This is a genomic window from Paraburkholderia unamae, assembly GCF_003096875.1.
In the GTDB taxonomy this organism is placed as follows: domain Bacteria; phylum Pseudomonadota; class Gammaproteobacteria; order Burkholderiales; family Burkholderiaceae; genus Paraburkholderia; species Paraburkholderia unamae.
Map to the genome: position 1 here is coordinate 1 of NZ_QEOB01000027.1, position 102,170 is coordinate 102,170.

Sequence of the window (102,170 nt, forward strand, 5' to 3'; positions counted from 1 at the left end):
GTCCGAGTCGCCGGCGATGATCGCGTTCGCGGCCAGCATCACCGCCTTGAGACCCGAGCCGCACACCTTGTTGATCGTCATGGCGGGCACGGCCGTGGGCAGGCCCGCCTTGATCGACGCCTGGCGCGCCACGTTCTGGCCCGAGGCGGCCGTGAGCACCTGACCCATGATCACGTCGCTCACCTGCTCCGGCTTCACGCCCGCGCGCTCCAGCGCGGCCTTGATCACGATGGCGCCGAGATCGGGCGCCGCCACCTTCGCAAGCGAGCCGCCGAATTTGCCTACCGCCGTACGTGCGGCCGAAACGATCACAATGTCAGTCATTTCCAGATCCTTCGGGCGCCTTGATGGCGCGCAATGCGCCCCGCCCGTCAAGTTGATAACCCATTTCCCGCAGCAAGCGCGTCAATCCATTTCAATCGCGCTGCTGCACATAGCGCCCCGGCGCCGGCTCGATCTCGGGGAACTCCGCCGAACCGGCTTGCGCACGCGGCTTCACCTTCTTGCCGCCGAACTGGTCGAGCCATTCGGCCCAGGTCGGCCACCAGCTGCCGGGTTTTTCCTCGGCAACGGCAAACCAGTCGTCGGCCTCTTCGGGCAGATGCTTCGCATCGGCCTCGACGCTCCAGAAGCTGCGCTTGTTCTTCGACGCGGGGTTGATCACACCCGCGATATGGCCCGACGCGCCAAGCACGAATTTCAGCGGCCCCGAAAGCAGCGGCACCGAAGCGTAAGCGGTGCGCCACGGCACGATGTGATCTTCGCGCGAGCCGTAGATGAAAGTCGGCACGTCGATGCGCGAGAGATCCACTTCCTCGCCGCACACGGTGAGCGCACCAGGCTCGCGCAGCTTGTTTTCCAGATACGTATTGCGCAGATACCACGCGTACATCGGCCCCGGCAGGCTCGTCGAGTCGCTGTTCCAGAACAGCAGGTCGAACGGCGCGGGCGTGCGGCCCTTCAGGTAATTGTCGACGACGTAGTTCCAGACCAGATCGTTGGGCCGCAGGAACGAGAACGTGTTCGCGAACTCCACGCCGCGCATGAGACCCGGCGTGCCGCCATTCTTGCCGCCGATGGTCTGCTCACGCATCTGCACGTGGGCTTCGTCGACGAACACGTCGAGCACGCCCGTGTCGCCGAAGTCGAGCATTGCCGTGAGCAGCGTCATCGACGAAGCGGGATGCTCGCCGCGTGCCGCCGCAACGGCCAGCGCCGTGGCGAGGAGCGTGCCGCCCACGCAGAAGCCGAGCGTGTTGATCTGCTCGCGGCCGCTGATGCTGCGCGTCGTGTCGATGGCGGTGAGCACGCCCTCTTCGATGTAGTCGTCCCAGCCCTTATGGGTAATCGACGCGTCGCCGTTGTGCCACGAGACGAGGAACACCTGCTGCCCCTGCTCCAGCGCGTAGGCAACGAGCGAGTTCTCGGGTTGCAGATCGAGGATGTAATACTTGTTGATGCACGGCGGCACGATCAACAGCGGCCGCTCGCGCACGGTGGCCGTGGTCGGCTTGTACTGGATCAACTGGAAGAGTGCGTTCTCGAACACAACCGAGCCTTCAGTCGTGGCGAGATTGCGGCCCACCACGAAGCGCGATTCGTCGGTCTGCGAAATCTTCCCGCGCGACATGTCGCCCAGCAGGTTCATCACCCCCTGGCGCAGGCTCTCGCCGTGGGTTTCGAGCAAGGCGTTCTGCGCGTCGGGATTGAGCGCGAGGAAGTTGCTCGGCGAAGCCGCCGCCGTCCACTGCTGCACGGCGAAACGAATGCGTTCGCGCGTTTTCACATCGGTGTCGATCGCGTCGACGAGCTCATGCAGATAGCGCGCGTTGAGCAGATACCACGCGGCCGTGAAGGCATACGCGGGCGTCGCTTTCCAGGCGTCGGAGCTGAAGCGCCGGTCCTTGAGCTCGGGCGCCTTCGGCGTGGCGTCGGTGGCCTGGCGCAGCAAGTCCAGCGCGTCGCGCGAATACTCCGCTTGCAGATGCTGCAAGCGCGTGGGTTCGATCGATGCCGTGGGAAGCTTGAAGCCCTCGAACGGGTTCGCGCCGCCGAAGGGGTTCGCTGTGCCGAAAGGACCGCCTGCGCCGAAAGGACCGCCTGCGCCGAAAGGACTGCCCGCGCCGAAAGGACTGCCCGCGGCGAAAGGATTGCCTGCCGAGAAAGGATTGCCTGCGGCAAAGGGATTGGTCCCGGCAAACGGATTGGATGCGGCGAAGGGGTTGCCCGGCGCGCCGTTGCCACCCGGTGGCCACCAATTGCCGGCGAGGCCCGCGAGAGGCGCTTGCTGCGCGGCGCCGCCCGATTGCTGCGCAGCATTCAAGGCGCTCTTCCAGGCGTTCGTCCACGCGTCGAGATATTGCTGCATGCCGGCTGCGTCGGGAGCGAAAGGCTGATTGAAGCGCGTTGCACCATCAGTTGAAGCGCCCGTGCCCGGGGCAGTCTTGGAACGTTGAGATGCCGTCATGCCTGCTTTTGACCGATGTGTCCTGGTGGACTGGTTGAGAGGCAGGTGGTACGCACACGGGCGCTGTTGCGGCGCTCGTCACGACCTGTCCCGTGGGTGAGGGACATTCTTGCTCCCCATTGCAAAGCGTGTCAATGCTTGTGCCCGATTTTGCCGCACTGCGATATTTTTTTAATTATCGTTTTCCCGATGTAATCAGATGTTTAACTCGGGGATGAGATCGGTATGCGGTCCGGCGCACAAAAATCCGTCGTGACGGCAAGCGCTTGCAGTGCAATGAACGGGTTGGCGAAGGCATGCGGCAGGCATGGCGCCGTGCCAATTGCGAGATTAGATGCAGCGCAACATAAATGCGCGCAGCGACGGGCGTCGCCGCCCCACGAAAGGCAGCGACGCATGGCGAACATCCTGTCAGGGTTCGAGCCAGATCAGCGCGGCCATGCGGCCCGTGACGCGATCGCGCCGGTAGGAGTAAAAGCGCTCGCGCAGCGTGACCGTGCACTGGTCGCCGCCGCTCACATGGCGCACGCCCAGCGCGTCCAGGCGCAATCGCGCCAGGGCGACGAGGTCGGCAAGGTACTTGCCGGCGGCCTCGGGGCGCGCCACGAAGGCGGCTTCGGTCGCCGCGCGATGTGCGTCACGTTGTGCCGCGTCGACACTCTCCGCGTGGGTCATGAACGCGTCACGCACGTCTGCGCCGACTTCGAAGGCCGTGGGCCCGATCGCCGGCCCGAGGTACGCATGCAGGTCGGCGCTCGTGCCACCGGCGAGCGCCGCCACGCGTTGCGCGGTGCGCTCGATCACGCCCGCTGCCAACCCGCGCCAGCCCGCGTGCGCGGCGCCCACGGCGCGGCCCTCGCCATCGCACAGCAGGACGGGCATGCAGTCGGCCACCATCACCGTGCAGGCAATGCCGGGCTCGGCGGTCACACTGGCGTCGGCTTCGAGCGGCGCACCCGCACGCGCGGCGGCGAGCGCTTCGGCGGCGTCCACCACGACAGGCCCGTGGATCTGCTTGAGCCACGCCGCGGGCACGCCCGCATGAGCGAGCAGGCGCGCGCGGTTCGCCTCGACATCGTCGAGATCGTCGCCGGAGCCGCGGCCGAGGTTCAGGCCGCCGGGCAACTCGACGCCCTCGCTACCCTGCGCGCCCTCCCAGCGCCCGAACGGCGGCGCGCTCACGCCGCCGTTGCGCGTCGTCACGAGCGCGCGCACGCGCGGCGAAACCTGCCAGTCGGGGAACAGCAAATCGGCGGAAGTCAGTTCCGGGCAGGTCGTCATGCGGGCTTGTCCTCGTCGTGCCGATCGTCGTCGCTGTCTTCGTCGTCTTCATCGTCGTCGTCGTAATCGTCTTCGTCGCTGCCGATCACGTAGCCTTCGTCGGTGTAGGCGCTGTCGAACATTTCGTCATCGAAGCCATGTTCGTCCTCGTCTTCCTCGCTGCCGAAGCCGAGCGCCTCGATCAGCGCGTCCATGTCGTCCGGCGCGTCGGCGCGCCATTGCATCGCGCGGCCCGTCACCGGATGCACGAGGCCGAGACGCCACGCGTGCAGCGCCTGGCGCGCGAAACCGTCGGGCAGCGCCGCCACCGAGCGCTTGCCGCGCGCGTGGCCGTACACCGGATCGCCCAGCAACGGATGGCCGATGTGCGCGCAATGCACGCGGATCTGGTGCGTGCGGCCCGTTTCCAGGTCGCAATGAATCGCGCTCACGGGCTGGTTGTGCCAGAGCGTCTTGTCGATACGCCGGAAGTGCGTGCGCGCGGGCTTGCCCGCCGCACCCTTGACCACCGCCATGCGCGTGCGATCACGCGGATCGCGGCCAATGGGCGCGTCGATCGTGCCTTTGTCGGCCATGCTGCCCCAGACGAGCGCGAGATAGCGGCGCTTCACGGTGCGCGCCTGCAACTGGCGCACGAGGTCGGTTTGCGCCTCGAGCGTGCGCGCGACGACCATCAGCCCCGAAGTTTCCTTGTCCAGACGATGGACGATGCCCGCGCGCGGCAGGCCCGCCGCCGCTTCGCCGTAGCGATGCAGAAGGCCGTTCAGGAGCGTGCCGCTCCAGTTGCCGGCGGCCGGATGCACGACGAGCCCCGCGGGCTTGTTGATGACGACGATGGCGTCGTCCTCGTAGATGACGTCGAGCGGCACCGGCTCGGGCGTGAAGGCGAGCTGCTCGGGCAGGAGATCGGGCACGAGTTCGATGGTCGCGCCGAGCGGCACCGGCTGGCGCACCTTGGCGGGCTTGCCGTCCACGCGCACGCGCTGCTCCTCGATCCAGCCCTGGAGGCGGCTGCGTGAAAACTCCGGAAACACTTTCGCGAGCACCTTGTCGAGGCGGTCGCCGGCAAGCTCATCGGGCACCTGAACGAAGCGCGGGGCTTCGTCCCGGCGCGTACGCGGGGCGCCGCCCGCGAGCGGCGCGGCGGCCTCGCCGTTGAGGTCGTCATCGAAAGCCTCACTGGAGGCTGCGTCATCGGGCGCATCGCCCAGGCTATAATCGCTGGTGCTGTTTTGGGCGCCGGGAGCGCCGGCCCCCGGAATAACTGAACGGGTCATTGAGTCTGGGTCACCTGTGGACCTGAAGCTGGACTGGATAAATGCGAGCCTTGAACACGATTACGAAACTGGCCAAACAAGCAGTGGCCCGAAACGCAATGCGCGCGGCGCGAGCACAAACGCTCGGCAAGATCGGCAACATCGTTCGCCTTGCCGTGTGCGGCGCGGCGCTCGCTGTGGTCGCGGCCTGCCACGGCTTGCCGGAAAAGACCGACGAAACGGCGGCATGGAACAACAACAAATTATATACGGAGGCTCAGGACGCGCTCTCCGGTGGCGACTGGGGCAAGTGCGCGAAGTACTTCGAAGCACTCCAGGGCCGCGACCCGTTCGGCCATTTCGCCCAGCAGGCTCAGATCAATGTTGCCTACTGTAACTGGAAGGACAACGAGAACGACGCCGCCGACCAGGCGATCAACCGCTTCATCCAGCTGCACCCGGATCACCCGGACATCGCCTACGCGTACTATCTCAAGGGCATGATCCACTTCAACGACGACCTGGGTCTCTTTGGCCGCTTCTCGGGCCAGGACATGAGCGAGCGCGACCCGAAGTCGCTGCGCGAGTCGTATGACGCGTTCAACACCGTGGTCAGCAAGTATCCGCAAAGCAAGTACGCGCCGGACGCCGCGCAGCGCATGCGCTACATCGTGAACGCGCTCGCCTCGCACGAAGTGCACGCGGCCGACTACTACTATCGCCGCGGCGCCTATGTGGCGGCCATCAACCGCGCGCAGCTCGCCATTCAGGACTACAAGAGCGCGCCGGCCATTGAAGACGCCCTGCACATCATGATCCTGTCGTATCAGAAGCTCGATCAGCCGCAGCTCGCCGAAGACACGCGCCGCGTGCTCGCCGCGACCTTCCCGGACAGCCCGTACATCACCGGCCACGCCCGTCCCGGCAAGGAAAACAAGTCGTGGTGGCAGATCTGGTGATCGCCGCCGGCTCACGCTGAAGCACGCTGAAAAGCAAAACGCCACGGACATTCCGTGGCGTTTTTTTTGCCTCATCGGCAGCGCAGGCATGGAGCGCCTGCGCTGCGCGCGGGATCTCAGTCGCGTTCGAACAACGCGATCGACTCCACGTGCGACGTGTGCGGGAACATGTTGACGACGCCCGCACCCTTGAGCCGGTAGCCGGCCTCGTTCACGAGAACGCCCGCATCGCGCGCCAGCGTCGCCGGGCTGCACGACACGTAGACGATGCGCTTGGGCAGCGGCCCATTGCCGCTCTGCGCGATTTCCGCGAGCGCCTGCGAAACGGCGAACGCGCCTTCGCGCGGCGGGTCGACCAGGAACTTGTCGAAGTGACCGAGCGCGCGCATGTCGTCGGCGGTGACTTCGAACAGGTTGCGGCACGCGAACGACGTATGGCCGTCCACGCCGTTGGCGCGCGCATTTTCGAGCGCCCGGGCGGTCAGCGTGTCGCTGCCCTCGATACCCACCACTTCGCGCGCGAGACGCGCGAGCGGCAGCGTGAAGTTGCCGATGCCGCAGAACAGGTCGAGCACGCGATCGCCCGGCTCAGGCGCGAGCAGGCGCAGCGCCCGGCCGACCAGCACGCGGTTGATCTGGTGATTGACCTGCGTGAAGTCGGTCGGCTTGAACGGCATGCGGATGCCGAACTCCGGCAGCGTGTAGTCGAGTTCCTTGTCCAGCGGATAGAACGGGAACACCGTGTCCGGGCCTTTCGGCTGTAGCCAGAACTGCACGTTGTGCTCGTCGGCAAACGCGCGCAGCAGGTCTTCGTCGGCGGCCGTGAGCGGTTCGAGAATACGCAGCACGAGCGCCGTCACGCTGGAGCCGACCGCAAGCTCGATCTGCGGCATGCGATCGCGAATCGACAGCGCGGCCACAAGGTGCCGCAGCGGCACGAGCATCGCCGACACGTTCGGCGGCAGCACTTCGCAGCTCGTCATGTCGGCCACGTAGCTGCTCTTCTTCTCGTGGAAGCCGACCAGCACGCCGCCCTTCTTCGGCACGTCGCGCACCGTGAGGCGCGCGCGATAGCGGTAGCCCCACGACGGCCCGTGGATCGGCCGGAACATCGTCTCCGCGCGCACCTTCGAGAGGTGCGTGAGGTTGTCCTCCAGCACACGCTGCTTGACGGCGATCTGCGCGCGCACGTCGAGGTGCTGCATCGAGCAGCCGCCGCAGGTGCCGAAAAACGCGCACTGCGGCTTGGTGCGGATCGCGCTCTCGCGCAGCACGCTCACCACCTGCGCCTGCTCGAAAGTCGGCTTCTTGCGGTAGCTGAGGTAAGTCACGCGCTCGCCGGGCAGCGCGCCCTCGACGAAGATCACCTTGCCGGGCTCGCCCGTCTCGGTGACGGTACGGCCAACGCCGCGCGCGTCCATGTCGAGCGATTCGATCTCGAGAATGGGGGCATGAGCGACAGAGGCTTCGATGGCGGCGCGCTTTTCGGCGCGACGCTCGCGCTTGCTGCGCTTTTTCGCGGGCGCGGACGGCACGGCCCCGGCGTGAACGGGGTCGGCCTCAACGGGCGCGGTTTGAGGGTCGGGGGCAGCTTGAGACACCAGCGGATTCCTGACAGACGATGGATGAATATTGGGCGAAGGCGAGATTGTAGACGATGTCGCCGCCCTCGCCGCCGACGCGCCGTCGTTGCTCCGCGTGTTCCACGCGCATTGCGCGCTTGCGTCTCGTTTTCGAACTCCTCCGATCGTCCGTGCCGAACCGCGTCTCTACGATGGTTCCTGCCGCGTGACACCTTCGAGCCACGCGAAGGAATCGTCAACATGTCCGCCGTCCTCTACCTGCAAACATTCGCACTTTTGCTGCTCGCGCTTGGCGCGGCCACCGTCGCCGAGCCGCTCGTTTCGAAGCACGCCACATCGCATCGCCTGTTGCTGCTCGGCTTCGTCGGCCTCGCGGTTCCCGTCGCGCTGCTCGCCCTGCTGCTTTTCGGCCTGCGCGTCCTGCTCGATTAGACGCGTTCAGATTGACGCGCTTTCAGAATCGTCCCATAGATCGCCCCACCGGCGGCCGGAACGATAACAATCTCATTCACCTACGGAATCGAAGTGAGCAAGCTATCTCTTTGTGCGCTCGTGGCCGCGACGCTTGCGGGCCTCGCGGCATGCGCCCCGACCATCAAACCCGATCAGGTCATCGCCTCCATCCACCCCGGCATGACGCAGGGCGACGTCTACAAACGCATCGGGCCGCCCGATCGCGGCTATCAGACCAACGGTCTCGACTGCTTCCAGTACGACCTCGGCAAGTACGACCTCGACAGTTCCCGCAACGTGCCGTTCGCGGTGTACTTCGACCGCAATCACCTGGTGGCGGGCACCGCGCGCGCGGCGTGCCAGGGCCGCCGCATCTAACGCAAAAACGGCGGATAGCGCCGAACGCTACCCGCCGCCTGCCTCACAGGGCCCTCACCGCGAAGGTCCGTGCGACGCTTCAGCCTGTGAGCGACGTGTTGTAGGTCGTCCCGGCGATCACCACGTTGCTCAGCGCGATCGCATTGACGTTGTTCACGTAGATCGGCCCCGGCGTGGTGGCCGAAGCCGTGCCGGTGCACACCGGCGTGCCGAGGTTGCAGTTCGAGATGGTCACCCCCGTGATCGGCGAGACTGTCGGCGCCGGAGAGGCTCCGTTGTAGTCCGAAGCGACCGGCCCCTGCGCGACGATGGCCTGAAAGCACGACGCCGTGTTGCCGTTGAGCGTCACGTTGCTCGCGTTCACGTTGGAAATGTTCACGTTCTGGACAACAGGCGGGCTGATGCGCACGGCGTCGCCGGCTGGCGAATAGTCGCAGTCGAAGGTGATCAGGCCGCCCTGCGACGCCGACGGATTCGAGCCCGCCGTCGACGTCACGCCAAGCGGCACCGAAGCGTTGATCGGGCTGCCCGTCAGCATGTTGCTGGTGCCGTAGCCGCTGCCCGTGAGATTCACGCCGTTGGGCAGATCGACCGAATCGATATAGACGTCCTTCACGAAGCCGCCGCGACTCATGTTCGTCTTGATGCGGATGGCGATGTTGAGCGGATTGGTCTGCCAGTTCTGGTTGAGCATGTTGAGCTTGCGCGCGTAGATGCGCTGCACGCCCGCGCTCATCTCGCTGCCGAGCGTGATGCCGCCGTGACCGCTGTTCATCGTGCAGTTCTGGATCACGTGGTCCTGCGCGGGGCCGAATTCGGTGTCGAGCGCCTTGCCCGATTTGATCGCGATACAGTCGTCGCCCGTGTTGAAGGTCACGCTGTCGCACAGCACGTTCGTGCAGGCTTCCGGGTCGAAGCCGTCGTTGTTCGGCCCGATGCTGTCCGCGAACACGCCGCGGATCACGACGTTGGCACAATCGGTCGGGTGGTTCTGCCAGAACGGCGTGTTCTGCGTGTGGTAGCTCTCCATGAGCACGTTGGTGCAGCCGACGAATTCCACCATGCAAGGCCGCAGGTAATGGCCGACGCCGAAGATGCGCTGCGCCACCGGCACGCCGAGCTGCGACAACGCGGGCAGATAGTTCTGATCCTGATTCCAGGGCGCTTTCGTCGAGCCGGTGATGAGCGCGAGCAAGGTTGCGTTGGTGCTCGTGAGCGCCGCGTTGTTCGGGTTGGCGTAGGCCTGCGAAGGCGTGCTCGAGTTCACGCAGCCGTATTGCCCGTTCGAGCCTTTGTAGGTCCACCAGCAGGTGGACGCGCTGCCGCTGCCGCTGAACGGCGTCATGGCCTGGCCGTTGAGGATCGAGGTCTCGCCCTCGCCCGTGATGGCAATATTGGTTTGCTTGTAGGCGTATACGGGCGAGCCGAAGTTCAGGCAGTCGTTGCCCTGCCAGCGCGTGTAGTAGAGCTTGCCGTTCGCGCCGCAATCGACCGGGCCGCTCTTTGCGTAATCGGCCGGGTTCGGGCTGAAGTAGATCGTGCAGCCCGCGCTCAGATGGAAGTTCACATTCGAGAGCAGCACGATCGGACCGCCGCAATACCAGTTGCCGGCCGGCACGACCACGCGGCCGCCGCCCGCGAGGTTCGCCGTCTCGATGGCGAGGTTGAACGCCGAACAGGAGTCGTAGGCCGTGCCCGTGAGCGAGCCGTTCACCATCTGGTCCGCGCCGGGGCTGAACGGCTGGGTGTACGGGTTGACGCTCGCCTGCACCTGGGTCGTGAGCGCCTTCGCGCCGAAACTCGCCGCGTTGAAATCGGCCGCACGAAACATCGACTGGGTGAGGCTCGAAAGCGACGAGATGATGCGCGTAGCCGCGCCCGAAGTGCCCCAGATCGGGTCGTTCGCAACCGCGCCGCCGGTGCCGGTGCTCGCGGACGCGCCGCTGCTGCCGCTACCGCCACCGCAGCCGGGCAACGCGGCGAGCATCGTCGCGCCGGCCGACGCGCCCGCGAACGCCATGAATGTGCGGCGCTTGGGCGAGGCCGGCCCACCCTCCGCCTTGGGGTTGCCCTGCGTGATCTGCTTTGCCATTTGACGCTGTCTCCATGTTTGAAGTTGTTGTTCCGCTTGCATCCGGCTTCTCTATTGCCGGAAAGTCAGGCTCGTAGCGAACCTGTATGGCAACATCGTGAAGCACGGCATTTTTGTAATACAACAATGAGATTGTCAAGCTATCGAGAGCCACCAAACCATGAGGAGCATCGTCAAATCAGTGTTTACAAGGGCAAACCCCGATCCTCATCATCAATCGTTGCAATAAATTTGTAAAACAACACACGGCAAAAATCCAGGCTAGGGTAGACGCGCGACGAACGCCGCCGCGTCATGCAAGGAGCGGACGAATGAAACTGGTGAGCTGGAATGTGCAGTGGGGACGCGACGCCTCAGGCGTCGTCGATCTGGCGCGCACGGTGCGCGAGGCACAGCGCCTCGCCGACTTCGACGTGCTGTGCCTTCAGGAGATCACGCGCGGGTTTCACGCGTTGCCCGGCGGTCCCGGCGACGACCAGTTCGCCGAACTCGAAGCACTGCTGCCGGGCTATACGGTGATTGGTGCGATTGGCGCCGACTTGCCCGCACCCGGCAACGCGCAGCACGCGCCGCGGCGTCAGTTCGGCAATGCGCTCGCGACACGCCTGAGCGTCGCGCAGGTCTTTCGTCATGCGCTGCCATGGCCGGCCGATCCGGGCTCGCCGTCGATGCAGCGTGTCGCGCTCGAAGCCGTGCTCGACACGCCGGGCGGCGCGCTGCGCGTGCTGGTGACGCATCTGGAGTTCTATTCGCTGCGCCAGCGGCTCGCGCAGGTGGACGCGTTGCGGCGTGCCCAGGAGGAAGCCGCCGATCATGCGGCGCACCCCGCCCCGGCGGAAAACGACGTCGGCCCGTTCGCGCCAAGCGGGCGGCCCGTGAGCGCCATCGTCTGCGGCGACTTCAACAGCGCCTGGGGCAGCGAGGCGTATACGCGCATGCTGGAGCCGCTGGGCGGCAGCCCGGCGTTCATCGACGCCTGGACGGCGCTGCACCCCGGCGCGACGCCGCCGTACACGGCGGGCGTGTACGACACGGCGCAATGGTCGGACGGGCCGCTCACGTGCGACTTCGTGTTCGTCACCGAGGATTTGCGCTCACGCTTGCAGCGCTGTGAGATAGACGGAGCGACCGAGGCGTCGGATCATCAACCGATCGTGCTCGAACTGCGCTGAAGATCGCAGACCGGACGTTCGTGCTCAATCACGCACTCGCGCTATTGCACCCGCGCACGAGTGCACAACCGCACGATCAGGCCGCGAACGCCTTCAGATACTCGCCCCAATGCGGTGCGGTTTCCGCGCCGAGCGACTGCTTCACGAACTCGATTTCGTCCGCGTATTCGCGCTCACTGAACCCGCCGCGCATCATCTGGAACCGGCAATAAAGCAGATACGTGTTGACCACGTCGGTTTCGCAGTAGTTGCGAATCTCTTCGATTTTCCCTTCCTGGAACGCCGTCCACACCTGGCCGCCGTCCATGCCGAGCTTGCCCGGAAAGCCGCAAAGCTTCGCGAGCGCGTCGAGCGGCGCGTTCGCGCGCGGCTGGTACATCGCGAGCACGTCCATGAGGTCGGTGTGGCGCGTGTGATAGCGGCTGATGTAGTTGTTCCACTTGAAGTCGCGATCCTCTTCGCCCATTTCCCAGTAGCGCACCGCGCGAATGCCGTGCACGAGCGCCCGGTAGTTCAGCACCGGCAGGTCGAAGCCGCCGCCGTTCCAGGAAACGAGTTGCGGCGAATACTTTTCGATCGTGCGGTAGAACGAATCGATCAGGCGCGCTTCGCCGTCTTCGGGCGTGCCGAGCGAGCGCACGCGAAAGCCCTGCCCGTCGCGGAACACGCAAGAGATCGCGGCGATGCGTTGCAGGTGATGCGGCAGGAAATCGCTGCCGGTCTTCTCGCGGCGCGCGGCGAAGGCGTGCTCGGCCACTTCGGTGTCGGTGAGCGAGACGGGCAGATCGTCGAGACGGCGAATGCCGTCGACATCGGGAATGGTCTCGATGTCGAATACGAGTACGGGTACTGTCATTCAGGTGGACTGCGAGATGTTATAGAACGGCGTCCTTGCGCACGCCGTTCGAAGCGAAAAAGCGCTTGAGGCGCACCAGCGCTTCCTGCTGGATCTGCCGCACGCGCTCGCGGGTGAGGCCCATTTCGTCGGCCAGTTCTTCGAGCGTGGCGGGCTCGATATGGTTCAGCCCGAAGCGCCGCTCGATGACATGGCGATGCTTGTCGGATAGCCGGCCGAGCCACGCGCGCGTAAGCGTTTCCAGCTCGCGGTGCTGCACTTCGGCGTCCGGCGACTGGCTCTGGTCGTCGGACAGCAGGTCGAGCAGGCTGCTCGCGGGGTCGAGGTCGAGCGGCGCGTCGAGCGACGCCGTGTGCTCGTTGAGCGCGAGAATGTCGGTGACTTCCTCACTGGTCTTGCCGGTGAGATAGGCGATGTCGTCGATGCTCGCGTCGCGCCGCTCGGAAGCCGAATCGGTGTTGAGCGAGTTCTTTTCCAGATGGCGCTTCGCGCGCAGCACCTGGTTGAGCTCGCGGATCACGTGCACCGGCAGGCGCACGGTGCGTGCCTGGTTCATGATGGCGCGCTCGATGCTCTGGCGTATCCACCAGGTCGCATAGGTCGAAAAACGGAAGCCGCGCGTGGGATCGAATTTCTCGATTGCGTGCATGAGGCCGAGGTTGCCCTCCTCGATCAGGTCGAGCAGCGGCACGCCGCGATTGAGGTATCCCTTGGCAATGCTCACGACGAGGCGCAGATTGCGCTCGATCATGACCTGACGCGCCTCGAACTCGCCGGCCTTGGCAAGCCGCGAGTAGCGCTGCTCCTCCTCGACGGTGAGCAGCGGCTTCACACTGATCCGGTTCAGATAATGCTGGATGGTGTCGGCCGTGAGTTCGGCCTGAAGCATGGCGCGGAAGTCGTCGGCGTCGGGCGCGGGGGCCTCGGCGCCTTCGCCCGAGCCGCCCTCCTCGGTGGCGGACTCGCGCTCTTCACGCTCCTCGCGCTCCTCGAAATCGCGGCCGCCGTCGAGTTCGGGCGACGCGTCGTCGTCGCCCGACTGCGCGCCGTCCTCCACCGAAACCTGGGCGGCTTGGCTGTCAGACTCGGATTGCTGCAGACGGCGCTTCGATTTCGGCATGGTCGGCTCGCTTTTATTGCGGCGGCAAGTACTTCAGTGGGTCGACGGGCTTACCCTGACGGCGTACTTCGAAATGCAGCATCACCCGGTCCGAGTCGGTATTGCCCATTTCGGCGATCTTCTGACCTTTGGTGACCGCATCCCCTTCTTTTACCATCAAAGTCCGGTTGTGTGCGTACGCGGTCAAAAACGTCGCGTCATGCTTGATGATAATGAGATTGCCGTAACCGCGCAGCCCATTTCCGGCATAAACCACGCGTCCATCACCGGCCGCCTTGACAGGATCGCCCGCCGCGCCGCCGATATTGATGCCCTTGTTCTTCGAATCGTCGAAGCCGTTGAGCACCGGACCACGCACCGGCCATGCAAGCGCAAGACTTCCCGGCGCCGCGGCCATGTCGCCGGCGCTTGCCGGCGGCTGCTGCGGCTGCGCTGCATTCGCTGCCGAACCGTAGAGCGGCGGCTGCGCCGCCGAACCCGCTGCCGGTGCAACCGGCGCGCCCGGTGCCACGCCCACGCCCGGCACCGGCGCGGTCACGACGCCCGGCGTGCTGGCGCTTGCGTTCGCACCCGGCGGCACCACGCGCAACAACTGATCCACTTCAATCTGGTTCGGATTGGTGAGATTGTTCCACGTCGCGATGTCGCGATAATTCTGTCCGTTTTCGAGCGCAATCCTATAGAGAGTATCGCCCGGCTTCACCCGGTAATATCCCGGAGGCGGCGGGCCGAGCGGCACCGGTGGCTGCGCCGCCGTGCCGAGCGGCGCGGTGCGGTCCACGACGGGTGCCTGATCGAGTCGCGTGGCACATGCGGTCAGAAGACAAAGCGCGATGACCGAGGCGCCACGGGTGGCCACGGTCAGGTCGACATGCAGGCGGTTTCTTTGGATCGCGCGCAACATACTCATCGGATTCAGATCACTCCAGATTTTAAGGGGACAAAGAAAACGCGATCCAGGCGCGACTCCCGCCACTGTGCCGGTCCCGTACGCTCGACGAGCGTGAGAACCTGCATGGCTTCGCCGGCGCCTGCCGCCCCTTGCGTGCCTGACACGGCCACCGGCGCTACGAGCCGCCCGCCAATGGCGAGTTGCTCAAGCAGCGCCTGCGGCACGTCGAAGCCCGCGGCGGCGATCACGATCGCGTCAAACGGCGCCGCCGACGGCAAACCGAGCCGTCCGTCGCCGTAGTGCAAGCGGATATTCGGAATACGCAGCGGACGAAGATTCGTCTTCGCGCGCTCGTATAACGGCTTGATGCGTTCAATGGAATACACGTCGCGCGCAATCTGGCTCAGCACCGCGGCCTGATAGCCACAGCCGGTGCCGATTTCCAGCACGCGCTCCAGCACGCGGCCCGCGCCTGCCAGTTCGAGCATGCGCGCGACCACGGAAGGCTTCGAGATGGTCTGGTGATGACCGATCGGCAACGCCGCATCTTCGTACGCCTGGGTCGCAAGCCCGGGATCGACGAACATGTGGCGCGGCACGACCGCGAGCGCCTGAAGCACGCGCGCATCGGCAATGCCGTTTGCACGCAGGCGTTCGACCATGCGTTCGCGTACGCGTTCCGAAGTCAGCGCATGCGCGCCGTTGAGCGCAACGGCGGGCGCGCCCGCGCTGCCCGTAGTCGCGGCTCGCGACGGCGTGGCGCTCACGGCGGCCGGTGTGGATTTTTTCGCGCCGACCGGCGTAACGGCCGCCGGCTTCGCTGCCATCGGCTTCACGTTAGTCGGCTTTGTTGCATTGACCGGCTTCACGGGCGAAGCCTTGAACGGCGCGGGTGCCGTGGACTTCACAACGGGCTTCACCGCCTGGCCGACAGCGGCCTTCGCGGCGCCGCCACTGCCCACGCCCGCGAGCGGCGTGCGCGCGTCGCCGGGACACGTGTCGCGCCGGCGCGGCTCGCGCACCAGATCAGCAAGCCCAAGCGGAAAACGCTTCGTGCGCTCGCCCGTCATGAAGCACTGCCGCCCTTGCGCGCCCAGTCGTGCGTCGCGGGCAACATCTGCGTGTGCGTGAGGTCGAGTTGCAGCGGCGTGATCGACACGTGGCCGTTCGATACCGCGTGAAAGTCCGTGCCTTCGCTTGCGTCGAGCGCGCTGCCCGACGGCCCGATCCAGTAGATCGGCTCGCCGCGCGGGTTGGTCTGGCGGATCACGGGCTGCGAGGGATGACGCTTGCCGAGACGCGTGACGCGCCATTCGCCAAGCTCGTCATACGGCAAATTCGGGATGTTGACGTTGAGCAGCGGATGACCCGGCAGCGGGTTCGCGAGGTAGTGCGCCACGATCTCGGCCGCGACGCGCGCGGCGGAATCGAGGTGGACCCAGTCCTTGTCGACGAGCGAGAACGCAATGGCGGGCACGCCGAACATGATGCCTTCGGTCGCCGCGGCCACCGTGCCCGAGTACAGCGTGTCCTCGCCCATGTTCTGGCCGTTGTTGATGCCGGAGACCACGAGGTCGGGCTTCTGGTCGAGCATGCCCGTGAGCGCGATGTGCACCGAGTCGGTGGGCGTGCCGTTCACGTAGTAGAAGCCGGTCGTGGCCGAGCGCAGCACCGACAGCGGGCGCCACAGCGTGAGCGAGTTCGATGCGGCGCTGCAATTCTGCTCGGGCGCCATCACCGTGACTTCGCCGAGCGGCTTGAGCGCCTCATGGAGCGCAGCGAGGCCGGGGGCGAGATAACCGTCGTCGTTGCTGAGTAGTATTCGCATCGAGCGATTGTAACCGAGGAAAGAAGGCAGGCGAACGACAGCCGGAACGCGCTGCGCGGCGTTGGCCCGCTGGCTTTGCAGTGCCGCTTCCTGTGCCCCGTTCATGCGCCGAAGCGTGAAGCATTCGCGCACGCCATGCGCTCATGTGCGGCATGAAATAAATCGCACGATCGTTCGCATGCGTGCGGATTGCCGTACACTGTCCCGCTGGAGCGACTCCATCACCGAAGCAAAAGAATCGACGCAAACGAAACACAGACAGGAGACACGATGCGCGCAATCCGCTGCAACCAGTACGGCCCGCCCGACTCGCTCACGCTCGAAGACCTGCCCGACCTCGTGCCGGGTGCGGGCCAGGTGGTCATCGACGTGAAAGCCGCGGCCGTCAACTTTCCCGACGTGCTCATCATCGAGAACAAGTATCAGATGAAGCCGCCGCTGCCCTTCACGCCCGGCGCCGAACTCGCGGGTGTGGTGCGCGCCGTGGGCGAAGGCGTGAAGCTCGCGCCCGGCACGCGCGTGGTGGCCTATGTGGGCACCGGCGCGTTCGCCGGGCAGGCGATTGCCGACGCATCGGCCTGCGTGCCGCTGCCCGAGGGCGCCGACTTCGCGACGGCCGCCGCGTTCACGCTCGCCTACGGCACCTCGCATCACGCCGTGGTGGATCGCGCGGCGCTGCGCGCGGGCGAGACGATGCTCGTGCTCGGCGCGGCGGGCGGCGTGGGACTCGCGGCGGTGGAGATCGGCAAGGTGCTCGGCGCGCGCGTGATCGCCGCCGCGTCGAGCGAAGAAAAGCTCGAAGTGTGCCGCCGCTTCGGTGCGGACGCCACGATCAACTACAGCACCGAGGACTTGCGCGAGCGCATCAAGGCGCTCACCGACGGCAAAGGTCCCGATGTGATCTACGACCCGGTGGGCGGCGCGTATGCGGAACCGGCGTTCCGCAGCATCGGCTGGCGCGGGCGCTATCTCGTGGTGGGTTTCGCGAACGGCGAGATTCCGAAGCTGCCGTTCAATCTCGCGCTGCTCAAGGGTGCAAGCATCGTCGGCGTGTTCTGGGGCGATTTCGCGCGCCGCGAACCGCAGCACAATGCGGCCGCGTTCGCGCAGATGGTGGGCTGGATCGGCGAAGGCAAGCTCAAGCCCTATGTCTCGAAGCGCTACACGCTCGCCGACACGGCGCAGGCGCTCAAGGACATGGCTTCGCGCAAAGTGACGGGCAAGATCGTGATCGAGCCCTGATCGTTTCAGACAAAGCAGGCGGCAAAACAAAAACGGCTCGCGATGATGTGCGGGCCGTTTTGCATGATGAGGCGCGCGGTGCGCCCTGGCTTCATGCCCTCACCTCACGCTCAAAGCCTTTCGGTGTCGCCCGTCTTCGGCTGCCACTTCATGAGGCGCCGCTCGGCAAGCCCCACCAGCGCGTCGAGAATCAGCGCGAACGCGGTCAGCACGAGAATGCCCGCGAACACCGTGTTGATGTCGAAGGTGCCTTCGGCTTGCAGGATCAGATAGCCCACGCCGCTCGCCGAGCCGAGATACTCGCCCACCACCGAGCCGACGAACGCAAGCCCCACCGACGTATGCAGGCTCGAAAACACCCAGCTCGTCGCGCTCGGCAGATAAACGTGACGCAGCAGTTGCTTGCGGTTCGCGCCGAGCATGCGCGCGTTCGCGAGCACCACGGGACTCACTTCTTTCACGCCTTGGTAGACGTTGAAGAACACGATGAAGAACACGAGCGTGACGCCGAGCGCGACCTTCGACCAGATGCCGAGGCCGAACCACACGCCGAAGATCGGCGCGAGAATCACGCGCGGCATCGAGTTCGCGGCCTTGATGTAGGGGTCGAAAAGCGCGCTGGAAGTGGGCGCGAGCGCGAGCCACAAGCCGACGCCCAGGCCGCTCACGGTGCCGATCACGAAGGCGAGCACCGTTTCGACGAGCGTCACCCACAGGTGCAGCCAGATCTCCCCGGTCGTGAACCACTCCCAGATGCGCAAGAGCACCTTTTGCGGCTCGCCGAAGAAGAATGCGGCCTTGTTGGCGTCGTCGAAATAGAACGGCGGCAGTAGCGTCGGACTCGTGAACACGTACCACAGCGCGAAGCACGCGACGAGCAGCAGCCACTGCCACACGATGAGGTTGTCCCGGTTCGGGCGCAGCCGTTTCCACATGATGCCGGTCTCTTTACGGTTTATATCTCTGGATTGCGCCATGTTCATTTACCCCGCGGCAAGCTGCTGCTGATAGCCCTTGAGCACCTCGTCGCGCAGCACGCCCCAGATCTGCGCATGCAGCTCCACGAAGCGCGGCTGCGAGCGCACCTCCGCCACGTCGCGCGGGCGCGGCAGATCGATGGTGAATTCACCGATCGGGTGCGTGCCCGGCCCCGCCGACAGCACGACCACGCGATCCGACATCGCGATCGCTTCGTCCAGATCGTGCGTGATGAACAGCACCGCCTTGCGCTTCGCGGCCCACAGGTCGAGCAACTCGTTCTCCATGAGCTGGCGCGTCTGGATGTCGAGCGCCGAGAACGGCTCGTCCATCAAGATGATGTCGGGGTCGAGAATGAGCGTCTGCGCCATCGCCACGCGCTTTCTCATGCCGCCCGAAAGCTGGTGCGGATAGCGGTCGCCAAAGCCGCCGAGGCCTACGCGCTTGAGCCACTCCTCGGCCCGCGCGCGCGCCTCGCCGGCCGCGACGCCGCGAAACGTGAGACCCGCCATCACGTTGTCGAGCGCGCTGCGCCACGGCATCAGCGCGTCGGCCTGGAACATGTAGCCCGCGCGGCGGTTCAGCCCGTCCAAACGCTCGCCGAACACGCTCACGGAGCCCGACGACGGCGCGAGCAGCCCGGCGCCCACGTTGAGCAGCGTGGACTTGCCGCACCCCGTCGGGCCGACGACCGAGACGAATTCGCCGGGCGCGATATGCAGCGTCGCATTCGCGACGGCGGTGTAGCGTTGCGAACGGTCCTCGCGTGAAGCGAAGGTGCAGGTGATGTTGTCGAGCGCGAGAGCGGGTACGGTCATCGTCGTGAGGCGGAAGCAGGCAGCAGCGGGAAAACAGGATCGCGACGGCGGGCGAAGCGTGGCTCGCCCGCCGCGGGAATCAGCTCTTGACGGTCGCGAGCGACTTCTTCACGAAGTCGTTGGTCCACGTCTTCGAGAGATCGATGGGCTTGCCCTTGATGTTCGGGTCGAACTGCAAGGTCTTGAGCGCCGTGGCGGGGCCGCCGGCGGGCATCAGGCCGTCCGGCGACAGCGCCTCCTTCACGTGGTCCCACGCCGCGAGATAGAGCGCGCGGTCGCCGAGCAGATAGCTCTCGGGTACGGTGTCGATGAGTTGCGAGCCCGTTGCGCCCTGGAGCCACTTGAGCGCGCGCACCATCGCCGTGGTGAGCGCCTGCGTGGTGTTCGGATTCTTCGTGATGAAGCTTTCCGACGCATAGAGGCAGCCCGCCGGCATGTCGCCGCCGAACACCGAATGCGTGTCGGCGAGCGTGCGCGTATCCGCCACCACGCGAATGTCGCCCGCGCGGTCGAGCTTGGTCATGACCGGGTCGAGGTTCGCGAGCGCGTCGATCTGGCCCGACTGCAACGCGGCGATCGCACCCGCCCCCGCGCCCACGCCGATGAACGCGACATCGGCGGGCTTGAGCCCCGCCTTGGCGAGCACGAAGCTCGCCATGATCGAAGTGGACGAGCCCGGCGCGGTCACGCCGATCTTCTTGCCCTTCAGGTCAGCGACGCCCTTGAAGTTGGGCATCGACTTCTTCGAGACGGCCAGCACGATCTGCGGCGCGCGGCCTTGCAGCACGAACTCGCGGAACATCTGGTGCTGCGCTTGCAGCAGGATGGTGTGTTCGAACGCGCCGGACACGACATCGGCGCTGCCGCCCACCGCCGCTTTGAGCGCCTGCGAGCCGCCCGCGAAGTCGGAAATCTCGACCTCGAGGCCTTCGTCCTTGAAGAAGCCGCGCCGCTCGGCGATCGTGAGCGGCAGGTAGTAAAAGAGGTTCTTGCCGCCGACCGCAATCGCGACCTTCTTCGTTTCGAGCTTGTTTTGCTGGGCGAAGGCGAGCGGCGAGGCGCCGAGCGAGGCGGCCGCGAGCGCGGCCGTACCGGCGAGAAAGCTTCTGCGTTGCATGAGCGAGTCTCCAGTGCTTGTTGTGTTTTTTGTGCAAGCCTGGCGCACGCGGAGGGTTGGCGTAACGGCCGCCGCGCGTGCCTGGCTCGCGGCCGTGTTGCATCAAACTACCTGGACGTGAGTGGTCTCAGACGATTTGTTGTTCGCGCAACCGTGCGATGTGGTCTGCATCATAACCCAGCGACTGCAAGACTTCATCGGTATGTTCACCCAATGCCGGGCCGAGCCAGCGCGTGTCGCCGGGCGTAGCCGAGAGCTTGGGCGTGACCGCGGGCAGCGCCACGTCCACGCCCTCGCCTTCCTGCGCGCCCGGGGCCTGCCAGCGGAATTGCTGGATCATCTGGCGCGCGGCGAACTGCGGATCGGCGAACATGTCGGCTACGCTGTAGATGCGGCCCACGGGCACATCGGCGGCGTTGAGCACGTCGAGCGCTTCGTCGATGGTGCGCGTGGAGAGCCACGCCGCGATCGCGCCGTCGATCTCCGCCGTGCGCGGCACGCGGCCGTCGTTGTGAGCGAGTGCGGGATCGTTGGCGAGATCGGCGCGGTCGATGGCCGTCATGAGGCGCTTGAAAATGGGATCGCTGTTGCCGCCGATCACGATGCTGCCGTCGCGGCACGGATACGTGTTCGACGGCACGATGCCCGGCAGCGACGCGCCGGTGCGCTCGCGCACCATGCCGTACACGCCGTACTCGGGCACCACGCTTTCCATCATGTTGAACACGGCTTCGTAGAGCGCCACATCGACGATCTGGCCGCTGCCGCCGTTCATGTTGCGATGATGGAGCGCCATCATCGCGCCGATCACGCCGTGCAGCGCCGCGATCGAGTCGCCGATCGAAATGCCGATGCGCGGCGGCGGCAGGTCGGGATAGCCGGTGATGTGGCGCAGGCCGCCCATCGATTCGGCGATCGCACCGAAGCCCGGACGATCGCGATACGGGCCGGTCTGGCCGTAGCCCGAAAGGCGCACCATCACGAGGCCGGGATTCTCCTTCGAGAGCACGTCGTAACCGAGCCCGAGCTTTTCGAGCAGACCTGGCCGGAAGTTCTCGATGACGATGTCGGCTTCCTTCGCGAGCCGCCGCACGATCTCCTTGCCCTCTTCGGCCTTGAGATTCACCGTGACCGACTTCTTGTTGCGCGCCTGCACGGCCCACCAGAGCGACGTGCCGCCCGCTTCGGGGTAGAGCTTGCGCCATTTGCGCAGCGGATCGCCCCCCTTGGGGTCTTCGATCTTGATGACCTCGGCGCCGAACTCGCCGAGAAAGCGCGCCGCGAACGGGCCCGCGATCAGCGTGCCGAGTTCGAGGACTTTCACGCCCGCGAGCGGCCCCGCGCCTTTCGCGCCGGTGGCCTGAGGCTGGGATTCAAAGGAAGCGGCTGCTGCGCTCATGGTGTCTCCTTTCGTTCTGTTCGGCTTGCAGCGCCGCATGGCGAGCGCCGCTATCGAGGCGTGGCACGACGCTACATCGAGCGCCGGTCGAGCATGGCGCGAGCGATGGTGCCCGCGTCCACGTATTCGAGTTCGCCGCCCACCGGCACGCCGCGCGCGAGTCGCGTGACCGCAAGTCCGCGCGCCTTGAGCGTCTGGCCGAGATAATGGGCCGTCGCCTCGCCTTCGTTCGTGAAATTGGTTGCGAGCACCACTTCCTTGACGACGCCATCCGACGCACGCTTCACGAGCCGGTCGAAATGGATCTCTTTCGGGCCGATGCCGTCGAGCGGACTCAGATGGCCCATCAGCACGAAATACAGCCCGCGGTACGTCATGGTCTGTTCGAGCATGATCTGGTCGGCCGGCGTTTCGACGACGCACAAGAGCGTCGGATCACGCTCGTCGTCGAGACAGGTTTCGCACACCTGAGCTTCGGTGAAGGTATTGCACTTCTCGCAATGCTTGAGGTTCTCGGTCGCGAACAGGAGCGCGTTGCCGAGCTTTTCGGCGCCGTCGCGGTCGTGCTGCATCAGGTGATAAGCCATGCGTTGCGCCGACTTCGGCCCGACGCCGGGCAACACGCGCAGCGCCTCGACGAGCGCGGCGAGAGCGGAAGGTTGTTTCATGCGGATTCAGCGCGAGGCGCGCAACGAGGTTTGAAGCGGACCGTGCTTCCGGCGAACCGAGACTAGCGGACACAAGCCCACACCTGCGCCCGCGCGGCCGGACCGGTGCCGGCCGGGCGCGCGCAGCCGCACGGGCGGCAGGCCTGCCGCAACCACAAGCAGACCCGTCGCCCGTGCCGGCGCTTAGAAAGGCAGCTTGAAGCCAGGCGGAATCGGCAGACCGGCGGTCATGCCGCCCATCTTTTCCTGCGACGTGGCTTCGGCCTTGCGCACCGCGTCGTTGAACGCCGCGGCCACGAGGTCTTCGAGCATGTCCTTGTCGTCCGTGAGCAGGCTCGGATCGATCGACACGCGGCGCACGTCGTTGCGGCAGGTCATCGTGACCTTGACGAGACCGGCGCCCGCCTGACCCTCGACTTCGATCTGGGCAAGCTGCTCCTGCATCTTCTTCATGTTTTCCTGCATCTGCTGGGCTTGCTTCATGAGCCCTGCGAGTTGGCCTTTCAACATAGTCACTGCTCCTTCTGGATCATGGTCATTCGAATCACTGCGCTCGATGCACGCGGCGCTCGGCACTCGGCACGCCGCGCGGCGCAAATCAATGGGCGGCCTGAGCGCCGCCCGATGCGGCTTCCGGCGCGAGCGGCCGGATCGAGCCCGGCACGATGCTCGCGCCGAAGTCGCGAATCAGTTGTTGCACGAAAGGATCGGCGCCGATCTCACGCTCGGCGTCCCGTTGACGCTGGGCGCGATCGGCGGCGTCGAGCGCGGCTGCCGTGCGGCGCGCCGGACCGACTTCCACGCTCACTTCAACGGTCTTGCCAAGCCGCTCGGCAAGCGCCGTTTTGAGCTTCGCGACCTGCGAGACCTCCGCATACTGCGGCACCGGCACGCTCAGTTTGAGCAGCGTGCCATCGAGTGCCGTCAGTTCGCTGTTGAAGGCGAGCTGGTACGAGATGCCCTTGAGCGAGAGCGTCGCGGCGAGCGCGGGCCAGTCGCCCGCGAAGCCGATGGCGTCGAGCGGGATGCCCGGCGGCAGCTTGCTCACGTCGACCACGGCCGGCGACGGCGTGGGCGCCGCAGCGGCGGCGCGCGGCGCAGATGGTTCGTTGTCGTACGCGGGTACGAAGCCGTCGTCGGGCGGCGCGAAGTACGCGTCGTCGGCGCCGAGCGGCACATAGTCGTCCGGCGGAATGTCGTCCCACGGTGGCGCGCCCGCGGCGTCCTGCCGCGTGTTCGCATTGCGAGCCGGCTGGCGCGCCTGCGCGTCCTGCGCGGCGGCGGCACGGCGGGCCGGGTCGGGCGTCGGCACTTTCACTTGCGCACGCGGCGCGGCTTTCGGCGCGGGCGCCGGGGCTGCCGCGTCGGCTGCGACGCCGGCGCCGCGGTTCGCCGACACGCGCATGCCCTTGCTGCGCAGCACGTCGAGCGCCGCACCCGCGCCACCACGCGCGGACAACGGCGCGGCGGGCTCTTCGCGGGCCTCGGACTGCGGCGCGGCGGCGGGCGTCGGCTGTACGGCTTGCGGCTCGACTTCGGCGGCGGGCTCAGGCGTCTGAACTGCCGCTTGCGGCGCTTGAGGCGCTACAGCGGGAGCGGCTTCGGGTTGCGCCGCGCTCGCATCCCGCGCGGGTTCGCCTTCGTCTTCCCAAGGCGGCACGACGCGCGCTTCGGCGGCGGTTCCCGTGACCGGCGCGGCCGCCACCGGCGTTGCCGGTTCGCTCGTTGCTGCCGCAACGACGCTCGTTTTGACCGGTTCCGGATGTATCTCGGGCTGCACCTCGGGCTGCACCGGGGCCACACGCACAGGTGCCTGTGGTGTCTGAGGCGCTTGCACCGCTTCCGCCTTTTGCACAGCCGCCTGCCCTGCCGGCGCGGCGCTGCGCGCCGACGCCACCGCCGGTGCGGCCGCCCGCGCGCCCGCGACCGCCGCAGCGGGTTTCGAAGCCGGGGCGCTGCCCACGTTGCCCGCGTTCACGGACGGCTCGAACGCCAGCATGCGAAGCAGCGTCATCGTGAAGCCCGCATACTCGTCGGGCGCGAGGCCCAGTTCGTTGCGGCCGAGCGTGGCGATCTGATAGAACAGTTGAACCTGCTCCGGGCTCAGCGCCTCGGCAAAACGGCGGATATCGTCGGCTTCCGGCCACTCGTCGAGCACCGACGAGGGCGCGAACTGCGCCCAGCCGATACGGTGGAACAGGCTCGCGAGATCCTGCAAGGCGGTAGAGAACGACAGGCTGCGCAGCGCCATTTCGTCGGCGATGGCGAGCACGTTCGCGCCGTCGCCCGCCACGAGCGCGTCGATCAGGCGGATCAGATAGCTCTGGTCGAGCGCGCCGAGCATGCCGCGCACCGCTTCCTCGGTCACCTGGTTGGCCGAATAGGCGATGGCCTGGTCGGTGAGCGAAAGCGCGTCGCGCATCGAGCCGTCAGCGGCGCGCGCGAGCAGGCGCAGCGCCTGCTGCTCGAACTCGACCTTTTCCTCGCCGAGAATGTGCGTGAGGTGCTCGACGATGTTGCCCGCCGGCATCTGCTTCAAATTGAACTGAAGACAGCGCGAAAGCACCGTAACCGGAATCTTTTGCGGGTCGGTCGTCGCAAGAATGAACTTCACGTGCGGCGGCGGCTCCTCCAGCGTCTTCAGCATCGCGTTGAAGGCGTGGTTCGTGAGCATGTGCACTTCGTCGATCATGTAGACCTTGAAGCGCGCGTCGACCGGCGCGTAGACCGCGCGTTCCAGCAGCGCGGCCATTTCGTCCACGCCCCGGTTGCTCGCCGCATCCATCTCGACATAATCGACGAAGCGCCCTTCGTCGATTTCCCGGCACGCGCGGCACACGCCGCACGGCTTGGACGTCACGCCGGTTTCACAGTTGAGCGCCTTGGCGAAGATACGCGAGAGCGTCGTCTTACCCACGCCGCGCGTGCCCGTGAAGAGGTACGCGTGGTGCAGGCGGCCGCCGTCGAGTGCATGCGTGAGCGCGCGCACCACGTGCTCCTGTCCGACGAGCGAAGCGAAATCCTTCGGTCGCCACTTGCGTGCGAGAACTTGATAGGTCATCCGGAAATTGTATCAGCAACGCCCGCGCGTCCAGATGAATCGAAAGGCGGCGAATGCGCGCCGCGCGGCGGCCACGGAACAGGGCTTGCGGGCGATGGCGGGCAATGTGCGTGCGGCAAAAACAGCCGCGCTGAAGACGCGACAAATACCGCAAACGCAGCGACGAACGAAGAACCGCTCGCGCATTGAATTGCGCGGCGTCAACGTTGCAGATGGGGGAGAAACCGGAAGAAAAAAGCGAAAGGTGACGAGCCCGACCCTCGGCACTGGCGGAAAACGGCTGTGGCTGCTTCGTTCCCGACCTGACCAGGTTGACCGCCCCTCCATGCGAGGAGGCCCGTCACGGTGCATTCTAACATCGGTCGCGCCGCATTGCGACTGCTGCGGTGCGAAAAAACGCGTCGGACCGTCTGAAACGCCCGTGGCACACCCGTCGCGCGCCGCACAAAAACCCGAAAGCGCGCCCTCTTGCAACGGCCGGCCTCGCCACCAGATAGCGAGCAGGAACACACGCTGTCACGCGCAACGCTCACGTCAAACCTGTCGCGCCGCAGTCCGAATGCCCCGCCGAATGTGGCCTGCAAGACGGAAACCCTGCTTGCGGCATGAGTACTATCACCGTCGGCAGCGCATAGGGATTTAGGCTACACTGGCGTCGGCATTTGGCTGAGCCGCGCGGTTTGCACCTGTATAGCGAGTCATGCAGGCGTGTCATGCGGGTTCGGTCTGGTCGCTTCGGCGGCCCCGGATGAATTTTCAGTTTTGGTGTATCGTGGCGAGCAATTTAGTCAGCCTCGAATCGAAAGAGGTATTCATACAATGAGCGAACAAATCAAGCATATCAGCGACGCATCGTTCGAACAGGACGTCGTGAAATCCGACAAGCCCGTGCTGCTGGACTTCTGGGCCGAGTGGTGCGGCCCGTGCAAGATGATCGCGCCGATTCTCGATGAAGTCGCGAAGGATTACGGCGATCGTCTTCAGGTCGCGAAGATCAATGTCGACGAGCACCAGTCGACCCCGGTGAAGTTCGGCGTGCGCGGCATCCCCACGCTGATCCTCTTCAAGAACGGCGCCGTCGCGGCGCAAAAGGTCGGCGCGCTCTCGAAGTCGCAGCTCACCGCGTTCCTGGACAGCCACCTGTAACGCCTGACTCTGCCGCTCCGGCTTGCCTCGCGCCAGGCGGAGCACGCAAAGGTGCGTGTTGTCGCACGACAACACGCACGATAAAAACACGCCAAAACTTGCTGTCGGTCTGCACTGACGGTTTCTGGCGTGTGCTATGCTAGAATTCATAAAGCGTCTACCCGGCGCCCTATAAAAGTTCCAAGCTAAGTTTCAAGCAAAGTTTCGTCCTTGAGCGGTTCCGCTCACTTCTTTTCCCCCAGACTTCTTTTCGTCGCACTCCTCCCCGACGGGTTCTCCGTATGCATCTTTCCGAGCTCAAGTCTCTGCACGTGTCTGAATTGATCGAGATGGCCAATGGCCTCGAGATCGAAAATGCGAACCGCCTGCGTAAGCAGGAACTCATGTTCGCGATTCTCAAAAAGCGCGCCAAGACGGGCGAAACGATCTTCGGTGACGGCACGCTCGAAGTGCTCCCCGACGGCTTCGGCTTCCTGCGCTCGCCGGAAACCTCGTATCTCGCCAGCACGGACGATATCTATATCAGCCCGTCGCAGATCCGCCGCTTCAACCTGCACACCGGCGACACGATCGAAGGTGAAGTGCGCACGCCGAAGGACGGCGAACGCTACTTCGCGCTCGTGAAGGTGGACAAGGTCAACGGCCAGCCGCCGGAAGCCTCGAAGCACAAGATCATGTTCGAGAACCTCACGCCGCTGCACCCGAACAAGGTGCTGCTGCTCGAGCGCGAAATGCGCGGTGAGGAGAACGTGACGGGCCGCATCATCGACATGATCGCGCCTATCGGCAAGGGTCAGCGCGGCCTGCTGGTCGCTTCGCCCAAGTCCGGCAAGACCGTGATGCTTCAGCACATCGCGCACGCCATCAAGCAGAACCACCCCGACGTGGTGCTGTTCGTGCTGCTGATCGACGAGCGTCCTGAAGAAGTGACCGAAATGCAGCGTTCGGTGGCAGGCGAAGTGATTGCCTCGACCTTCGACGAACCGGCTGCGCGTCACGTGCAAGTCGCCGAAATGGTGATCGAGAAGGCCAAGCGCCTCGTCGAAATGAAGCACGACGTCGTGATTCTGCTCGACTCGATCACGCGTCTCGCACGCGCCTACAACACCGTTGTGCCCGCATCGGGCAAGGTGCTCACGGGCGGTGTGGATGCCAACGCGCTGCAACGCCCGAAGCGCTTCTTCGGTGCGGCACGTAACATCGAGGAAGGCGGTTCGCTCACCATCATCGGTACGGCGCTGATCGAAACCGGCAGCCGCATGGACGACGTGATCTACGAAGAGTTCAAGGGCACCGGCAACATGGAAGTGCACCTCGAGCGCCGTCTCGCGGAAAAGCGCGTCTACCCGTCGATCAACCTGAACAAGTCGGGCACGCGTCGCGAAGAACTGCTGATCAAGCCGGACATCCTCCAGAAGATCTGGGTGCTGCGCAAGTTCATCCACGACATGGACGAAGTCGAGGCCATGGAATTCCTGCTCGACAAGATCCGTCAAACGAAGAACAACTCCGAGTTCTTCGACATGATGCGCCGCGGCGGCTAAGGCCCTCGCCCGCTTGATGTGAAACAGGACGCCCGCAGATTGCGGGCGTTTTTCTTTTCCGGCACCGGGTTATTGCGCGCCCAAACCTGTACGTGCACGTTCACGTTGAACTATAATCCGCGGCAAGTCTTGTTCGCCTGAACGGCGAAAAAAGAGTTCACGATGCCCAAGGATTCCCCCACGCTGCTCACCGTGCGTGACGCCGCCGAGCGACTCAATGTCACGCCCCGCACGCTCAAGTATTACGAGGAGCGCGGGCTCGTCAGCCCAACGCGTAGCGAAGGCCGTTACCGGCTTTACGACGAGCACGATCTCGAACAGTTTTCGCGCATCCTGCGCTTGCGCGCGCTCGGCTTTTCGCTGCACGGCATCACCGAAATGCTCAAGCGCCCACTCGAACAGGCTGGCGAAGGCCGCCGGCGTTACTCGCAGGAATCGCTCGAGCAGATCGCCGGCGCGCTCGCGCAGCAGATCGAGACGCTCGACACGCGCATTGCGGCTGTGCGCCGCGAGCTAAAGGAAGCACAAACGGTGCGCGCCGAGCTTGCCGACGACCTCGACTATCTGCAACGCCGCCTCGCGGGCGAGCCGTCCGATCAACTGATCGAACAACGCCTCGCCGCCACGCGGCAGCGCAAGGCGGCGACCCAAACGGCGAAGACATCGAAAGCGCCGAAAGCGCTCGAGGCCGAGGCGCACGCCGGCAAAGAGCAGGACGGGACCGACGCCGCATGAACACCGCCCCGACCCGCGAGCCGATCTTCAGCGCGGTGCGCCTGCGTGGAGACTTGTTCCCGTGGGTGCTGGCGGTAGCGACCGGCCTCGACTACTACGACAACGCGATCTTCTCGTTCTTCACGAGCTATATCGCGGGCGGCATCAACGCGTCGCCGGATGAACTCGTCTGGTCGTCCAGCGCCTACGCCGTGTGCGCCGTGCTCGGCATCCTGCAACAGCAGTGGTGGGTGGAGCGCATGGGCTACCGGCGCTACGTGGGCGGCTGCCTGCTGCTCTACTCAGCGGGCGCGATTGCCGCCGCACTATGCGAGTCGTCGATCGAACTCGCCTTCGCGCGCGGCTTCCAGGGCTATTTCATCGGCCCGATGATGGGCACCTGCCGCATCCTCATCCAGATCAGCTTCACGCCGCAGCAACGGCCCGTCGCCACGCGCGCCTTCCTGATTCTCATCGTGCTTTCCAGCGCGCTCGCGCCGCTCGCGGGCGGCCTGCTTCTCGCGCATTTCGACTGGCGCGCCCTGTTCGCGTTTTCCGCGCCCGCGGGCGTGCTCTATGCCGTCCTCGCCCTGTTCGCGCTGCCCGATACGGGCCACGTGCTGCCCGAGGAGCGCGGCGAAGCGCACTTCTGGCCGTACATCATTTTCGCGTGCGCGCAGGGCGCACTCCAGATCGCCATGCAGCAGGTGCGCTTCGAACTCTTCAGCACCTCGCCGGAAATCATCCTGCTCACGCTCGCCGGGCTCGTCTCGCTGGCCTGGTTCGGCTGGCATCAATGGCATCATCCGAAGCCGCTCATGCGCCTGCACGCGTTGCGCGAGAAGCCGTTCCAGGTGGGCCTGCTGCTTTACATGATCTATTACTACCTGAGCACGGCGCTCAGCTACCTGGTCTCGCGTCTGCTCGAGGGCGGGCTGAACTACCCCGTCGAGAACGCCGGCCGCCTCACGGGCGTCACGTCGCTCATCTCGGCCTGCGCGCTCTTTCTCTACTTCCGCTACGCGAAGTTCATCACGCACAAGAAGTGGATCATCGTGCCCGGCTTCGCGCTTTCGGCCTTCATCTCGTTCTGGATGACGCGCCTGACACCGGACGCGAGCAGCGACTGGCTCCTGCTGCCCCTGCTGCTGCGCGGGCTCCTGCTGCTTTTCATCGTGCTGCCGGTCGCCAATCTCACGTTCCGCATCTTCGCGATTGAGGAATTCACGCACGGTTACCGCTTGAAAAACATCGTCCGGCAGTTGACGATATCGTTCGCCACCGCCACGGTTATCATCGTCGAGCAGCACCGGCTCGCGCTGCATCAAACGCGGCTCGCCGAATTCGTGAACCCGTTCAATCCGGTCTTTCAGAATACGTACGCCACGTTGACGCACGCATTCGAGGCCATGGGACGCTCGCCGTCCGAAGCGCACGGACTCGCGCTCGCGCAGGTGAGCCGCATGGTCGCGCAGCAGGCGAGTTTTTTGAGCTCGCTCGACGGGTTCTATTTCCTGATCGGCGTGGCGGTGTGCGGCGGGATCTTCGCCGCGTGGCAAAAGCAGATCGACTGAACGACATCCGAAAACGCACCAGCAGGCCCCCGACGCGATGCTTTCGAAACTCTCCCACTGGTTCGACGCGCGCCGCCGCGACAAGGCGCTGCGCACCTACGCGATCGACGACGCGCTGTGGCAGGCCACGCTCGCCGGCCTGCCGTTCCTCGCGCACCTCGACGCCGCCGACCTCGCGCGCCTGCGCGAACTCACGAGCCTTTTCATCGCGCAAAAGGAATTCTCGACCGCCCACGACCTCGAATTGACCGACCCGATGACCGTGGCGATCGCCGCCCAGGCCTCGTTGCCGGTGCTCAATCTTTCGCTCGACCTCTACAAGGGCTGGGTGGGCGTGGTCGTCTACCCCGGCGAATTCGTGATCCGCAAGACCGTGGAGGACGAAGACGGCGTGGTGCACGAGGTGGAACACGACGCGAGCGGCGAGGCCTGGGAGGGCGGCCCCGTGATCCTCTCGTGGGAAGATGCGCAGATGACCGATGGCAGCGACGCGTACAACGTTGTGATCCACGAATTCGCGCACAAGATCGACATGCTCAACGGCGATGCGGACGGCCATCCGCCCCTTTTTCGCAAATGGCACGCACCGCTCGACGCGCAAGCCTGGGCCGACGTGTTCGACAACGCCTACGACCAGTTCTGCGACAAGGTGGACGCCGTGCCGGAGCGCCGCTGGGCGCGCTTCGAGCGCGACTCGCTGATCGATCCCTATGCAACCGACCACCCGTCGGAGTTCTTCGCCGTGTGCAGCGAGGCCCTGTTCGTCAAGCCGAAGGCGTTCGAGGCCGAATATCCCGAGCTTTACCGGCTGCTCGCGCGCTATTACCGGCAGGACCCCGCGCGTGTGGGGGCGCTGGAAGGACAGCCCGCCTGAAAACACGGCGCGCGGGGCCGTAAATATTCGCCAACCGGCTGATTCTCTGGCATAATCGCGTTTTTTCGACCTTGGGCAAGTGGCTCGCGCGAACGGCTCTTCGGCATGGTGCCGCAGACAGACGTGGGTTGGCTACCGCCAGATTTAAGGAAAGACCATGAAAGAAGGCATTCACCCGAATTACCGCGAAGTCCTGTTCATCGACGTTTCGAACGACTTCAAGTTCGTGACCCGCTCGACCATCCAGACGCGCGAAACCGCCGAGTTCAACGGCAAGACCTACCCGCTCGCCAAGATCGAAGTGTCGTCGGAATCGCATCCGTTCTACACGGGCACGCAAAAGATCATGGACACGGCCGGCCGTGTCGAGAAGTTCAACAAGAAGTTCGGCGCACGCGCCTCGGGCAAGGCAGCGAAGTAATCGCTTCGCCGCACCGGCTTCTGGCCGGTCCCGTACAGAAGTACACGAGAAGGGCAGCGTACGCTGCCCTTTTTTGTTGTCCGCGCGACCCCGTTGCGACCCGCTTTCCGGCAGACGCGCAGCTTTGCCCGAGGCGGGCGCCGTGACGCGCGCGCGCCGGCCCGGCTAGAATGCCGGATTGCGCCGCGGCGTCACTCCGCAGGACTTATCCGTCTCCCCTCGTACTGCATGAAGCCAGCCATTCGACTGACCGCCTCCGCCACCAGCGCCTTGCCGCGCTGGCTGCTGCTGACCATCTGTATCGTCTTCGCGTCGTTTGGCCTCTTTGGCCGCGACCCGTGGAAGAACGAGGATGCGGCGGGCTTCGGCGTGATGTGGACGATGGCGGGCGGCACCTCGCACGACTGGCTGCTGCCCAATCTCGTCGGCAAGTACGTGACCGAGAACGGTCCGCTCGGCTACTGGCTGGGCGCCGCGTGCATCCGCCTGTTCGCGCCCTGGGTCGACGCGAGCAACGCCTCGCGCATCGCCACCGGCGTGCTGTTCTGCCTTGCCTGTGCGTTCGTCTGGTACAGCGCCTACCTGCTCGGCCGCCGCCCCGAGGTGCAGCCGTTCAAGTACGCGTTCGGCGGCGAGCCTGAACCGCGCGACTACGGCCGCACGCTCGCCGACGGCGCCCTGCTCATTCTGCTCGCGTGCTTCGGCCTCGCCGAGCGCGGCCACGAAACCACGCCGCAGCTCATGCAGTTCGTCGGCATCGCGATACTCCTGTACGGCGTCGTGCGCGCCATCGACAAGCCGGTCCAGGGCGCGCTCTGGTGGGGCCTCGCGCTCGGCATCGTGATGCTCGCAAGCGGCCCGGTGCTGGTGGGCGCGCTCCTCGTCGGCACGCTCGCCATGCTCGCGATCGCGCCCGAGACGCGCTCGCGCTGGCTTCTCGTAGCGGGCCTGCCCGTCGCGCTCGTGGTCGCGCTCTCGTGGCCGCTCCTCGCTCTGCACCTCTACCCCGACGACGCCGTCTGGTTCCTCAACCAGTGGGCGCGCACCAACGTCAACGCCTTCGCAGGGCCGCCGGGCGGCGTGCTGCGCTATGCCGCGAAGAACCTGCCGCTCTTCACGTGGCCTGCGTGGCCGCTGGCGATCTGGGCTTTCGTGAGCTGGGCGGGACTGCGCCGCAAACCGCACATCGCGATTCCGCTTTCGGTGATCGTGCCGCTGCTCATCCTCGTGATCGTGCAGAGCCACGAAACAAACCGCCTCTTCATGCTCGTGCTGCCCGCGCTTTCGGTGCTCGCGACCTTCGCGCTGCCCACGCTCAAGCGCGGCGCGATCAATGCGATCGACTGGTTCGCCGTGCTGAGCTTCACGATCCTCGGCACCTTCGTGTGGCTCGTGTGGCTCGCGGGCATGACGGGCTTTCCCGCGCCGCTCGCGCGCAATCTCGCGCGCCTCGCGCCCGGCTTCGTGCCGCAGTTCAAGATTCTCTCGTTTGTCTGCGCGGTAGCCGTGACCGTCTGCTGGATCGTGCTTGCGCAGTGGCGCATCGCGCGCCATCCGAAGGTGCTGTGGCGCAGCGTCGTGCTCTCGAGCGGCGGCACCACGCTCATGTGGGTGCTGCTCATGACGCTCTGGCTGCCGGTCGTGAACTACAGCCGGACCTACAAGGATGTCGCGCAGCAGATCGCCGCGCACCTGCCCGCCGACTATCAATGCATCTCGCCCGTGCGTCTCGGCGACGCGCAGATCGCCACCTTCGCCTACTTCGGCAAGATGCACTTCGCGTTCGACGAGGACTGCGACGTGATCCTGCGCCAGGACACCCAGGACTACGGCGAGCCGAGCGCGATGTCGAACTTCGAATGGAAGCTCGTGTGGGAAGGCCGCCGCGTTGCCGACCGCGACGAACGCTTCCGCCTCTACGTGCGCATCGACCGTCCGAAGACGCCGCTCAAGAAGCCGCACGTCTGGCTCAAGCGCCCCGACTGAGGCCGTGGCAACGACAACCCTCGTCGGCGACGTCCGGCGCATCGCGGCGCTCGCGTGGCCGGTGCTGGTCGGCCAGCTCGCGATCATCGCGTTCGGCGTGATCGACACGGCGATGGTCGGCCGTTATTCGGCGCTCGACCTCGCGGCGCTCGGCCTGGGCTCGTCGATCTACGTTTCGGTCTATATCGCCCTCACCGGCATTCTCAGCGCGCTCCAGCCAGTCGCGGCGCAGCTCTACGGTGCGCAGAAGGACACCGAGATCGGCCTCGAAGTGCGCCAGGCGTTCTGGCTCGCACTCGTGCTGATGGTGGCCGGCTTCGCGATCCTCTACTTTCCCGGCCCGCTGCTCGACCTCGCGCGCGCGCCCGAGGCGCTGCGCGAGCGCACGGTCGGCTATCTGCGGCTGCTGTCGTTCGGCTTGCCCGCCGCCCTCGCCTTTCGCATCTACAGTTCGCTCGCCAACGCCGTGGGACGGCCGCGCCTCGTCATGTTTCTCCAGGTCGGCGCGCTCGTGCTCAAGGTGCCGCTCAACACATGGCTCATTTTCGGCGGCCTGGGCGTGCCCGCGTTGGGCGGTCCGGGCTGCGCGCTCGCGAGCACGTCGATCAACTGGGCGCTCGCGCTATGCGCCGCCATCGCGCTCACGCGCGTGGACGTGTTCGCGCCGTTCGAAATCTTCAAGCACTTCTGCTGGCCCGAGTGGAAACGCCAGGCCGAACTGCTCAAGCTCGGCATTCCGATGGGGCTCTCGTACCTCATCGAGGTCACCTCGTACACGTTCATGGCGATCTTCATCGCGCGTCTGGGCACGACGACGCTCGCGGGGCACCAGATCGCCGGCAACGTCGGCGCGGTGCTCTACATGACGCCGCTTTCGATCGGCGTGGCGACCTCGACGCTCGTCGCCCAGGCGCTGGGCGGCGGCCGCCACGACGAAGCGCGCACGCTCGCCCGTCACGGCGTGGCGACGGCCGTGGCGATCGCCTGCTGCTACGGCGTGATCGTGTACATGCTGCGCCCGCTCATCATCGGTGGCTATACGCCCGACCCCGCCGTCGCGGTCGCTGCCATGCCGCTCGTGGCCATCGTCACGCTGTATCACGTGTTCGACGCCTTGCAGATCACCTCGGCCTTCGCGCTGCGCGCCTACAAGGTCGCGGTCGTGCCAACCCTCATCTATGCCGTCGCCTTGTGGGGCGTGGGTCTTGGCGGCGGTTATGCGCTGGGCTTCGACGTGAGCGGCACCGTGCCGGCCTGGGCCACGGGCGCACGCGGTTTCTGGATCGCCAATCTGGCCAGCCTTGCGATTGCCGGTGCGGGACTGCTGGTCTATCTCTCGCGCGTGAGTACGCGGTATTTGCGGACGGGCGCGTAGCGCAGGCAGCGTGACCGCCTGATGGCCCGGGTTCTCGCGTACCACACCCCGCTCTGTCGATGGTTGTTAACAGGTTAGGCGGTTAGTTGCGAATATGGCTCGCTCCGATCTTCGCCTTTCGCGCCGCCTCCACCGTTTGCGCCGCGTGATACGACGAACGCACGAGCGGCCCCGCGACCACCTCGCCAAACCCCGCCGCTCGCAACGCGTCGAATTCGTCGGGATGCACGTAGCGCTTGACCGTCAGATGAAAGCGCGACGGCGCGAGATACTGGCCGATCGTCAGCACTTCCACGCCGTGCTCGCGCAGGTCCTGCATCGTCGCGAGCAACGCCTCGTCGGTTGCGCCCAGCCCCACCATCAGCCCCGACTTCGTCACGAGCGCGCCATGGGCGGCTCATGAGCGGCCGCGCGCGCAGCCAGGGCGGCTTCGGCAAGACCGCCCCGCTCCCGGCGGGCGGCACGATCTTCACCGGAATGCGCGCGAGTTTCTCGCGACTGCGCAGGCCTTGCTGCCCGAGCGCCGTGCTCGACGAATGAGGCGTATCGGAAGTGGCGGCCGTCATGCTCAGCCTCCCTCGTCGAAGAAAGCCTTAAGCAGGCGATTGACCTCCTGCGCGGCCTCCATCTGCACCATATGCCCCTTGCCCGCGATCACCGCCACTCGCACCTGCGGAGGCAAGCCCTGCGCGTGGTGCACCGGAATGATCTGGTCGATCTCGCCCCAGACCACGAGCGCGCGCGGCGCGAGCGTAGCGAGGCGCTCGCGGAACACGCGCCGCTGCGCGCCGCCCTCGAACGCCTGCTCCGCGATCTTGCCAAGCGCCGCCTGCACGCCTTCGAGCCGCTTGTACTTCACGAGGTCCTCAACAAGCTGACGCGTGACGAGCGCGGGATCGGCGAACAGCTTCGTCACGTGCGGCTTGAGCGCGTTGCGATTGGCCGCCGATACGAAGCCCTCGATATACGCGCCGTCAATCTGGCTGCCGAGGCCCGCGCTCGAAATCAGCGAGAGCGAGGCCACACGTGCGGGCGCCTGTTCCGCCACGGCCATCGCGACCGCGCCGCCGAGCGAATGCCCGACCAGATGCGCCGTGGCAATTTTCTGCGCATCGAGAAACGCGATCACGCTTTGCGCAAGCTCGTCGAGGCTGCCGCTTTCCACGGCCTTGCCCGATTCGCCGTGACCCGGCAGATCGAGCGCCCAGACCGTGCGCTCCGCCGCCAGATCGGCATGGTTGAAAAGCCAGTTGTTGAGGTCGCCGCCAAAGCCGTGGATCAGCACCACCGGCACGCCCTCGCCTTCTCCGAGCTTCAGATAGCGCATCGTGCGCCCGCCGATCTGCGACTTCTCGGGCTGCGGACCCGCGTCGGCGTCGCCCGCCTGGGCGGGCACGAAATCGCGCTGAAATTCGGCCACGGCGGCGTCGATGTCCGCATCGGCGGCTTCTGCGTCGGCCACCACGCCCAGCAGCGCGCCCACGGGCAGCGTGTCGCCCTCCTGCGCGATCTGCCGCCGCAGCACGCCCTCGAACGCGCACTCCACGCGCGACGCGATCTTGTCGGACTCGACGTCGAGCAACTCGTCGCCCTTCGTGACCTGCTCGCCTAGCGACTTGAGCCAGCCGTTCACCTGGCCCTGCTCCATCGACAAGCCCCACTTGGGCATCGTGATCATGTGAATCGGCATGACTTCAGCTCCTTGCTGCACGCACCGCTTCGGCGATCTGGTCCGCCGAGGGGATGTAGAGGTCTTCGAGCGAGGCCGCGAACGGCACCGGCGTGTGCGGCGCGGTGACCATGCCCACGGGCGCCTTCAGGCTTTTGAACGCTTTCTGGCCGACCAGCGCCGCGATGTCCGTCGCCATCGAGCAGCGCGGATTCGCCTCGTCCACGACAACGACGCGGCCCGTGCGGCGCGCGCTTTCGAGGATCGTCTCCTCGTCGAGCGGCGAGGTCGTGCGCAGGTCGATCACATCGGCTTCGATGCCGTCTTTCGCCAGCTTCTGGGCGGCGTCGAGCGCGTAATGGACCATGCGCCCGTAGGTGACGATCGTGACATCGTCGCCGTCGCGCACGATGTTGGCTTCGCCGAACGGAATCGAATAGGATTCCTCCGGAACATCGCCCTCCATGGTGTAGAGCAACTTGTGCTCGCAGAAGATCACAGGGTCGTTGTCGCGAATCGCCTCGATCATGAGGCCCTTGGCGTCGTAAGGCGTGGCCGGGCACACGACCTTGAGCCCCGGAATATGCGTAAAGAGCGAAGTGAGCATCTGCGAGTGCTGCGCCGCCGCGCGCAGGCCCGCGCCATACATCGTGCGGATCACGACCGGCGTGACCGCCTTGCCGCCGAACATATAGCGGAACTTCGCGGCCTGGTTGAAGATCTGGTCGAAGCACACGCCCATGAAGTCGATGAACATCAGTTCCGCCACCGGCCGCAGACCGCAGGCCGCCGCGCCCACGGCGGTACCGATGAAGCCGCCTTCCGAGAGCGGCGTATCGAGCACGCGCCCCGGAAACTTGCCGTACAAGCCCTTCGTCACGCCGAGCACGCCGCCCCATGCGTCCTGCTCGCCGGGCGCGCCCGCGCCGCCCGCGTTGTCCTCGCCCATGACGATCACGCTCTCGTCGCGCCCCATCTCCTGTGCCAGCGCCTCGTTGATGGCCTGTGAATAGGTGATTTTCCGTGCCATTTTCGTCTCCTTGATCGGGAATCCTGTTGACCTGAGTGCGTCGCGCTCAGGGATACGACACGTACACGTCGGTGAGCAGCGCCTCGGCCGGCGGCAGCGGTGCGGCCTTGGCCTGCGCCACCGCGTCGTCGATCAGTTGCTTCACTTCGGCGTCCACCTTGCGCAGATCGTCGGCGCTTGCCAGTTCGGCGCGCACCACGCGCTCCTCGAAGCGCTTGAGGCAATCCTTTTCCTCGCGCAACTTCTGCACTTCGCCGGGCGCGCGATACGTCTGCGCATCGCCCTCGAAGTGGCCGAAATAGCGCGAGAGTTTCATTTCCACGAGCGTCGGGCCACCGCCGTTGCGCGCCCGCGCAATGGCTTCACCCAAGGCCTCGTACACGGCGAAGAAGTCGAAGCCGTCGACGATCACGCCCGGCATGCCGAAGCCGTTCGCGCGGTCCGCGATGTTGTCGGCCGCAACCGACCACGTGGACGACGTCGCCTCGGCATAGCCGTTGTTCTCCGCGACGAAGATCACCGGCAGGCGCCACACCGAAGCCAGATTCATCGACTCGAAGATGACGCCCTGATTCGACGCGCCGTCGCCGAAAAAGCACACGCCCACGCCGCCCGTCTTCTTCTGCCTGGCGGCAAGCGCCGCGCCGCAGGTGAGCGGGCCGCCCGCGCCCACGATGCCGTTCGCACCGAGCATGCCCTTCGAAAGATCGGCGATATGCATCGAGCCGCCCTTGCCGCGGCACGAGCCCGTGGCCCGGCCGTAGATCTCGGCCATCATCTCGTGCACGTCCACGCCCTTCGCAATGCAATGGCCGTGGCCACGGTGCGTGGTTGCAACGTAGTCCGAATCGTTCAGATGGCTCATCGTGCCGACCGCCGACGCCTCCTCACCCGCGTACAGGTGCACGAACCCCGGGATATCGCCGGTCGCGAACTCGACGTGCAAGCGCTCCTCGAATTCACGGATCGTGCGCATCGAGCGATACGCCTTGAGCAACTGCTCCCTGTTCAATTGCGTGTTGACTGACATGGTTGTCTCCTTGTCCTGTGTGTACGACGCTGGATATGCCTGCCGGAAATGCATCTGCTCCTAGTGAAAAGTGAAGCCGCCGTCGACGTTCACCGACTGGCCGGTGACGTTGTCCATCGTCGCGAAGAACAAGGCGAGCCGCCCCATGTCTTCCGGCGTTTGCGCGCGGCCCTGCGGAATAAGCGTGAGTTGATGACGCTGCCACGATTGCTCGACGCTTTCGCCTTCGTTCTTCCATTCGTCCGAAAGCCGGTCCCACATATAGGTGCGCACGATGCCCGGGCAAATCGCGTTCACGGTGATGCCTTCGCGCGCCACTTCCTTGGCGAGCGCGTTGGTGAAGCCGACCACCGCGAACTTCGAGGCGCTGTAATGCGCGAGATTCGGAAAGCCCTCCTTGCCCGCAATCGACGCGACGTTGATGATGCGCCCGTGCTTTTGCATGCGCAGATGCGGCAACGCCGCCTTGCAGCCGAGGAACACCCCCTTCGCGTTCACGCCCATCACGAAGTCCCAGTCCCGCTCGGTGAGTTCGGAGACCGGATGAATCGAGATCACGCCCGCGCAATTCACGAGGATGTCGAAGCCGCCGAGTTCGGAGAGCGCCTGCGACACCATCCCTTCGAGCTGGGCGGCCTGTGTGACATCGACCTTGCAGATGGCTGCGCGACGGCCAAGGGCGCGCACTTCTTCGGCCGTGGCGGCGAGCGGCTCTTCGAGCAGATCGGCGAGCAGCACGTCGGCTCCGGCCTGCGCGAGCGTGAGCGCAATGCCGCGGCCGATGCCGCGCGCGCCGCCGGTCACGATCGCGACCTGGCCTTTCAGGGGTGCGTCCATTCGGGTGTCTCCTTGTGGTGATACGGGTCGAGGATGCAGAGGAAGGCGCTAGACACGCGCCGCGGCTTCGCGCAACAACTGATGCGACGCCGCGTAACGCAGCGTGCGCGCGACATCCACGGTCAGCGGGCCGCGCCAGTCGAGCGTCACTTCGTAGCGGTCGCCGCGCGCGGGTTCGATCTCGCGTTCGCCGTCGAATGCGAGCGTGCCGTGACCGGCTTCGAGCGGCAGCGCGACGCCGACTTCGAGGCGCTGGCACGTGCGCATCGTCAGGCGTTCGATGCGGCCCGGCGCGATCGGTGCGAGCAACGGCACGCCCGCGCCCTCCGCGTCGCCGGCCTCCGCGAAAGTCATATGCAAGCCATGCGACGCGTCGCGCGCAACCGGCGCCCAGGCGCCGCCGATCGACGAGAGGCCGATACCGTCGGGCGGCGCGAAGGTGAGAAAAATTGCTTCGATATCCGAACTGTCTGAAATGGCGCGTGCGCCGATGAAGGGCTGGCGCGCAACGCAGATGTCGACTAACGCGATTTCCTCGCGCCCGCGCGACGGTCCCTCCACGCAACGCGCCACGAGCCGCTTGTTGCGCACGAGCGCCGCCTCGGCGGGCACGGCGCCGGTCGCGACGAGCGCGCCCGCGAGCCCCGCCACGGTGGCTTCGCGCAGTTCGGGAAACGCATTGTTGGTGCCGGTGGAGAGCGCGAGCAGCGGCGTCGCGCCGCAATGCGCCGCCACCGCGCGGTGCGTGCCGTCGCCGCCCAGCACCGCGATGAGCGCGACTTCCTCGCGCATCATGTGGGCGACACCGGCATGCGTATCGGCAACGCTTCCGCTCATGGGCAAATCGGCGAATTCGACTTCGGGCCAGGGTTCGCGCGCACCGATGGCCGCGTGAGTTTCGATGGCGCGCAGCAGCAAGGCGGCCACGCCGGTCTTGTCGCGCAGCGTGAGCACGCGCGAAACGCCGAGCGCGCCGAGGCCCGCGAGCAGGCGCACGACCATGTTCGCTTTCTCGGCGGTGGGAAAGACAGAGGCATGCGAGGTGAGGCGGCGGATGTCGCGACCCGACGCGGGGTTCGCGATCACGCCTACGGTCACGGGCGTCGTCACGGGTTGTGTCTCCTGGTCCGCACGGCCGCGGGGGTCCGCACGAACTCGTCTGGATGGCGGCGCGCCTTGGCGTGCACCGCTCTTGCCCGCAGTATCTGCAAGCGTCATGCCACTAACGCCCGCTAAACCGCTTGCCGACGCTCAAGCCCGCCTGGCGGGCTTGAGCGGTCCGCGCACCGTGTCCGGCCGTCGCCCCGTTTAATGCGCCCGGCGTCTCAACAACCGTCTCGCGCACGCGCGGCGCGTCGCAAAGTCCGTCCGCGCGAGCGGCGCAAGCGCGCCGCGGCCCCGTGCAGCCTGCCTGAGCGGCCGAGTCTGGCGCTTACGCAGGTGAGACGCCGCGCGCTGAGACGATCGTCTCAGGCGTCTCGCTTGCTGCGGTGCGGTGTGATCGCGCGCAAAGGATGTGCTAAAAAAGACTCCCGCCGAACGTTTTCCGGTCCGACGTTTCACCGTCCGCAGCCGTCTGGAACCGCTCATGCCCTACGCTCTTGCGTCTACCCGGCACGCCGAACGCGTGCGCGGCGCCGTGGAAGGCCGGCTCCCCGCGCCGTCCGACTCGCCGCGCCTCGTCTCGTCATGGCAGCGCTCGTTCGAGCGCTATCAGCTCGATCCCGGCTCCGTGATCGGGCCGCGCGTGCTGAGCGCGGCCGAGCTGCGTGAAATCCGCGATCGCGAGGAGTCCTTCCTGCGCGCCTCGGGCCAATGCCTCTCGCGCCTGCACGACATGGTGCGCGAGGCCGACTACTGCGTGATGCTCACCGACGGGCACGGCGTGACCATCGACTACCGCATCGACCGCGAGCGCCGCAACGACTTCAAGCACGCGGGGCTCTATATCGGCTCGTGCTGGTCGGAGAGCGAGGAAGGCACCTGCGGCATCGCGAACGTGCTCACCGATCTCGCGCCCATCACGGTTCACAAGACCGATCATTTCCGCGCCGCCTTCACCTCGCTCACGTGCAGCGCCGCGCCGATCTTCGCGCCGGGCGGCGAGCTGATCGGCGTGCTCGATGCCTCGGCCGTGCAGTCGCCCGACAATCGCGAGAGCCAGCGCATCGTCAACCAGCTCGTGCGCCAGAGCGCGACGCTGATCGAGGACGGCTATTTCCTGCACCGTCTCGCAAGCTGCTGGATTCTCTTCGGTCACCAGAACCGCAATTACGTGGAGGCGCAGCCCGAACTGCTGATCGCCTTCGACGAGAACGGCAACGTGATCGCCGCGAACCGGCGCGCGCGTGAATGCATCGCGGGGCTCGAAGGCCCGCGTCACATCGACGAGATTTTCGATTCGTCGCACGTGCAATTGCGCGACATCGGGCGCATCGAAGCCATCGCCGCGCTGCGGCTGCGCTCGAACGGCTCGATGCTCTACGCGCGCATACGCGCGCCGCTCGGGCGCGGCGCAGGCACGGCGGCGCATGGCGCGATGCCGCTGCGGCGCGAAAACCCCGCCGCTGAGCGGGAATACGACCGTAGCGCGCTCGGCCCCTTCCTGCGCAGCGCCGACGCGCGCGTGGCCGAAAACGCGCGCATCGCCCAGCGTGTGGCGGGCAAACGCCTGCCGATCCTGCTGCTCGGCGAAACGGGCGCGGGCAAGGAAGTCTTCGCACGCGCGATTCACGACGCGAGCGCGCGCCGCAACCGGCCGTTCATCGCCGTCAATTGCGGGGCGCTGCCCGAATCGCTGATCGAGAGCGAGCTGTTCGGCTACGCACCGGGCGCGTTCACGGGCGCGCGCCGCCACGGCGCGCGCGGCAAGATCGCCATGGCCGACGGCGGGACGCTCTTTCTCGACGAGATCGGCGACATGCCGCTCGCGCTCCAGACGCGCCTGCTGCGCGTGCTCGCCGAGGGCGAAGTGCTGCCGCTTGGCAGCGAAGCGCCGGTGCGCGTCGATATCGACGTGATCTGCGCGACGCACCGCGACCTCGCACTCATGGCGAGCGCGGGCGCGTTCCGCGAGGATCTCTACTACCGCCTGAGCGGCGCGGTGCTCACCCTGCCGCCGCTGCGCGAGCGCCGCGATATCGCAACGCTCATCGACACCGTGTTCGCCGAAGAAGCGCAGGCCGCCGCGCGCCCGCTCGCGCTCGACGCCACGCTCGCGGCTCGGCTCGCCGCCTTCGCGTGGCCCGGCAATCTGCGCCAGTTGCGCAACGCGATGCGCTACGCATGCGCCGTATGCGACACCGTGCTGGTCGAGGCGCGCCATCTGAGCGCGGATCTAGCGGCGCGCCTGCCCATGCCGGACGCTCGCGCGTGCGCGGCGTCGGCCCCGCCGCCAGCCATGTCCGCCGCCCATTCCACGCCGCTCATGCCTCTCGCCCCGCTCACGCCCGCCGACGAGCGCGAGCGCATCGTCGCGGCGCTCACAGCGCACCGCTGGCGCCCCAACGCCGCTGCGCAGGCGCTCGGCATCTCGCGCGCGACGCTGTACCGGCGCATCGCGAAGCTCGGCATCGTCGGGCCACACCGCGCCTGAGCCGCATGGCAGACACGGCGCCTGCACCACACAGGCGCGTGCGGTGTCGTTGTTCGCGCTTCGAAAATGCGTGTATTGCCTGTGGCTTCGCGTCGCGAAATTGCACAGAAGTATTAAATATTGTGCGGCGTGATTTACTTGCCACACATCGACCGGTATAAATCGAGCGCCCCCGATCCACGGATACGCCAACTGTCCTATTCTTGTACCGCAGCACCTGGGGCCCGTTCACGCTAATAACAGGCCCTGGACCGGATGCGTCTTCCGTTCCCGGCTAACTGAATCTGAATCGCCCTCAATGGAGTGATCGTCATGCTCAAGAAGCTGCTCATGCTGTTCCTCGCATTCGGTCTGTCGCTGTCCGCCGTGCTTGCCGCGGCCGTGGAAGTCAATACCGCCGACGAAACCGCGCTCGAATCCGTCAAGGGCATCGGCCCCGTGCACGCCAAGGCGATCATCGACGAACGCACGAAAAACGGCCCGTTCAAGGACGCCGACGACCTCGTGAACCGCGTCAAGGGCATTGGCCCGAAGTCGGTGCAGAATCTGGAGACGGCGGGCCTCACGATCAACGGCTCGGCAGCGCCGCCAGCAGGCAAGCCGGCCGCCTCGAAGAGCAGCAAGAGCGCCCCAACGGCGGCAACCGCAGCAACGACGGGGGCAACGGCAGGCGCGGCGCCGGCCGCCACGACGCCGAACCCGATGACGGCGCAGACGCCGGCGGCCACGACTACCGCATCGGACGCCACGGCGGCAAAATCGAAACACAAGAGCAAGAAGGACAAGACGGCTGCGGCCGCCAGCGCGCCTGAAGCGGGTTCGGCCGCCGCGGCGCCGGCCACGGCCTCGGACAGCAAGGCGAAAAAGCCGAAGAAGTCGAAAAAGAGCAAGGCGGCGTCGGACGCCGCCGCTTCCGGCGCGTAACGCGCGCCGGCACCTGACCTGCGGCTCGGCCTTTGCGCGCGCCGTCCGACTTACCGGCCGCGTCCCCCGACGCGGCCATCATTCAGAGAGATCGTCATGAGTCTGCTAGATACCCTCGGTTCCCTGCTCGGTTCGCAATCGCAACAGCAAGGCGGCGGCCAGGCGCAGCTTCTCGCCGCGGCCATGGAGTTCGTCAACAACCAGCCCGGCGGCCTGAGCGGCCTCATCCAGAAGTTCCAGCAAGGCGGCCTCGGTGACGTCGTGCAGTCGTGGGTCGGCAATGGCGAGAACCAGCCCGTCTCCGCCGATCAGATCCACAGCGTGCTCGGCTCGGACGCCGTTGCAGGCCTCGCGCAGAAGGTCGGCCTGCAACCCGACCAGGTGGGCGGCCTGCTCGCCCAGGTGCTGCCGCACGTGGTCAATGCCGGCACGCCCAATGGCGAAGTGCCCGCAGGCGGCCAGATCAACGCGGAAAGCGTGCTCGGCACGCTCGGCGGCCTCGCGTCGCTGTTCGGCGGCGGCAACAAGCAGGCCTGAGCGACGCTCACCGTGCCGGGTCGTCCCCGGCGCAGATAAAAAAAGGGCAACGGATCACTCCGTTGCCCTTTTTGCTTCACCACAGCACTACAGCGTGCCTGAACGCACCTTAATGCACGACGCGCTCGAACACGAGCTTACCGTCCTGGACGTCGACCGGAATCACATCCTTCGGCCCGAACTTGCCCGCGAGGATCAGCTTGGCGACCGGATTCTCGATCTCCTGCTGGATCGCGCGCTTGAGCGGCCGCGCCCCGAACAGCGGGTCGTAGCCGACCTTCGCGATCTGGCCGAGCGCTTCGTCGGACACCATCAACTCCATGTCGAGCTTCTCCAGACGCTCGCGCAGACGCTGCAACTGGATCTTCGCGATCGACTCGATGTTCGAACGATCGAGCGCATGGAACACCACGACCTCGTCGATCCGGTTCAGGAACTCAGGGCGGAACTGCTGCTTCACTTCGTTCCACACCGCGTCCTTCACGGCTTCCTGCGGCTCGCCCGCCATCGCCTGGATGAGGTGCGAACCGAGGTTCGACGTCATCACGATCACCGTGTTCTTGAAGTCCACGGTACGGCCCTGGCCATCGGTCATGCGGCCGTCGTCGAGCACTTGCAGCAGCACATTGAACACGTCCGGGTGCGCCTTCTCGACTTCGTCGAGCAGGATCACGCTATACGGCTTGCGGCGCACCGCCTCGGTCAGATAGCCGCCCTCTTCGTAGCCCACGTAGCCCGGCGGCGCGCCGATCAAACGCGCGACGCTGTGCTTCTCCATGAACTCGCTCATGTCGATGCGGATGAGATGATCTTCCGCGTCGAACAGGAAGCCCGCCAGCGCCTTGCACAACTCGGTCTTGCCCACACCCGTCGGCCCGAGGAACAGGAACGAGCCGTAGGGCCGGTTCGGGTCCGCGAGACCGGCGCGCGAACGGCGGATCGCATCGGCCACCGCGGTGATCGCCTCGTCCTGGCCCACCACGCGCTCATGCAGCTTGTCTTCGATGAGCAACAGCTTTTCGCGCTCGCCCTGCATCATGCGCGACACGGGAATGCCGGTGGAACGCGACACGACTTCCGCGATTTCCTCGGCGCCCACCTGCGTGCGCAGCAGACGATGGCGCGACGGGCTGCTCTGCTCGTTCGCTTCGGCCTGCGTGACCTGCTTGAGTTGCGTTTCGAGCTCCGGCAGCCTGCCGTACTGCAATTCCGCGACCTTTTCGAGCTTGCCTTCGCGCTGGAACTTCGTGATCTCGGCGCGCACGCGGTCGATCTCTTCCTTGATCTGCGCCCCGCCCTGCACCGCGGCCTTCTCGGCGGTCCAGATTTCTTCGAGGTCCTTATATTCGAGGCTCAGCCGATCGATTTCTTCCTCGATCAGTTGCAAACGCTTTTGCGACGCTTCGTCCTTCTCCTTCTTGACGGCCTCGCGCTCGATCTTCAACTGGATCAGGCGACGGTCGAGCTTGTCCATCTCTTCGGGCTTCGAATCGATTTCCATCTTGATCTTCGAAGCGGCTTCGTCGATCAGGTCGATGGCCTTGTCCGGCAGGAAGCGGTCGGTGATATAGCGATGCGAGAGCTCCGCCGCCGCGACGATCGCCGGGTCGGTGATTTCCACGCCGTGGTGCAGTTCGTACTTCTCCTTCAAACCGCGCAGGATCGCGATGGTCGCTTCGACCGACGGCTCATCGACCAGCACCTTCTGGAAGCGGCGTTCGAGCGCAGCATCCTTCTCGATGTACTTGCGATATTCGTCGAGCGTGGTCGCGCCGATGCAATGCAGTTCGCCGCGCGAAAGCGCCGGCTTGAGCATGTTGCCCGCGTCCATCGCGCCTTCGGCCTTGCCCGCGCCGACCATGGTGTGAATCTCGTCGATGAAGACGATGGTCTGGCCTTCGTCCTTCGCGATGTCGTTGAGCACGGACTTCAGGCGCTCTTCGAATTCGCCGCGATACTTCGCGCCCGCGAGCAGCGCCGCCATGTCGAGCGAAAGCACGCGCTTGCCCTTGAGCGTTTCCGGCACTTCGCCGTTGACGATACGCTGCGCGAGACCTTCGACGATCGCCGTCTTGCCCACGCCCGGCTCGCCGATCAGCACCGGGTTGTTCTTGGTGCGGCGTTGCAGGATCTGGATCGAGCGGCGGATTTCGTCGTCGCGGCCGATCACGGGGTCGAGCTTGCCCGCGCGGGCGCGCTCGGTCAGATCGACCGTGTACTTCTTGAGCGCTTCGCGCTGGCTCTCGGCGTCCTGGCTATGCACCTGCGCGCCGCCACGCACGGCGACGATCGCGGATTCGAGCGCCTTGCGCGTCAGGCCGTGCTGGCGCGCGAGGCGGCCCGCTTCGCCCTTGTCGTCGGCCACGGCGAGCAGGAACATTTCGCTCGCGATATACGTGTCGTTGAGCTTCTGCGCTTCCTTGTCCGCCTGGTTGAGCAGGCCCGCCAGCTCACGGCCGATCTGCACGTTGCCGTCGGTGCCCTGCACTTGCGGCAAGCGGTTGATGGCGTCGTTAAGCGCGTTCTGCAACGCCTGCACCTGCACCCCGGCGCGCGACATGAGCGAGCGCGCCGAGCCGTCCTGCTGCGCGACGAGCGCAGCCAGCAGGTGGGCGGGTTCGATGTACTGGTTATCGTGACCAACGGCGAGGCTTTGTGCGTCGGCGATGGCTTCCTGGAACTTGGTGGTGAGTTTGTCGATTCTCATTTAAAACGAGACCTCCAGATTTCTAGACTGTCACCAAATTTGAGGGGGGTCGCGCCGGTTTCAAGCGCTCTGGCGTCATTTTTTCCGATTTTTGGGATCGATGTGTGAAATGCCGCCAGCGGCAGCGCGGGCCGCAAGTCTGGAAATCAGGGAGGGAGGCACGGCGGCGGGCGCGTTCCGGCTGAGGCCGGATGGAGGGAACCGCGTGTGAGAGCGGGAGCGGGGGATGAAATACGTGTGCTGAAAAAAGGGGCGCCAGCGCCCCTCAATGCTCGCGCGAAGGCGCAGGGCGCGCCGGTTGCAGCCGCGGCATGAACTGGATCGGGGCGAGGCCGAGCAGCCCGGTAAGTTCGCCTGCCGGTTGCACGAGTTCGCCGATGGTATGGCGATCGAGCTCGGCCAGGAAAGCGTCGCGCGCCGCCGCCAGCGCGTGCTTGAGCCGGCACTGCGGCTCAATGACGCAGCTGCGGCGCTCGCCATGCTCGTCAGGAAAACAGCCGACCAGCGCGAAATCGCTCTCGGTCTGCCGCACCACCGCGCCGACGCTCAGGTCGAGCGACGCCTGCGCAAGGCGCAAGCCGCCGTTGCGCCCGCGAATCGTGTCGATCCAACCCAGTTCGCCCAGGCGCTGCACGACTTTCATCAGATGATTTTTCGAGACGCCATACGCGTCCGAGATCTCCTGAATCGTCGCCAGGCTGTCACGACGCAACGCGAGATACAGCATCACGCGTAACGAATAGTCGGTGTAGTCGGTCAGTCTCATGGCGATGGCGGCGCGGGTGACAGAAACCATACAATAACATGCAGATAGCATGCAGGTTTTGCCCGGACTGGGTATCATGCGCTTTTCGTCTTGCCTGGCACCCGGAATACCGTGCGGCCCAGCGCCGCATCGTGTCGGCGCACGGCCGCCGGCTACACTCCCGGCCACCTCAGGCAGAAACGCAGGCACCGCAATGACCCGCCCCGACGCAAGCAGCGCTTCCCCGCTGCACGCCCAGCCCACCGAAGAGAACATCCGCGAACTCGTCTACGCGTTCTACGACCGCGTGCGCGAAGACGCAATGCTCGGCCCGGTATTCGACGGCGTGCTGGCCGGTCGCTGGGACGAGCACCTGCCGAAGATGTGCCGCTTCTGGTCGAGTCTCGTGCTCGGCACCAAGACCTACCGCGGCAATGTGCAGCAGGCCCACGACCCCGTGCCCGGCGTCGAGCCGCAGCACTTCAGCCGCTGGCTTTATCTCTTTCTCGATACGGTGCAGGGGCGCTACGCGCCTGCGGCGGCGGTGCAGTTCATGGAACCCGCCCTGCGCATCGCGCAGAGTCTGCAACTGAGCCGCTTCGGCTGGGACTATACGATTCCGCCCGAGCAGCAGGCGCTGCTTGAGCGCGTGGCCCCGCGCCGCCGCCCCGCCGGGCACGATCTGCCTGACCGTCCGGCCGGCGAGCCGTTCCCGACCCGCATCATTGGCCGTTCGATGGACGTCGACGAAAGCGCCCCGGCGGAGTGAGCGCATCTGCCTTCGACTGAGGGAATGACTAGAATGACTGGGCGGTTAGTTGCATTAGATGGACCCAAGCGGGTGCCGATAATACGTTGCGCACTCCGCCTGGAGAAAACCGCCTACTTCGGCTCTCCGGATACATTCCCCGACACCACGCCCCACCTGGCCAGCGCCGCATCGTCGCTCTCGCGCGCATCGACCCAGCGCGCGCCCTGCTCCGTCTCTTCCTTCTTCCAGAACGGCGCCTCGGTCTTGAGATAGTCCATGACGAACTCGCAGGACGCGAAGGCGTCGCCGCGATGCTTCGAGGTGGTCGCGACCAGCACGATCTGATCGAGCGGCGCGAGTTTGCCCACCCGGTGCACGATCAGCACCTCGATGCCCGCCCAGCGCCGCTGTGCCGCAAGAGCGATCGCTTCCAGCGCCTTTTCGGTCATACCTGGATAGTGTTCGAGTTCGAGCGAGGCGATCGTGCTGCCGTCGTTCAGGTCGCGCACGGTGCCGACGAAGCACGCCACCGCGCCGATCGCCGGATTGCGCGCACGCAACTGCGCGACTTCGGTGCTGAGGTCGAAATCTTCCGTTTGTACGCGTACGGGCATGGCGAGTCTCCTGTGGCGCTCAGCCGCCCGTCACCGGCGGGAAGAACGCGACTTCACAGCCCTCGGTGATCCGCGTGCGCGGGTCGGTCATCACGTGGTTGCAGGCCATGCGCAGCGCGCGGCCTTCCGCCAGCGTTTCGGCCCACACGCCACCGCGCGCGCGCAGCCAGCCGCGCACGTCGCCGACCGTCACGATGCCGTCCGGCAGCGTGACCGTTTCGTCCGCGACACCCAGTGCCTCGCGCACGCTCGCAAAAAATTTCAACTGGATCTTCATCGGCTAAAGGCTCAGTACAGCAATTCGGTGAACGGAATGAAGCGCACGGTCTCGCCCGCGCTGATGGCGTGGTTCGGCGGATTGTCGATGAGGCCGTCGCCCCACACCGTGGAGGTCAGCACGGCCGAGCTCTGGTTCGAGAACAGGTCGAGACCGCCTGCCGGATTCACGCGCGCGCGCAGGAATTCGTTGCGGCGATCGCTCTTCGACTGGGTGAAGTCGGCGCGCAGGGAGAGCGCGCGCGGGCTCACGTGCGTTGCACCCGCGAGGCGCAGCAGGAACGGGCGCACGAACAGCAGGAAGGTGACGAAGCTCGACACCGGGTTGCCCGGCAGCCCGATGAAAAATGCCTCGCCGCCCGGCTTGCCGTCCGCACCCGCCTCCTGTGCACGACGCACCGCGCCGAACGCGAGCGGCTTGCCCGGCTTCATGGCGATCTGCCAGAGGTTGATGCGGCCTTCCGCTTCCACGGCGGGACGGACATGATCCTCCTCGCCCACCGACACGCCACCCGACGTGAGAATGAGATCGTGCGCGGCGGCGGCTTCGCGCAGCGTCGCGCGCGTGACGTCGAGCTGGTCCGGCACGATGCCATAGTCGGTCACGTCGCAATCGAGGTTGCGCAGCAGGCCCGTGAGCGTGAAGCGGTTCGAGTTGTAGATCGCGCCGGGCTTGAGCGGCTCGCCGGGCATGGTCAGCTCGTCGCCGGTGAAGAACACGGCAACCTTCACGCGGCGCACGACCGTGAGCGTGGCGCAGCCCACCGATGCGGCCAGTCCGAGCGCCGCCGGCGTGAGCCGCGTGCCCGCCGGCAGGATCACCGTGTTTTTGCGGATGTCCGCGCCCTGCGCCGTGATCCATTCGCCCGCCTTGGGCGTGTGCAGGAAGGTGACGGCGCCGTCGGCGGCTTCGGTCTGCTCCTGCATCACCACGGCGTCGGCGCCCGGCGGCACCGTCGCACCCGTGAAGATGCGCGCCGCCGTGCCCGCCGCAAGCGCCTCGGGCGCGTGGCCCGCGGGAATGCGCTGCGACACCGGCAAGTGGCGGCTGCCCTGCGCGAGGTCGGCCACGCGCACCGCGTAGCCGTCCATCGCGCTCGTGTTCATCGGCGGCACGTCGAGCGGCGAAACGACGTCGGCGGCCAGGACGCGGTTCAATGCGTCGAAGGTCGAGAGCGTTTCGGTACCCGCAAGCGGCTGCGCCGCCGCGAGCAGCGTGGCGAGAGCATCGGCGGTGGACAGCATGGGCGCGCGCGGCGCGGCGGATGACGGGGACGTAGGCGTGGACATCGAGCTTGTCTCGGAGTCGGCGGGTGGGCCGCCAGCAGCGGTTGGTCTGCCGTTATTGTAGCGGCGCGAGGGGCGCGCTGTGCCTTATGCCGTGGATCGGCTCCCCGGGAGCGCCGTGGATCGGCTGGGGTCTTGCAGCGCCCGGCTCTGGGGAGCGCGGGCGCGCGGCCTGGTGTGGCGGCCTTCGAGGGATCGGCGTGCCGGGGACAGACGCGGGTCGGGCCCCGGCAGCATCGATCAGTGCACCATCAATCCGCGGTATGCGCGGCGATGTAGTCCTTCACGCGCTTCGCATCGGCTGGCACGACTTCGAAGCGCTGCGGCAGCGCTTCCAGCCCGTCGAACGCCGCCGGACGTTCCGGCTCGCGGTCGAGCGCTTCGCGAATCGTCTCGCCGAACTTCACCGGCTGTGCGGTTTCCAGCACGATCATCGGCACACCCGGTTGCAGGTGCTCGCGCGCGACCTTCACGCCGTCGGCCGTGTGGGTGTCGATCATCGTCTTGTAACGCGTATAGACGTCGCGAATCGTCGCGATGCGGTCCTCGTGGCTGCTGCGGCCCGACACGAAGCCGAACTGCTGCACGCGCACGAAGTCGCCGCTCGCCGCGAGATCGAAACCGCCCTTCTCTTCCACGTCGCGGAACAATTGCGTCACGCGCGCCGGGTCGCGGCCGAGCAGGTCGTACACGAAGCGCTCAAAGTTCGACGCCTTCGAGATGTCCATGCTCGGGCTCGTCGTGTGGTACGTCTCAGCCGAAGCGCGCACGCGATAAATGCCCGTGCGGAAGAACTCGTCGAGCACGTCGTTCTCGTTCGTGGCGACCACGAGCTTTTCGATCGGCAGGCCCATCATGCGCGCGATATGGCCCGCGCACACGTTGCCGAAGTTGCCCGAGGGCACCGTGAACGACACGCGCTCGTCGTTGGACTTCGTCGCCGCGAAGTAACCGGCGAAGTAGTACACGACCTGGGCCACGACGCGCGCCCAGTTGATCGAATTGACCGTGCCGATCTTCTGCTGCGCCTTGAACGCGTGATCGTTCGACACGGCCTTGACGATGTCCTGGCAATCGTCGAACACGCCTTCCACGGCCAGGTTGAAGATGTTCGGGTCTTGCAGGCTGAACATCTGCGCCGTCTGGAACGCGCTCATCTTCTTGTGCGGCGAGAGCATGAATACGCGCACGCCCTTCTTGCCGCGCATGGCGTATTCGGCGGCGCTGCCGGTGTCGCCGGAAGTCGCGCCGAGAATGTTCAGCTCCTGGCCGGCCTTCGCAAGCGTGTACTCGAACAGGTTGCCGAGCAACTGCATCGCCATGTCCTTGAACGCGAGCGTCGGGCCGTTCGAGAGTTCGAGCAGCGAAAGCTGCGCGCCGTTTTCCTCGCCGAGCGTGGTGAGCGGCGTGATCTTGCTCGCGTCTTCGCCGTGGCGCACGTTGCGGTACGTGGCGGCCGTGTAGGTGCGGCGCGTGATGTCGCGCAGGTCCTCGGCGGGAATGTCGGCGGCGAACTTCGAAAGGATCTCGAACGCGAGATCCGCGTACGAGAGGCCGCGCCAGCGCGCGAGTTCTTCCTTGCCGATTTGCGGATACGCGGCCGGCAGATAGAGTCCGCCGTCGCGCGCGAGGCCGCCCAGCAGGATGTCGGAAAACGAATGATGCTCGCCGGCGCCCGCGCCGCGCGTAGATACGTAATTCATAGCCCTTGCCTTAGTTCAGTCCTTCCATGCGCAGCTTCGTGACCTGCGACTTCACCGTCGCGAGCTTCTCGATTTGCGCGATCGCCGCATTGACGTTCTTCTCGACCGTCTCGTGCGTGATCAGGATGATGTCGGTTTCCGCCTTGCCCTGCGCGTCGACCTGCTCCGCTTCCTTTTGCAGCAGCGCGTCGATCGAAATGCCGCTGTCGGCCAGGATGCGCGTGATGGCTGCCATCACGCCGGTCTGGTCGGCCACGCGCAGGCGCAGGTAGTAGCCGCTCGTGACTTCTTCGATCGGCAGGATCGGCGTGTTCGAGAGGCTGTCCGGCTGGAACGCCAGATGCGGCACGCGGTGCTCGGGGTCGGCCGTGTGCAGACGCGTGACGTCCACGAGGTCGGCGACCACGGCCGAGGCCGTCGGCTCGGCGCCCGCGCCCTTGCCGTAGTACAGCGTCGTGCCGACGGCGTCGCCGTGCACGACCACCGCGTTCATCGCGCCTTCCACGTTCGCGAGCAGGCGCTTGGCCGGGATCAGCGTCGGATGCGTGCGCAGCTCGATGCCCTTCTCCGTGCGGCGCGCGATGCCGAGCAGCTTGATGCGATAGCCCAGTTCTTCCGCGTACTTGATGTCGATGGCGTCGAGCTTGCTGATGCCTTCCACGTAAGCCTTGTCGAACTGCACGGGCACGCCGAACGCGATCGCGCTCATGATCGTGGCCTTGTGCGCGGCGTCCACGCCTTCGATGTCGAAGGTCGGATCGGCTTCGGCGTAGCCCAGCTCCTGCGCGGCCTTCAGTGCGGTCGCGAAGTCGAGCCCGCGCTCACGCATTTCCGAGAGGATGTAGTTCGTCGTGCCGTTGATGATGCCGGCGATGTACTGGATGCGGTTGGCCGTGAGACCTTCGCGCAGCGCCTTGATGATGGGGATGCCGCCCGCCACCGCCGCTTCGAACGCGACCATCACGCCCTTGGCGCGCGCCGCTTCGAAGATCTCGGTGCCGTGCACCGCCAGCAGCGCCTTGTTCGCCGTGACGACATGCTTGCCGTTGGCAATGGCGCGCAGCACGAGATCCTTGGCGAGCGTCGTGCCGCCGATCATTTCGGCGACGATCGAAATCGACGCGTCGTCGACCACGGCGTTGAAGTCGGTCGTCAGGTCGACGGTGCCCGCTTCGCTGCCGAGCGCCGCCGTGGCCTTGGCCGGGTTGCGCACGGCGATGCGCGCGACCTCGATGCCGCGGCCCGCGCGGCGTTTGATTTCTTCCTGGTTGCGGCGCAGTACCGTGAAGGTGCCGCTGCCCACCGTGCCGAAGCCCAAGAGACCTACTTTGATCGGATCCATGCAGCGTGTGTTCGTCCAAGTGTTTGAAAAGGGGATGCGTGTTGCTCGCTCAGGTGCGGCTCAGTTACGACTCAGGTGCCGTGCCGCTGGCGATAGCCGTCGAGGAAGCGCGCGATGCGGTTGATCGAGTCGGTCAGGTCGTCGACGTTCGGCAGGAACACCACGCGGAAGTGGTCCGGCTGCTTCCAGTTGAAGCCCGTGCCCTGCACGAGCAGCACGCGCTCCTGCAAGAGCAGGTCGAGAATGAACTGCTGGTCGTTCTCGATCGGATAAAGCTTCGGGTCGAGGCGCGGGAACATGTAGAGCGCCGCCTCCGGCTTCACGCAGGTCACGCCCGGGATGGCCGTGAGCATGTTGTACGCCAGCTCGCGCTGCCGGTAGAGGCGACCGCCCGGCTGGATCAGCTCGTTGATGCTCTGGTAGCCGCCCAGCGCCGTCTGGATCGCGTACTGGCCCGGCACGTTCGCGCACAGGCGCATCGACGCCAGGATGCCGAGACCTTCCGTGTAGTCTTTCGAGCGGCGCCGGTTCTCGCCCGTCATGCCCGAGAGGAACATCCAGCCCGCGCGATAGCCACAGGCACGATAGCTCTTCGAGAGGCTGTTGAGCGTGACGGTGATCACGTCTTCGGAGAGCGAGCCGAGCGCCGTGTGCGTCTTGCCGTCGTAGATGATCTTGTCGTAGACCTCATCGGCGAAGAGGATCAGGCCGTGCTCGCGCGCGATCGCCACCAGGCCGCGCAGCAGCTCGTCCGAGTAGAGCGCGCCGGTCGGGTTATTCGGGTTGATCACGACGATCGCGCGCGTGTTCGGCGAGATCTTCGAGCGGATGTCGTCCAGATCGGGCATCCACGCGTTCGATTCGTCGCAGATGTAATGCACGGGCGTGCCGCCCGAAAGGCTTACCGCCGCGGTCCAGAGCGGATAGTCGGGCGCGGGCAGCAGCACCTCGTCGCCGTCGTTCAGGAGCGCCTGCATGGCCATCACGATCAGCTCGGACGCACCGTTGCCGATATAGATGTCGTCGAGCTCGACGCCCTTGACGCCCTTTTGCTGCGCGTAATGCATGATCGCCTTGCGCGCGGCGAACACGCCCTTTGAATCCGAATAGCCCGAGGAGCCCGGCAGGTTCAGGATCATGTCCTGGATGACCTCGTCGGGCGCGTCGAAACCGAACGGCGCGAGATTGCCGATGTTCAGCTTGATGATGCGGTGGCCTTCTTCTTCGAGGCGCTTCGCATGCTCGAGTACCGGCCCGCGAATGTCGTAGCAGACGTTCTGTAGCTTGTTGGATTTGAGAATCGGTTTCACGGCGGGCTATCAGTAAAATGCGGTGAGATGCGAGTAAAAAGGGCTGAAACAGTTTGACCGCGCGGCTTGACCGGACGGCGGAGGCGCTTTGGCTGGCAAGACGGGCGGGCGTCGACGGGACGAAAGCGGCGCACCGTTGGTGCAGGAGGAGCACCGTGCGCAATGCGTGACCCGCCACGGCCGCCACGGCAGCTCGTGGCTGCTTTCGCCCGGCGCGCGGATGGGCGCGAGGCTCTCGACCTGTGGCCGCCGACGCAGCGGCAGCTAAAAAGCTATAATTTAGCGGATTTTGGCCAACTTCCGCAATGCGCAATCGGTCCGAACGTGAGTCTGATGGCGGCCCGCGACACCGGTCCCGATGCGGATCCCCACGCGGGTTCCGAACCCGCCAGGAATGAGGCAGCGACCGGCCGGCGTCGACACCGGCCATACGCGCCCCGGTTGCGCACCCGAACCGCCCCAACCCCGGAACTCCCGTTTTGAAACTACACCAGGACTCCAGCGGCGCACTCAATACCGTCACCGGCTACGGCGCCGACTATGTCGAAGTGAACCTCGAACGCCACACGGGCAGCATCATCATGATGCCCGACTCGCCGGTCACGCCCTGGCCGGTTCACGCGTTCGACGCCCTGACCCCCGAACTTTTCGACATGCTGCTCCCGCTCGCCCCCGAAGTGGTGGTGTTCGGCAGCGGCGACCGGCTGCGCTTTCCTCACCCGCGCCTGACGGCGGCGCTGGCCGCGAAACGCATCGGCGTCGAGGCGATGGACTTCAAGGCTGCCTGCCGCACCTACAACATCCTCATGGCCGAAGGCCGCCGCGTGGCGGTCGCCCTTCTGATCGAAAGCTGACCCGGCTTAAGCTTGCCATCAGGTCGCCGCGCGGCGACGTAGTACACTTGCGCGCCGCGTGCGCTCCCCGCTGGTGGATCCGTCTGTGCGCCTGCCGGCGCGCGCCGGGCATGACAGCGCGCGAGCGCACTACCCGAACCTCGACCGCAACGACTGCAACAAGAACAGGCTGAAACCCATGAACGATACGCCATCGAGGCTACCGCTCAACCGCAGCGCGATCCTGCTCCTGATCCTCGCCCTCGCCGTGATCTGGTTCGTGCCGCTCGGCTGGCGCCACCTGCTGCCGAGCGACGAAGGCCGCTACGCCGAAATGGCGCGCGAGATGTTCGCGACCGGCGACTGGATCACGCCGCGCTACAACGGCTACAAGTATTTCGAGAAGCCGCCGCTGCAAACCTGGATGAACGCGCTCACCTTCGCGTGGTTCGGCATCGGCGAATGGCAGGCGCGCCTCTATACGGCGCTCACCGGCTTCGCCGGCGTGCTGCTGGTCGGCTTCACCGGCGCGCGCGTGTTCAACGCCGCCACGGGCTTCTTCGCGGCGGTCGTGCTCGCCTGCGCGCCGTACTGGAACCTGATGGGCCACTTCAACACGCTCGACATGGGCCTGTCGTTCTGGATGGAGCTCACGCTGTGCGCGCTGCTGCTCGCGCAGCGCCCCAACCTGCCCAAAGGCAACGTGCGCCTGTGGATGTGGGTGTGCTGGGCGGCCATGGCGATGGCGGTGCTTTCCAAGGGCCTGGTCGGCCTGATCCTGCCGGGCGCGGTGCTCGTGCTCTACACGGGGATCTCGCGCGACTGGGGGCTCTGGAAGCGGCTCTATCTGGTGAGCGGCCTGATCGTGTTTTTCGCGATCGTCGCGCCGTGGTTCATCCTCGTGCAGCAGCGCAACCCCGAGTTCTTCAACTTCTTCTTTATCGTCCAGCAGTTCCAGCGCTACCTCACGCCTGCGCAGAACCGCCCCGGCCCGGTCTACTACTTCGTGCCCGTCATGCTGGTGGGCTTCCTGCCGTGGCTCTCCGTGAGCGTGCAGAGCGTGCGCCACGCGCTGCGCACGCCGCGTCAGCCCAATGGTTTCTCGCCCGTCACGCTGCTGCTCGTGTGGACGGTATTCATCTTCGTGTTCTTCAGCGCCTCGCACTCGAAGCTGATCTCCTACACGCTGCCGATCGCGCCGCCGCTCGCGCTCATCATCGGCATGTATCTGCCGCTCATGACGCGCGCGCAGTGGAGCCGCCATCTCGCGGGCTATGCGCTGCTCGCCGTCGCGCTCATGGCGGGCTCGTTCGTCCTCACCCGGCTTGGCGACTCGCGCAATCCGAACGCGCTTTACCGCGAGTTCCAGGTGTGGGTGTTTGCCGCAGCGGCGGTGGCTTTCGTCGGCACCATGATCGGCCTGCGCCTGAACCGCGCGAAGCGCACGCCCGACACCGGCGCGCGCGCGCCCGCGCTCGCGCTGGGCACCGCATGGCTGCTGCTCGCGACCATCGCGGGCACGGGCCACGATGTGTTCGGCACGCTCAGTTCGGGCGCACCGCTCGCGCCCGCCGTGCGCGCCGCCATCGCGAAGCTGCCGCCCGACACGCCGTTCTACTCGGTGGGCGTGCTCGACCACACGATGCCCTTCTACGTGCGTCACACGATGACGATGGTGGAAGTGACCGACGAGCTGGCCTTCGGCATCTCCGAAGAACCGCAAAAATGGGTGCCGACCGTCGCCGATTGGGAGGCGCGCTGGAAGTCCGAGCGCTACGCGCTCGCGCTGATCCCCGTACGGCGCTACGAGGAGCTCGCCGCGCAGGGCCTGCCGATGCAGGTGATCGCGCGCGACTCGCGCCGCGTGATCGTCGAGAAACCACAATCCTGAGCGCCGTGAGGCCCCGGTTAGCGCATGCGCGATAATCGGGGCGGCCCGCCCGGTGCGGCGGCCAAGGTGCGCCCCGGCGAAGCCTCGCCGATCCGCCCCTATAACCCGATAACCCGTTGAGACGCCCTTTCCGATGAATCCGATTTCCCTGATCTGCATCCTGGCCGGCGTCGGCCTGAATGCATGCGCGCAACTGTTGCTGAAAGCGGGTGTCAATGCCGTTGGACACTTCGAATTCAGCCGTGCGAACATCCTGCCCATCGGCTGGAAGCTCGCAACGCAAGTGCCGATTCTCGGCGGCCTCACCTGCTACGTGTTCAGCGTGGTCGTGTGGATCGTCGGGCTCTCGCGCGTGGACGTCTCGATCGCCTACCCGATGCTCTCGCTCGGCTACGTGGTCAACGCGTTCGCGGCGTGGTATCTGTTCGGCGAAGTGCTGAGCGTGCAGCGGCTCATCGGCATCGGCATCATCCTGATCGGCGTGTTCGTTCTGGCGCGCAGCTAAAGCGTCGCAGCGCGGTCCCACCGCTTGTTGCGCTGCATGTTGCGCCCATATAAGCAGTTCGTAAGGCATGCCGCGGCATGCTTGCGCCTGGCCCCACTTTCTGACGAGCAACGAGTAAAGCCTTCATGACCCAGTCATCTCCGCAGTCGTCCCTTCCTTTCCTGCCGTTCGTGCGTCCCGAGATCGACGAGGAAACCATCCAGGGCGTCGCCGACGTGCTGCGCTCGGGCTGGATCACGACCGGCCCGCAGAACCAGGCGTTCGAAGCGGCGCTCTCCGAGTATTGCGGCGGCCGCCCTGTGCGCACCTTCAACTCGGGCACGGCCACGCTCGAAATCGGCCTGCGCATCGCAGGCGTCGGCCCCGGCGACGAAGTCATCACCACGCCCGCTTCGTGGGTCGCCACGAGCAATGTGGTCTACGAAGTCGGCGCGACGCCCGTGTTCGCCGACATCGACCCCGTCACGCGCAACATCGACCTCGACAAGCTCGAAGCGGCCATCACGCCCCGAACGAAAGCCATCATCCCGGTGTTTCTCTCGGGCCTGCCCGTCGACATGGACCGGCTCTACGCCATCGCCCGCCAGCACAAGCTGCGCGTGATCGAGGACGCCGCGCAGGCCTTCGGCTCGACGTGGAACGGCAAGCGTATCGGCGCGATCGGCGACATCGTGTCGTTCAGCTTTCACGCCAACAAGAACCTCACGTCGATCGAAGGCGGCGCGCTGGTGCTCAACGACGAGGCCGAAGCCGTGCTGGCCCAGAAGTACCGCCTGCAAGGCATCACGCGCACGGGTTTCGACGGGATGGACTGCGATGTGCTCGGCGGCAAGTACAATCTCACGGATGTCGCGGCGCGCGTGGGGCTCGGCCAGCTCAAGCATATCGAGCGCTTCACCCGCCAGCGCCACGCGCTCGCGCGGGCCTACTTCGCGGGCTTCGAGGGCGGCGCGGCGGTCAAGCTCGGCGTGGGCCTGCCGCTCGCCGATTTCGCCAACAGCAACTGGCACATGTTCCAGATCACGCTGCCGCTCGAACAGCTCGCCATCGACCGCGCAGGCTTCATGGGCGAACTGAAGGCGCGCGGCATTGGCTCGGGCGTGCACTACCCGGCCATTCACCTGTTCACGCTCTACCGCGAGCGCGGCTTCAAGGCGGGCATGTTCCCGCACGCGGAGCGCTTCGGCGCGAGCACGGTCACCTTGCCGCTTTTCACGCAGCTGACCGAAGCCGACGTGGCGCGCGTGTGCCATGCGGTCAACGAGATTTGCGCGACGTTTGCAAAATAAGCAGTTTGCAAGGCCATCGGCAAAGCAAGTAAACAAACGGGCGACACCCATCGCCCGACTGCCCCTGCGGGCACGGGACGGGACTCGGCGCCACCGCGCCTGCGCCCGTCGACACCCATAACGGAATCGATGCACACATGACTCAAACGGAACAACGCACCTTGACACCGGAAACGCCGGAAGTCTCGGTCATCATTCCGGTCTACAACGAGGAAGCCGGCCTTCCCGCCCTGTTCGCACGCCTGTACCCGGCGCTGGACAAGCTCGGCACCTCGTACGAAGTGATCTTCATTAACGACGGCAGCCGCGACCGCTCCGCCGCGATGCTCGCCGAGCAGTTCCGGGCGCGGCCCGACGCGACACGCGCGATCCTGCTCAACGGCAACTACGGGCAGCACATGGCGATCCTCGCGGGCTTCGAGCAGGCGCGCGGCGAGATTGTCATCACGCTCGACGCCGACCTGCAAAACCCGCCCGAGGAAATCGGCAAGCTCGTCGAGAAAATGCGCGAGGGCTACGACTACGTCGGCACGATCCGCATGCAGCGCCAGGACAGCCTCTGGCGCCGCAAGGCCTCGCAGATGATGAACCGCCTGCGCGAGCGCATCACGCGCATCAAGATGACCGACCAGGGCTGCATGCTGCGCGCCTACAACCGCCGCATCGTCGACACGATCAACCGCTGCGGCGAAATCAACACGTTCATTCCCGCGCTCGCCTATACGTTCTCTCAGAACCCGGTCGAGGTCGATGTCGCGCACGAGGAGCGTTTCGCGGGCGAGTCGAAGTATTCGCTCTACAGCCTCATTCGCCTGAACTTCGACCTCGTGACGGGCTTCTCCGTCGTGCCGCTGCAATGGTTGTCGTTCATCGGCGTGATTCTTTCGCTCGGCTCGGCAGGCCTCTTCGTGCTGCTGCTGATTCGCCGCTTCATCATCGGCGCGGAAGTGCAAGGCGTGTTCACGCTGTTCGCCATTACGTTCTTCCTGCTTGGCGTGATCATCTTCGCGCTCGGTCTGCTCGGCGAGTACATCGGCCGCATCTACCAGCAGGTGCGCGCGCGCCCGCGCTATCTCATCCAGACGATTCTGGAAGAGCGCAACGGCCGCGCCGTGGTCGACACCCCGCGCCAGGATGTGGTGCAGGCCGCCGCGTACGCACAGCAATCCGCGCAAGCGTCGGGCACCGCAAACAATCCGGCCAACGAAGGAGCCCGCTCATGAAGCCGCGCGCCGTCGTCTTCGCGTATCACAACGTGGGCGTGCGCTGCCTCCAGGTGCTGCTGGCGGGCGGCGTGGATGTCGCGCTCGTCGTCACGCACGAGGACAGCCCGACGGAAAACATCTGGTTCGGCAGCGTGAAGTCGGTGGCCGAGGAGCATGGCATCAAGGTCGTCACGCCCTCGGACCCGAAAAGCGCCGAGCTGCGCGCGGCCGTTTCCGCGGCGCGCCCGGACTTCATCTTCTCGTTCTACTACCGGCACATGCTGCCTGTTGATCTGCTCGCGCTCGGCGCGCGCGGCGCGTACAACGTGCACGGCTCGCTCCTGCCGAAGTACCGCGGCCGTGTGCCGACGAACTGGGCCGTGCTCAACGGCGAGACCGAAACGGGCGCCACGCTGCACGAAATGGCCGCCAAGCCCGACGCGGGCGCCATCGTCGCGCAGACACCGGTGCCGATCCTCCCCGACGACACCGCCGCGCAGGTATTCGACAAAGTGACGGTCGCCGCCGAGCAGACGCTCTGGCGCGTGCTGCCCGCGCTGATCGCGGGCGAAGCGCCGCATCTGCCGAACGACCTCACGAAGGGCAGCTACTTCGGCGGGCGCAAGCCCGAAGACGGCCGCCTCGACTTCGGCCAGAGCGCACAGCAGGTGTACAACCTGATTCGCGCGGTCGCGCCCCCCTATCCGGGCGCGTTCACCGACGTCGGCCGCGAGCGTTTCGTGATCGCCCGCGCGCGCCTCGTGCGCCCCGGCTCCCCGGATGCCGAAAGGGTCCGCCCCCTCGCCGGATTGCCCGCCGGCATCCACGTAAGCGATAATGCGTTTTTCGCCCTTTGTGGCGACGGCCGCGCCATCGCGATCCATGAACTGCGGCATGCGCCGAGTCTGGCACATGGCGGTCAAGAGACCGTCATCACCCCCGCCGCGTTCTCCGAACTCATTTCATCTGTCCCCCGTCCATGACCAAAAAAGTCCTGATCCTGGGTGTGAACGGCTTTATCGGCCACCACCTCTCCAAGCGCATCCTCGAAAACACGAACTGGGAAGTGTTCGGCATGGACATGCAGACGGATCGCCTCGGCGACCTCGTCAAGCATGAGCGGATGCACTTCTTCGAAGGCGACATCACGATCAACAAGGAGTGGGTCGAGTACCACGTCAAGAAGTGCGACGTGATCCTGCCGCTCGTCGCCATCGCCACGCCCGCGACCTACGTGCAGCAACCGCTGCGCGTGTTCGAACTCGACTTCGAGGCGAACCTGCCGATCGTGCGTTCGGCCGTGAAGTACCGCAAGCACCTCGTCTTCCCGTCGACCTCCGAGGTCTACGGCATGTGCTCCGACGAGCAGTTCGACCCGGACGCCTCGGCGCTCACCTACGGCCCGATCAACAAGCCGCGCTGGATCTACGCGTGCTCCAAGCAGCTCATGGACCGCGTGATCTGGGGCTACGGCATGGAAGGCCTGAACTTCACGCTGTTCCGTCCGTTCAACTGGATCGGCCCGGGCCTCGACTCGATCTACACGCCGAAGGAAGGCTCGTCGCGCGTCGTGACGCAGTTCCTCGGCCACATCGTGCGCGGCGAGAACATCAGCCTCGTGGATGGCGGCGCGCAAAAGCGTGCGTTCACCGATATCGACGACGGCATCGAAGCGCTCATGAAGATCATCGAGAACAAGGACGGCGTCGCCACGGGCAAGATCTACAACATCGGCAACCCGACCAACAACTTCTCGGTGCGCGAACTCGCGCACAAGATGCTGGCGCTCGCCGCCGAATTCCCGGAATACGCGGAAATGGCGAAGAAGGTGCAGCTCGTCGAAACGTCGTCGGGCGCGTACTACGGTGCCGGCTACCAGGACGTGCAGAACCGCGTGCCGAAGATCGACAACACGAAGCAGGAACTGAACTGGGCGCCGAAGTCGACCTTCGACGAAGCGCTGCGCAAGATCTTCGAAGCGTACCGCGGGCATGTGGCCGAAGCCCGTGCGCTCGTCGAGCAACACTAAGCGTCAGACAAAGGTCCTCGCCACTTGGCCCGCATCGTCCTGAAAATCGACGTCGACACGCTGCGCGGCACGCGCGAAGGCGTGCCGAATCTCGCGCGTATCTTCGACCGCTACAAGGCGCGCGCCACGTTCCTGTTCAGCCTCGGCCCCGATCACACGGGCTGGGCGCTGCGCCGCGTATTCCGTCCCGGCTTTCTCAAGAAGGTCTCGCGCACGTCCGTGGTGGAGCATTACGGCGTGAAGCAGCTGATGTACGGCGTGCTGCTGCCGGGCCCGGATATCGGCGTGGAAGCGGCCTCGCAGATGCGCGCGATTCACGAAGCCGGCTTCGAATGCGGCATTCATACGTGGGATCACGTGTACTGGCAGGACAACGTGCGCACGCGTGACGCGCAATGGACCGCGCGCCAGATGCAAAAGAGCCACGACCGTTTCACGCGCATTTTCGGTACGCCGCCCGTCACGCACGGCGCGGCGGGCTGGCAAATGAACGAGGCCGCCTTCGAGCAGATCGACGCGTGGGGCATGAAGTACGCCTCGGACGGCCGCGGCCATTCGCCCTATCGGCCGGTGGTGGCGGGACGCACGCTGAACCATGTGCAGATGCCCACCACCTTGCCCACGCTCGACGAAGTGCTCGGCGTGGACGGCGTCGACATCGACACGGTCGCGGCGTGGATGCTCAAGCGCACCGAAAACAATCCGCACGACCAGGTCTTCACGCTGCACGCGGAGCTCGAAGGCCAGAAACTCGCGCCCGTGTTCGAGCAACTGCTCGCGGGCTGGCGCGCGCAAGGCCACACGTTTGCCACGATGGGCGACTACCATGCGACGCTGGACCCGGCTTCGCTGCCATCGTACCCTGTCACCTGGGGCGAGATCGCCGGCCGCTCCGGCCAGTTGATCGTGCAGCCCGACTGAATCCGCCGCCCGTGCGCCGCGAGACTTGCGCCGACGACTCACCGCCCACGCAAGCCCCCGCGCCCCGGGCAGCACGCCGTCCCGGCGAAACGGCGCCGCAGCGCAGCTGGCTGGACAGCGCGGCGGCAACGCCTGCCAATAACAAAGGGAGTGCCACGTGCCTGACGTGACCATCGCAGTCGACCAACCCGTTCCCGATTTCACCGCCCCCGCCACCGGCGGCGACTTCACGTTTTCGAGCCTGAAGGGCAAGAAGGTGGTGCTGTACTTCTATCCGAAAGACAACACCCCGGGCTGCACGACCGAAGGCTTGCAGTTCCGCGACCTCTATCCGAAGTTCAAGAAGGCCGGCGCGCAGATCGTGGGCGTGTCGCGCGACAGCGTGCGCTCGCACGATAACTTCAAGGCCAAGCTCGAACTGCCGTTTACCTTGGTATCGGATGCCGATGAAGCGCTGTGCACGCTCTTCGACGTCATCAAATTGAAGAAAATGTATGGCAAACAGGTACGGGGTATCGAACGCTCGACCTTCCTGATCGACGCCGACGGCGTACTGCGCCGCGAGTGGCGTGGAATCAAGGTGCCGGGCCATGTCGACGAAGTTCTGGAGGCTGTACAAGCGCTTTGAGGAGCGTTATATTGGGCTGCAATGAGTGCCTGTCCAACCATTTTTACGCCATGTTGCGGCGGTTACGCAGCCGGTCACGAGATGACCGGAAATGCGCATCCCGGGCAACGTGTCATCACCGAAGTGAAGCCGCTTGCCTCGTCATACGGGGCAGCGGCTTTTTTGTTTATGCATTGCTGTTCCCTTCCGCTTTTCTCCCCGTTCGTACCGGCTTTGCGACCCGGTGCGCGCAAACGTCAAGGAGCTGATCGAAAACCAGGCGAACCGGCATTTTCTGACCTGAGCGCGCACCTTGCGCGGTAACGACGGGCGCCTACCCGGCATCCGCACGCACCGACCGAAACACCGACCGAAAGCGCGCCTTACTGGGTAACCCCGCGACCACTCGACCCGAATATTTCGAGGGACACCATGCCTTTGCCTACTCCCCCCAGCAAGCTCGGCAACCTGCTGCCGCCCGAAGAATACAAGGCGCGTGCCCGCACGACGCGCAGCACGCGCAAGGCAGCGAGCGAAAACGACGCTGCCGATGCCGCCGACTACGGCCCCGCGAGCGTCGCCGAGCCGATGACCGAGGCCGCCAACGCCGCCACCACGCTGCGCACGGTCCCGTTCTCGGGCGCCAGCGCCGAACTGGCCGCGCTCGAACCCGTCGCGCCGGCGCCCGTGCGCAAGCGCGGCGGCGCCAAGCAGACCACCGCCGCCCTGTTGCAGCCGCGCGAGGCGCGCGAAGAACCGGCGCAAGCCCCCACCGCGCGCAGCGGCGGCAAACCCGCTTCGGCCAAAGCCACCGGCGCCGCCGCGGCGCCCGCCACACGCGGCGCCACGAAAAAACGTGTGCATCCCGAGGAGAGCGTCGAAGTCCAGAAGCTCTTCGTGCTCGACACGAACGTGCTGATGCACGACCCGACCTGCCTGTTCCGCTTCGAGGAACACGACGTCTATCTGCCGATGATGACGTTGGAGGAACTCGACAACCACAAGAAGGGCATGTCGGAAGTCGCGCGTAACGCGCGTCAGGTGAGCCGCACGCTCGACCAGCTGGTCGCGAACGCGGGCCCGATCTCCGAAGGCATTTCGCTTGCCCGCCTCGGCAGCCGCGAGGCGCTCGGCCGCCTGTACTTCCAGACCACGCTCACGCACATCGACCCGGTCGACGGCCTGCCGCAAGGCAAGGCCGACAACCAGATCCTCGGCGTCGTGCGCGCGCTGCAACGCGACCGGCCCGACCGCCTCGTCGTGCTGGTGTCGAAAGACATCAACATGCGCATCAAGGCCCACGCCCTGGGCCTGCCTGCCGAAGACTACTTCAACGACCAGGTTCTCGAAGACAAGGACCTGCTCTACTCGGGCGTGCGCGCGCTCCAGCAGGACTTCTGGTCGAAGCACGCGAAGGGCATGGAGTCCTGGCAGGACACCAAGACCGGCACGACGTATTACCGCGTGACCGGTCCCGAATGCCTGTCGATGCTCGTGAACGAGTTCGTTTATCTCGAACCGCAGAACGGCGAACCGGCGTTCCACGCGATCGTGCGCGAACTCAACGGCAAGACGGCGCTCCTGCAAACGCTGCGCGACTACGGCCACCACAAGAACAACGTGTGGGGCATCACGGCGCGCAACCGCGAGCAGAACTTCGCGCTGAACCTGCTGATGAACCCGGAGATCGACTTCGTCACGCTGCTCGGCCAGGCCGGCACGGGCAAGACGCTCGTCGCGCTCGCGGCGGGCCTCGCTCAAGTGCTCGACGAAAAGCGCTACAACGAGATCATCGTGACGCGCGCGACGGTGCCGGTCGGCGAAGACATCGGCTTCCTCCCGGGAACGGAAGAGGAAAAGATGCAGCCGTGGATGGGCGCGTTCGACGACAACCTGGAAGTGCTCCAGAAAACCGACGACGCCGCCGGCGAATGGGGCCGCGCCGCGACCCAGGAGCTGATCCGCTCGCGCCTGAAGGTCAAGAGCATGAACTTCATGCGCGGCCGTACGTTCGTGGACAAGTATCTGATCATCGACGAGGCGCAGAACCTCACGCCCAAGCAGATGAAGACGCTCGTCACGCGCGCGGGTCCGGGCACGAAGATCGTGTGTCTGGGCAACATCGCGCAGATCGACACGCCGTATCTGACCGAAGGCAGCTCGGGCCTCACCTACGTGGTGGACCGCTTCAAGGGCTGGGCGCACAGCGGCCACGTGACGCTGGCTCGCGGCGAACGCTCGCGGCTTGCCGATTACGCGTCGGACATTCTGTAATTTCATCGCCGGACGCCGCCTGTTGCGGGCGTCCGGACCGATCGCAAGGACCGTATCCGGGGGACCGGATACGGTCCTTTTTTCATGGCGGAGCGTCCCGCCGGAGCAACACCTGGCGCACGGACTTCAAGTAAGTTGTGAAGAATTCTTGCGAAAGCCCGGACGCGCGGGCTACCATCCGCCCATGACCCGTTTTTCCGACAGCGCACGTACCCCGTGCGCTTCGCCCGCTTCATGCGTCGACTCTGGCTTCCGCTTCTGATCGCTGTCCTGCTTGCCGCGTGTTCGAGCGCGCCGCAAAAGGTGACGCGCAGCGGTTCGTCGTCGGGCGAAAACGCGTGGCGCACCAAGCCGCCGGGCTTTCCCAATTTCGTCGATCACAGCGTGGGCCGCGAGGAAATCTCGATCCAGGCGATGGGCCTTGTCGGCATTCCGTATCGCTGGGGCGGCAATACGCCCGATAGCGGCTTCGATTGCAGCGGCCTCGTGAAATACGTGCTGGCGCGCTCGGCTTCCGTCGATCTGCCGCGCACCACGGCCGAAATGAGCACGCGCGGCGAAACGATCGAGCCCGACGAGATCGCGCCCGGTGACCTCGTCTTCTTCAATACGACCGGGCGGCCGCATTCGCACGTCGGGATCTATGTAGGCAAGCTGCGCTTCGTGAATGCGCCGTCCACGGGCGGCACGGTGCGGCTCGACTATCTGACCAACCCGTACTGGGCGAAACATTTCGACGGAATCCGCCGGATGGCGGCACCCAGGCGCGCGCCGTTCGATACGCCGACCTGGGAAGCCTCCGCGCCTGAGCAGCGTGCTCCGGGCGTGAGCGCGGCGCCGCCTGCCGCGGCCGCGATGGCGAGCGTCATGCCTGCGCCGCCACCCGCGCGAATCGTCTCCGCCAGCCAGCAAAATCGTGTGGTCGCGGCGCCTCAGCCTGCGTATGCGGCCGCGCCGCCAGGCGTGCCTGCATCGAGTGCGGCAACGGCAGCAGCAGCGGCAGCGCCCGCCGACGCCTTCGAACCGCCACCCGCCTCGCTTGGCGCGGCCCAAACGCAGTCGCGCGACGCGGGCGCGCTCGCGCCGGCCTATGTGACTAACCCCGTGACTAACCCCGCGGCCAACCCGGCCGCCGCTCCGGCAACCCGCGCCCCGCGCGACGCCATCGACGCCGCCGCTGACGCCTTCGAGCCGCCCCCGCCCACCGCAACCGCCGCCGCACGCCAGGCTGGCCAGGCCGGCTCCTCGCCGATCCAGACCGTCGCATCGCCGGCCGGCGGGGCGCAGATCATGCGCGCCTCGACGTCCGGTGCGGCCTTGCCCGCCCCGACCCAGTCAGGTGACGATCCGATCGCGCGCTTCGCCAACAGCGGCGAGTGAAGCGCGCTGCGGCGCCATGTCCCTGGCCGCGCAGCGAGTAATGTTTCCGGCGCACCGTGCCTCTGCTATCGTTTTGGTACCGTTTTTTATACTTTCGCGCAGCGAGGCGACGATGGATCTCGGACTCAACAAGAAGGTGGTTCTGGTGACGGGCGGCAGCAAGGGCATCGGTCTTGCCTGTGCGCGCGCCTTTGCGAAGGAAGGCGCGCGAGTGGCGATCGTCTCGCGCGATCCGGCCAATCTCGCGCGCGCCCGCGAACAGCTAGCGAGCGAAGGCCTGCACGTGCACCTCACGCGCGCCGACCTGCACGAAGCCCATAGCGCCGCCGATGTGGTCGAGGAAGTCTCCACGGCCGTGGGCCCCATCGACATCCTCATCAACAGCTCAGGGGCGGCGCGCCGCTACGATCCGGAATTGCTCGACGCGGACGCGTTCAAGGCCACGATGGAAGCGAAGTATTTCCCGTACATCTATCCGCAGCAGGAAGTGCTGCGCCGCATGGTGCAACGGGTCAAGGCGGGCGAGACCACGGAGCCCGGCGCGATCGTCAACATCATCGGCATGGGCGGCAAGTTCGCGAGCGACATCCACATTGCCGGCGGCGCGGCCAACGCCGCCTTGATGCTCGCGACCGTGGGCCTCGCGCACTACCACGCCCGCTACGGCATTCGCATCAACGCCATCAACCCGGGCGCCACGCTCACCGAACGCCTTCAGGAAGCCGTGCAGCTCGAAGCCCAGCGACAAGGCGTCGATTCGGCCCAGGCGCTCGCGAGCGGCGAGGCCAAGGTGCCGCTCGGCCGTTATGCCAAGCCGGAGGAAATCGCCGATGTCGCGCTTTTCCTCGCGAGCCGCCGCGCGAGCTACGTGACGGGCGCGCTCATTCCGATGGACGGAGCCAGCACGCCGATGATCTGAGCGCGGCCGCCGCGCGCCGGCGGGGCCTGGAAAGCACTGCGGCGCCCGAAGGCGCCGCAGGTTTTACATGAAGCGGTGACCGAGCCACCAGGCCGCCGCCGCCAGCGTGGCCGAGGCCGGTATGGTCAGCACCCAGGCCCAGACGATGTTGCCCGCCACGCCCCAGCGCACCGCGCTGAGCTTTTGCGTGGCGCCAACGCCGACGATCGCACCCGTGATCGTATGCGTGGTGGAAACGGGAATGCCCATCCACGAAGCCGTGAAGAGCGTGAGCGCCCCGCCCGCCTCCGCGCAGAAGCCGCCAACCGGCTTGAGCTTGGTGATCTTCTGCCCCATCGTGCGCACGATGCGCCAGCCGCCGAACAGCGTGCCGAGGCCCATCGACAGATAGCAGCCGCCGATCACCCAGATGGGCGGCGCGTCCGAGCCGACCGCCGAGTAGCCCGTTGCGATCAGCAGCATCCAGATGATGCCGATGGTTTTCTGCGCGTCGTTGCCGCCGTGGCCGAGGCTATAGAGGCTCGCAGAGAGCAGTTGCAAGCGCCGGAACCGCCGGTCCACCTTGCTTGGCGGCGTGCGGAAGTACAGCCACGACACCGTGAGCATGAAGAACGAGCCGAGCACGAAGCCGAGCAGCGGCGAGATGAAGATGAACGCCACGGTCTTCATGAGCCCGTCGAAATTCAGCGACGCCCAGCCCGACTTGGCGAGCGCCGCGCCCACGAGCCCGCCGATCAGCGCATGCGAGGAGCTCGACGGAATCCCGTAGTACCAGGTCAGCACGTTCCAGCCGATCGCGCCCATCAGCGCGCCGAACACCACGTAGTGGTCGACGATATCGGGATCGATCGTGCCCTTGCCCACCGTCTGCGCCACCTTCAGGTGGAACACGAAATAGGCGATCACGTTGAACATGGCGGCGAACGCCACCGCCTGCTGCGGCTTCAGAACGCCCGTGGACACGACCGTGGCGATGGAATTCGCCGCGTCGTGAAAGCCATTCATGAAGTCGAAGATGAGAGCGATGGCGACCAGCGTCGCGACCGCCCAGAGGGCGAGTTGTATCGATTGCATCGCAGTCCGCTCAGGCGTTCTCTAGCACGATGCCTTCGATGATGTTCGCGACATCCTCGCACTTGTCCGTGATCGCTTCGAGCAATTCATAGATCGCCTTCAGCTTGATCAGCGTCTTGACGTTGTCTTCCTCGCGGAACAGCTTGGAGATGGCACCGCGCAGCAGACGGTCGGCATCCGATTCGAGGCGGTCGATGTCCTCGCACGCTTGCAGGATCTCGCGCGCCTGCTTCATGTCCGAGAGCATCGCCACGGCCGACTGCACGCGCTTGGACGTGGCCGTCACCACGTGCGCGAGCTGGCTCGCCTCGGCGGTCACCGCCTGCACGTCGTAAAGCGAAATGGCGGTGGCGACGTCCTCCATGAGGTCGAGGCAATCGTCCATCGTCGTGATGAGCTTGTGAATCTCGTCGCGGTCGAGCGGCGTGATGAAGGTCTTGTGCAGCAGGTCGATCGCTTCGTGCGTGAGCTTGTCGGCGGCCTTCTCGGCGGCCTGCACGTTCTGCTTGTGGACCTCGGCGTCGGCGAGGTTGTCGATCAGGAGTTCGAGCTCGTGGCTCGCGGAAACGATGCACTTCGCGTGCGCATTGAAGATTTCGAAGAACTTGCCCTCGGTGGGCATGAATCGACCGAACATTGGTATCCCGGAAATTGGTCTCGGATTGCCGTCACGAAGCGGCAAAATAGGCGACAAAGCTAACCGTCATAAAACGGCCACATTGTATCGTCAGCAGAGTGCCGGCGCATGGATTGGCAGGCGCCGCAGCGGCTTTTGCGCCACTTTGGCGCAAGCCGCCGACCCCGCCGCCTTATTCGCTGTAGAAGTTTTGCGCGCCGGCAAAATTGTCGAACTTCGTGTATTGACCGTGGAACGTGAGCCGAACGGGTCCGATCGGACCGTTACGCTGCTTGCCGATAATGATTTCGGCAGTGCCTTTGTCGGGGCTATCAGGGTTGTAGACTTCGTCGCGATAAATGAACAGGATGACGTCCGCATCCTGTTCGATAGCGCCCGATTCGCGCAGGTCCGACATCACCGGACGCTTGTTAGGGCGCTGCTCCAGACCGCGGTTGAGCTGCGAGAGCGCGATCACGGGCACGTCCAGTTCCTTCGCAAGGCTCTTGAGCGAGCGCGAGATTTCCGAAATTTCGGTCGCCCGGTTCTCGCCCGTCGACGACCCGCTCATGAGTTGCAGGTAGTCGATGATGATGAGGCCGAGCTTGCCGCACTGGCGCGACAGGCGTCGCGCGCGCGAGCGCAGTTCCATCGGGTTCAGGCCGCCGGTTTCGTCGATGAAGATCTGCGCCTCGCTCATCTTCTGCACGGCGTGCGTGAGCTTCGGCCAATCCTCGTCGGTCAGACGGCCCGTACGCATGCGGTGTTGATCCAGCCGCCCCACCGACCCGAGCATACGCATGATGAGCTGCGTGCCCGGCATTTCCATGGAGAACACCGCCACCGGCAGGCCGTACTCCACGGCCACGTATTCGCCGACGTTCATCGAGAACGCGGTCTTGCCCATCGAGGGGCGCCCCGCCACGATGATCAGCTCGCCGCCGTGCATGCCCGAGGTCATGCGGTCGAGGTCCATGAAGCCCGTGGGCGTGCCCGTCACGTCGCTCGGGTTGGCCGTGTGATAAAGCGTGTCGATGCGCTCGACGACCTGGGTGAGCAGCGGCCCGATTTCGAGAAAGCCCTGCGTGCCGCGCGCGCCGTCCTCGGCGATGGAGAACACCTTCGACTCCGCCTCGTCGAGCAGCTGGCGCACTTCCTTGCCCTGCGGATTGAAGGCGTCGGCGGAAATCTCGTCGGCGACGGAAACGAGGCGGCGCAGCACCGCGCGGTCACGGACGATTTCCGCATAGCGGCGGATGTTCGCCGCGCTCGGCGTGTTCTGGGCGAGCGCATTCAGATACGCGAGGCCGCCCACGTCGTCGGCCTTGCCCGAGGTGCCGAGCGCCTCGTACACCGTCACCACGTCGGCCGGGCGCGTGGCCGCGATCAGCCGGCCGATATGCTCGAAGATGATGCGGTGATCGTAGCGGTAGAAGTCGCTTTGCGAGAGGAAGTCGGCAATCCGGTCCCAGGCGGCGTTATCCAGCAGGAGACCGCCGAGCACCGATTGCTCGGCTTCGATCGAATGCGGCGGGACCTTTAGCGAGTCGAGTTGGGGATCTTTCGGAGCGTTCATGGAGGGCAATTATCGGGCAAGGGGGTGCCTCGAACAAGCTGGAAAACTGGCAACAAGCGTCCAGGCGGCGCGCAACAAAAAAGGCAGAAGCCCTGCGGCTCCTGCCCTTTCTGAGTCTTGCGTCAAACCCGTGCGGCCCCAGCGAGCCGCACGTCGTGCTTAGGCGTGCTCGCCCAGCACCGACACCGTGACGTCGACGAGGACGTCGGTGTGCAGCGAAACCTGCACCGGGTGGTCGCCCACCATCTTCAGCGGGCCTTCCGGCAGACGCACTTGCGCCTTTTCCACTGCGAAGCCAACCTTGCCGAGTGCTGCGGCGATGTCGGCGTTCGTGACCGAACCGAACAGACGGCCGTCCACACCGGCCTTCTGGCCGATCTGGAGCGTCAGGCCGTTCAGCTTTTCGCCTTCGCCTTGTGCAGCTGCCAGCTTTTCAGCGGCGGCCTTTTCGAGTTCAGCGCGGCGAACTTCGAATTCAGCGATTGCGTCCTTCGTTGCGCGGCGTGCTTGCTTGTTCGGGATCAGGAAGTTACGTGCGTAACCGTCCTTCACCTTGACGATGTCGCCGAGGTTGCCCAGGTTGACGACTTTTTCCAGAAGAATGATCTGCATTCTATTGCTCCTTATCGCGTCGTCTTGTTAGGCCTTGTGCTGGTCGGTGTACGGCATCAGCGCGAGGAAACGCGCGCGCTTGATAGCCGTGTCCAGCTGACGCTGATAGTGGGCCTTCGTACCCGTCAGACGAGCCGGCGTGATCTTGCCGTTTTCGCCGATGAAGTCCTTCAGCGTGTCGAGGTCCTTGTAGTCGATCTGTTCGACGTTTGCAGCCGTGAAGCGGCAGAACTTCTTGCGCTTGAAGAGCGGGTTTTGTTGCTGACGACGCTTGTCGAATTTCTTACCAGTCGGGCGGGGCATGATTAGTCCTTTCCTGTGCCTTGCATTTCGGTGATGTGAAACACCAGGGTTCGCGCGTTGCGGTGCTTTTTCGCCAGAAAACCGGTGAAGAGCGCTTCCACGCCCATCTCGCAGCTTTCCACGAGACCGCAGGCCTTGCCGGCCGCCACCGCGGGCATCGTGAGTTCGACGAAGCGGGGAATGCCGGCTTCGACGACCTCAGTGCGGTGCTGCAACGTGACGCTTGCGATCGGAACGCCGGCGGGGGTGTACCGCACCGGTTCGCGTTCGACGACGCTAGCCGTGAGTTGCAGCCTGTTCACGCAGTTGGCTTAGGCAAATGAGCTCGAATCCTGATGGCTTGTGTAATTAAGCCTGCGCTTCGGTCGGCTGAGCAGCCGCCTTCTTGGCTTCTTCGCGCTGCACTTCCTTCATCATCGGCGACGGACCGGTTTCGGCCTTCTTCATCTTGACGATGAGGTGACGCAGAACAGCGTCGTTGAACTTGAACGCGTGTTCCAGTTCGTCGAGCGTGGTCTGGTCGCATTCGATGTTCATGCAGACGTAGTGAGCCTTCGCGAGTTTCTCGATCATGTAGGCCAGTTGACGACGGCCCCAGTCTTCGATGCGGTGGATCTGACCACCGTGCGAGGTGATCGTGCCCTTGTAGCGCTCGATCATGGCGGGCACTTGCTCGCTCTGATCGGGATGCACGATGAAGACGATTTCGTAATGACGCATATTCACTCCTTGTGGATTAAAGCCACCCGGGCGTCGGAACCGGTGCGGCAAGTGAGAAGCCGAAGATTGTAGCGCGGATGGGCTACGCACGCAAGGCAGATCATGCGTTTGCGCGATGATTCGGGCGTGTTTTCAATGACTTGCGCGGCTAGCCGCCAGCGGCCTCGCTCGCGCCCGCCGTCAGACGGGCGTCGAGCGCCGCGCGCAGGCCGTCCAGTGCGTCCGCGCCGGCGTCCGTCACGGCCCACCACGTCATGCCCGCCGCCTGCCAGCGCTGGAGCGCGTAGCCGTCGCTCGTGTGCGGCGGCGCGGCGCCCGACACGGCGGCGCCGCTCGCGCCGGGGGGGAACACATAGACGTCGATCACGTGCTTGCGATAGTGATAGACGAGCACCGCCACCCGCTCGCGCCCCACATAGTCGAGGCGGCCGCCCGCCAGCGCAAAACCCTGCTGCGCGAGATCGAACACGGGCGGCGCGTAGTCGATGCGGCCGTTGAACCACGGCTTCACGGTGTGACGGTCCGTCGAGATGACGTCGAGGTCGCGGCCCGAGATCTGGGCGCGCACATGGCTCGACACGAGGTCGTCGACGAAAGCGGCGTCCGTGGCCGGGCGGCGCAGATGCAGCGTGGCGATCACGGCCAGCGCGCAAAGGATCAACACGGCGCAACCGAACCACGCGAGCGTCGCCGCGCGCGGGCCTTGCAGAGGGCCTTGCATCGCACCCGGATAGCCGCGGCTGCCGGCCGCCGCCCCATCGCGCGGCCACCAGCCCCGCAGCCAGTCGCGCCACCCCGAATCGCGCGCACGAGAAGGCGCAGACGTCGCGGGCGCGGCGTCCGTGGCGGGCAACGCGGCGACGATGCGCGCCGCGAGCCCGGCGGGCGCGCGGTGATAGGGCGCGGTGCGAATCACGCGGGAAATGGCCTGCGCGTCGTCGGCGGCGCGGCGGCATTGCGCGCAGCCGGACAGATGCTCGCGCACGCGCCATTCGTCGGCGGCGGAAAGTTCTCGATCGACGCTCGCGTCGACCAGCGGGCGCGCTTCGTTACAGTTCATCGGGCGCCTCCGTGGTGTGGCTCTCGGGGCGCGGCCGACGGCGCAATGGCGCTCCGCCGTCGGCGGCCGGCTCCTCGCGGAACCGACCGCCGGTCCCCCGGCCGGATGGTCTCCTGGCTTGACTGCTTTCCCCTGCTCCTGACTTGTCGCCCGCGCAATCCTGGGCGCGACCGACCGAATCGTTTCCTGCTTCGCCAGCCGTCGCCCGGCCGCGCTCGTCCGCGCTCTGCCCGCGATAATCCGCCAGCAGTGTCGCGAGGCGCCGCCTGCCGCGCGCCAGGCGCGACATCACCGTGCCCACGGGCAGGTCGGCAATCGCCGCGATCTCGCGGTAGCCGAGTTCTTCCAGTTCGCGCAGCACCAGCACTTCCCGAAACTCCACCGGCAGGCGCTTGAGCGCGTCGTGCACGTGGCGCGAGTCCTCGGCGCGAATCGCGAGCGTCTCGGGATCGACGCCGCCGGTCTCCCAGCCTTCGAGCGGTGCGTCGTCGCGCAATTCGTCGAACGGCGCCACCTCTTCGGCGCCCGCGCGCCGCCGCCATTCGTCGTACCAGACGCGCCGCACGATCGCGAGCAGCCAAGGGCGCGCCTCATCGCCGCGAAAGGCGTCGAAGAAGCGAAACGCCCGCAGAAACGCCTCCTGGACAATGTCCTCGGCGTCGCGCGGATTGCGCGAAAGCCAGCGCGCGAGGTTGTAGGCCGCATCGAGATGCGGCAGCGCCAGCGCCTGAAAGCGGCGGCTGCGCCCTGCCTCGTCCTGCTCGTACGCGGCTTCGCCCACGTCGTCCCCTCGCGTCTTCGTCTGTCTCGCGCGACCTCGGCCGCCCTGCAAGCACTACCAACGCTGGGCCAAGTTTATTCCCGCCGTGTCCACACGAAAGCGAAAAATAAATCGGCAATGCGCGCCGATGCGCTGCCCGACGCCTTCACGCCTGGCCGGCTGCGCCTTCACTGCGCGCCGGTCCAATACCCCGGGCGCGCGTAGACCTCCTTGAGGTAGTCGATGAAATAGCGCACGCGGGCGGGCACATAACGCTGCTGCGGGTACACCGCGAGGATGTCGTACTCGGGCAGCGCGTACTCGTCGAGCACCGTTTCCAGTTCGCCGCGCGCGAGTTGCGCGTCGATTTCCCAGGTCGAGCGCCAGCCAAGGCCGAGGCCCTCGGTCACCCAGCGGTGCAGCAGCTCGCCGTCGTTGCAGTCGAGCGTGCCGCCCACGCGCACGGTCACGAGCTTGCCGTTGCGGCTGAAGTACCAGCCGCGGTTTTGTCCGCCTTGCAGGTTGAAGGCAAGACAATTGTGGCCCGGCAGGTCTTCGAGCGCCTGCGGGCGGCCGTGCTTGCGAAAGTACTCGGGCGTGCCGCACACCACGCGGCGGTTCGAAGCAAGCTTCACGGCCACGAAATTAGGATCCACCGCGCCGCCGATGCGGATCGACAGGTCGTAGCCTTCGCGCACGAGATCGACCACGCGGTCGGTGAGATTGAACGACACCTGAAGTTCGGGCTTGTCGGCGAGAAATTCGGGCGCGAGCGGCGCGACGTGCTTGCGCCCGAACGCGGCCGGCGCCGAGACGATCAGATGCCCGCTCACCACCTGCCGCCCGGCCGAAAGCTCGTTCTCGGCCTGATCCCAGTCAGCGAGCAACCCGCGGCAACGTTCGAGAAACGCCCCGCCCTCCTCGCTCACCACGAGCCGCCGCGTCGAGCGGTAGATGAGCTTCACGCCCAGGCGCTTTTCGAGCGCGTCGATGCGCCGCCCGAGTATGACCGGCGAGACGCCCTCCTCGAGCGCCGCCGCCGCGAGACTGCCCGCGTCCGCGACGCGCACGAAGGTTTCGATCTGCTTGAAGCGGTCCATTTCCTGTCTCCATGGTCCGGACGCGCGCCGCAAGCGCCGTCCCACCTGCATTCCATACTTTTTGTTTCGGAATAAACGACCTGGACTGATCTTATCAAACCTTTCCTGCGGCTCTAAAGTGGGCCTCAACCGCTTAGCCATTCCTTGCATACGCGACATTCAGGAGACAATCATGGCCAAAATGAGAGCCGTCGACGCCGCCGTTCTGGTGCTCGAAAAAGAAGGCATCGATACCGCTTTCGGCGTGCCGGGCGCAGCCATCAATCCGTTCTATTCGGCGATGAAGAAGTCCGGCGGCATCAGCCACGTGCTGGCACGCCACGTTGAAGGCGCCTCGCATATGGCCGAAGGCTATACGCGTGCCACGCCCGGCAACATCGGCGTGTGCGTCGGCACCTCGGGCCCCGCGGGCACCGACATGATCACGGGCCTGTATTCCGCGTCCGCCGACTCGATTCCGATTCTCGCGATCACGGGCCAGGCGCCGCGCGCCCGCCTCTACAAAGAAGACTTCCAGGCCGTCGACATCGAATCGATCGCCAAGCCCGTCACCAAGTGGGCCGTGACCGTGCGCGAGCCCGCGCTCGTGCCGCGCGTGTTCCAGCAGGCGTTCCACCTCATGCGCTCGGGCCGTCCGGGCCCGGTGCTGGTCGATCTGCCGATCGACGTGCAACTCGCCGAAATCGAATTCGACATCGACACCTATGAGCCGCTGCCGGTCTACAAGCCGCGCGCGAGCCGCAAGCAGATCGAAGCCGCGCTCGAACTGCTCAACGCGAGCGACAAGCCGTTGATCGTCTCGGGCGGCGGCGTGCTCAACGCGGCGGCCGAAGACCTGCTCGTGCAGTTCGCAGAAACGGTGGGCGTGCCCGTGATCCCGACGCTCATGTCGTGGGGCGCGATTGCCGACGACCACCCGCTCATGGCCGGCATGGTCGGCCTGCAAACCTCGCACCGCTACGGCAACGCCACGATGCTCGCCTCCGACTTCGTGCTCGGCATCGGCAACCGTTGGGCGAATCGCCATACGGGTAGCGTCGAGGTCTACACGAAGGGCCGCAAGTTCGTGCACGTCGACATCGAACCGACGCAGATCGGGCGCGTGTTCGGCCCGGATCTCGGCATCGTGTCGGACGCGAAGGCCGCGCTCGAACTCTTCGTCGAAGTCGCGCAGGAATGGAAGGCCGCGGGCAAGCTCAAGGACCGCAGCGCGTGGGTGGCCGATTGCCAGGAACGCAAGCGCACCCTGCACCGCAAGACGCACTTCGAAAACACGCCGATCAAGCCGCAGCGCGTGTACGAAGAGATGAACAAGGCGTTTGGCCGCGACACCTGCTACGTGAGCACGATCGGTCTTTCGCAGATCGCGGGCGCGCAGTTCCTGCACGTGTACAAGGCGCGCAACTGGATCAACTGCGGCCAGGCAGGCCCGCTCGGCTGGACGATTCCGGCGGCGCTCGGCGTGCGCGCAGCCGACCCGACGCGGCCCATCGTGGCGCTTTCCGGCGACTACGACTTCCAGTTCATGATCGAAGAACTGGCCGTGGGTGCGCAGTTCAAGATGCCGTATGTGCACGTGGTCGTGAACAACTCGTACCTCGGCCTGATCCGCCAGGCGCAGCGCCAGTTCGACATGGACTTCTGCGTGCAGCTCGCGTTCGAGAACATCAACGCACCCGAGTTGGAAGGGTATGGCGTCGATCACGTGGCGGTGGCCGAAGGGCTCGGCTGCAAGGCGCTGCGCGTGTTCAAGCCGGAAGAAATCGCACCGGCCCTGAAGCAGGCTCAGGCGCTTGCCGCCGAGCACAGCGTGCCGGTCGTCGTCGAGGTGATTCTGGAGCGCGTGACCAATATCTCGATGGGCACCGAAATCGACTCGATCAACGAGTTCGAGGAACTTGCAGAAAAGCCCGAGCACGCACCGACGGCGGTCGCTCTGCAATCCTGACGATTTAGCGTGATTGCCTTGCTCCGCTTTTCGCACTCAGCCCTGACGTGCGAAAAGCGGCCTCTCACCCACTCATTGCCCCGAGAGACACACCCATGCCGAAATTTGCCGCGAATCTCACCATGCTGTTCAACGAAGTGCCCTTCCTCGACCGCTTTGCCGCGGCGGCGCAAGCGGGCTTCGACGCCGTGGAGTTCCTGTTCCCGTATCCGTTCAAGGCGGCCGATCTGGCCGAGCGCCTGGAAGCGAACGGCTTGAAGCTCGTGCTCCACAATCTGCCCGCCGGCAACTGGGAAGCGGGCGAACGCGGCATTGCCTGCCTGCCCGATCGTCGTGGCGAGTTCCAGGAAGGCGTGGGCCGCGCGATCGACTATGCAAAGGCGCTGAAGGTGCCGCAACTCAATTGTCTCGTCGGCATCCCGACGGCGGGCATTGACCGCGAAACGGCACTCGCCACGATCGTCGAGAACCTGCGCTACGCCGCCGGCGAACTCAAGCGCGAAGGCATCCGTCTGCTGGTCGAGCCGTGCAACGCGTACGACATTCCCGGCTTCGCGCTGAACCGCTCGGCCGAAGCGCTCGACGTGATCGAGAAGACCGGCTCGGACAACCTGTTCCTGCAATACGACATCTATCACATGCAGCGCATGGAAGGCGAACTCGCCGCGACGATCAAGAAGCACTTCGCGAAGATCGCCCATATCCAGCTCGCCGACAATCCTGGCCGCAACGAACCCGGCACGGGCGAAATCAACTACCCGTTCCTGTTCGACCTGCTCGACACGCTCGGCTATGACGGTCACATCGGCTGCGAGTACAAGCCGCGCACGACGACCGTCGAAGGCCTCGCCTGGCTGCGCAGCGCGAAGCAACGCACCGCCGAACTCGCGTGATTCACGCGACACCCCCGAATTCGCTTTAACGGAGACACACAAGATGGCAAAGATTGGCTTTATCGGACTCGGCATCATGGGCGCGCACATGGCGCGCAACCTCATCAAGGGCGGTCACACGCTCGCCGTGAACGGCAAGTTCCCCGTGCCCGACGACCTGCGCGCGCAAACCGAGGTCGTCGCCGATTCGACGGCCGTCGCGAAGGTGTCGGACATCGTCATCGTGATGGTGCCGGACACGCCTGATGTCGCCAACGTCCTGTTCGCCGACGACGGCGTGGCCAAGGGTCTTTCGGCTGGCAAGCTCGTGATCGACATGAGCTCGATCTCGCCGCTCGAAACGCAACAGTTCGCGAAGCAGATCAACGCACTCGGCTGCGACTATCTCGACGCGCCGGTCTCGGGCGGCGAAGTCGGCGCACGCGAAGCCACGCTCACGATCATGGTGGGCGGCCCGCAGAAGGCGTTCGAGCGGGCCTTGCCGCTGTTCGAGCTGATGGGCAAGAACATCTCGCTCATCGGCGACAACGGCGCGGGCCAGACCTGCAAGGTGGCGAACCAGATCATCGTCGCGCTGAATATCGAGGCCGTGGCCGAAGCGCTGCTGTTCGCGGCGCGCTCGGGCGCCGACCCCGAGCGCGTGCGCAAGGCGCTCATGGGCGGCTTTGCTTCGTCGCGCATTCTCGAAGTGCACGGCGAACGCATGACGAAGCGCACCTTCGACCCTGGCTTCCGGATCGAGCTGCACCAGAAGGACCTGAACCTCGCCATCGACGGCGCACGCAAGCTCGGTCTCGCCCTGCCGCACACGGCCAGCGCGCAGCAACTCTTCAGCGTGTGCGCGGCGAACGGCGGCAAAGCGTGGGACCACTCGGCGATGATCCGCGCGCTCGAGATCATGGCGAACTTCGAGATCGCGCAGCCGCAAGCGCAAGTGAAGGCGGCCTGAGCCAGCGTCAGCAGCAGCATGAAGGCGGTTCGCGCGACGCGACGCGCGAGCTGCCCGCAGGACCGGATCACGCATACCGGCTCGCGCGCCATCACTACGGCGCACGAGCCTCCCGTGGGGCGCTTCGCGGCGGCGGCAACCGCCGCGAGGCAAATCGGTGCCGCTCTGGGCTGAGGGCGGCCAGTGGGGTCCGAAAGCGGCGCCCGGTGACGACGGGGAAGCCTTGGTCGGTCAGACGTCGTCATCGGGTGTCCGCGCGTCGGATGCCCTTTTTGTTTTGCTCCTGCACTTCCCCCACGTTTCACACTCTTTGACGCGGCTCCGATGGACGCCTTCACGACCGCGTTTCTAGAATCGTGCTTTCATCCGGCTGTCATGCAGACGGGTCAAGGTGGACGCGAACGCGTGAACACCCAGTCATTTCCAGCACGTGAGGAGTGTGATCGATGGGCATCGTCAATTTCATCAAGGAAGCCGGCGAAAAGCTGTTCGGTGCGGTCGCAACGCCCGCCGCCGCACAACCGGCCGCGGCACCGGCCAACGCCGCTGCCAATCTCGCCGCGCTGAACCAGAAGGCCGGCGACGCGATCGCGGCCTATATCCGCTCGCAGGGTCTCGACGCCGACAACCTCGGCGTGGTCTACGACGGCGTCTCGCACACCGTGACGGTCACCGGCAACGCCGCCGACCAGCCGACGAAAGAGAAGATTCTCGTCGCGGCAGGCAATGTGCAGAACGTCGACAAGGTCGACGACCAGATGACCGTGACGAATCCGGCCGCCCAGGCGCAGCACCACACGGTGGTGTCCGGCGACAACCTCTGGAAGATCGCCGAGAAGTACTACGGCAGCGGCGCGAGGAACGACGCGATCTTCCAGGCGAACACGCCGATGCTCAAGAGCCCGGACAAGATCTATCCCGGCCAGGTGCTTGTGATTCCGCCGCTCCGGTAAGCACACCCGGGCACGGCCGCAAACGAAACGGGCCTGGCGAAGATACGTCAGGCCCGTTTTCTTTCACGCGAGATTTCGTGCTGCTTCGCGCTTTTAACGCGCTTTTAACGCGCTTTTACATCAGAACGTATCGAATACGTGCTGCAACGACGCCTTGTCGGTCATGCCGGCGGCAAGCGCGAGCAGCAGCAGCACACGCGACTTGTACGGGCTGAGCGTGCCGGAGGAAACAAAGCCGAGCGCATCGTCCTTCGCCGCGCCGTTATGCATGACATGGCCGGAGCCCACGCGTGAGGCGCGCACCACGGGCACGCCCTTGCTCGCAGCCTCGGCCAGCGCCTGCTGCAACGCGCCGTGAATCGAGCCGTTGCCGGTGCCCGCCACAACGAGACCGTCCACCCCCGCGGCCACGAGCGCTTCGACGGCCGCGCGCGAGACGCCCGCGTAACTCGTCACGATCTCGACCTGCGGCCATGGCACGCTTGCGCTGAACGGCGCATCGACCGTATGCGGGCGCAGCGCGCGGCGCTGGAATTCCACCCGGCCGTCCTGCACCCAGCCCAGCGCGCCGATTTCCGGCGACTGGAACGCGTCCACCGCATAGGTGCTGAACTTCGCGACGTCGCGCGCGCAGTGAATGCGGTTGTTGAACGCCACGAGCACGCCCTGCCCCGCCGCCGCCTTGCTCGCGGCGAGCGTAACGGCGTTGAGCAGATTGAGCGGACCGTCGGCCGAGAGCGCCGTGGCCGGCCGCATCGCCGCCGTCAGCACACAAGGCTTCGCGCTCTTCACCGTGAGTTGCAGCAGGTACGCCGTTTCTTCGAGCGTGTCGGTGCCGTGCGTGATCACCACGCCGTCGATGTCGTCGCTCGCGAGCAGTTCGTTCACGCGCTGCGCGAGCGTGCTCCATAGCGCGAGCGACATGTCCTTGCTGTCGATGCTCGCGACCTGCTCGGCGTGAATCCGCGCGACGGCGTCGAGACCCGGCACGGCCGCCAGCAGTTGCGCGACGCCGATCACGCCCGCCTGGTAGCCGGCGGTGTTCGCGGCGTCGGCCGCGGAGCCCGCAATGGTGCCGCCCGTGGCGAGCACGGCGATGCACGGGAGCGGCCGGCCCGCCGCCGCCGATGAGGAAGTCGAAACGGAAGTATTCATGGCGGCGATTTTAAGCGATCCGCCGCCGCCCGGAAAATCCGTCCGTCTTTAACCCACTTCGCGCAGCTGGCTCGCGATCTGCTGCTCGGAGAGCTGCGGCGCGAACATCTCGATGAGCCGGTACGCGTACTGGCGCAGAAACGCGCCCTTGCGCAGACCGACGCGCGTCGTGCTCGCCTCAAACAGATGCTCCGTGTCGAGCGCGACGAGTTCGGTGTCGCGCTTCGGGTCGTAGGCCATTGCCGCGACCACGCCCACGCCCATGCCCAGTTCGACGTAGGTCTTGATCACGTCGGCGTCGATGGCGGTGAGCACCACGTCGGGCACCACGCCGACCTTGGCGAACGCCTGGTCGATATGCGAGCGGCCCGTGAAGTCCTGGTCATAGGTGATGATCGGATACTCGGCCACGTCTTCGAGCGTGAGGTTCTCGCGGCCCACGAGCGGGTGCGTCTTCGGCACCACAACCACGTGATGCCACGAATAGCACGGGAACGTCACGATGTCCGGGAAGCGATCGAGCGCCTCGGTCGAAATGCCGATGTCGGCCTCGCCATTGATGATCATCTGCGCAATCTGCTGCGGGTTGCCCTGGCGCAGCGCGAGATGAACCTTCGGAAACACCTCGCGGAACTGGTGCACGACCTTCGGCAGCGCGTAGCGCGCCTGCGTGTGGGTCGTCGCCACCACGAGGTGGCCGCTGTCCTGGTCCGCGAACTGGCGCGCCACGCGGCGCAGGTTTTCTGCGTCGAGCAGCATGCGCTCGATCAGTTGATGTACCGCCTTGCCCGGCTCCGTGAGACCGGTCAGACGCTTGCCGCGGCGGATAAAGATATCCACGCCGAGCTCGTCCTCGAGATCCTTGATCTGCTTGGAAACACCCGACTGCGACGTGTACAGCACGTTCGCCACTTCGGTCAGGTTCATGTTCTGCCGCACGGCTTCGCGCACGAAACGCAACTGCTGAAAATTCATGGTCTTCTCTCCGATACTGCTGACCGATTATTCGTTTTAGTCGATGCAAGCACTGTAACGCTCATTGCGCGTGCTTTACGCCGCTTTCTATACCTTCATTGCGCGGGGAATACGCGCAGCCCGCGCGGCACCGCCGTCACGCCCTCGCCCACCGCCAGGCCGAGCGCGCGCCACGACTCGCGGTCGAGCTCGGCTTCCAGCGCACCGCCCGTGCGGCTTTCCAGCTCCACGCGCACCGAGCCGCCAAGCGTCACGACGCGGCGCACATCCACGACGATGCCGTCGCGATGGTCGCTCGCCTCGCGATGCAGCACGAGGTCGTGCGGCCGCACGTAGGCGAGCGCCGGACCTTCGAAGCTTGCGTGCACCGAGATCGGCTGCGCGGCGCCGTCGGCCACGAAGCCGCGCCCGTCCACGCGCCCGCGCAGCCGGTTCGCCGCGCCGAGGAATTCGTAGACGAAAGCGGTTTGCGGATGATCGTAGACGTCCTGCGGACTGCCCACCTGCTCCACATGCCCGTGATTCATCACGACGATGCGGTCGGCCACTTCGAGCGCCTCTTCCTGGTCGTGCGTCACGAAGATCGTCGAGATGTGCAGGTCGTCGTGCAGGCGGCGCAGCCACGAGCGCAGTTCCTTGCGCACCTTGGCGTCCAGCGCGCCGAACGGCTCGTCGAGCAGCAGCACCTTCGGCTCCACGGCGAGCGCGCGAGCGAGTGCGATACGTTGACGCTGGCCGCCCGAAAGCTCGGACGGATAGCGCTGCGCGAGCCAGTCGAGCTGCACGAGCTTGAGCAGCTCGTGCACCTTTTCACGAATCACGGCTTCCGAGGGCCGCTCGTTGCGCGGCTTCACGCGCAGGCCGAACGCCACGTTCTCGAACACCGTCATGTGGCGAAAGAGCGCGTAATGCTGAAACACGAAGCCGACCTGACGCTCACGCGCCCCCACTTCGCCCACGTCCTGACCTTGCAGCACGACCTGGCCCGCGTCGGCGTACTCGAGACCCGCGATGACGCGCAGCAGCGTGGTCTTGCCACAACCGGAGGGGCCGAGCAATGCGACGAGTTCGCCCGGCGGAAAGTCGAGCGAGACGTTGTCGAGGGCGGTGAAATCGCCGAAGCGCTTTTGCAGATTGCTGACGGTGATGCCCATGTTACTGCTCTCCCACTTGAATCGGTTGACGCGCGGCGCGCGGCGCGGCGGCGGCGGCTTGCGAGGGTTGCTGCGAAGCTTGTGCGTACGCGGCCGCAGGCGGCCCGGCGTGCGCGGGAACGTCGTCCGCGCCGCGCAGCTCGGCCGACAGGCGGCGCTCAGCGAGCAGCTTCAGGCCCAGCGTCACGAGCGCGAGCAACGCGAGCAGCGAGGCCACGGCGAACGCCGCCGCGAAGTTGTATTCGTTGTAGAGGATTTCCACATGCAGCGGCATCGTGTCGGTCTGGCCGCGAATATGGCCCGACACCACCGAAACCGCGCCGAACTCGCCCATCGCGCGCGCATTGCAAAGAATCACGCCGTACAGCAAGCCCCAGCGGATATTGGGCAGCGTCACGCGGCGGAACATCTGCCAGCCCGAGGCGCCCAGCACGTGCGCGGCCTCTTCCTCGTCGTTGCCTTGCGCCTGCATCAGCGGAATCAGTTCGCGCGCGACGAACGGGAACGTCACGAAGATCGTCGCGAGCACGATGCCGGGCACGGCGAAGATGATCTGCACGTTATGGTCTTCGAGCCACGGCCCGAGCCAGCCCTGCGCGCCGAACAGCAGCACGTAGATGAGGCCCGAGATCACGGGCGACACCGAGAACGGCAGGTCGATCAGCGTGGTGAGCAGCGCCTTGCCGCGAAACTCGAACTTCGCGATCGCCCACGAGGCAGCGAGGCCGAACGCCAGATTGAGCGGCACGGCGATCGCGGCGGTGATCAGCGTGAGCTTGATCGCCGCGAGCGCGTCGGGGTCGGCGAGCGACTCGAAATAGAAACCGATGCCCTTCGAGAGCGCCTGCCAGAACACGGCGACGAGCGGCACCACCAGAAACAGCGCGAGAAACACGAGCGAAACGCCGGTCAGGAGCCAGCGCACCCACGGCGCTTCGGTGACGGGATCCGGCCGCCGGACGCTTCGTTGTTGCGGCAGCGTGCTCATTGCGCACCTCCGGCAATCGTTGCGCCCGCAACCGCATTCGGCGCGCTGCCTGCCGACACACCCCGGCTCGTGCGGCGTTGCAGATACCACTGCAACGAATTGATGAGGAGCAGCATGACGAACGAGACGCAAAGCATGACCACGGCGAGCGCCGTGGCGCCTGCGTAGTCGTATTGTTCGAGCTTCGTGATGATGAGCAGCGACGTGATCTCCGACTTCATCGGCACATTGCCGGCGATGAAGATGACCGATCCGTACTCGCCCAGCGCGCGCGCGAACGCGAGCGCGAAGCCGGTGAGGAGCGCCGGCAGCACCGAGGGCAGCACCACGCGGCGGAACGTGAGCCAGCGCGAGGCGCCCAGGCACGCGGCGGCCTCTTCCTGCTCGCGCTCGAAGTCCTCGAGCACAGGCTGCACCGTGCGCACGACAAACGGCAAGCCGATGAACGTCAGCGCGACGAGCACGCCGAGCGGCGTGAACGCGACCTTCAAGCCGAGCGGTTGCAGGTACTGGCCGATCCAGCCATTGCCCGCATACACTGCGGCCAGCGAAATGCCAGCCACGGAGGTGGGCAGCGCGAACGGCAGGTCGACGAGCGCGTCGATCACGCGCTTGAACGGGAACGTGTAGCGCACCAGCACCCACGCGAGCAGGAAACCGAACGCCGCGTTGATCAGCGCCGCGCCGAGCGCCGCCGTGAACGTGAGCCGGTACGACGCGATCACGCGCGGCGACCACACGGCACGCACGAACTGGCTCCAGTCGAGCGTGGCCGTCTTGAGGAAGGTGGCGGCAAGCGGAATGAGCACCACGAGGCTCAGGTAAGCCACCGTGATGCCGAGCGTTATGCCGAAGCCCGGCAGCGCGCTGGGCTTGCGTAATCGAAACGTCGATTGAAACGTCGTCATGCTCATCGTCCAGACATGGGTTGCGCGCTTCCTGTGCTCCGGAGCGGCGCCGAAAAGCGCGCCCTTGGGCGCGCTTCATTGTTATGCGGTCGGATTGTTGCCGGATCCCGACCGGTACTGCATTCGATGCTGTCTGCCTAACTGCGTGCCTAACTGCGTGCCTTACTGCGGCTGGTAGATCGAGTCGAACACGCCGCCATCTGCGAAATGCGTCTTCTGCGCGTTGGTCCAGCCGCCGAACGTGTCGTCCACCGTATAGAGCTTCAGCTTCGGAAACTTCGCGGTGAGCGCAGCCGGCACCTTGTTCGAACGCGGACGGTAGAAGTTCTTCGCCGCGATCTCCTGGCCCTCTTCGCTATAGAGGAACTGCAAGTACGCTTCGGCCTGCTTGCGCGTGCCCTTCTTGTCGACGACCTTGTCCACCACGGCGACCGGCGGCTCAGCCAGAATGCTCACCGAAGGCACCACGATCTCGAACTTCTCCGGGCCGAACTCCTTGAGCGAGAGGAACGCTTCGTTTTCCCATGCGATCAGCACGTCGCCGATATCGCGCTGCACGAAGCTCGTCGTCGCGCCGCGCGCGCCCGAATCGAGCACGCCCGCATTCTTGTAGAGCTTCGTGACGAACTCCTTCGCCTTCTGCTCGTTGCCGCCCGGCTGGTGCAGCGCATACGCCCACGCCGCGAGATAGTTCCAGCGCGCGCCACCCGAGGTCTTCGGATTCGGCGTGACGATCGACACGCCCGGCTTGGTCAGGTCGTCCCAGTCCTTGATGTGCTTGGGGTTGCCCTTGCGCACGAGGAACACGATGGTCGACGTGTACGGCGACGCGTTGTCGGGCAGGCGCTTTTGCCAGTCCTTCGCGACGATGCCCTTGTTGGCGAGCGCGTCGATGTCCCAGGCGAGCGCCAGCGTCACGACATCGGCTTGCAGGCCGTCAAGCACCGAGCGCGCCTGCGCGCCCGAGCCGCCGTGCGACTGCTTGATGGTGAGCGTTTCGCCCGTTTTGGCCTTCCACTGCTTGATGAAGGCCTCGTTGATGTCCTGGTACAGCTCGCGGGTCGGATCGTAGGAGACGTTGAGCAGCGACGTATCCGCGTGAGCCGTTGCGGGCGCCATCGCCGCGATGCCTGCGAACGACGCCGCGAGAGGCGCCACGCCGATCACCAGTTTTGCCGCCAGCGTCTTCAGCCAGCCCCCGCGCCCCGTATTGGTCGTGCCCATCTATCTGTTCTCCGTTCTCGTGTGTGGTTTTCAGCTATCGATGGAGGCCAGTCTAGCGATCCGCTTACATCATTAAAAATAATGTTTCTTCATTCTTTAATACGCAAAAGTGGTAAGGACAGAGGAAGTCGCTGTCACAGCACGATTTCGTCCGTGTCAACGCGGGAAAACGGCGTCATGGCAACGCCCGGATGACGAACTTCAAGTAACACTTGAAAAGCGGCGAATACTGTATAAAAATACAGTTACCTGTTCAAACATACAGTGGCGCCATGACCAAACTCACCGCACGACAGCAGCAGGTTTTCGATCTGGTTCGCCGGGCGATCGAGCGCACGGGCTTCCCGCCCACACGCGCCGAAATCGCGGCGGAACTCGGCTTCAGCTCGGCCAACTCGGCCGAGGAGCACCTGCGCGCACTGGCGCGCAAGGGCGTGATCGAACTGGCTGCGGGCGCCTCGCGCGGCATCCGCCTCATGCCGGGGCCCGACGACCTGCCGCACCAGTTCACGCTGCCGCACGCCAGCATCATGCAGCTCTCGCTGCCGCTCGTCGGCCGGGTCGCGGCGGGCAGCCCGATCCTCGCGCAGGAGCACATCTCGCAGAACTACATGTGCGACCCGGCGCTCTTCTCGAGCCGGCCGGACTATCTCCTGAAGGTGCGCGGCCTCTCCATGCGCGACGCCGGCATATTCGACGGCGACCTGCTCGCCGTGCAGAAGAAAAGCGAGGCGAAGGACGGCCAGATCATCGTGGCGCGTCTGGGCGACGACGTCACCGTCAAACGCCTGAAGCGCCGCCCGAACGGCGTCGAGCTGATCGCCGAGAACCCCGACTACGAGAACATTTTCGTCGAGGCCGGCAGCGCGGATTTCGCGCTGGAAGGCATTGCAGTCGGCCTGATTCGCCCTACCGAATTCTGATAAATCCGCTTGCGCGCCCTGCGCGCATTCTCTGGAGAGAGCCATGGAACGCCTTGCCCGCTTGCTGCCCTTCCGTCAATTCGGCCGTCTGCGCCACCTGCGTGGAGTCGCCTCGTGCGCGGTTCGCGAAGTGCGCGCCACAACTGCCGCACTGAACGGCTCGCTCTTCGAAGACACCCCCGAGATGGTGGCGGCCAGTGCGGCCGACCTGCCCGCGCTGCCCTCGGCGCAACCGGCGTTCGCGCGCGTCTCGCTCAACAGCACGATCAACACCGAGCAGCCCATGCGCCGGGCGCCCGTGCGCGTCTACCAAGGCCCGTCGCGGCTCATCCTGGTCGGTACGGTGGACGCCGTATGCCGCGCAATCGACCGCTGCATCGCCGAGCAGCAAAGCGATCTGCCTGGGGCGCTCGCGAAATAAGCGCTCACCCGGCGCCACAATGCAATAAGCGGCAACAAGGGGCCACAAGCGGCACCAAGGCCTTTCTGACGTAAAAAGGGGCAGTGTCGGGGATCGTTTTCGCCGGATTGCGGTCAACACCGTGTTTGAACGATTTGTCCGAATTTGATGACGGAATCCCTGACGCCCCCACGTAAATCCCGAGACTGGAAGAAGCCCGTCGCCATCACGGTCGCGGTTGCCGTGTTTGTGGCCGCGCTCGGCTACGCCTACGCGTCGCCCTATATCGCGGTGAATCGCATGAAGGCTGCTGCCGACGCGCGCGACGCCGCCACGCTCAATCAGTACGTCGATTACCCGGCGCTGCGCGTGAGCCTCAAGCAGCAGGTTGGCGAAATGCTGCGAGAGCGCATTCATGCGGAGCACAGCAGCAATCCGCTGCTGATTCTCGGCGCCGTGATCGGTGCGGCGCTGATCGGGCCGCTCGTGGATGCCTATGCCACGCCGGAGGGCGTCGCCGCGCTACTGAGCGGCATGCCGCCCACGGGCAAGCCCGGCGAGCGTCCTCACGCGCCGCCGCCGCAGGAGGCGGGTTCGCAGTCGGCCCCCGCTTCCGCAGCCGCCCCGGCCTCCCCACCCGCCCAGGCGGCTTCAGGCAATCCCGCGCCCGAAGCGCGGCCGGTCACCACGGCGGGTTATCGCAGCCTCAACGAGTTCGCGCTCACGTGGGATCGCAGCGCCACGGGCGAGCACTATGCCGCCATCTTGCAGCGTCATGGACTCTTCTCGTGGAAGCTCGCGTCGGTCGAGTTGAACGAGGGCAACGCCCCGAACCCGAACTGACCTGAACCACGGACCGGCACGCATGTGATGCGCCGCCGGGCCGGTTCGCGCCTGGCGGGCCCGCCGATCTCCCGATCGTCCGGGCCCGTGCTCGCGCTTTCCAGGTTTTCCGCGCGCTAGGCTGCGGCGGCTTGCTGCTTTTCCTCGGCGGCCGACGAGCACGCCACCAGAATGCTGCACGACACGCGGTCGAGCAGCGGCGTATTGCCCGCGCCCATCCACCAGCGCGAGAGCCCGGTGCGGCAGCGATGTCCCACGACCACGAGGTCGACCTGGAGCTCGTTGGCCAGGTTCGCAATTTCGTCGATCGGATGCCCGAACGCGAAATGCCCCTGGGCGTGCACGCCACGCTCGGTCAGCCAGTCAACGCCCTCCTGAAGGATTTCGCGGGCCGTTTCCTCAAAGCGGCCGCAGGCCACATCGGTGAGCAGGCCGGCGCTCTGGGCAATGGTCGAGCGCATGTCGACGACCGAGAGCAAGTGCGTTTCCGCTTGCAGATCGAGCGCAAGATCGGCGCCGCAACGCAATGCCTTGCGGCCTTCGCGCGAGCCGTCGTAACACAGCAGGATTTTTTTGTAGCTCGCCATATCGCTTCTCCCCGCCCGCGTGATTTGCAGGCTGTGCGATTCTCATGATGGTGCGCCGCAATTGCGCACGCAAGGGCTGGAAAACGCCAGGACGCCATCGTTAAGCGCCAGGCGTGCGGTACGTCACGCATGAATCTTGCGCGCCGCCAATGATTGCCGCGACAAGCATTCATGGCAAGCAGCGTTGAACCGGGCATCAGAGCGCCGCCCACCCGACTCAGGGCAATGCACTAGAATAGGCCGCCTCGTTTCGTGCGATATTTTTCTTGCGCATTTCGTTCGCTCTTGCGCCCGATTCGCGCGACGCTCGTCCGACTCACGCACATCGACACACGCTCAACCGGTCCATGCCCGCACCCGCCATCGAATTCGAGCAGGTCATCAAACACTACGGAGACAGGACGGTCGTCAACGGTCTGTCATTCGACGTCGTCCCCGGCGAATGTTTCGGGCTGCTCGGCCCGAACGGCGCGGGGAAGACCACCACGCTGCGCATGCTGCTCGGCATCGTGTCTCCCGATGCGGGGCGCATCAGCCTGTGCGGCGAGCCCGTGCCGGCGCGCGCGCGCCACGCCCGCCGGCGCGTGGGCGTCGTGCCGCAGTTCGACAACCTCGACCCCGACTTCACCGTGCGCGAGAACCTCGTCGTGTTCGGCCGCTACTTCGGCTTGTCCGCGCGCGAAACGAAAGCGCTCGTTGCGCCGCTGCTCGAATTCGCACGCCTCGAAAGCAAGGCCGACGCGCGCGTGGGCGAACTCTCCGGCGGCATGCGCCGTCGCCTCACGCTCGCGCGCGCGCTCGTCAACGACCCCGACGTGCTCGTGATGGACGAGCCCACCACGGGCCTCGACCCGCAGGCGCGCCATCTGATCTGGGAGCGCCTGCGCTCGCTGCTCGCGCGCGGCAAGACGATTCTGCTCACCACGCATTTCATGGAGGAAGCCGAGCGGCTCTGCAATCGCGTGTGCGTGATCGAGGAAGGCCGCAAGATCGCCGAGGGCGCGCCCAAGGCGCTGATCGAATCGGAGATCGGCTGCGACGTGATCGAGGTGTATGGCCCGGACCCGGCCGCGCTGCGCGACGAACTCGCGGAGGACGCAAAGCGCACGGAGATCAGCGGCGAGACACTGTTCTGCTACGTCGACGACCCCGCGCCCGTGCATGCGAAACTGCGCCATCGGTCGGACCTGCGCTACCTGCACCGGCCCGCGAATCTCGAAGACGTGTTCCTGCGGCTCACGGGCCGCGAGATGCAGGACTGAAGCGGCCGCTCAAGAAAAAACCATGCAGACACGCACCAACGACCCGACGCCCGCACGCCCCGACCACGCACTTGTCCGCGAGCCGCGCGCGGCGCTGCCCTCGAACGCCACGCACTGGATGGCCGTGTGGCGACGCAACTATCTCGTGTGGCGCAAGCTCGCGATCGCCTCGATGTTCGGCAATCTCGCCGACCCGATGATCTACCTGTTCGGTCTCGGCTTCGGTCTCGGGCTGATGGTCGGGCACGTGGACGGCGTCTCGTACATCGCGTTTCTCGCGGCGGGCACGGTGTCGTCTTCGGTGATGATGTCGGCGAGCTTCGAATCGATGTACTCGGGCTTCTCGCGCATGCACGTGCAACGCACGTGGGAAGCGATCATGCATACGCCGCTGTCACTCGGCGACGTGGTGCTGGGCGAGGTCATGTGGGCCGCGAGCAAGTCGATGCTCTCCGGTGCGGCGATCATGCTGGTGGCGGGGCTGCTCGGCTACGCGAGCTTTCCTTCGATGCTGCTCGCGCTGCCCGTGATCGCGCTCGCGGGCCTGGCGTTCGCGAGCTGCGCGATGATCGTGACGGCGCTCGCGCCGTCCTACGACTTCTTCATGTTCTATCAAACACTGGTGCTCACGCCCATGCTGCTGCTTTCGGGCGTGTTCTTTCCGATCGCCCAGTTGCCCGCCGCCGCGCAGCACATCACGTTGATGCTGCCGCTCGCGCACGCCGTGGCGCTGATCCGCCCCGCCATGCTCGACCGGCCTGTCGAGCAGGCCGGCCTGCACTTGCTCGTGCTCGTGATCTACGTGGTGGTGCCGTTCGCGATTGCCTCGGTGCTGTTCCGCCGGCGCATGATGCGTTGAAGCCCTACTGAACGACGCCGCGCGACACCTCGCGACATCGAACAACACACCACGCGGCGCTCAGTCTTCGTCGTCGCCCCAGGGAATATCGACGTCCGAAATAAACGCGACCGTCGCGAACGGACCGCCTTCCTGGCGGCCGATTTTGCCGTCGGCGCGATGCCACTCCACGCGGAACATCGTCGATTGCGTCTGGGCGAGCAGACGCACCGTGCGGATCTCTTCAGGGTCCGAGTCTTCCACCGGGCCGTCGAGCGACACCAGCAGCGACTGCGGCCAGAGGCCGTCGGCCGGATCGTAGATGCGATCGCCGTCGGGGATCGACGTGTGCGCCTCGACGCCAATGGTCGCCGACGCCTCGACGATCATCTTGCCGAGCGCGCGCAGCACCGCCGTCGCGCGCGCCGAATTGGCCTGGCGAATGGCGAGATCGCCGCGCGTGAGCGCCTGTTCGAGCTTCGGATTGGTTTTTTGCTGTGCCATGCTGGTTTTCGGGCCGAGGCCCGCTCCTTGGCGAACGGCGAACCGTCCGCGTATTACCTTGAATGCCCGCGCCCCGATGAATAGCGCTTGCCTGCCATGCCGCGCGGGTCGCGCTAGAACCCCAGAGCCACGGTCGCGAGCCCCCCGACGATCCCGAACAAGACGACCGTCGTACCGACGATCGCGAGCATGCGCGGCCGGAACGAGCCCGCCAGCATCGCGAACGACGGCACGCTCACGGGCGGCAACGTCATCAGGAGCGCGCCGGCCGGGCCCACGCCCATGCCGAGTGCGAGCATCGCCTGGATGATGGGCACTTCCCCGGCCGTGGGAATCACGAACAACATGCCGACAAAAGCGAACGTGATGATCCAGCCAAGACTGCTCGTGACTTCCGGACCGATATGCGGAAAGAGCCACGCACGCGCGGCGCCGAGCAGCAGCACGAGCACGATGTACTCGGGCACGAGCCGCACGGCCATGCGCGTAAAGATGCGCAGCCAGCGCACGAAGACATTACCGCCTTCGGCCTGCTGCTGGGCGAGCTGCGCGAGACGGTCGTCGGCGGAGCGGGCTTCTTCGGGCGTGACGAGCCGGTTGCAGAGCCAGCCAAGGCCGAACACCATCAACAGGCCCAGCGTGAGGCGCAGCGCACTCCACTGCCAGCCGAGCACGAAGCCCATGAAAACGAGCGTGGCGGGATTGAGCACGGAGTTGCCGAGCCAGAATGCGATCGCCCCGCCCGCCGATGCATTGCGCGCGCGCAGGCCCACGACCACGGGCGCGGCGCAGCAGGTGCACATCATGCCGGGCACGGCGAGCAGCCCGCCCGCCGCGACGCTGCCGAAGCCGCGCCGGCCGAGCACGCGCGCGACCCACTGCACGGGCAACAGCGCCTGCACGGCGGAGCCGAGCAGCAAGCCGAGCACCATGGCCTGCCAGATCGCCTTGCCATAGGCGAAGGCGTAATCGAGCGCGGCGGCGAACGACGGCTCGGGCGCGGTGGACGCGCCCCCCATCAGGATCGATTTGCCGATGGAATGCGTTTCCTCGGCCGTGAATGCGCGGTGATAGTACGGAAACCACTTCACGTAGAAGAGTCCGGCCACCGCCAGCAGAATGAAAATGGGCCAGCCGTACGACGGGGGCGATTGAGCGGGACGTGCGCTCGTCATTGTGAAGTTTCTCCGAATTCAGACTGGGTCCAGGCTACCGGCCGGGGCGCACGCCCGCACAGCGCGCGACGCGTGATAGCGCCCCGGGCGGCGCATGCTGGATCGTAGTGTATGCCTTGCTAATCGCCAACGACTTTGGTGCAAAGCCGTCGGCGGAGCGCCTTCGGCGGGGCGAACCCGGCGCGGCCCGCGAAGACGCCAGGCGCCGGGCCCCGCGCGCGCGTTCAGGGGGCCGGATTCGGCTGCTGCTCGTGAAGCGCGTCGATCTGCGCGAGCAGTTCGGGCGAGAGCTTCACGTCGGCGCTACCGATATTTTCCTTCAACTGATCGAGCGAGGTCGCGCCGATCAGGTTGCTCGTGACGAACGGCCGGCTGTTGACGAACGCCAGCGCAAATTGCGCGGGCGTGTAGCCGTGTTCCCTCGCCAGCGCCACATAGCGCGAGGTCGCGGCCACCGCTTCAGGCTTGCTGTAGCGCTTGAAGCGCTCGAACTTCGTGATGCGCGCGCCTTCCGGCCGTGCCCCGCCCTCGTACTTGCCCGAGAGCCAGCCGAATGCGAGCGGCGAATAGGCGAGCAGCCCCACGCCCTCGCGGTGCGTGAACTCCGACAGGCCGCTCTCGAACGTGCGGTTGAGCAGGCTATACGGATTCTGGATGCTCACGATGCGCGGCAGCCCGAGCTTTTCGGCGGCGCGCAGGAATTGCGCCACGCCCCACGGCGTTTCATTCGACACGCCGATATGGCGAATCTTGCCTGCCTTCACGAAGTCCGCGAGCACGCTGAGCGTTTCCTCGATCGGCACCGTATAGGCGTCGTCGATATACGGATAGACGTTGCGGCCGAACGTCATCGTGCTGCGGTCGGGCCAGTGCAGTTGATACAGATCGACGTAGTCGGTCTGGAGACGCTTGAGGCTGCCATCGAGCGCTTCGGACAGGTTCTTGCGATCGAACTGGTTTTGCGGCCCGCGAATGTGCTGCGGATTGTGCGGCTGGCGCGCCGGTCCGGTCATCTTCGTGGCGAGCACGAAGCTTTCGCGCTTCGCGCGGTGCCGGGCGAGCCACGTCCCGATGAAGCGCTCGGTCTGGCCCTGCGTCTCGGGGCGCGGCGGCACGGGGTACATCTCAGCGGCGTCGATGAGCGTGACGCCGCGATCGAGCGCGTAGTCGATCTGCTCGTGCGCCTCGTGCTCCGTGTTCTGCTCGCCCCACGTCATCGTGCCGAGCCCGATCAGGCTCACCTTGAGGCCGGTATCGCCGAGTGTGCGGTGTTCCATCGAAAGGTTGTCCATCAGTGCGGTTGGGGAAACGGCGAAACTACCACGGCGCCGGAAATTTTTCAGGAGATGCCGAATTCGCTGCATGTCCCGGGTCGCCGGCATCTCGCGCAGCTTCGCGGGCGGGATGGCGGCCCGCCACGGCGCCGCTCGCGCAAAGACATGCCAGAATCCGCACAGGCGCCCACGAGGAGAATTCGGCATGGAAAACCGACGCAGCTATGAGTACATGGGGTTCAACATGACAGCCGGCGTGGACGGCGACCACGAAGCCGGCTTTTTCGTCTCGACGCAGACGATCCACAGCCTCACCGGCAGCGAGAGCGGCGTCGTGCCCGTGGACGGCATCGCCGCCGGCCGCTTCCCCACCCAGGACAACGCGTTCGACGCCGCGTTCGACCGCATGCGCGAGGCGATCGACCAGCGCGTGCGCGCCGCCTCCTGAACAACGCCCCTCAAGGCGGCGGACCCAGGCGGGACAAAAACGGACCCAAAACGCAAAAAGCCGGACGTCTTGACGACATCCGGCTTTCCCGCCGCCTGGGGGCAGGCGGCGCGGCGACTTCAGCGTGACTTACTGACCGAAGTAGACCGATTGCGAGGCCGCGGCCTTCACGTGGCTGCCCGACTGCGAAGCCGAGCCGGCGACGCCGCCGTAAGCCGTCTGGCCGCCTTGTTCCTGCGCGCGCTCGACAGCGACGGTCTGGGCGCTCTGGCCACGCTGCGAAGCGGGTGCGCCGACGTCCGGGCGATAGAACGGTGCCGGGCCGTAGCCGCTGGCGAACGCCGGAGCGGCAACAGAAGCGGTGGCTGCGACCAGCAGCGCTGCGATCAGTTTGGTCTTCATGGTGGACTCCAATATCAGGTTCAATTGCGGATCGGGATGGCGCCGCGCCTGGGAGGTCTCAACCCATGAGCTGCGTCAACGGAACCTAGTGTATACACCTACTATTGGAAAATAATCGCGATAATCCGAATTTACTATTCTGCATTCGGAAACAATCGCGTCAGTCAATCCTGACGGGGCTGAGCGACGAACAGACCCTAAAAGCAGCGTCCAAAAAATTTGCGCGACGCACAAAACGGACGCCGAATTACATAACGACGGCAGGGTCTTTCGGACACGGAACGCCCTCTGGAAGCGCTTCCGGCTCTGCAACCGGCAAATTGGCGCAGCGCGCAAAGGGCCGCAATGGCGTGCCGCACATGCGGTAAAATGCAAGGTTGTTCCACGTTCGCAGCCACTTATCGCCATGTCCGCCAACCGTCAAGCCAGCCCCCGCCGCGTATCCGTCGCGCCCATGATGGACTGGACGGACCGTCACTGCCGCTCACTGCACCGCTTCATCTCGCAGCACACGTGGCTCTATACGGAAATGGTGACGACCGGTGCCCTGCTCCACGGCGACGTGCCGCGCCACCTCGCCTTTACGCCCGCGGAAGCGCCGGTTGCGCTCCAGCTTGGCGGCAGCGAGCCCGCTGACCTCGCGCGCGCAGCGAAGCTCGGCGAACAGTGGGGTTACGACGAAATCAACCTGAATTGCGGCTGCCCTTCCGAGCGCGTGCAGCGCGGCGCGTTCGGCGCGTGCCTGATGAAGGAGCCGCAGCTCGTGGCGGACTGCGTGAAGGCGATGCGCGACGTCGTCTCGGTGCCGGTCACGGTCAAGCACCGCATTGGCGTCGACGCCGTCGAGGATTATGCGTTCGTGCGGGATTTCGTCGGCACGATTGCCGATGCGGGCTGCGAGGTATTCATCGTGCACGCGCGCAATGCGATCCTGAAGGGACTGAGCCCGAAGGAAAACCGTGAGATTCCGCCGCTCAAGTACGACTACGCGTACCAGCTCAAGCGCGACTTTCCGCATCTCGAGATCATCATCAACGGCGGCATCAAGACGCTCGATGAAGTGGAGCAGCATCTGCAACACGTCGATGGCGTGATGCTCGGCCGCGAGGCGTACCACAACCCCTATGTGCTCGCCGACGTCGACGCGCGCTTCTACGGCGCAACCGATGCCCCGCTCACGCGCGAAGAGGTGGAAGCGAAGCTCATCGAATACTGCGCGAGCGAAATCGCGCGCGGCCAGTTCCTGGGTGCGATTACGCGCCATGCGCTGGGGCTTTATCGCGGCGTGGCCGGTGCGCGCGGCTGGCGACGCGTGCTGTCGGATAGCCGCGAGCTGGCCAAGGCCGACCTGGCTATCTTCGACGCTGCCCGCCAGCATCTACGCGTTCCGGATGAAATTTTTGAATAAAGGGCTAGGCAACCCGGCAATGGTGTGTATATAATCTTGCTTCTTGATTGACGCCGCTCACAAAGCAGCGCCGGTTAGGAAAAACAGCGGTGGCTGTAGCTCAGTTGGTAGAGTCCAGGATTGTGATTCCTGTCGTCGTGGGTTCGAGTCCCATCAGCCACCCCAAGAATTCTTTATAAAACAGGCACTTCGGTGCCTGTTTTATTTTCAGGATGCGAAATTCGGAACGGAAATCAGAATTTCGGAATTGAGCCCGCACATTGTTGCGGGCTTTTTTGCGTCTGGATTGACCTGTCTATTCATGTTCTTGCGCCCTCTCGGAAGGAGGCACTGTGGGCAAAAAGCTAGACGCCGCTCGGCGCGAACTGGATCTCGCGAGGTCTGCTTTGGCAAAGATGGAAACGGCCAGTGACGTCGAAGAATTCGACCTTCAGTGGAAGGAGGTCCTGGGCAGGTTGACAAGGCTCTGGAATAAAACGCAGGCCTCACTCAAAGGCGATCCGCGGTTCACGAATGCGCCGCAAGTAAAGGCCGTCCAATCGGATCTGAAGAGCGACCCGCTCGTTCAATATCTAGCGCGAGCCCGCGATGCCGACGAGCACAGGAGCGAGGACATAACCGGAAAAATCGAAGCGGGAGTGCGTTTCGAGTTCGACACGCCGAAAGGCAAGCTCTTCATGCGTGCGCCCAATATCACCCTGGACGACGGCACTGAGCTGAAGGCTACAGTCAGAGGTGCTTCCCGCGAGTATTTCGCCCCAGCAGAAGTCTATGCCGTGACGGTAAATCATCGAGGGAAAGCTTATGCCCCGCCAAACTCCCACGCGGGGCGCGCGCTCGAAGACATGAGGCCAATCACTCTCGCTCGCCTTGGAATCGAATACTATGAACGCTTCCTGGAGAGTATGGCGCGAGACGGATGGGACGTCGACGTGAAGTGAGTCGAAGCCGGAAGAGCGGACAGGTTAATAGCCTATCCGGGGTTCGACTCCCGTCTCTCCGCCACAGTATTTAAAAGGCCTCCAGCGCAGAGGCCTTTTTGTTTTGGGTGACTCGCGCGCCAACCGCGAACCCTTGTCGCGCCTGAAATGCGGCGTTTACCGGCCCTATTCGCCTCATAGGTTGCGCCGATTGCGAATCCATGAACGCGCATGAGCGAACCGATGCCTCGGGACGTGTTGACGTCAGCAAAGGTGAAGGTGCTGACAAATACTTGCGGTGATACAAATCACATCTGCCGACACGCGCACTGCACCCTTGGTTCAGCAGCCTGGGTGCCAAAGATCTCAGTGCGAGACCACAGCCGAAAGCTCTTTTTTAGCGCCCGCGCGCGGGCGGCGCGATGGCCAGTTGCGCTTGCAAGCGCTGGATTTCAGCGTCGGCCGCCTGCACGTTCGCGAGTTGCGGCTTCGCGGCCCCGCTCAGGGCGGTGAGACCGTAAGCGATGTCGTCGATGATGATCGTGCTCATTTTCGGACATTCACAACGTTTGGTGCTTATTTGAAAAAACCCCGCCCCTCTTGCGAGGGAGCGGGGTTTGAGAGACTACTGCGCTACTTGTCTACTAACACTTAGACGCTGAAGTGCTGGCCTGCGCTGATGGTCGCGTGCACGGCACCGCTGCTGAAGGTAGCGCCGCTTGCCGAAGCACCGGTCAGCTCGATCACAACATCGTTCGCGCCAAGTGCCGAGTGAGCAGCTGCCGCGTTCGTGTTGTTGACCGCTTCCACCACATACGTGTTGCCAGCGTACTGGAACGTCGTGATAAGACCGGTGTTCGCATTCAGCTCGATCACCCCATTGACAACCGTGGTGTGATGCGTGCCGATGGACTGCTGGTCGAGCACGAGAGCTTGCTTGACCGCCAGATCCAGTGCCTGCGACAACGACGTCGCCGAAGAGACGTTCACCAGCGAATCCGCCAGGTTGCCCGTGTTCGAAGCCAGATACTCGTTCGTCGCATTGCCGAACGTCACGTTCACTTGAGCGGCATCCGCCAAGACAGCGTTGACCGTCGTCAGAGCAAAGTTGCCAGTCGACGTTGCACCCGTCACGTCACCCGTCACGCTCAGGTTCAGCTGCCCGTCAAACGAGTGATTTGCCGAACCGAGATTCACCGTCGAGCTGCCGCCGAGCCACACGTTGTCCGTCACGGTATTGGCACCGCTGAGCGTCACGGTATCACCGTGGCCGAGCGCGGTAGTCAGCGTCCCGCTCGTGCTGTTGTACGTGCCACCAAGGTTCACGAGAGCCGTGTTATCGCTTGCGATGGTGATGGTGTCACCAGCGCCCGCTGCCTGGATCACGTGCGACGAACCAGAGAGGTTCAGCGAGATCACGTCAGCCGCACCGTTTGCGGTGAGCGAAACCGCACCGACTGCTGCTGCCGTCGACGAACCAACGGTGATCGTATCGGCCGCGCCGTTCGCCGTGATCGCGTCGCCACCCGTCGCACCGAGGATCGTCAGGCCAGCTTGCGAAGCCGTCAACGTCAGCGTGCCGCTCACGTGGCTTGCGTCGAACGACTTGAGCGCCGTATCGGTGAGGCTGTCGATTTCGAGCGAACCCGTACCCGTAGCCGTGATGCTTGCAACGGTGTTGGTTGCGTCGACGAACGACTTGATCACGTCCGAACCGGTCGTGCTCGTCTGGATCGCCAGTGCGTTGTCGCCGCTCACCGTCAGGCTACCGATGGTGTTAGCTGCGTCAAACACGAGGCTCAGGCTGTCCGAACCCGACGTACCGAGTTGAGCCGTCGAGACAGCAACGTTGGTCAGATCGGCTGCGCCAACTGCACCGATTTCCAGAACAGCCGATGCGGCCAGATTCGCCAACGAGACCGAAGTCGCCGAGCCAACCGACGTCGTGTTCAGGACGGAACGCGCATAGCCGGTCTCGTCGTACGAGAGCGTCTTGGCGCCAACCGTTGCCACGTCGTTGAGGTTGGTGTCGGTCGCGACGGTGTTGGTCAGGACGATCGTGTTGCCCGCTGCCGTCGTACCGAAGCCTGCGACGCCCGTCACGCCGACCAGTTCGGTCACCGACGTGTCATGCAGCGTGTTGCCTTCTGCCGAAACGACGTACGTGTTGCCGCCTGCGACGAACGCGAGCACCGTGTCAGTACCACTGTATGCAATAGATGCGATCGCTTGCGCTGCTGCGATCAGATCCGTTGCACTGAACTCGCTGATGTTGTGCGTACCGGCGCCACTGAAGGTCACGATGCCATTGGAAATCGTGTATGCCAGGCCAGCGATCGACGCGTTCTGCAATGCGGCGTTAGCCACGACGTTCACAGTGGTGCTCGACGAAACGACGGTCAGGCGGTCGGTCGTCTTCGCGCTCGAGGTGATCTCGAAGCCCTTCACGCCACCGGTCGAACCATTGAACGTCGCGACGGTGTTTTCGCCGACAACCAGCGTGTCCACTGCCGAAGCCGATGCCGTGAGGTCCACGGTTTCCGAGCCGGCGCCGTAGGCGTTCGTCAGACCGGCAACCCAGCTACCACCTGCGCCGATGGTGATGACGCCGCCACCCGTGCCCGTGGTGATCACGTCGCTGTGCGCCGCATCCGCGCCGCCAGCAACGGTCAGCAGACCAGCGCCGCCCGTGACGGTCGAGCCGTTCGACGAGAGTTCCACGCCGCTCAGGTTGACTGCACCCGTAGCTGCCGA

The 102,170-nt window shown here is 65.5% G+C and carries 96 protein-coding genes, 1 tRNA gene, 1 other RNA gene and 1 pseudogene; 43 read left to right on the forward strand and 56 right to left on the reverse strand.

What is annotated here, in order from left to right:
• The 4 genes from C7402_RS37960 to C7402_RS37975 form a co-directional block, all read right to left on the reverse strand.
• The coding region (locus C7402_RS37960; RefSeq protein WP_482811994.1) for an acetyl-CoA C-acetyltransferase at window positions 1–324 on the reverse strand (324 nt) is incomplete at its 3' end.
• 91 nt (window positions 325–415) lie between these two features.
• On the reverse strand, window positions 416–2,467 hold the full coding sequence (phaC, locus tag C7402_RS37965) for a class I poly(R)-hydroxyalkanoic acid synthase (RefSeq protein WP_165842093.1): 2,052 nt from the start codon (window positions 2,465–2,467) through the stop codon (window positions 416–418).
• A 411-nt stretch (window positions 2,468–2,878) separates the two neighbouring features.
• The gene (pgeF, locus tag C7402_RS37970; protein ID WP_116614206.1) at window positions 2,879–3,748 is read right to left on the reverse strand and encodes a peptidoglycan editing factor PgeF; all 870 of its coding nucleotides are present in this window, start codon (window positions 3,746–3,748) and stop codon (window positions 2,879–2,881) included.
• Window positions 3,745–5,025: an RluA family pseudouridine synthase gene (locus C7402_RS37975; RefSeq protein WP_116614207.1), complete on the reverse strand. Its 1,281-nt coding sequence runs from the start codon at window positions 5,023–5,025 to the stop codon at window positions 3,745–3,747. The genes pgeF and C7402_RS37975 overlap by 4 nt, the downstream gene beginning before the upstream one ends.
• Before the next feature lie 98 nt (window positions 5,026–5,123).
• On the opposite strand from C7402_RS37975, the gene C7402_RS37980 reads away from it, so the two are divergent.
• A complete protein-coding gene (locus C7402_RS37980) occupies window positions 5,124–5,963 on the forward strand; it encodes an outer membrane protein assembly factor BamD (protein ID WP_372460411.1) in 840 nt (279 codons plus the stop codon).
• A gap of 116 nt (window positions 5,964–6,079) precedes the next feature.
• Here the strand turns inward: C7402_RS37980 and rlmD are convergent, their stop codons facing one another.
• Complete coding sequence (rlmD, locus tag C7402_RS37985; protein ID WP_112177001.1) at window positions 6,080–7,435, reverse strand: 23S rRNA (uracil(1939)-C(5))-methyltransferase RlmD; 1,356 nt, start codon at window positions 7,433–7,435, stop codon at window positions 6,080–6,082.
• 351 nt (window positions 7,436–7,786) lie between these two features.
• On the opposite strand from rlmD, the gene C7402_RS37990 reads away from it, so the two are divergent.
• Together C7402_RS37990 and C7402_RS37995 are read left to right on the forward strand one after the other, a co-directional pair.
• The gene (locus C7402_RS37990; RefSeq protein WP_112176989.1) at window positions 7,787–7,978 is read left to right on the forward strand and encodes a hypothetical protein; all 192 of its coding nucleotides are present in this window, start codon (window positions 7,787–7,789) and stop codon (window positions 7,976–7,978) included.
• A 93-nt stretch (window positions 7,979–8,071) separates the two neighbouring features.
• On the forward strand, window positions 8,072–8,377 hold the full coding sequence (locus C7402_RS37995) for a hypothetical protein (protein ID WP_133254627.1): 306 nt from the start codon (window positions 8,072–8,074) through the stop codon (window positions 8,375–8,377).
• A gap of 79 nt (window positions 8,378–8,456) precedes the next feature.
• Here C7402_RS37995 and C7402_RS38000 read toward each other — a convergent pair whose 3' ends face one another.
• Complete coding sequence (locus C7402_RS38000) at window positions 8,457–10,469, reverse strand: glycoside hydrolase family 28 protein (RefSeq protein WP_244315033.1); 2,013 nt, start codon at window positions 10,467–10,469, stop codon at window positions 8,457–8,459.
• 311 nt (window positions 10,470–10,780) lie between these two features.
• Here C7402_RS38000 and C7402_RS38005 point away from each other — a divergent pair, with 311 nt between their 5' ends.
• The gene (locus tag C7402_RS38005; RefSeq protein WP_116614208.1) at window positions 10,781–11,641 is read left to right on the forward strand and encodes an endonuclease/exonuclease/phosphatase family protein; all 861 of its coding nucleotides are present in this window, start codon (window positions 10,781–10,783) and stop codon (window positions 11,639–11,641) included.
• Window positions 11,642–11,717: 76 nt separating this feature from the next.
• Here the strand turns inward: C7402_RS38005 and C7402_RS38010 are convergent, their stop codons facing one another.
• The 5 genes from C7402_RS38010 to surE are packed head-to-tail and all read right to left on the reverse strand — an operon-like array spanning window position 11,718 to window position 16,337.
• On the reverse strand, window positions 11,718–12,497 hold the full coding sequence (locus tag C7402_RS38010; protein ID WP_116614209.1) for a 3'-5' exonuclease: 780 nt from the start codon (window positions 12,495–12,497) through the stop codon (window positions 11,718–11,720).
• Between the two features lie 19 nt (window positions 12,498–12,516).
• A complete protein-coding gene (gene rpoS / locus C7402_RS38015) occupies window positions 12,517–13,617 on the reverse strand; it encodes an RNA polymerase sigma factor RpoS (protein WP_112176985.1) in 1,101 nt (366 codons plus the stop codon).
• A 13-nt stretch (window positions 13,618–13,630) separates the two neighbouring features.
• The gene (locus tag C7402_RS38020; protein WP_116614210.1) at window positions 13,631–14,527 is read right to left on the reverse strand and encodes a peptidoglycan DD-metalloendopeptidase family protein; all 897 of its coding nucleotides are present in this window, start codon (window positions 14,525–14,527) and stop codon (window positions 13,631–13,633) included.
• A gap of 5 nt (window positions 14,528–14,532) precedes the next feature.
• Window positions 14,533–15,579, reverse strand: a complete 1,047-nt coding sequence (locus C7402_RS38025; protein ID WP_116614211.1) for a protein-L-isoaspartate(D-aspartate) O-methyltransferase — start codon at window positions 15,577–15,579, stop codon at window positions 14,533–14,535.
• Complete coding sequence (gene surE, locus C7402_RS38030; protein ID WP_112176999.1) at window positions 15,576–16,337, reverse strand: 5'/3'-nucleotidase SurE; 762 nt, start codon at window positions 16,335–16,337, stop codon at window positions 15,576–15,578. The genes C7402_RS38025 and surE overlap by 4 nt, the downstream gene beginning before the upstream one ends.
• Before the next feature lie 270 nt (window positions 16,338–16,607).
• Here surE and C7402_RS38035 point away from each other — a divergent pair, with 270 nt between their 5' ends.
• Window positions 16,608–17,579, forward strand: a complete 972-nt coding sequence (locus tag C7402_RS38035) for an NADPH:quinone oxidoreductase family protein (RefSeq protein WP_112176982.1) — start codon at window positions 16,608–16,610, stop codon at window positions 17,577–17,579.
• Between the two features lie 110 nt (window positions 17,580–17,689).
• On the opposite strand, the gene C7402_RS38040 is transcribed toward C7402_RS38035, so the two are convergent.
• The 8 genes from C7402_RS38040 to ffs all read right to left on the reverse strand — a co-directional run bounded on the left by C7402_RS38040 (window position 17,690) and on the right by ffs (window position 25,962).
• Window positions 17,690–18,514 (reverse strand): ABC transporter permease, encoded by an 825-nt coding sequence (locus C7402_RS38040; protein WP_112176981.1) that lies wholly within the window; start codon window positions 18,512–18,514, stop codon window positions 17,690–17,692.
• Window positions 18,515–18,562: 48 nt separating this feature from the next.
• The gene (locus C7402_RS38045) at window positions 18,563–19,375 is read right to left on the reverse strand and encodes an ABC transporter ATP-binding protein (RefSeq protein WP_112176980.1); all 813 of its coding nucleotides are present in this window, start codon (window positions 19,373–19,375) and stop codon (window positions 18,563–18,565) included.
• Between the two features lie 79 nt (window positions 19,376–19,454).
• Complete coding sequence (locus C7402_RS38050; RefSeq protein WP_116614212.1) at window positions 19,455–20,492, reverse strand: ABC transporter substrate-binding protein; 1,038 nt, start codon at window positions 20,490–20,492, stop codon at window positions 19,455–19,457.
• A 127-nt stretch (window positions 20,493–20,619) separates the two neighbouring features.
• A complete protein-coding gene (locus C7402_RS38055) occupies window positions 20,620–21,891 on the reverse strand; it encodes a CaiB/BaiF CoA transferase family protein (protein WP_112176978.1) in 1,272 nt (423 codons plus the stop codon).
• Between the two features lie 71 nt (window positions 21,892–21,962).
• The gene (gene recR / locus C7402_RS38060; RefSeq protein WP_116614213.1) at window positions 21,963–22,559 is read right to left on the reverse strand and encodes a recombination mediator RecR; all 597 of its coding nucleotides are present in this window, start codon (window positions 22,557–22,559) and stop codon (window positions 21,963–21,965) included.
• Window positions 22,560–22,742: 183 nt separating this feature from the next.
• Window positions 22,743–23,069, reverse strand: coding sequence for a YbaB/EbfC family nucleoid-associated protein (locus tag C7402_RS38065; RefSeq protein WP_112176976.1), 327 nt, complete (start codon window positions 23,067–23,069; stop codon window positions 22,743–22,745).
• Between the two features lie 88 nt (window positions 23,070–23,157).
• Window positions 23,158–25,620, reverse strand: a complete 2,463-nt coding sequence (locus C7402_RS38070; protein ID WP_116614214.1) for a DNA polymerase III subunit gamma/tau — start codon at window positions 25,618–25,620, stop codon at window positions 23,158–23,160.
• Window positions 25,621–25,863: 243 nt separating this feature from the next.
• An RNA gene (gene ffs, locus C7402_RS38075) (signal recognition particle sRNA small type) lies at window positions 25,864–25,962 on the reverse strand.
• Window positions 25,963–26,439: 477 nt separating this feature from the next.
• Between ffs and trxA the strand changes: the two genes are divergently transcribed.
• The 8 genes from trxA to C7402_RS38115 all read left to right on the forward strand — a co-directional run bounded on the left by trxA (window position 26,440) and on the right by C7402_RS38115 (window position 35,254).
• Entirely contained in the window at window positions 26,440–26,766 is a 327-nt protein-coding gene (gene trxA / locus C7402_RS38080) for a thioredoxin TrxA (RefSeq protein ID WP_027818380.1), read from the forward strand.
• Window positions 26,767–27,047: 281 nt separating this feature from the next.
• The gene (rho, locus tag C7402_RS38085; RefSeq protein ID WP_027818379.1) at window positions 27,048–28,310 is read left to right on the forward strand and encodes a transcription termination factor Rho; all 1,263 of its coding nucleotides are present in this window, start codon (window positions 27,048–27,050) and stop codon (window positions 28,308–28,310) included.
• A gap of 162 nt (window positions 28,311–28,472) precedes the next feature.
• Window positions 28,473–29,045 (forward strand): MerR family transcriptional regulator, encoded by a 573-nt coding sequence (locus C7402_RS38090; protein ID WP_116614215.1) that lies wholly within the window; start codon window positions 28,473–28,475, stop codon window positions 29,043–29,045.
• Entirely contained in the window at window positions 29,042–30,598 is a 1,557-nt protein-coding gene (locus C7402_RS38095) for an MFS transporter (RefSeq protein WP_116614216.1), read from the forward strand. The genes C7402_RS38090 and C7402_RS38095 overlap by 4 nt, the downstream gene beginning before the upstream one ends.
• Before the next feature lie 37 nt (window positions 30,599–30,635).
• A complete protein-coding gene (locus C7402_RS38100; protein ID WP_116614217.1) occupies window positions 30,636–31,472 on the forward strand; it encodes a M90 family metallopeptidase in 837 nt (278 codons plus the stop codon).
• Between the two features lie 157 nt (window positions 31,473–31,629).
• On the forward strand, window positions 31,630–31,893 hold the full coding sequence (locus C7402_RS38105; protein ID WP_112176971.1) for a type B 50S ribosomal protein L31: 264 nt from the start codon (window positions 31,630–31,632) through the stop codon (window positions 31,891–31,893).
• Window positions 31,894–32,121: 228 nt separating this feature from the next.
• Window positions 32,122–33,879 carry an ArnT family glycosyltransferase gene (locus C7402_RS38110; RefSeq protein ID WP_116614218.1) on the forward strand — a complete coding sequence of 586 codons (1,758 nt, stop codon included), beginning with the start codon at window positions 32,122–32,124 and terminating at the stop codon, window positions 33,877–33,879.
• A 4-nt stretch (window positions 33,880–33,883) separates the two neighbouring features.
• On the forward strand, window positions 33,884–35,254 hold the full coding sequence (locus C7402_RS38115) for an MATE family efflux transporter (RefSeq protein ID WP_116614219.1): 1,371 nt from the start codon (window positions 33,884–33,886) through the stop codon (window positions 35,252–35,254).
• An 82-nt stretch (window positions 35,255–35,336) separates the two neighbouring features.
• Here the strand turns inward: C7402_RS38115 and C7402_RS48375 are convergent.
• Window positions 35,337–35,648 (reverse strand): annotated as a pseudogene (locus C7402_RS48375) (hypothetical protein); the annotation flags it as partial.
• A gap of 5 nt (window positions 35,649–35,653) precedes the next feature.
• On the opposite strand from C7402_RS48375, the gene C7402_RS48380 reads away from it, so the two are divergent.
• The gene (locus C7402_RS48380; RefSeq protein WP_372460582.1) at window positions 35,654–35,794 is read left to right on the forward strand and encodes a hypothetical protein; all 141 of its coding nucleotides are present in this window, start codon (window positions 35,654–35,656) and stop codon (window positions 35,792–35,794) included.
• 28 nt (window positions 35,795–35,822) lie between these two features.
• Here C7402_RS48380 and C7402_RS38125 read toward each other — a convergent pair whose 3' ends face one another.
• Genes C7402_RS38125 through C7402_RS38145 form a run of 5 tightly spaced genes read right to left on the reverse strand, consistent with a single transcriptional unit; the run spans window position 35,823 to window position 40,930 of the window.
• The gene (locus tag C7402_RS38125) at window positions 35,823–36,944 is read right to left on the reverse strand and encodes an acetoin dehydrogenase dihydrolipoyllysine-residue acetyltransferase subunit (RefSeq protein WP_116614220.1); all 1,122 of its coding nucleotides are present in this window, start codon (window positions 36,942–36,944) and stop codon (window positions 35,823–35,825) included.
• A 4-nt stretch (window positions 36,945–36,948) separates the two neighbouring features.
• Window positions 36,949–37,953 carry an alpha-ketoacid dehydrogenase subunit beta gene (locus tag C7402_RS38130; RefSeq protein ID WP_116614221.1) on the reverse strand — a complete coding sequence of 335 codons (1,005 nt, stop codon included), beginning with the start codon at window positions 37,951–37,953 and terminating at the stop codon, window positions 36,949–36,951.
• Window positions 37,954–37,999: 46 nt separating this feature from the next.
• The gene (locus C7402_RS38135) at window positions 38,000–38,983 is read right to left on the reverse strand and encodes a thiamine pyrophosphate-dependent dehydrogenase E1 component subunit alpha (protein WP_116614222.1); all 984 of its coding nucleotides are present in this window, start codon (window positions 38,981–38,983) and stop codon (window positions 38,000–38,002) included.
• Between the two features lie 60 nt (window positions 38,984–39,043).
• Window positions 39,044–39,820, reverse strand: coding sequence for an SDR family NAD(P)-dependent oxidoreductase (locus tag C7402_RS38140; RefSeq protein WP_116614223.1), 777 nt, complete (start codon window positions 39,818–39,820; stop codon window positions 39,044–39,046).
• 48 nt (window positions 39,821–39,868) lie between these two features.
• Window positions 39,869–40,930 carry an ATP-NAD kinase family protein gene (locus C7402_RS38145; RefSeq protein WP_116614224.1) on the reverse strand — a complete coding sequence of 354 codons (1,062 nt, stop codon included), beginning with the start codon at window positions 40,928–40,930 and terminating at the stop codon, window positions 39,869–39,871.
• Between the two features lie 478 nt (window positions 40,931–41,408).
• Between C7402_RS38145 and C7402_RS38150 the strand changes: the two genes are divergently transcribed.
• The 3 genes from C7402_RS38150 to C7402_RS38160 all read left to right on the forward strand — a co-directional run bounded on the left by C7402_RS38150 (window position 41,409) and on the right by C7402_RS38160 (window position 44,876).
• On the forward strand, window positions 41,409–43,415 hold the full coding sequence (locus tag C7402_RS38150; RefSeq protein ID WP_116614225.1) for a sigma-54-dependent Fis family transcriptional regulator: 2,007 nt from the start codon (window positions 41,409–41,411) through the stop codon (window positions 43,413–43,415).
• Between the two features lie 312 nt (window positions 43,416–43,727).
• Window positions 43,728–44,339: a ComEA family DNA-binding protein gene (locus C7402_RS38155; RefSeq protein ID WP_112176962.1), complete on the forward strand. Its 612-nt coding sequence runs from the start codon at window positions 43,728–43,730 to the stop codon at window positions 44,337–44,339.
• Window positions 44,340–44,357: 18 nt separating this feature from the next.
• Window positions 44,358–44,876, forward strand: a complete 519-nt coding sequence (locus tag C7402_RS38160) for a YidB family protein (RefSeq protein ID WP_482811995.1) — start codon at window positions 44,358–44,360, stop codon at window positions 44,874–44,876.
• A 109-nt stretch (window positions 44,877–44,985) separates the two neighbouring features.
• Here the strand turns inward: C7402_RS38160 and clpB are convergent, their stop codons facing one another.
• A complete protein-coding gene (clpB, locus tag C7402_RS38165; protein ID WP_112176960.1) occupies window positions 44,986–47,583 on the reverse strand; it encodes an ATP-dependent chaperone ClpB in 2,598 nt (865 codons plus the stop codon).
• Window positions 47,584–47,848: 265 nt separating this feature from the next.
• Window positions 47,849–48,349, reverse strand: a complete 501-nt coding sequence (locus C7402_RS38170; RefSeq protein ID WP_116614248.1) for an Rrf2 family transcriptional regulator — start codon at window positions 48,347–48,349, stop codon at window positions 47,849–47,851.
• Between the two features lie 193 nt (window positions 48,350–48,542).
• Between C7402_RS38170 and C7402_RS38175 the strand changes: the two genes are divergently transcribed.
• Window positions 48,543–49,097 (forward strand): group III truncated hemoglobin, encoded by a 555-nt coding sequence (locus C7402_RS38175; RefSeq protein WP_112176959.1) that lies wholly within the window; start codon window positions 48,543–48,545, stop codon window positions 49,095–49,097.
• Window positions 49,098–49,210: 113 nt separating this feature from the next.
• Here C7402_RS38175 and C7402_RS38180 read toward each other — a convergent pair whose 3' ends face one another.
• The 6 genes from C7402_RS38180 to C7402_RS38205 form a co-directional block, all read right to left on the reverse strand.
• Window positions 49,211–49,693: a molybdenum cofactor biosynthesis protein MoaE gene (locus C7402_RS38180; RefSeq protein ID WP_116614226.1), complete on the reverse strand. Its 483-nt coding sequence runs from the start codon at window positions 49,691–49,693 to the stop codon at window positions 49,211–49,213.
• A gap of 19 nt (window positions 49,694–49,712) precedes the next feature.
• A complete protein-coding gene (gene moaD / locus C7402_RS38185; RefSeq protein ID WP_112176957.1) occupies window positions 49,713–49,970 on the reverse strand; it encodes a molybdopterin converting factor subunit 1 in 258 nt (85 codons plus the stop codon).
• Between the two features lie 11 nt (window positions 49,971–49,981).
• Window positions 49,982–51,214 (reverse strand): molybdopterin molybdotransferase MoeA, encoded by a 1,233-nt coding sequence (locus tag C7402_RS38190; protein ID WP_116614227.1) that lies wholly within the window; start codon window positions 51,212–51,214, stop codon window positions 49,982–49,984.
• Between the two features lie 293 nt (window positions 51,215–51,507).
• Complete coding sequence (thrC, locus tag C7402_RS38195; RefSeq protein ID WP_112176955.1) at window positions 51,508–52,959, reverse strand: threonine synthase; 1,452 nt, start codon at window positions 52,957–52,959, stop codon at window positions 51,508–51,510.
• A gap of 10 nt (window positions 52,960–52,969) precedes the next feature.
• Entirely contained in the window at window positions 52,970–54,301 is a 1,332-nt protein-coding gene (locus C7402_RS38200; protein ID WP_112176954.1) for a homoserine dehydrogenase, read from the reverse strand.
• Window positions 54,302–54,372: 71 nt separating this feature from the next.
• A complete protein-coding gene (locus tag C7402_RS38205; protein ID WP_116614228.1) occupies window positions 54,373–55,611 on the reverse strand; it encodes a pyridoxal phosphate-dependent aminotransferase in 1,239 nt (412 codons plus the stop codon).
• A 479-nt stretch (window positions 55,612–56,090) separates the two neighbouring features.
• On the opposite strand from C7402_RS38205, the gene C7402_RS38210 reads away from it, so the two are divergent.
• The 12 genes from C7402_RS38210 to C7402_RS38265 all read left to right on the forward strand — a co-directional run bounded on the left by C7402_RS38210 (window position 56,091) and on the right by C7402_RS38265 (window position 69,464).
• Entirely contained in the window at window positions 56,091–56,465 is a 375-nt protein-coding gene (locus tag C7402_RS38210) for an Mth938-like domain-containing protein (RefSeq protein WP_112176952.1), read from the forward strand.
• 178 nt (window positions 56,466–56,643) lie between these two features.
• Window positions 56,644–58,335 (forward strand): glycosyltransferase family 39 protein, encoded by a 1,692-nt coding sequence (locus C7402_RS38215; protein WP_116614249.1) that lies wholly within the window; start codon window positions 56,644–56,646, stop codon window positions 58,333–58,335.
• Window positions 58,336–58,468: 133 nt separating this feature from the next.
• Complete coding sequence (locus C7402_RS38220) at window positions 58,469–58,840, forward strand: SMR family transporter (RefSeq protein ID WP_112176951.1); 372 nt, start codon at window positions 58,469–58,471, stop codon at window positions 58,838–58,840.
• Between the two features lie 125 nt (window positions 58,841–58,965).
• Window positions 58,966–60,129 carry a DegT/DnrJ/EryC1/StrS family aminotransferase gene (locus C7402_RS38225; protein ID WP_116614229.1) on the forward strand — a complete coding sequence of 388 codons (1,164 nt, stop codon included), beginning with the start codon at window positions 58,966–58,968 and terminating at the stop codon, window positions 60,127–60,129.
• A gap of 137 nt (window positions 60,130–60,266) precedes the next feature.
• Window positions 60,267–61,352 (forward strand): glycosyltransferase, encoded by a 1,086-nt coding sequence (locus tag C7402_RS38230; RefSeq protein WP_224045487.1) that lies wholly within the window; start codon window positions 60,267–60,269, stop codon window positions 61,350–61,352.
• Entirely contained in the window at window positions 61,349–62,317 is a 969-nt protein-coding gene (locus C7402_RS38235) for a formyltransferase (protein ID WP_116614230.1), read from the forward strand. Before C7402_RS38230 ends, C7402_RS38235 begins: the two co-directional genes overlap by 4 nt.
• Window positions 62,314–63,363, forward strand: coding sequence for a bifunctional UDP-4-keto-pentose/UDP-xylose synthase (locus C7402_RS38240; protein ID WP_112176948.1), 1,050 nt, complete (start codon window positions 62,314–62,316; stop codon window positions 63,361–63,363). The genes C7402_RS38235 and C7402_RS38240 overlap by 4 nt, the downstream gene beginning before the upstream one ends.
• Window positions 63,364–63,387: 24 nt before the next feature.
• Window positions 63,388–64,284 carry a polysaccharide deacetylase family protein gene (locus C7402_RS38245; protein WP_112176947.1) on the forward strand — a complete coding sequence of 299 codons (897 nt, stop codon included), beginning with the start codon at window positions 63,388–63,390 and terminating at the stop codon, window positions 64,282–64,284.
• Window positions 64,285–64,450: 166 nt separating this feature from the next.
• Window positions 64,451–64,912, forward strand: coding sequence for a peroxiredoxin (locus C7402_RS38250; RefSeq protein WP_112176996.1), 462 nt, complete (start codon window positions 64,451–64,453; stop codon window positions 64,910–64,912).
• A gap of 411 nt (window positions 64,913–65,323) precedes the next feature.
• Window positions 65,324–67,165 carry a PhoH family protein gene (locus tag C7402_RS38255; protein WP_112176946.1) on the forward strand — a complete coding sequence of 614 codons (1,842 nt, stop codon included), beginning with the start codon at window positions 65,324–65,326 and terminating at the stop codon, window positions 67,163–67,165.
• Window positions 67,166–67,399: 234 nt separating this feature from the next.
• A complete protein-coding gene (locus C7402_RS38260) occupies window positions 67,400–68,545 on the forward strand; it encodes a C40 family peptidase (protein WP_116614250.1) in 1,146 nt (381 codons plus the stop codon).
• Window positions 68,546–68,657: 112 nt separating this feature from the next.
• Complete coding sequence (locus tag C7402_RS38265; RefSeq protein WP_112176945.1) at window positions 68,658–69,464, forward strand: SDR family oxidoreductase; 807 nt, start codon at window positions 68,658–68,660, stop codon at window positions 69,462–69,464.
• A gap of 63 nt (window positions 69,465–69,527) precedes the next feature.
• Here the strand turns inward: C7402_RS38265 and C7402_RS38270 are convergent, their stop codons facing one another.
• From C7402_RS38270 to C7402_RS38315, 10 genes are all read right to left on the reverse strand, one after another.
• Window positions 69,528–70,538, reverse strand: coding sequence for an inorganic phosphate transporter (locus C7402_RS38270; protein ID WP_112176944.1), 1,011 nt, complete (start codon window positions 70,536–70,538; stop codon window positions 69,528–69,530).
• Window positions 70,539–70,548: 10 nt separating this feature from the next.
• Complete coding sequence (locus C7402_RS38275) at window positions 70,549–71,175, reverse strand: DUF47 domain-containing protein (protein WP_116614231.1); 627 nt, start codon at window positions 71,173–71,175, stop codon at window positions 70,549–70,551.
• 172 nt (window positions 71,176–71,347) lie between these two features.
• Window positions 71,348–72,730, reverse strand: coding sequence for a replicative DNA helicase (locus C7402_RS38280; protein ID WP_112176942.1), 1,383 nt, complete (start codon window positions 72,728–72,730; stop codon window positions 71,348–71,350).
• Between the two features lie 159 nt (window positions 72,731–72,889).
• A complete protein-coding gene (gene rplI, locus C7402_RS38285; protein ID WP_112176941.1) occupies window positions 72,890–73,342 on the reverse strand; it encodes a 50S ribosomal protein L9 in 453 nt (150 codons plus the stop codon).
• Window positions 73,343–73,369: 27 nt separating this feature from the next.
• Window positions 73,370–73,645: a 30S ribosomal protein S18 gene (gene rpsR, locus C7402_RS38290; protein WP_027797225.1), complete on the reverse strand. Its 276-nt coding sequence runs from the start codon at window positions 73,643–73,645 to the stop codon at window positions 73,370–73,372.
• A gap of 2 nt (window positions 73,646–73,647) precedes the next feature.
• On the reverse strand, window positions 73,648–73,947 hold the full coding sequence (gene priB / locus C7402_RS38295; protein ID WP_028204898.1) for a primosomal replication protein N: 300 nt from the start codon (window positions 73,945–73,947) through the stop codon (window positions 73,648–73,650).
• Window positions 73,948–73,993: 46 nt separating this feature from the next.
• A complete protein-coding gene (gene rpsF, locus C7402_RS38300; RefSeq protein ID WP_028204897.1) occupies window positions 73,994–74,365 on the reverse strand; it encodes a 30S ribosomal protein S6 in 372 nt (123 codons plus the stop codon).
• Window positions 74,366–74,513: 148 nt separating this feature from the next.
• The gene (locus C7402_RS38305; RefSeq protein ID WP_116614232.1) at window positions 74,514–75,425 is read right to left on the reverse strand and encodes an anti-sigma factor family protein; all 912 of its coding nucleotides are present in this window, start codon (window positions 75,423–75,425) and stop codon (window positions 74,514–74,516) included.
• Complete coding sequence (locus C7402_RS38310) at window positions 75,415–76,206, reverse strand: RNA polymerase sigma factor (protein WP_112176938.1); 792 nt, start codon at window positions 76,204–76,206, stop codon at window positions 75,415–75,417. The genes C7402_RS38305 and C7402_RS38310 overlap by 11 nt, the downstream gene beginning before the upstream one ends.
• A 167-nt stretch (window positions 76,207–76,373) precedes the next feature.
• Window positions 76,374–77,285 (reverse strand): LysR family transcriptional regulator, encoded by a 912-nt coding sequence (locus tag C7402_RS38315; RefSeq protein ID WP_116614233.1) that lies wholly within the window; start codon window positions 77,283–77,285, stop codon window positions 76,374–76,376.
• Window positions 77,286–77,457: 172 nt separating this feature from the next.
• On the opposite strand from C7402_RS38315, the gene gcl reads away from it, so the two are divergent.
• From gcl to lysM, 4 genes are all read left to right on the forward strand, one after another.
• Window positions 77,458–79,233, forward strand: a complete 1,776-nt coding sequence (gene gcl, locus C7402_RS38320) for a glyoxylate carboligase (RefSeq protein WP_116614234.1) — start codon at window positions 77,458–77,460, stop codon at window positions 79,231–79,233.
• A 95-nt stretch (window positions 79,234–79,328) separates the two neighbouring features.
• Complete coding sequence (gene hyi, locus C7402_RS38325; protein WP_116614235.1) at window positions 79,329–80,126, forward strand: hydroxypyruvate isomerase; 798 nt, start codon at window positions 79,329–79,331, stop codon at window positions 80,124–80,126.
• 43 nt (window positions 80,127–80,169) lie between these two features.
• Window positions 80,170–81,075, forward strand: coding sequence for a 2-hydroxy-3-oxopropionate reductase (locus tag C7402_RS38330; RefSeq protein ID WP_116614236.1), 906 nt, complete (start codon window positions 80,170–80,172; stop codon window positions 81,073–81,075).
• Between the two features lie 446 nt (window positions 81,076–81,521).
• Window positions 81,522–82,028, forward strand: a complete 507-nt coding sequence (gene lysM / locus C7402_RS38340) for a peptidoglycan-binding protein LysM (RefSeq protein ID WP_112176933.1) — start codon at window positions 81,522–81,524, stop codon at window positions 82,026–82,028.
• A gap of 120 nt (window positions 82,029–82,148) precedes the next feature.
• Here lysM and C7402_RS38345 read toward each other — a convergent pair whose 3' ends face one another.
• From C7402_RS38345 to C7402_RS38370, 6 genes are all read right to left on the reverse strand, one after another.
• A complete protein-coding gene (locus tag C7402_RS38345) occupies window positions 82,149–83,183 on the reverse strand; it encodes an asparaginase (protein WP_116614238.1) in 1,035 nt (344 codons plus the stop codon).
• A gap of 48 nt (window positions 83,184–83,231) precedes the next feature.
• Window positions 83,232–84,158: a CysB family HTH-type transcriptional regulator gene (locus tag C7402_RS38350; RefSeq protein WP_112176931.1), complete on the reverse strand. Its 927-nt coding sequence runs from the start codon at window positions 84,156–84,158 to the stop codon at window positions 83,232–83,234.
• A 95-nt stretch (window positions 84,159–84,253) separates the two neighbouring features.
• The gene (locus C7402_RS38355; RefSeq protein ID WP_112176930.1) at window positions 84,254–85,312 is read right to left on the reverse strand and encodes a sulfate/molybdate ABC transporter ATP-binding protein; all 1,059 of its coding nucleotides are present in this window, start codon (window positions 85,310–85,312) and stop codon (window positions 84,254–84,256) included.
• Window position 85,313: 1 nt separating this feature from the next.
• The gene (gene cysW / locus C7402_RS38360) at window positions 85,314–86,300 is read right to left on the reverse strand and encodes a sulfate ABC transporter permease subunit CysW (RefSeq protein ID WP_112176929.1); all 987 of its coding nucleotides are present in this window, start codon (window positions 86,298–86,300) and stop codon (window positions 85,314–85,316) included.
• Window positions 86,297–87,208, reverse strand: a complete 912-nt coding sequence (gene cysT, locus C7402_RS38365; protein ID WP_112176928.1) for a sulfate ABC transporter permease subunit CysT — start codon at window positions 87,206–87,208, stop codon at window positions 86,297–86,299. The genes cysW and cysT overlap by 4 nt, the downstream gene beginning before the upstream one ends.
• 162 nt (window positions 87,209–87,370) lie before the next feature.
• A complete protein-coding gene (locus C7402_RS38370) occupies window positions 87,371–88,432 on the reverse strand; it encodes a sulfate ABC transporter substrate-binding protein (RefSeq protein WP_112176927.1) in 1,062 nt (353 codons plus the stop codon).
• 272 nt (window positions 88,433–88,704) lie between these two features.
• Here C7402_RS38370 and lexA point away from each other — a divergent pair, with 272 nt between their 5' ends.
• The 3 genes from lexA (at window position 88,705) to C7402_RS38385 (ending at window position 90,598) form a co-directional block, all read left to right on the forward strand.
• Window positions 88,705–89,355, forward strand: a complete 651-nt coding sequence (gene lexA, locus C7402_RS38375; RefSeq protein WP_112176926.1) for a transcriptional repressor LexA — start codon at window positions 88,705–88,707, stop codon at window positions 89,353–89,355.
• A gap of 43 nt (window positions 89,356–89,398) precedes the next feature.
• Window positions 89,399–89,776, forward strand: coding sequence for a hypothetical protein (locus C7402_RS38380; RefSeq protein WP_116614239.1), 378 nt, complete (start codon window positions 89,399–89,401; stop codon window positions 89,774–89,776).
• A gap of 147 nt (window positions 89,777–89,923) precedes the next feature.
• Window positions 89,924–90,598 (forward strand): DUF2939 domain-containing protein, encoded by a 675-nt coding sequence (locus C7402_RS38385; protein WP_116614240.1) that lies wholly within the window; start codon window positions 89,924–89,926, stop codon window positions 90,596–90,598.
• A 116-nt stretch (window positions 90,599–90,714) separates the two neighbouring features.
• Here the strand turns inward: C7402_RS38385 and C7402_RS38390 are convergent, their stop codons facing one another.
• A complete protein-coding gene (locus C7402_RS38390; RefSeq protein ID WP_112176923.1) occupies window positions 90,715–91,185 on the reverse strand; it encodes a universal stress protein in 471 nt (156 codons plus the stop codon).
• A gap of 347 nt (window positions 91,186–91,532) precedes the next feature.
• On the opposite strand from C7402_RS38390, the gene nodI reads away from it, so the two are divergent.
• Window positions 91,533–92,447 (forward strand): nodulation factor ABC transporter ATP-binding protein NodI, encoded by a 915-nt coding sequence (gene nodI / locus C7402_RS38395; RefSeq protein ID WP_116614241.1) that lies wholly within the window; start codon window positions 91,533–91,535, stop codon window positions 92,445–92,447.
• Between the two features lie 22 nt (window positions 92,448–92,469).
• On the forward strand, window positions 92,470–93,306 hold the full coding sequence (locus tag C7402_RS38400) for an ABC transporter permease (protein WP_116614242.1): 837 nt from the start codon (window positions 92,470–92,472) through the stop codon (window positions 93,304–93,306).
• A gap of 60 nt (window positions 93,307–93,366) precedes the next feature.
• Here C7402_RS38400 and C7402_RS38405 read toward each other — a convergent pair whose 3' ends face one another.
• From C7402_RS38405 to C7402_RS38415, 3 genes are all read right to left on the reverse strand, one after another.
• A complete protein-coding gene (locus C7402_RS38405; RefSeq protein WP_112176920.1) occupies window positions 93,367–93,789 on the reverse strand; it encodes a hypothetical protein in 423 nt (140 codons plus the stop codon).
• A gap of 113 nt (window positions 93,790–93,902) precedes the next feature.
• Window positions 93,903–94,964, reverse strand: a complete 1,062-nt coding sequence (locus C7402_RS38410; RefSeq protein ID WP_112176919.1) for a permease — start codon at window positions 94,962–94,964, stop codon at window positions 93,903–93,905.
• Between the two features lie 224 nt (window positions 94,965–95,188).
• A complete protein-coding gene (locus C7402_RS38415) occupies window positions 95,189–96,241 on the reverse strand; it encodes an NADP(H)-dependent aldo-keto reductase (RefSeq protein ID WP_116614251.1) in 1,053 nt (350 codons plus the stop codon).
• 202 nt (window positions 96,242–96,443) lie between these two features.
• On the opposite strand from C7402_RS38415, the gene C7402_RS38420 reads away from it, so the two are divergent.
• On the forward strand, window positions 96,444–96,686 hold the full coding sequence (locus C7402_RS38420; RefSeq protein WP_116614243.1) for a hypothetical protein: 243 nt from the start codon (window positions 96,444–96,446) through the stop codon (window positions 96,684–96,686).
• A 129-nt stretch (window positions 96,687–96,815) separates the two neighbouring features.
• Here the strand turns inward: C7402_RS38420 and C7402_RS38425 are convergent, their stop codons facing one another.
• Window positions 96,816–97,088 (reverse strand): hypothetical protein, encoded by a 273-nt coding sequence (locus tag C7402_RS38425; RefSeq protein ID WP_112176917.1) that lies wholly within the window; start codon window positions 97,086–97,088, stop codon window positions 96,816–96,818.
• Window positions 97,089–97,494: 406 nt separating this feature from the next.
• Here C7402_RS38425 and dusA point away from each other — a divergent pair, with 406 nt between their 5' ends.
• From dusA to C7402_RS38440, 3 genes are all read left to right on the forward strand, one after another.
• Window positions 97,495–98,496, forward strand: coding sequence for a tRNA dihydrouridine(20/20a) synthase DusA (gene dusA / locus C7402_RS38430; RefSeq protein WP_116614244.1), 1,002 nt, complete (start codon window positions 97,495–97,497; stop codon window positions 98,494–98,496).
• 89 nt (window positions 98,497–98,585) lie between these two features.
• Window positions 98,586–98,661: transfer RNA gene (locus C7402_RS38435), tRNA-His, on the forward strand.
• A 167-nt stretch (window positions 98,662–98,828) separates the two neighbouring features.
• A complete protein-coding gene (locus C7402_RS38440; protein ID WP_112176915.1) occupies window positions 98,829–99,437 on the forward strand; it encodes a hypothetical protein in 609 nt (202 codons plus the stop codon).
• A gap of 376 nt (window positions 99,438–99,813) precedes the next feature.
• Here the strand turns inward: C7402_RS38440 and C7402_RS47215 are convergent, their stop codons facing one another.
• Together C7402_RS47215 and C7402_RS47220 are read right to left on the reverse strand one after the other, a co-directional pair.
• A complete protein-coding gene (locus C7402_RS47215) occupies window positions 99,814–99,966 on the reverse strand; it encodes a DUF6447 family protein (RefSeq protein WP_165842094.1) in 153 nt (50 codons plus the stop codon).
• Window positions 99,967–100,067: 101 nt separating this feature from the next.
• Window positions 100,068–102,170, reverse strand: a 2,103-nt coding sequence (locus C7402_RS47220; RefSeq protein WP_165842095.1) for a beta strand repeat-containing protein, incomplete at its 5' end; no start/stop codon positions are given.

Coding starts and splice junctions, on each gene's coding strand:
- phaC (WP_165842093.1), bottom strand. CDS start 2,467: ATGACGGCATCTCAACGTTCCAAGACTGCCCCGGGCACGGGCGCTTCA.
- pgeF (WP_116614206.1), bottom strand. CDS start 3,748: ATGACGACCTGCCCGGAACTGACTTCCGCCGATTTGCTGTTCCCCGAC.
- C7402_RS37975 (WP_116614207.1), bottom strand. CDS start 5,025: ATGACCCGTTCAGTTATTCCGGGGGCCGGCGCTCCCGGCGCCCAAAAC.
- C7402_RS37980 (WP_372460411.1), top strand. CDS start 5,124: ATGCGCGCGGCGCGAGCACAAACGCTCGGCAAGATCGGCAACATCGTT.
- C7402_RS37990 (WP_112176989.1), top strand. CDS start 7,787: ATGTCCGCCGTCCTCTACCTGCAAACATTCGCACTTTTGCTGCTCGCG.
- C7402_RS38000 (WP_244315033.1), bottom strand. CDS start 10,469: ATGGCAAAGCAGATCACGCAGGGCAACCCCAAGGCGGAGGGTGGGCCG.
- C7402_RS38005 (WP_116614208.1), top strand. CDS start 10,781: ATGAAACTGGTGAGCTGGAATGTGCAGTGGGGACGCGACGCCTCAGGC.
- C7402_RS38010 (WP_116614209.1), bottom strand. CDS start 12,497: ATGACAGTACCCGTACTCGTATTCGACATCGAGACCATTCCCGATGTC.
- rpoS (WP_112176985.1), bottom strand. CDS start 13,617: ATGCCGAAATCGAAGCGCCGTCTGCAGCAATCCGAGTCTGACAGCCAA.
- C7402_RS38020 (WP_116614210.1), bottom strand. CDS start 14,527: ATGAGTATGTTGCGCGCGATCCAAAGAAACCGCCTGCATGTCGACCTG.
- C7402_RS38025 (WP_116614211.1), bottom strand. CDS start 15,579: ATGACGGGCGAGCGCACGAAGCGTTTTCCGCTTGGGCTTGCTGATCTG.
- surE (WP_112176999.1), bottom strand. CDS start 16,337: ATGCGAATACTACTCAGCAACGACGACGGTTATCTCGCCCCCGGCCTC.
- C7402_RS38035 (WP_112176982.1), top strand. CDS start 16,608: ATGCGCGCAATCCGCTGCAACCAGTACGGCCCGCCCGACTCGCTCACG.
- C7402_RS38040 (WP_112176981.1), bottom strand. CDS start 18,514: ATGTGGAAACGGCTGCGCCCGAACCGGGACAACCTCATCGTGTGGCAG.
- C7402_RS38045 (WP_112176980.1), bottom strand. CDS start 19,375: ATGACCGTACCCGCTCTCGCGCTCGACAACATCACCTGCACCTTCGCT.
- C7402_RS38050 (WP_116614212.1), bottom strand. CDS start 20,492: ATGCAACGCAGAAGCTTTCTCGCCGGTACGGCCGCGCTCGCGGCCGCC.
- C7402_RS38055 (WP_112176978.1), bottom strand. CDS start 21,891: ATGAGCGCAGCAGCCGCTTCCTTTGAATCCCAGCCTCAGGCCACCGGC.
- recR (WP_116614213.1), bottom strand. CDS start 22,559: ATGAAACAACCTTCCGCTCTCGCCGCGCTCGTCGAGGCGCTGCGCGTG.
- C7402_RS38065 (WP_112176976.1), bottom strand. CDS start 23,069: ATGTTGAAAGGCCAACTCGCAGGGCTCATGAAGCAAGCCCAGCAGATG.
- C7402_RS38070 (WP_116614214.1), bottom strand. CDS start 25,620: ATGACCTATCAAGTTCTCGCACGCAAGTGGCGACCGAAGGATTTCGCT.
- trxA (WP_027818380.1), top strand. CDS start 26,440: ATGAGCGAACAAATCAAGCATATCAGCGACGCATCGTTCGAACAGGAC.
- rho (WP_027818379.1), top strand. CDS start 27,048: ATGCATCTTTCCGAGCTCAAGTCTCTGCACGTGTCTGAATTGATCGAG.
- C7402_RS38090 (WP_116614215.1), top strand. CDS start 28,473: ATGCCCAAGGATTCCCCCACGCTGCTCACCGTGCGTGACGCCGCCGAG.
- C7402_RS38095 (WP_116614216.1), top strand. CDS start 29,042: ATGAACACCGCCCCGACCCGCGAGCCGATCTTCAGCGCGGTGCGCCTG.
- C7402_RS38100 (WP_116614217.1), top strand. CDS start 30,636: ATGCTTTCGAAACTCTCCCACTGGTTCGACGCGCGCCGCCGCGACAAG.
- C7402_RS38105 (WP_112176971.1), top strand. CDS start 31,630: ATGAAAGAAGGCATTCACCCGAATTACCGCGAAGTCCTGTTCATCGAC.
- C7402_RS38110 (WP_116614218.1), top strand. CDS start 32,122: ATGAAGCCAGCCATTCGACTGACCGCCTCCGCCACCAGCGCCTTGCCG.
- C7402_RS48380 (WP_372460582.1), top strand. CDS start 35,654: ATGAGCGGCCGCGCGCGCAGCCAGGGCGGCTTCGGCAAGACCGCCCCG.
- C7402_RS38125 (WP_116614220.1), bottom strand. CDS start 36,944: ATGCCGATTCACATGATCACGATGCCCAAGTGGGGCTTGTCGATGGAG.
- C7402_RS38130 (WP_116614221.1), bottom strand. CDS start 37,953: ATGGCACGGAAAATCACCTATTCACAGGCCATCAACGAGGCGCTGGCA.
- C7402_RS38135 (WP_116614222.1), bottom strand. CDS start 38,983: ATGTCAGTCAACACGCAATTGAACAGGGAGCAGTTGCTCAAGGCGTAT.
- C7402_RS38140 (WP_116614223.1), bottom strand. CDS start 39,820: ATGGACGCACCCCTGAAAGGCCAGGTCGCGATCGTGACCGGCGGCGCG.
- C7402_RS38150 (WP_116614225.1), top strand. CDS start 41,409: ATGCCCTACGCTCTTGCGTCTACCCGGCACGCCGAACGCGTGCGCGGC.
- C7402_RS38155 (WP_112176962.1), top strand. CDS start 43,728: ATGCTCAAGAAGCTGCTCATGCTGTTCCTCGCATTCGGTCTGTCGCTG.
- clpB (WP_112176960.1), bottom strand. CDS start 47,583: ATGAGAATCGACAAACTCACCACCAAGTTCCAGGAAGCCATCGCCGAC.
- C7402_RS38170 (WP_116614248.1), bottom strand. CDS start 48,349: ATGAGACTGACCGACTACACCGACTATTCGTTACGCGTGATGCTGTAT.
- C7402_RS38175 (WP_112176959.1), top strand. CDS start 48,543: ATGACCCGCCCCGACGCAAGCAGCGCTTCCCCGCTGCACGCCCAGCCC.
- C7402_RS38180 (WP_116614226.1), bottom strand. CDS start 49,693: ATGCCCGTACGCGTACAAACGGAAGATTTCGACCTCAGCACCGAAGTC.
- moaD (WP_112176957.1), bottom strand. CDS start 49,970: ATGAAGATCCAGTTGAAATTTTTTGCGAGCGTGCGCGAGGCACTGGGT.
- C7402_RS38190 (WP_116614227.1), bottom strand. CDS start 51,214: ATGCTGTCCACCGCCGATGCTCTCGCCACGCTGCTCGCGGCGGCGCAG.
- thrC (WP_112176955.1), bottom strand. CDS start 52,959: ATGAATTACGTATCTACGCGCGGCGCGGGCGCCGGCGAGCATCATTCG.
- C7402_RS38200 (WP_112176954.1), bottom strand. CDS start 54,301: ATGGATCCGATCAAAGTAGGTCTCTTGGGCTTCGGCACGGTGGGCAGC.
- C7402_RS38215 (WP_116614249.1), top strand. CDS start 56,644: ATGAACGATACGCCATCGAGGCTACCGCTCAACCGCAGCGCGATCCTG.
- C7402_RS38220 (WP_112176951.1), top strand. CDS start 58,469: ATGAATCCGATTTCCCTGATCTGCATCCTGGCCGGCGTCGGCCTGAAT.
- C7402_RS38225 (WP_116614229.1), top strand. CDS start 58,966: ATGACCCAGTCATCTCCGCAGTCGTCCCTTCCTTTCCTGCCGTTCGTG.
- C7402_RS38230 (WP_224045487.1), top strand. CDS start 60,267: ATGACTCAAACGGAACAACGCACCTTGACACCGGAAACGCCGGAAGTC.
- C7402_RS38235 (WP_116614230.1), top strand. CDS start 61,349: ATGAAGCCGCGCGCCGTCGTCTTCGCGTATCACAACGTGGGCGTGCGC.
- C7402_RS38240 (WP_112176948.1), top strand. CDS start 62,314: ATGACCAAAAAAGTCCTGATCCTGGGTGTGAACGGCTTTATCGGCCAC.
- C7402_RS38255 (WP_112176946.1), top strand. CDS start 65,324: ATGCCTTTGCCTACTCCCCCCAGCAAGCTCGGCAACCTGCTGCCGCCC.
- C7402_RS38260 (WP_116614250.1), top strand. CDS start 67,400: ATGCGTCGACTCTGGCTTCCGCTTCTGATCGCTGTCCTGCTTGCCGCG.
- C7402_RS38265 (WP_112176945.1), top strand. CDS start 68,658: ATGGATCTCGGACTCAACAAGAAGGTGGTTCTGGTGACGGGCGGCAGC.
- C7402_RS38270 (WP_112176944.1), bottom strand. CDS start 70,538: ATGCAATCGATACAACTCGCCCTCTGGGCGGTCGCGACGCTGGTCGCC.
- C7402_RS38275 (WP_116614231.1), bottom strand. CDS start 71,175: ATGTTCGGTCGATTCATGCCCACCGAGGGCAAGTTCTTCGAAATCTTC.
- C7402_RS38280 (WP_112176942.1), bottom strand. CDS start 72,730: ATGAACGCTCCGAAAGATCCCCAACTCGACTCGCTAAAGGTCCCGCCG.
- rplI (WP_112176941.1), bottom strand. CDS start 73,342: ATGCAGATCATTCTTCTGGAAAAAGTCGTCAACCTGGGCAACCTCGGC.
- rpsR (WP_027797225.1), bottom strand. CDS start 73,645: ATGCCCCGCCCGACTGGTAAGAAATTCGACAAGCGTCGTCAGCAACAA.
- rpsF (WP_028204897.1), bottom strand. CDS start 74,365: ATGCGTCATTACGAAATCGTCTTCATCGTGCATCCCGATCAGAGCGAG.
- C7402_RS38305 (WP_116614232.1), bottom strand. CDS start 75,425: ATGAACTGTAACGAAGCGCGCCCGCTGGTCGACGCGAGCGTCGATCGA.
- C7402_RS38315 (WP_116614233.1), bottom strand. CDS start 77,285: ATGGACCGCTTCAAGCAGATCGAAACCTTCGTGCGCGTCGCGGACGCG.
- gcl (WP_116614234.1), top strand. CDS start 77,458: ATGGCCAAAATGAGAGCCGTCGACGCCGCCGTTCTGGTGCTCGAAAAA.
- hyi (WP_116614235.1), top strand. CDS start 79,329: ATGCCGAAATTTGCCGCGAATCTCACCATGCTGTTCAACGAAGTGCCC.
- C7402_RS38330 (WP_116614236.1), top strand. CDS start 80,170: ATGGCAAAGATTGGCTTTATCGGACTCGGCATCATGGGCGCGCACATG.
- lysM (WP_112176933.1), top strand. CDS start 81,522: ATGGGCATCGTCAATTTCATCAAGGAAGCCGGCGAAAAGCTGTTCGGT.
- C7402_RS38345 (WP_116614238.1), bottom strand. CDS start 83,183: ATGAATACTTCCGTTTCGACTTCCTCATCGGCGGCGGCGGGCCGGCCG.
- C7402_RS38350 (WP_112176931.1), bottom strand. CDS start 84,158: ATGAATTTTCAGCAGTTGCGTTTCGTGCGCGAAGCCGTGCGGCAGAAC.
- C7402_RS38355 (WP_112176930.1), bottom strand. CDS start 85,312: ATGGGCATCACCGTCAGCAATCTGCAAAAGCGCTTCGGCGATTTCACC.
- cysW (WP_112176929.1), bottom strand. CDS start 86,300: ATGAGCACGCTGCCGCAACAACGAAGCGTCCGGCGGCCGGATCCCGTC.
- cysT (WP_112176928.1), bottom strand. CDS start 87,208: ATGACGACGTTTCAATCGACGTTTCGATTACGCAAGCCCAGCGCGCTG.
- C7402_RS38370 (WP_112176927.1), bottom strand. CDS start 88,432: ATGGGCACGACCAATACGGGGCGCGGGGGCTGGCTGAAGACGCTGGCG.
- lexA (WP_112176926.1), top strand. CDS start 88,705: ATGACCAAACTCACCGCACGACAGCAGCAGGTTTTCGATCTGGTTCGC.
- C7402_RS38380 (WP_116614239.1), top strand. CDS start 89,399: ATGGAACGCCTTGCCCGCTTGCTGCCCTTCCGTCAATTCGGCCGTCTG.
- C7402_RS38385 (WP_116614240.1), top strand. CDS start 89,924: ATGACGGAATCCCTGACGCCCCCACGTAAATCCCGAGACTGGAAGAAG.
- C7402_RS38390 (WP_112176923.1), bottom strand. CDS start 91,185: ATGGCGAGCTACAAAAAAATCCTGCTGTGTTACGACGGCTCGCGCGAA.
- nodI (WP_116614241.1), top strand. CDS start 91,533: ATGCCCGCACCCGCCATCGAATTCGAGCAGGTCATCAAACACTACGGA.
- C7402_RS38400 (WP_116614242.1), top strand. CDS start 92,470: ATGCAGACACGCACCAACGACCCGACGCCCGCACGCCCCGACCACGCA.
- C7402_RS38405 (WP_112176920.1), bottom strand. CDS start 93,789: ATGGCACAGCAAAAAACCAATCCGAAGCTCGAACAGGCGCTCACGCGC.
- C7402_RS38410 (WP_112176919.1), bottom strand. CDS start 94,964: ATGACGAGCGCACGTCCCGCTCAATCGCCCCCGTCGTACGGCTGGCCC.
- C7402_RS38415 (WP_116614251.1), bottom strand. CDS start 96,241: ATGGAACACCGCACACTCGGCGATACCGGCCTCAAGGTGAGCCTGATC.
- C7402_RS38420 (WP_116614243.1), top strand. CDS start 96,444: ATGGAAAACCGACGCAGCTATGAGTACATGGGGTTCAACATGACAGCC.
- C7402_RS38425 (WP_112176917.1), bottom strand. CDS start 97,088: ATGAAGACCAAACTGATCGCAGCGCTGCTGGTCGCAGCCACCGCTTCT.
- dusA (WP_116614244.1), top strand. CDS start 97,495: ATGTCCGCCAACCGTCAAGCCAGCCCCCGCCGCGTATCCGTCGCGCCC.
- C7402_RS47215 (WP_165842094.1), bottom strand. CDS start 99,966: ATGAGCACGATCATCATCGACGACATCGCTTACGGTCTCACCGCCCTG.